This is a genomic window from Actinomadura physcomitrii (assembly GCF_008923205.2).
In the GTDB taxonomy this organism is placed as follows: Bacteria; Actinomycetota; Actinomycetes; order Streptosporangiales; family Streptosporangiaceae; genus Spirillospora; species Spirillospora physcomitrii.
On record NZ_WBMS02000040.1, the window covers coordinates 1 to 94357 of the forward strand.

89 protein-coding genes, 1 tRNA gene, 1 pseudogene and 3 riboswitches are annotated in these 94357 nt (G+C 74.8%); of the genes and pseudogenes, 53 read left to right on the plus strand and 38 right to left on the minus strand.

Going from position 1 to position 94357, the window contains the following annotated elements; genetic code table 11:
- From F8568_RS48935 to F8568_RS35790, 3 genes and pseudogenes are all read right to left on the minus strand, one after another.
- Positions 1–151, minus strand: a pseudogene (locus tag F8568_RS48935) (deoxyribose-phosphate aldolase); the annotation flags it as partial.
- Entirely contained in the window at positions 148–1173 is a 1026-nt protein-coding gene (locus F8568_RS35785; protein ID WP_151598071.1) for a LacI family DNA-binding transcriptional regulator, read from the minus strand. The pseudogene F8568_RS48935 and the gene F8568_RS35785, both read right to left, overlap by 4 nt.
- A gap of 168 nt (positions 1174–1341) precedes the next feature.
- The gene (locus F8568_RS35790) at positions 1342–1599 is read right to left on the minus strand and encodes an ATP-binding cassette domain-containing protein (protein ID WP_151598072.1); all 258 of its coding nucleotides are present in this window, start codon (positions 1597–1599) and stop codon (positions 1342–1344) included.
- Between the two features lie 141 nt (positions 1600–1740).
- Between F8568_RS35790 and F8568_RS35795 the strand changes: the two genes are divergently transcribed.
- The 8 genes from F8568_RS35795 (at position 1741) to F8568_RS35825 (ending at position 8897) form a co-directional block, all read left to right on the plus strand.
- Positions 1741–2352, plus strand: coding sequence for a helix-turn-helix domain-containing protein (locus F8568_RS35795; RefSeq protein WP_151598073.1), 612 nt, complete (start codon positions 1741–1743; stop codon positions 2350–2352).
- Between the two features lie 101 nt (positions 2353–2453).
- The gene (locus F8568_RS35800) at positions 2454–3614 is read left to right on the plus strand and encodes an NAD(P)/FAD-dependent oxidoreductase (RefSeq protein WP_151598074.1); all 1161 of its coding nucleotides are present in this window, start codon (positions 2454–2456) and stop codon (positions 3612–3614) included.
- Entirely contained in the window at positions 3611–3925 is a 315-nt protein-coding gene (locus F8568_RS35805) for a (2Fe-2S)-binding protein (protein WP_160573887.1), read from the plus strand. The genes F8568_RS35800 and F8568_RS35805 overlap by 4 nt, the downstream gene beginning before the upstream one ends.
- Entirely contained in the window at positions 3922–5364 is a 1443-nt protein-coding gene (locus F8568_RS35810; RefSeq protein WP_151598075.1) for an FAD/NAD(P)-dependent oxidoreductase, read from the plus strand. Before F8568_RS35805 ends, F8568_RS35810 begins: the two co-directional genes overlap by 4 nt.
- On the plus strand, positions 5361–6290 hold the full coding sequence (locus F8568_RS35815) for a dihydrodipicolinate synthase family protein (RefSeq protein ID WP_151598076.1): 930 nt from the start codon (positions 5361–5363) through the stop codon (positions 6288–6290). The genes F8568_RS35810 and F8568_RS35815 overlap by 4 nt, the downstream gene beginning before the upstream one ends.
- Entirely contained in the window at positions 6290–7291 is a 1002-nt protein-coding gene (locus F8568_RS35820) for a proline racemase family protein (protein WP_151598077.1), read from the plus strand. Before F8568_RS35815 ends, F8568_RS35820 begins: the two co-directional genes overlap by 1 nt.
- 83 nt (positions 7292–7374) lie before the next feature.
- Complete coding sequence (locus F8568_RS49975) at positions 7375–7500, plus strand: hypothetical protein (protein WP_268896475.1); 126 nt, start codon at positions 7375–7377, stop codon at positions 7498–7500.
- Positions 7497–8897, plus strand: a complete 1401-nt coding sequence (locus F8568_RS35825; protein ID WP_151598078.1) for an aldehyde dehydrogenase (NADP(+)) — start codon at positions 7497–7499, stop codon at positions 8895–8897. The genes F8568_RS49975 and F8568_RS35825 overlap by 4 nt, the downstream gene beginning before the upstream one ends.
- 55 nt (positions 8898–8952) lie before the next feature.
- Here the strand turns inward: F8568_RS35825 and F8568_RS35830 are convergent, their stop codons facing one another.
- On the minus strand, positions 8953–9093 hold the full coding sequence (locus F8568_RS35830; RefSeq protein WP_160573888.1) for a hypothetical protein: 141 nt from the start codon (positions 9091–9093) through the stop codon (positions 8953–8955).
- A gap of 236 nt (positions 9094–9329) precedes the next feature.
- Here F8568_RS35830 and F8568_RS47195 point away from each other — a divergent pair, with 236 nt between their 5' ends.
- Positions 9330–10817, plus strand: a complete 1488-nt coding sequence (locus F8568_RS47195) for a serine/threonine-protein kinase (protein WP_202125729.1) — start codon at positions 9330–9332, stop codon at positions 10815–10817.
- A gap of 31 nt (positions 10818–10848) precedes the next feature.
- Here F8568_RS47195 and F8568_RS35840 read toward each other — a convergent pair whose 3' ends face one another.
- Complete coding sequence (locus tag F8568_RS35840) at positions 10849–12225, minus strand: NADP-dependent succinic semialdehyde dehydrogenase (RefSeq protein ID WP_151598079.1); 1377 nt, start codon at positions 12223–12225, stop codon at positions 10849–10851.
- 246 nt (positions 12226–12471) lie between these two features.
- Between F8568_RS35840 and F8568_RS35845 the strand changes: the two genes are divergently transcribed.
- Entirely contained in the window at positions 12472–13743 is a 1272-nt protein-coding gene (locus F8568_RS35845) for an MFS transporter (RefSeq protein WP_151598080.1), read from the plus strand.
- 19 nt (positions 13744–13762) lie between these two features.
- Here F8568_RS35845 and F8568_RS35850 read toward each other — a convergent pair whose 3' ends face one another.
- Positions 13763–14767, minus strand: a complete 1005-nt coding sequence (locus F8568_RS35850) for a hypothetical protein (protein ID WP_151598081.1) — start codon at positions 14765–14767, stop codon at positions 13763–13765.
- Between the two features lie 53 nt (positions 14768–14820).
- Entirely contained in the window at positions 14821–15630 is an 810-nt protein-coding gene (locus tag F8568_RS35855) for an acyl-CoA thioesterase (RefSeq protein WP_160573889.1), read from the minus strand.
- 218 nt (positions 15631–15848) lie between these two features.
- On the opposite strand from F8568_RS35855, the gene pgi reads away from it, so the two are divergent.
- Positions 15849–17480, plus strand: a complete 1632-nt coding sequence (gene pgi / locus F8568_RS35860) for a glucose-6-phosphate isomerase (RefSeq protein WP_202125730.1) — start codon at positions 15849–15851, stop codon at positions 17478–17480.
- Between the two features lie 48 nt (positions 17481–17528).
- Here the strand turns inward: pgi and F8568_RS35865 are convergent, their stop codons facing one another.
- On the minus strand, positions 17529–17759 hold the full coding sequence (locus tag F8568_RS35865) for an EF-hand domain-containing protein (protein ID WP_151598084.1): 231 nt from the start codon (positions 17757–17759) through the stop codon (positions 17529–17531).
- Positions 17760–17839: 80 nt separating this feature from the next.
- Here F8568_RS35865 and F8568_RS35870 point away from each other — a divergent pair, with 80 nt between their 5' ends.
- Entirely contained in the window at positions 17840–18376 is a 537-nt protein-coding gene (locus F8568_RS35870; RefSeq protein WP_151598085.1) for a hypothetical protein, read from the plus strand.
- 37 nt (positions 18377–18413) lie between these two features.
- Here F8568_RS35870 and F8568_RS35875 read toward each other — a convergent pair whose 3' ends face one another.
- From F8568_RS35875 to F8568_RS50745, 5 genes are all read right to left on the minus strand, one after another.
- The gene (locus tag F8568_RS35875) at positions 18414–19157 is read right to left on the minus strand and encodes a sugar isomerase domain-containing protein (protein WP_151598086.1); all 744 of its coding nucleotides are present in this window, start codon (positions 19155–19157) and stop codon (positions 18414–18416) included.
- A complete protein-coding gene (locus tag F8568_RS35880; RefSeq protein WP_160573890.1) occupies positions 19150–19587 on the minus strand; it encodes a PTS sugar transporter subunit IIA in 438 nt (145 codons plus the stop codon). The genes F8568_RS35875 and F8568_RS35880 overlap by 8 nt, the downstream gene beginning before the upstream one ends.
- Positions 19584–19886 (minus strand): PTS sugar transporter subunit IIB, encoded by a 303-nt coding sequence (locus F8568_RS35885; protein ID WP_202125731.1) that lies wholly within the window; start codon positions 19884–19886, stop codon positions 19584–19586. The genes F8568_RS35880 and F8568_RS35885 overlap by 4 nt, the downstream gene beginning before the upstream one ends.
- Before the next feature lie 25 nt (positions 19887–19911).
- Complete coding sequence (locus F8568_RS35890) at positions 19912–21345, minus strand: PTS ascorbate transporter subunit IIC (RefSeq protein WP_151598088.1); 1434 nt, start codon at positions 21343–21345, stop codon at positions 19912–19914.
- Between the two features lie 106 nt (positions 21346–21451).
- Positions 21452–22183, minus strand: a complete 732-nt coding sequence (locus tag F8568_RS50745; protein ID WP_202125732.1) for a GntR family transcriptional regulator — start codon at positions 22181–22183, stop codon at positions 21452–21454.
- Positions 22184–22370: 187 nt separating this feature from the next.
- On the opposite strand from F8568_RS50745, the gene F8568_RS35900 reads away from it, so the two are divergent.
- From F8568_RS35900 to F8568_RS35915, 4 genes are all read left to right on the plus strand, one after another.
- Entirely contained in the window at positions 22371–23747 is a 1377-nt protein-coding gene (locus F8568_RS35900) for a hypothetical protein (RefSeq protein WP_160573891.1), read from the plus strand.
- Between the two features lie 195 nt (positions 23748–23942).
- Positions 23943–24917 carry an ABC transporter ATP-binding protein gene (locus tag F8568_RS35905; protein WP_151598091.1) on the plus strand — a complete coding sequence of 325 codons (975 nt, stop codon included), beginning with the start codon at positions 23943–23945 and terminating at the stop codon, positions 24915–24917.
- Entirely contained in the window at positions 24914–26287 is a 1374-nt protein-coding gene (locus F8568_RS35910) for an ABC transporter permease (RefSeq protein WP_151598092.1), read from the plus strand. Before F8568_RS35905 ends, F8568_RS35910 begins: the two co-directional genes overlap by 4 nt.
- 3 nt (positions 26288–26290) lie before the next feature.
- Positions 26291–29086: an alkaline phosphatase family protein gene (locus F8568_RS35915; RefSeq protein ID WP_151598093.1), complete on the plus strand. Its 2796-nt coding sequence runs from the start codon at positions 26291–26293 to the stop codon at positions 29084–29086.
- A 90-nt stretch (positions 29087–29176) separates the two neighbouring features.
- Here F8568_RS35915 and F8568_RS35920 read toward each other — a convergent pair whose 3' ends face one another.
- On the minus strand, positions 29177–30118 hold the full coding sequence (locus tag F8568_RS35920) for an AraC family transcriptional regulator (protein WP_151598094.1): 942 nt from the start codon (positions 30116–30118) through the stop codon (positions 29177–29179).
- A 232-nt stretch (positions 30119–30350) separates the two neighbouring features.
- On the opposite strand from F8568_RS35920, the gene F8568_RS35925 reads away from it, so the two are divergent.
- Positions 30351–31187: a metallophosphoesterase family protein gene (locus F8568_RS35925; RefSeq protein ID WP_151598095.1), complete on the plus strand. Its 837-nt coding sequence runs from the start codon at positions 30351–30353 to the stop codon at positions 31185–31187.
- A gap of 4 nt (positions 31188–31191) precedes the next feature.
- On the opposite strand, the gene F8568_RS35930 is transcribed toward F8568_RS35925, so the two are convergent.
- Positions 31192–31824 (minus strand): TetR/AcrR family transcriptional regulator, encoded by a 633-nt coding sequence (locus F8568_RS35930; protein ID WP_151598096.1) that lies wholly within the window; start codon positions 31822–31824, stop codon positions 31192–31194.
- A 319-nt stretch (positions 31825–32143) separates the two neighbouring features.
- On the minus strand, positions 32144–33868 hold the full coding sequence (thiC, locus tag F8568_RS35935) for a phosphomethylpyrimidine synthase ThiC (protein ID WP_151598097.1): 1725 nt from the start codon (positions 33866–33868) through the stop codon (positions 32144–32146).
- A riboswitch (TPP riboswitch) is annotated at positions 33864–33977 on the minus strand. It overlaps the preceding gene by 5 nt.
- Positions 33978–34210: 233 nt before the next feature.
- Here thiC and gdhA point away from each other — a divergent pair.
- The 3 genes from gdhA to F8568_RS35950 all read left to right on the plus strand — a co-directional run bounded on the left by gdhA (position 34211) and on the right by F8568_RS35950 (position 37535).
- Positions 34211–35587: an NADP-specific glutamate dehydrogenase gene (gene gdhA, locus F8568_RS35940; RefSeq protein ID WP_151598098.1), complete on the plus strand. Its 1377-nt coding sequence runs from the start codon at positions 34211–34213 to the stop codon at positions 35585–35587.
- 61 nt (positions 35588–35648) lie between these two features.
- On the plus strand, positions 35649–36215 hold the full coding sequence (locus F8568_RS35945) for a dihydrofolate reductase family protein (RefSeq protein ID WP_151598099.1): 567 nt from the start codon (positions 35649–35651) through the stop codon (positions 36213–36215).
- Between the two features lie 96 nt (positions 36216–36311).
- Entirely contained in the window at positions 36312–37535 is a 1224-nt protein-coding gene (locus tag F8568_RS35950; protein ID WP_236009839.1) for a sensor histidine kinase, read from the plus strand.
- Here F8568_RS35950 and F8568_RS35955 read toward each other — a convergent pair.
- Positions 37522–38055: an NUDIX hydrolase gene (locus F8568_RS35955; RefSeq protein ID WP_151598101.1), complete on the minus strand. Its 534-nt coding sequence runs from the start codon at positions 38053–38055 to the stop codon at positions 37522–37524. The two genes, F8568_RS35950 and F8568_RS35955, sit on opposite strands and share 14 nt — an antisense overlap.
- Positions 38056–38189: 134 nt before the next feature.
- Here F8568_RS35955 and F8568_RS35960 point away from each other — a divergent pair, with 134 nt between their 5' ends.
- Positions 38190–38861 (plus strand): CDP-alcohol phosphatidyltransferase family protein, encoded by a 672-nt coding sequence (locus F8568_RS35960; RefSeq protein WP_328601170.1) that lies wholly within the window; start codon positions 38190–38192, stop codon positions 38859–38861.
- Positions 38858–41356: a mannose-1-phosphate guanyltransferase gene (locus tag F8568_RS35965; protein ID WP_151598102.1), complete on the plus strand. Its 2499-nt coding sequence runs from the start codon at positions 38858–38860 to the stop codon at positions 41354–41356. Before F8568_RS35960 ends, F8568_RS35965 begins: the two co-directional genes overlap by 4 nt.
- A 44-nt stretch (positions 41357–41400) precedes the next feature.
- On the opposite strand, the gene F8568_RS35970 is transcribed toward F8568_RS35965, so the two are convergent.
- The 3 genes from F8568_RS35970 to F8568_RS35980 all read right to left on the minus strand — a co-directional run bounded on the left by F8568_RS35970 (position 41401) and on the right by F8568_RS35980 (position 44861).
- Complete coding sequence (locus tag F8568_RS35970) at positions 41401–42837, minus strand: aminotransferase class V-fold PLP-dependent enzyme (protein WP_236009832.1); 1437 nt, start codon at positions 42835–42837, stop codon at positions 41401–41403.
- Positions 42838–42920: 83 nt separating this feature from the next.
- A complete protein-coding gene (locus F8568_RS49985; protein WP_151598103.1) occupies positions 42921–44570 on the minus strand; it encodes an ABC transporter ATP-binding protein/permease in 1650 nt (549 codons plus the stop codon).
- A gap of 105 nt (positions 44571–44675) precedes the next feature.
- A complete protein-coding gene (locus F8568_RS35980; RefSeq protein WP_202125734.1) occupies positions 44676–44861 on the minus strand; it encodes a hypothetical protein in 186 nt (61 codons plus the stop codon).
- A gap of 94 nt (positions 44862–44955) precedes the next feature.
- On the opposite strand from F8568_RS35980, the gene F8568_RS35985 reads away from it, so the two are divergent.
- From F8568_RS35985 to F8568_RS36020, 8 genes are all read left to right on the plus strand, one after another.
- The gene (locus F8568_RS35985; RefSeq protein WP_160573892.1) at positions 44956–45843 is read left to right on the plus strand and encodes a DUF881 domain-containing protein; all 888 of its coding nucleotides are present in this window, start codon (positions 44956–44958) and stop codon (positions 45841–45843) included.
- A 4-nt stretch (positions 45844–45847) separates the two neighbouring features.
- Positions 45848–46045: a hypothetical protein gene (locus F8568_RS47200; protein WP_202125751.1), complete on the plus strand. Its 198-nt coding sequence runs from the start codon at positions 45848–45850 to the stop codon at positions 46043–46045.
- The gene (locus tag F8568_RS35995; protein WP_151598105.1) at positions 46042–46374 is read left to right on the plus strand and encodes a small basic family protein; all 333 of its coding nucleotides are present in this window, start codon (positions 46042–46044) and stop codon (positions 46372–46374) included. Before F8568_RS47200 ends, F8568_RS35995 begins: the two co-directional genes overlap by 4 nt.
- Positions 46371–47120, plus strand: coding sequence for a DUF881 domain-containing protein (locus tag F8568_RS36000; protein ID WP_151598106.1), 750 nt, complete (start codon positions 46371–46373; stop codon positions 47118–47120). Before F8568_RS35995 ends, F8568_RS36000 begins: the two co-directional genes overlap by 4 nt.
- Positions 47121–47425: 305 nt before the next feature.
- Positions 47426–47959, plus strand: a complete 534-nt coding sequence (locus tag F8568_RS36005; protein ID WP_151598107.1) for an FHA domain-containing protein — start codon at positions 47426–47428, stop codon at positions 47957–47959.
- 53 nt (positions 47960–48012) lie between these two features.
- Positions 48013–48732: a transcriptional regulator FtsR gene (gene ftsR, locus F8568_RS36010; RefSeq protein ID WP_202125735.1), complete on the plus strand. Its 720-nt coding sequence runs from the start codon at positions 48013–48015 to the stop codon at positions 48730–48732.
- A gap of 142 nt (positions 48733–48874) precedes the next feature.
- Positions 48875–49345: a bifunctional nuclease family protein gene (locus F8568_RS36015; protein WP_151546279.1), complete on the plus strand. Its 471-nt coding sequence runs from the start codon at positions 48875–48877 to the stop codon at positions 49343–49345.
- A 396-nt stretch (positions 49346–49741) separates the two neighbouring features.
- Complete coding sequence (locus F8568_RS36020) at positions 49742–50347, plus strand: MerR family transcriptional regulator (protein ID WP_151598109.1); 606 nt, start codon at positions 49742–49744, stop codon at positions 50345–50347.
- A 62-nt stretch (positions 50348–50409) separates the two neighbouring features.
- Here F8568_RS36020 and F8568_RS36025 read toward each other — a convergent pair whose 3' ends face one another.
- Positions 50410–52872, minus strand: coding sequence for a lysylphosphatidylglycerol synthase transmembrane domain-containing protein (locus tag F8568_RS36025; RefSeq protein WP_328601171.1), 2463 nt, complete (start codon positions 52870–52872; stop codon positions 50410–50412).
- A 299-nt stretch (positions 52873–53171) separates the two neighbouring features.
- Positions 53172–53266, plus strand: a riboswitch (glycine riboswitch).
- Positions 53267–53377: riboswitch (glycine riboswitch) on the plus strand.
- A gap of 60 nt (positions 53378–53437) precedes the next feature.
- Here F8568_RS36025 and gcvP point away from each other — a divergent pair.
- Positions 53438–56308, plus strand: coding sequence for an aminomethyl-transferring glycine dehydrogenase (gene gcvP / locus F8568_RS36030; protein WP_151598110.1), 2871 nt, complete (start codon positions 53438–53440; stop codon positions 56306–56308).
- A gap of 460 nt (positions 56309–56768) precedes the next feature.
- Complete coding sequence (locus F8568_RS36035) at positions 56769–57878, plus strand: tetratricopeptide repeat protein (protein WP_151598111.1); 1110 nt, start codon at positions 56769–56771, stop codon at positions 57876–57878.
- A 13-nt stretch (positions 57879–57891) separates the two neighbouring features.
- Here F8568_RS36035 and F8568_RS36040 read toward each other — a convergent pair whose 3' ends face one another.
- A complete protein-coding gene (locus F8568_RS36040; protein ID WP_328601172.1) occupies positions 57892–58308 on the minus strand; it encodes a PPOX class F420-dependent oxidoreductase in 417 nt (138 codons plus the stop codon).
- A gap of 64 nt (positions 58309–58372) precedes the next feature.
- Between F8568_RS36040 and F8568_RS36045 the strand changes: the two genes are divergently transcribed.
- Entirely contained in the window at positions 58373–58987 is a 615-nt protein-coding gene (locus F8568_RS36045) for an alpha/beta hydrolase family protein (protein WP_151598113.1), read from the plus strand.
- A 115-nt stretch (positions 58988–59102) separates the two neighbouring features.
- On the opposite strand, the gene F8568_RS36050 is transcribed toward F8568_RS36045, so the two are convergent.
- Positions 59103–59306: a DUF5999 family protein gene (locus F8568_RS36050; protein ID WP_151546285.1), complete on the minus strand. Its 204-nt coding sequence runs from the start codon at positions 59304–59306 to the stop codon at positions 59103–59105.
- A gap of 363 nt (positions 59307–59669) precedes the next feature.
- On the opposite strand from F8568_RS36050, the gene F8568_RS36055 reads away from it, so the two are divergent.
- The 3 genes from F8568_RS36055 to F8568_RS36065 are packed head-to-tail and all read left to right on the plus strand — an operon-like array spanning position 59670 to position 62508.
- A complete protein-coding gene (locus F8568_RS36055) occupies positions 59670–60398 on the plus strand; it encodes a (Fe-S)-binding protein (RefSeq protein WP_151598114.1) in 729 nt (242 codons plus the stop codon).
- Positions 60395–61870 (plus strand): lactate utilization protein B, encoded by a 1476-nt coding sequence (locus tag F8568_RS36060; protein ID WP_151598115.1) that lies wholly within the window; start codon positions 60395–60397, stop codon positions 61868–61870. Before F8568_RS36055 ends, F8568_RS36060 begins: the two co-directional genes overlap by 4 nt.
- Positions 61867–62508: a LutC/YkgG family protein gene (locus F8568_RS36065; RefSeq protein WP_328601173.1), complete on the plus strand. Its 642-nt coding sequence runs from the start codon at positions 61867–61869 to the stop codon at positions 62506–62508. The genes F8568_RS36060 and F8568_RS36065 overlap by 4 nt, the downstream gene beginning before the upstream one ends.
- 24 nt (positions 62509–62532) lie before the next feature.
- On the opposite strand, the gene F8568_RS36070 is transcribed toward F8568_RS36065, so the two are convergent.
- The 3 genes from F8568_RS36070 to F8568_RS36080 form a co-directional block, all read right to left on the minus strand.
- The gene (locus tag F8568_RS36070) at positions 62533–63105 is read right to left on the minus strand and encodes a TetR/AcrR family transcriptional regulator (protein WP_151598116.1); all 573 of its coding nucleotides are present in this window, start codon (positions 63103–63105) and stop codon (positions 62533–62535) included.
- 335 nt (positions 63106–63440) lie between these two features.
- A tRNA-OTHER gene (locus F8568_RS36075) sits at positions 63441–63534 on the minus strand.
- 45 nt (positions 63535–63579) lie between these two features.
- A complete protein-coding gene (locus F8568_RS36080) occupies positions 63580–64311 on the minus strand; it encodes a DUF7873 family protein (RefSeq protein ID WP_151598117.1) in 732 nt (243 codons plus the stop codon).
- A gap of 212 nt (positions 64312–64523) precedes the next feature.
- Here F8568_RS36080 and F8568_RS36085 point away from each other — a divergent pair, with 212 nt between their 5' ends.
- Both F8568_RS36085 and F8568_RS36090 read left to right on the plus strand, forming a co-directional pair.
- Positions 64524–64940, plus strand: coding sequence for a plectin (locus F8568_RS36085; protein ID WP_151598118.1), 417 nt, complete (start codon positions 64524–64526; stop codon positions 64938–64940).
- A 203-nt stretch (positions 64941–65143) separates the two neighbouring features.
- Positions 65144–65872 carry a maleylpyruvate isomerase N-terminal domain-containing protein gene (locus F8568_RS36090; protein WP_151598119.1) on the plus strand — a complete coding sequence of 243 codons (729 nt, stop codon included), beginning with the start codon at positions 65144–65146 and terminating at the stop codon, positions 65870–65872.
- Here the strand turns inward: F8568_RS36090 and F8568_RS36095 are convergent.
- On the minus strand, positions 65820–67193 hold the full coding sequence (locus F8568_RS36095; protein WP_151598120.1) for a nitrate/nitrite transporter: 1374 nt from the start codon (positions 67191–67193) through the stop codon (positions 65820–65822). The two genes, F8568_RS36090 and F8568_RS36095, sit on opposite strands and share 53 nt — an antisense overlap.
- Positions 67194–67391: 198 nt before the next feature.
- On the opposite strand from F8568_RS36095, the gene F8568_RS36100 reads away from it, so the two are divergent.
- Complete coding sequence (locus F8568_RS36100) at positions 67392–67640, plus strand: hypothetical protein (protein WP_151598121.1); 249 nt, start codon at positions 67392–67394, stop codon at positions 67638–67640.
- Positions 67641–67718: 78 nt separating this feature from the next.
- Here the strand turns inward: F8568_RS36100 and F8568_RS36105 are convergent, their stop codons facing one another.
- On the minus strand, positions 67719–68222 hold the full coding sequence (locus F8568_RS36105) for an NUDIX domain-containing protein (RefSeq protein ID WP_151598122.1): 504 nt from the start codon (positions 68220–68222) through the stop codon (positions 67719–67721).
- 312 nt (positions 68223–68534) lie between these two features.
- Between F8568_RS36105 and F8568_RS36110 the strand changes: the two genes are divergently transcribed.
- The 4 genes from F8568_RS36110 to F8568_RS36125 all read left to right on the plus strand — a co-directional run bounded on the left by F8568_RS36110 (position 68535) and on the right by F8568_RS36125 (position 73141).
- Positions 68535–70613 (plus strand): molybdopterin oxidoreductase family protein, encoded by a 2079-nt coding sequence (locus F8568_RS36110; protein WP_151598123.1) that lies wholly within the window; start codon positions 68535–68537, stop codon positions 70611–70613.
- 198 nt (positions 70614–70811) lie between these two features.
- The gene (gene nirD / locus F8568_RS36115) at positions 70812–71207 is read left to right on the plus strand and encodes a nitrite reductase small subunit NirD (RefSeq protein ID WP_151598124.1); all 396 of its coding nucleotides are present in this window, start codon (positions 70812–70814) and stop codon (positions 71205–71207) included.
- A complete protein-coding gene (locus tag F8568_RS36120) occupies positions 71191–72381 on the plus strand; it encodes a uroporphyrinogen-III synthase (RefSeq protein ID WP_151598125.1) in 1191 nt (396 codons plus the stop codon). The genes nirD and F8568_RS36120 overlap by 17 nt, the downstream gene beginning before the upstream one ends.
- On the plus strand, positions 72374–73141 hold the full coding sequence (locus tag F8568_RS36125) for a sirohydrochlorin chelatase (RefSeq protein WP_328601174.1): 768 nt from the start codon (positions 72374–72376) through the stop codon (positions 73139–73141). Before F8568_RS36120 ends, F8568_RS36125 begins: the two co-directional genes overlap by 8 nt.
- 5 nt (positions 73142–73146) lie before the next feature.
- On the opposite strand, the gene F8568_RS36130 is transcribed toward F8568_RS36125, so the two are convergent.
- The gene (locus F8568_RS36130) at positions 73147–73710 is read right to left on the minus strand and encodes a MarR family winged helix-turn-helix transcriptional regulator (protein WP_151598126.1); all 564 of its coding nucleotides are present in this window, start codon (positions 73708–73710) and stop codon (positions 73147–73149) included.
- A gap of 117 nt (positions 73711–73827) precedes the next feature.
- Here F8568_RS36130 and F8568_RS36135 point away from each other — a divergent pair, with 117 nt between their 5' ends.
- From F8568_RS36135 to F8568_RS36145, 3 genes are all read left to right on the plus strand, one after another.
- A complete protein-coding gene (locus F8568_RS36135) occupies positions 73828–74811 on the plus strand; it encodes an ATP-binding cassette domain-containing protein (RefSeq protein WP_151598127.1) in 984 nt (327 codons plus the stop codon).
- A gap of 1 nt (position 74812) precedes the next feature.
- Positions 74813–75715: an ABC transporter permease gene (locus F8568_RS36140; protein WP_151598128.1), complete on the plus strand. Its 903-nt coding sequence runs from the start codon at positions 74813–74815 to the stop codon at positions 75713–75715.
- A gap of 113 nt (positions 75716–75828) precedes the next feature.
- Positions 75829–77013, plus strand: a complete 1185-nt coding sequence (locus tag F8568_RS36145) for an esterase-like activity of phytase family protein (RefSeq protein ID WP_328601175.1) — start codon at positions 75829–75831, stop codon at positions 77011–77013.
- 108 nt (positions 77014–77121) lie between these two features.
- Here F8568_RS36145 and F8568_RS36150 read toward each other — a convergent pair whose 3' ends face one another.
- The 3 genes from F8568_RS36150 to F8568_RS36160 all read right to left on the minus strand — a co-directional run bounded on the left by F8568_RS36150 (position 77122) and on the right by F8568_RS36160 (position 80948).
- Complete coding sequence (locus tag F8568_RS36150) at positions 77122–78471, minus strand: RNA polymerase sigma factor (RefSeq protein ID WP_151598129.1); 1350 nt, start codon at positions 78469–78471, stop codon at positions 77122–77124.
- Positions 78472–78718: 247 nt separating this feature from the next.
- Positions 78719–79726, minus strand: coding sequence for a cation diffusion facilitator family transporter (locus F8568_RS36155; RefSeq protein WP_151598130.1), 1008 nt, complete (start codon positions 79724–79726; stop codon positions 78719–78721).
- 64 nt (positions 79727–79790) lie between these two features.
- Entirely contained in the window at positions 79791–80948 is a 1158-nt protein-coding gene (locus F8568_RS36160; RefSeq protein WP_202125736.1) for an AMP-binding protein, read from the minus strand.
- A 101-nt stretch (positions 80949–81049) separates the two neighbouring features.
- Here F8568_RS36160 and F8568_RS36165 point away from each other — a divergent pair, with 101 nt between their 5' ends.
- The 3 genes from F8568_RS36165 to menD all read left to right on the plus strand — a co-directional run bounded on the left by F8568_RS36165 (position 81050) and on the right by menD (position 84636).
- Entirely contained in the window at positions 81050–81949 is a 900-nt protein-coding gene (locus F8568_RS36165) for a 1,4-dihydroxy-2-naphthoyl-CoA synthase (protein ID WP_151598131.1), read from the plus strand.
- A 63-nt stretch (positions 81950–82012) separates the two neighbouring features.
- Positions 82013–82972: an o-succinylbenzoate synthase gene (locus tag F8568_RS36170; RefSeq protein WP_151598132.1), complete on the plus strand. Its 960-nt coding sequence runs from the start codon at positions 82013–82015 to the stop codon at positions 82970–82972.
- Positions 82969–84636 carry a 2-succinyl-5-enolpyruvyl-6-hydroxy-3-cyclohexene-1-carboxylic-acid synthase gene (menD, locus tag F8568_RS36175; protein ID WP_151598133.1) on the plus strand — a complete coding sequence of 556 codons (1668 nt, stop codon included), beginning with the start codon at positions 82969–82971 and terminating at the stop codon, positions 84634–84636. The genes F8568_RS36170 and menD overlap by 4 nt, the downstream gene beginning before the upstream one ends.
- Positions 84637–84805: 169 nt before the next feature.
- Here the strand turns inward: menD and F8568_RS36180 are convergent, their stop codons facing one another.
- Entirely contained in the window at positions 84806–85621 is an 816-nt protein-coding gene (locus F8568_RS36180) for a tyrosine-protein phosphatase (RefSeq protein WP_151598134.1), read from the minus strand.
- A gap of 238 nt (positions 85622–85859) precedes the next feature.
- Between F8568_RS36180 and F8568_RS36185 the strand changes: the two genes are divergently transcribed.
- Together F8568_RS36185 and F8568_RS36190 are read left to right on the plus strand one after the other, a co-directional pair.
- Positions 85860–86885 (plus strand): fatty acid desaturase family protein, encoded by a 1026-nt coding sequence (locus tag F8568_RS36185; protein WP_151598135.1) that lies wholly within the window; start codon positions 85860–85862, stop codon positions 86883–86885.
- Between the two features lie 13 nt (positions 86886–86898).
- Positions 86899–87714 carry an Fpg/Nei family DNA glycosylase gene (locus F8568_RS36190; RefSeq protein ID WP_151598136.1) on the plus strand — a complete coding sequence of 272 codons (816 nt, stop codon included), beginning with the start codon at positions 86899–86901 and terminating at the stop codon, positions 87712–87714.
- Between the two features lie 13 nt (positions 87715–87727).
- On the opposite strand, the gene F8568_RS36195 is transcribed toward F8568_RS36190, so the two are convergent.
- The 4 genes from F8568_RS36195 to F8568_RS36210 all read right to left on the minus strand — a co-directional run bounded on the left by F8568_RS36195 (position 87728) and on the right by F8568_RS36210 (position 91695).
- On the minus strand, positions 87728–88765 hold the full coding sequence (locus F8568_RS36195; RefSeq protein ID WP_151598137.1) for a helix-turn-helix transcriptional regulator: 1038 nt from the start codon (positions 88763–88765) through the stop codon (positions 87728–87730).
- Positions 88766–88821: 56 nt separating this feature from the next.
- Positions 88822–90057 (minus strand): isochorismate synthase, encoded by a 1236-nt coding sequence (locus F8568_RS36200; protein ID WP_151598138.1) that lies wholly within the window; start codon positions 90055–90057, stop codon positions 88822–88824.
- 190 nt (positions 90058–90247) lie between these two features.
- Positions 90248–90844: a biotin transporter BioY gene (locus tag F8568_RS36205; RefSeq protein WP_151598139.1), complete on the minus strand. Its 597-nt coding sequence runs from the start codon at positions 90842–90844 to the stop codon at positions 90248–90250.
- Positions 90845–90963: 119 nt separating this feature from the next.
- Positions 90964–91695, minus strand: coding sequence for a spermidine synthase family protein (locus tag F8568_RS36210; RefSeq protein WP_151598140.1), 732 nt, complete (start codon positions 91693–91695; stop codon positions 90964–90966).
- 86 nt (positions 91696–91781) lie between these two features.
- Between F8568_RS36210 and F8568_RS36215 the strand changes: the two genes are divergently transcribed.
- Both F8568_RS36215 and F8568_RS36220 read left to right on the plus strand, forming a co-directional pair.
- Positions 91782–92645: an SDR family NAD(P)-dependent oxidoreductase gene (locus F8568_RS36215; RefSeq protein WP_151598141.1), complete on the plus strand. Its 864-nt coding sequence runs from the start codon at positions 91782–91784 to the stop codon at positions 92643–92645.
- Positions 92646–92739: 94 nt separating this feature from the next.
- Positions 92740–93723: a S1C family serine protease gene (locus F8568_RS36220; RefSeq protein WP_151598142.1), complete on the plus strand. Its 984-nt coding sequence runs from the start codon at positions 92740–92742 to the stop codon at positions 93721–93723.
- A 16-nt stretch (positions 93724–93739) separates the two neighbouring features.
- On the opposite strand, the gene F8568_RS36225 is transcribed toward F8568_RS36220, so the two are convergent.
- On the minus strand, positions 93740–94357 hold a 618-nt coding region (locus F8568_RS36225; RefSeq protein ID WP_151598143.1), incomplete at its 5' end, for a helix-turn-helix domain-containing protein.

Below are 94357 nucleotides of genomic sequence, written 5' to 3' on the forward strand. Positions count from 1 at the left end.
AATCCACCATCGAGATCGCCAGATCGATCGCCTCGGCCTTCGCCGACGTCTTGATCGACCGGGCCGCCAACCGGGCCGCGCGCTCCTCCGCGCCGACCTGATCCACACCCGGCAGACCATGCAGGAATCCGTGCAGTTCGGTCGCGGTCATCGGGTCCTGCCCGCCTTCCTGGGGGTCCGGGGCGGGGCCGTCGAGGCCCGCTCGATGATCTTTATGTCCATGACGATGCGGCGGGGGAGGTCGCGGGTCTGGCTGTCGTCGAAGCGGTGCAGCAGCAGCCGCATGGCGAGGACGCCCTGCTCGGTCATCGGGCGGTCGACGACGGTCAGCGGCGGCCGCAGCAGCGGCCCGGTGTCCAGGTCGTCGAAGCCGATCAGGCTGATCTGCCCGGGGACGTCCACCCGCATGTCGTGCAGCGCCTTCAGCGCGCCCAGCGTGGTGAGGTTGTTCGCGGTGAAGATCGCGGTCGGCGGTTCGGCGAGCGACAGCAGCGACAGGGTGAGCTGGTAGGCGCGCTCCTCGCGGAAGTCGCCGATGAGGTCGAGCTCCGGCGGGATCTCGACGCCGGCGGCGGACACGGCCTCCAGGAAGCCGTCCCGCCGGTACCGGCCCGGCGTGGACTCCTGGCCGCCGCTGATCATCGCGATGCGGGTGTGGCCGAGCGCGAGGAGGTGCTCGGCGGCCTGCCGGCCGCCGGCGCGGTTGTCGACGAGGACGGCGTCGAAGCTCTCCCCGTCGGCGAGGTCGCGGTCGATGAACACGACCGGGAGCCCGCTGTCGCGCAGTTGCAGCGGGGTCTGCTCGTGCTCGGTGGCCGGGGCGAGGATGATGCCGTCCACCTGGCGGGCCATGTCGGCGAGCAGGTCGGCCTCGCGGGCGCCGCTCTCGTCGCTGTTGGCGAGCAGCAGCCGGTAGCCGCGGTCGCGGCTGACCGACTCCATGCCCTTCACGACCGCGGCGAAGTACGGGTTGGTGATGTCGGGGACGACGACGCCGATGGTGCGGGTGCGTCCCGACTTCAGCGACTGCGCCGCGATGTTCGGCGCGAAGCCCAGCTCATCCACGGCGGCCCGGATGGCGTCCGCCGACCTGACCCGCTGCCCCCGCAGGAACCGCGAGACGGTGGCGGGGGAGACCCCGGCCCGCGCCGCCACGTCGTGGATGGTCGCCACGTCGACTCCCGTCTGTAGCCCAGCTCACTGAAACCGTTGTCAGAGAATGATTGCAGCAAGGGTGGTGACGGTGTCAAGAGGTGAGCCGCGAAAAATCGCCCGACCTGCATGTTCGTGTCGTTCGAGTGCCGGTGAGCATGCGTCCGCGGCACAGAACAGAAATCGGTTTCAGTAACGCCGGGCCTGCTCAGCCGGGCTCGGTGACGGGGTCGTCGCCGAGGTAGGCGGCCTTGACGCGGTCGTCGCGGCGAGGTCCGCGGCCGGGCCGTCCAGCACGATGCGGCCCGTCTGCAGCACGGTGACCCGGTCGGAGATCTTGCCCGCCCCGTCCGGGCCGATCACGCTCACCACCTGCCCGGCGGCGGCGCGCGGCCGCAGGTCCTCGACGGCCGTGACGCCGCCGAACGCGCGGGACAGGCCGTCCACCTCCAGCAGTGCGCCCGGCCCGGCCGGAGCGGCCTGGCCCGAGCCGTCCGGCGCGCGGCGCCGTCGGTAAACTACGTGTTCGTTAAAGCGAACGCAAGGCCGGGGAGCGGGCGGTGTCCCGCGGACGAAGGGGGCGGGCACGTGGGCGGTCCGGGCGATTCGGTGCGGGAGGTGCTGGCGGGCAACCTGCGCCGCGCGCGGCTGGAGCTCGGCCTGTCGCTGTCGGAGCTGTCGCGCCGGTCGAAGATCGGCAAGGCGACGCTGTCGCAGCTGGAGGCGGGGGCCGGCAACCCGACGATCGAGACGGTGTTCAGCCTGTCGCGCGCCCTGGAGGTGCCGATCTCCGACCTGCTGGACCACCAGCGGCCGTCCGGGCTGACCGTGGTGCGCGGCGCCGAGGTCGAGGTGCTGCGCGGCGAGGGCGTCGACCTGCGGCCGCTGCGCGGCATCGAGTCCGGCGGAGCGATCTTCGAGGTGTACGACCAGCAGGTCAGGGCCGACTCCCGGCAGGACTCGCTCGGCCATGTCGGCACCGAGCACACCATCGTGCAGGCGGGCCGGCTCGGCGTTCGGGTGGACGACCGGGAGGTCGAGCTCGGGCCCGGCGACTACGTAGGCTTCGATGCCCGGCTGCCGCACGCCTACACCGCGCTCGACGGGCCCGTGCGCTCCGTCCTGCTCCTGCAGTACCGCTCTGACCAGCGACTTCACTCGACTCCTGCAGAGTCGCCGCACCTGGTCGAGACGCCGTGACGCTCCCATCCGCGCGTTGACAGCGCGCGGCGGGCCGACATACTCTCGGGCTCGTTCGATTTAACGAACGCTTTGGATGTGCCGGTACGGCGGGAGGGCCGATGACGCGGGTCGTGGTGCTGGGCGCCGGGATGGTCGGCGCGGCCTGCGCCCGCGAGCTGGCCCTCGCCGGGTTCGCGGTCACGGTCGTCGACCGGTCCGGGCCCGCCGCGGGCACCACCGCGCATGGCGAGGGCAACGTCCTGGTCTCCGACAAGGGGCCCGGCCCCGAGCTGGAGCTGGCGAAGCTGTCCCGCGAGCTGTGGCCCGCGATCCTGGACGGCGACCCGAACGCCGCCGCCGCCGAATGGGACCCCAAGGGCGGCATCGTCGTCGCCACCACCGCCGAAGGCGCCGACGCCCTCGCCGAGTTCGCCGAGGGCCAGCGCAAGGCCGGGGTCACCGCCGGCGAGATGGACGCGACCGCCCTCGCCGCCGCCGAGCCCCACCTCACCCGGGACGCCGCGATGGCCGTCCACTATCCCGAGGACGCGCAGGTGCAGCCCGCGGGCGCCGCGACCGCGCTGCTGGCCGCCGCCGTCCGCGCCGGCGCCGGGCTACGCACCGGCCGCGAGGTGCTCGGCGCGGTCCGCCGCGGCGGGCGGATCACCGGCCTGCGCACCTCCGCCGGGACGATCGAGGGCGACGCCGTCGTCAACGCCGCCGGACCCTGGTCGGGGGAGGTGGCGAGGAGGCTCGGCGTCCGGCTGGACGTCCGGCCCCGCCGCGGCGAGGTGCTGGTGACCGCGCCGATGCCGCCGACCGTCTTCCACAAGGTCTACGACGCCGACTACGTGGGCGCCGTCGGCAGCGCCGCCGAGGACCTCCAGGCGTCCGCGGTCGTCGAGGCCACCCGCGGCGGGACGATCCTGCTCGGCTCCTCGCGCCGCCGCGTCGGGTTCGACGACCGGATCCGCCCGGAGGTGCTGTCGGTCATCGCAGCCAAGGCGCTCCGGCTCTTCCCGATGCTCGCCGAGGTCCCGGTGATCCGGGCCTACGGCGGGTTCCGCCCGTTCGTCCCCGACCACCTGCCGGTCATCGGCCCCGACCCGGAACTGGACGGCCTCTGGCACGCCACCGGCCACGAGGGCGCCGGGATCGGGCTGTCCGCCGGGACCGCCGCCGTGCTGCGCGACCTGATGCTCGGCCGCGAGCCCGCGATCGACGCGGCGCCGTTCCGGGCGGACCGGCCCGCCGTCCAGTCCGAAGGAGAGAGCCTGTGAGCGCGAGACTCGTGCCCGCGGCGCGCGACGCGGCCGGGCGCCGCCCAGACGTCCCGCTGCGGATCACCGTGGACGGCGAGCCCGTCGCCGGGGTCGCCGGGCAGACGATCGCGGGCGTGCTGCTCGCCTCCGGGCGCCGCACCTGGCGGTCCGGGCCGTCCGGCGCCCCGCGCGGGGTGTTCTGCGGGATCGGCGCCTGCTTCGACTGCCTGGTCACCGTCAACGGCGTCCGCGACGTGCGGGCCTGCCGGCGCCGCGCCCGCGACGGCGACACGGTCGCCACCCAGTCGCGCGGCGAGGACGCCCGGTGAGCCGCCTCGTCGTGGTCGTCGGCGCCGGACCCGCCGGTCTCGGCGCGGCGGCGGGCGCGCTGCGCGCCGGCGCGGACGTCACGCTGGTCGACGCGTCGGAGCACCCCGGCGGCCAGTACCACCGGATGCTCCCCGGCGCGTTCGCCGCCGCGCACCCCGGACGCCTGCACCACGGCTGGCGCGGCTTCGAGCGGCTGCGCGACCACGTCCTGCGGCACCCGCGCTGCGACTGGTGGCCGGAGAGCACCGTCTGGTCGCTCGAACGGCCCGGCGAGGGCGCGCCGGTCGTCCACGTGCTGCGCGGCGAGGCCGACGCCGCGGGCCGCGAACGGCTCGTGCTGCGGCCGGACGCGCTCGTCCTCGCGCCCGGCGCCCACGACCGCGTCCTGCCGTTCCCCGGCTGGGAGCTGCCCGGCGTCTACACCGCCGGGGCCGCGCAGGCGCTCGCCAAGGGGGAGCGCCTCGTCGTCGGCGACCCCGTCCTGATCGCCGGTTCTGGACCGTTTCTTCTCCCGGTCGCGGCGTCGCTGATCGAGGCCGGCGCCACCGTCCTGGAGGTGCTGGAGGCCAACCCCGCCGCGACCGCCGCGCGCGGCTGGGGCCGCCGCCCCTGGGAGCTGGCGCCGGACGCCGGCAAGGCCGGGGAGCTGGCCGGGTACGCGTTGCTGCTGGCCCGGCACCGCGTCCCGTACCGGACGGGCCGCGCCGTGATCGAGGCCCGGGGCGACGGGCGCGTCGAAGAGGCGGTCACGGCGCGGCTGCGGCCCGACTGGTCGGTCGTGCCCGGCACCGAGCGCACCGTCCCGGTCGACGCGCTGTGCGTCAGCCACGGCTTCAGCCCGCAGCTCGAGCTGCCCGTCGCGGCCGGCTGCGCGCTGACCCGCACGCCCGGCGGCGCGTTCACCGAGGTGGACGCCGACCAGCGCACCACCGCGCCCGGCGTGTACGCGGCCGGCGAGATCACCGGCATCGGCGGCGCGCCCGCCGCCCGCACAGAGGGTCTGCTCGCCGGCTGGATCGCGGGGGGAGGGGACCCCCGCGCCCGCGAGGCCGCCGCGCTGAGCCGCCGCCGCGACCGGGCCCGCGCGTTCGCCGCCCGGCTCGCCGCCGCCCACCCGATCGGCGCGGCCTGGCCCGGCTGGCTGCGCGAGGAGACCGTCGTCTGCCGCTGCGAGGAGACCACCTACGGCTCCCTGCGCCGCGCGGCGGGCGATCAGGCGAGCGGGTCGGCCCGCGCGGTCAAGCTCGGCACCCGCGCCGGGCTCGGACCCTGCCAGGCGCGCGTCTGCGGCCCGACGGTCGCCGAACTGCTTTCCGGCAGGGTGCCCGGGGCGAACCCCCATCACCGGCCCATCGCCCAGCCCATCCGGCTCGGCGAGCTCGCGAGTCCACCCACCGAGAACACACCGAAGCCCGACCGGAAAGAGAGCGCCCGATGAGCGGCACCAAGCTCCTGAGCCTCGGCGGCGTCATCGTTGCGACGGCGCTGCCCTACTACGAGGACGCCACCGCCCCGGCCGGGCTCGCCGTCGACTACGACAGGTACGCCGAGCACTGCCGCTGGCTCGTCGGCAACGGCTGCCGCGGCGTCGGCCCGAACGGCTCCCTCGGCGAGTACTCCTCGCTCACCGACGAGGAGCGCCGCCGCGTCGCCCGCACCGCGATCGAGGCCGTCGGCGAGGACGGCGTCGTCGTGGTCGGCGTCCACGGCCCCGGCTCCCACCAGGCCAAGCAGTGGGCGGAGTACGCCGCCGAGGACGGCGCGCACGGCGTGCTGTGCCTCCCCCCGACGATGTACCGGGCCAACCGCGGCGAGGTCATCGCCCACTACGAGGCCGTCGCCTCGGCCGGGCTGCCCGTCATGGTCTACAACAACCCGATCGACACCAAGGTCGACCTCACCCCCGACCTGCTCGCCGAGATCGCGCAGATCGACGGGATCGTCGCGGTCAAGGAGTTCTCCGGCGACGTCCGCCGCGTCCTGGAGATCAAGGAGAAGGCGCCCGGCCTGGAGGTCGTCGCCGGCGCCGACGACGTCACCCTCGAAGCGCTGCTGATGGGCGCCACCGGCTGGTTCGCCGGCTTCCCGAACGTGTTCCCCGCCGAGTCCGCGCTGCTGTACGAGCTGGCCACCGCCGGCAAGCTGGAGGAGGCGCGCGCGCTGTACGAGCCGCTCGTCGCCGCGTTCCGGTGGGACTCGCGCACCGAGTTCGTCCAGGCGATCAAGCTCGGCATGGAGCGGGTCGGCCGGTACGGCGGCCCCTGCCGCCCGCCGCGCGGCCCGCTCACCGGCGAGCACCGCGCCGCCGTCACCGCCGACATGAGCCGCGCCATCGAGGCCCTCGCGCAGCGGCAGGCCGCCTGATGCGCTCGGTCCGGTCGATCAGCGCGGTCGACTCGCACACCGAGGGCATGCCGACCCGCGTCGTCACCGGCGGCGTCGCGCCCATCCCGGGCGCGACGATGGCCGAGCGGCGCCGCTTCGCCGTCGAGCACCTCGACGGCCTGCGCCGCTTCCTGGTGGACGAGCCGCGCGGCCACCCCGCGATGAGCGGCGCGCTGCTGCAGCCGCCCACCCGGCCGGACGCCGACTGGGGCGTGGTGTACATCGAGGTCAGCGGGTTCCTGCCGATGTGCGGGCACGGCACGATCGGGGTCGCGACCGTGCTGGTCGAGACCGGGATGGTCGAGGTGGCCGAGCCCGAGACGATCGTCCGGCTCGACACCCCGGCCGGGCTCGTCGAGGCCCGCGTCGCCGTCCGCGACGGCGTCGCCGAGAACGTCACGCTCCGCAACATCCCCTCGTTCGCGCTGCGCCAGGACGCCGTGGTCGACGTGCCGGGCCTCGGCGAGGTCCGCTACGACATGGCCTACGGCGGCAACTTCTACGCGATCACCGAGCTGGACCGGCTCGGGCTGCCGTTCGACCGGGCCCGCAAGGACGACATCCTCAAGGCGGGCCTGGCGATCATGGCGGCGATCAATGAGACCGACCGCCCGGTGCACCCCGGCGACGCGCTGATCGGAGGCTGCAAGCACGTCCAGTTCCTCGCGCCCGGCTCGGACGCGAGGCACTCGCGCAACGCCATGGCGATCCACCCCGGCTGGTTCGACCGCTCGCCCTGCGGCACCGGCACGTCCGCGCGGATGGCGCAGCTGCACGCGCGCGGCGAGCTGCCGCTGCACACCGAGTTCGTCAACGAGTCGTTCATCGGCACCCGGTTCACCGGACGGCTCGTCGGCACCGCCGAGGCCGGCGGGCTGCCCGCGGTGGTCCCCGAGTTCACCGGCCGCGCCTGGATCACCGGCAACGCCACCTACCTGCTCGACCCCGCCGATCCCTTCCCCGCGGGCTTCGTCCTCTAGCCCGATCGGCCTTTCCCGTTCCGGGGCCCGCGGCCCCGTGCGGGCCCATCACGGCGGCCGGCCGCCGCACCTGGGTGCGGTTCGTGGTGCGGATGCTGCTCGGCCTGATCGTCTACGCGTTCTGCGGGTACCGGAACTCGGTGGAGAATCGGGGACCGGGGACCGTCCGCACCACCCCGCACGGCGGGGACGAAAGGAGCAGCTCATGACACCGGACCAGGCCGTCGCCGCCGCAGTGTCCGCGGCGGCCGGATGGGCCGCGGCACCGCCGCAGGAGCGCGCCGAGGGCCTGACCGCGATCGCGGACGCCCTGGAGGCCGCCCGCGCCGAGCTGGTCGCCCTGGCCGACGAGGAGAGCCGCCTCGGCGCGACCCGGCTGAACGGCGAGCTGACCCGCACCACCTTCCAGCTGAAGCTGTTCGCCGACCAGGTCCGGGAGGGCGCGTTCTACGACGCCCGCATCGACCGCCCCGACCCGCAGTGGCCGAGCGGGCCCCGGCCCGACCTGCGCCGCTACCGGACGGCGCTCGGCCCCGTGCTGGTGTTCGCCGCGAGCAACTTCCCGTTCGCGTTCAGCGTCGCGGGCGGCGACACCGCCTCCGCGCTCGCCGCCGGCTGCCCCGTCGTGGTGAAGGCGCACCCCGGCCACCCCCGGCTGTCGCGCCGCACCGCCGAGATCGTCGCCGGCGCCGGGCTGCCGGACGGCGTGTTCGGGCTGATCGAGGGCGAGGCGGAGGGCGTCGAGGCGCTCCGCCACCCGGGCATCGCCGCCGCCGCGTTCACCGGCTCGGAGAAGGGCGGCCTCGCCCTCGCCGGGATCGCCGCGGAGCGGCCCACCCCGATCCCGTTCTTCGGCGAGCTCGGCAGCGTCAACCCGACCGTGGTGACGCCGCGCGCCGCCGAGACGCGGCCCGACGAGATCGCGCAGGGCTACGCCGCGTCCCTCACCCTCGGCGCCGGCCAGTTCTGCACCAACCCCGGGCTGCTGTTCGCGCCGGCCGCGCTGGTGGACGAGATCGCCGAGCGGCTGCGCGGCGTCGACCCCGCGCCGATGCTGAACGACCGCATCGAGTCCGGCTTCCTCGCGGTGTCGGACATGCTCGGCGGCCGTCCCGGCGTCCGCCGCGTCGTCTGGCCCGAGGACGGGACGTCCCTCGCCCCGCGCCTGCTGACCATGGACCTCGAAGCGTTCCGCGCCGACATCGACGCCGCCGGGCAGGAGTGCTTCGGGCCGCTCGGCCTCGTCGTCACCTACGGCGACCTCGCCGAGGTCGCCGGCGTCGTCGCCGCCCTGCCCGGGCAGCTCACCACGTCGCTGCACGCCGAGCCGGACGAGACCGGCGACCTCGCCGCGCTCACCGGCGTCCTCGCGGGCCGCAGCGGGCGCGTGCTGTGGAACCAGTGGCCGACGGGCGTCGCCGTCAGCCACGCGATGCAGCACGGCGGCCCGTACCCGGCGACGACCGCGCCCGCCACCACGTCGGTCGGCACCGCGGCGATCGAGCGGTTCCTGCGGCCCGTCGCGTTCCAGGGCTGGCCGCAGGATCTGCTGCCTCCGCCGCTGCGCGACGACAACCCGTGGAAGGTCCCGCAGACCGTCCACTGAGGCGGAGCCGCCGCGGCCCCGGTCCCGGCCCGGGCCCGGGGCCCGAGGCACGGTGTCAGTGCGCGTCCAGGGCGCGCAGCAGCTCGCCGGCCGCGTCGTCGAGCGCGGCGATCAGCCGGCGGCCGGCGAGGATGCTGCGGCACAGCGCGGCCCGGTCGGCGTCCTCCGCCGGCAGGCCGGAGTCCAGCGCCCGCATGAACCAGCCGGGCGCCCTGCCCGAGGAGGCCCTCGAGGACCTCATCGCGCGGGCCCGCGCCCTCGACATGGACGAGGTGCGGCGCGAGGCGGAGGCCCGCAAGAGCGCCTGACCGTCCCCGGACCCGGGCCCGCGCGGGCCCCGCCCATGGCCGCCATCGGACGCTTCGCGCCCGCGGGGGCCGCCGGGCGCCCGCGTTGTGCACCATGTGAGGCAGGCGGCCCGGGGGAGGCGACATGGTCAGGCGCGACGCGCCGCTAGGCCCTCTGGAGGCGGGCGACCCCGCCGCCGCGGGACCGTACACGCTCCTCGGCCGGCTCGGGTCGGGCTCCATGGGCCGCGTCTACCTCGGCTGCTCCGCGGCGGGACGGCTCGTCGCGGTGAAGACCGTCCGGGCCGAGCTGGCCCGCGAGGCCGACTTCCGCACCCGGTTCGCGCACGAGGCCGCGGCGGCCCGGCGGGTCAGCGGGGTCTACACCGCCTCGGTCGTGAACGCCGACCCGGACGCCGAGGTGCCCTGGCTCGCGACCGCGTACGTTCCCGCGCCCTCGCTGGAGCTCCTGGTCGCCGAGGCGGGACCGCTGCCCGTCGCGGCGGTGCGGTGGCTGGCGGGCGGATGCGCGGAGGCGCTCGAGTCGATCCATGCGGCGGGCCTCGTCCACCGCGACCTCAAACCGTCCAACGTGCTGGTGTGCGCGGACGGGCCGCGCGTCATCGACTTCGGCCTGGCGCACGCGCGGGAGCGCGCCCGGGTGACGCTCAGCCGTGTCGCGGTCGGCACCCCCGCGTTCATGGCGCCCGAGCAGGCGCAGGGGTCGCGGGTCGTGACCGCGGCGAGCGACGTCTACGCGCTGGGCGCGACCCTGCTGTACGCGGCGACCGGCCACGGCCCCTACCGGGGCGAGGGCGCGCTGGAGCTGATGGCCCAGCTCGCCACCCTGCCGCCGGACCTGTCGGGGCTCGCGGTCGAGCTGGAGACGATGGTGCGCGGCTGCCTGGCCCGCGACCCCGCGCGGCGGCCGGCGCCCGCCGACGTGCTGGCGTCGGTGTCGGACTACCTGCGCCACGGCCGGGCCGAGCCGGGCCTGTCCGGGTCGGCCCTCGACCTGGTCAGGGACTACGCCGCGGGGCCGCGGCTCCCCGTCGGCGGACCGGATCGCGCGGGCGCCGCGCCGGAGCGGCCGATGCGGGAGCGTCCGCGGGTGGTCATCGAAGGCGTGCGGGACGGGCGGTCCTCGTCCTCGCCGGCGCGCACGTTCCTCCGCGAGCCCCGCAACACGATCGCCTCGGTGGCCGCGATCCTGCTGATCGGCGTCGGCGCGCTGCTGGCCCGGACGTTCTGGTCGGGCGGCGGCTCCGCGGGCGCCGACCCGGGCCGGGGACGGCCGCCCGCCGGCCGCGCGGCGGAGCCCCCCGCCCCGCTGGGCGGCGCCGGGGACCGCCCCACCGGCGACCCGCGGATCGTGGTCAACCAGCCGCAGGGCGACGGCGTGACGGTGTTCGTGATCCACGGGACGGGCTGGCGGCCGGGGGACCGGGTCCGGGTGAGCCTGGACGGCTCCGGCGAGCGCCCCGGCCCCGTCGTCGACCACATGGGCACCTTCAACTACGCGGTGAACCAGGCCCACGAGTTCCTGCCGGGGCCACTGCCGCTCGGCGTGCACACCTTCGCCGCCGCGACAGGAGGCGCTCCCGCCCGCACGACGTTCCGCGTCGTCCCCTGAGCAGCGAGCCGCGGGCCGGGTGCCGGGACGATCACGCCGCCCAGACCGTCTTGGCGTTGCAGAACGCGTGCATGCCCTGCGCGGACAGCTCGCGCCCGTACCCGGACCGCTTGACGCCGCCGAACGGCAGCTCCGGGTAGGACGTGGTCATCCCGTTGACGAAGACCTGGCCCGCGTCCAGCTCGCGGACGAACAGCTCCCGCTCGCCCGCGTCCCGCGTCCAGGCGTTGGACCCGAGGCCGAAGCCGGTGGCGTTCGCCAGCTCGACCGCCTCGCCCGCGCCGTCGACCCGGAACAGCGACGCCACCGGCCCGAAGACCTCCTCGTGGAACATCCGCATGTCCCGCGTCACCCCGCCGATCACCGTGGGCGGGTAGTACCAGCCGGGGCCGTCCGGGCGCTCGCCGCCGCACAGCACGGTCGCGCCCTTGCCGACCGCGTCGGCGACCAGCTCCTCGACGTCGGCGCGGCCCTGCTCGCTGACCAGCGGGCCGACGTCGGTGTCATCGTCCATCGGGTCGCCGACCTTCAGCGCCCGCATGTTCCGGACGAACAGCCGCTCGAACTCCTCGGCGCAGCCGCGGTCGACGATGAACCGCTTGGCGGAGATGCAGCTCTGCCCGTTGTTCAGGCACCGGGAGGCCGCCGCGGCCTGCGCGGCCGCCGCGATGTCGGCCGACGGCATGACCACGAACGGGTCGCTCCCGCCGAGCTCCAGCACGGTCGGCTTGATCTCGTCCCCGGCGATCGCGGCGACGGACCGCCCGGCCGGCTCGCTGCCGGTCAGCGTGGCCGCCTTCACCCGCGGGTCGCGCAGGACCCGCTCGACCTTCGCCGACCCGATCAGCAGGGTCTGGAAGGCGCCCTCGGGGAACCCGGCGCGGCGGAACAGGTCCTCCAGCAACAGCGCCGTCTGCGGGACGTTCGAGGAGTGCTTCAGCAGGCCCACGTTGCCCGCCATCAGCCCGGGCGCGGCGAACCGGACCACCTGCCAGAGCGGGAAGTTCCACGGCATCACCGCCAGCACCGGGCCGAGCGGCTGGTAGCGGACGTAGGCGTCGCGTGCGCCCACCGCCTCCGGGTCGGCGGGGCGGTCGGCGAGGAACTGGGCGGCGTGCGCGGCGTAGTACCGGCACGCCTTCGCGCACTTGCGCGCCTCCGCGATCGCGGCCTTGAGCGTCTTGCCCATCTCGGTGGTGAGCATCGCGCCGATCTGCTCGGCCTCGTCGTCCAGGATCCGGGCGGCGGCGTTCATCCACGCCGCCCGCCGCCCGAGGTCCGTCGTGCGGTACGCGGCGAACGTCTCGGCGGCCCGCCCGATGCGCCGGTCGAGCTCCTCGTCGGCCAGCTCGTCGAAGGTCTTCTCCACTTCTCCGGTCGCGGGGTTGGTGGTGGCGATCATGGTCATGTCCGGATGCTCCTCGGGTCTCCGCCTGTTCGTCGGGGACGTGCCCGTGCGCCCTGCCGGAAAACACGGCGGCCGGCGGGCGGGCGCGCCGCGGCCCCCGCGGGCAGGGGCTGCGGGCCGGTTCCCGCTTTCCGGCTTCGAGCCGGGTAAACGTGACATGCCTCATACACTTCCCTTGACCGGAACGTTCCAAAGGGCCGATGGCGTTTAACCCCCTTTGACACTGCCTTCGAAGGGGAGAGGGTCTTGGCGATCCCGGTGATGCTGCGCTCGATGCGCCATCACAACTACCGGCTGTGGGCCACCGCGGACTTCGTCTCGGTCACCGGGACGTGGATGCAGGTCCTGGCGATGAACTGGCTCATCCTGTCCATCACCCACTCGGCCACCAGCGTCGGGCTGGGCCTGGTCCTGCAGGCCCTGCCCACCATGCTGCTCGGCCCGTGGGGCGGCGTGATCGCCGACCGGCTCCCCGCCCGCCACGTCGTGGCGGCGGGACAGATCGCCCAGGCGGCGCTGTCCGCGGTGCTCGCGGTGATCGCCGCCGGCGACCCGACCGGCACCGGCGGCCTGTACGCGATCTCGCTGGCGTCCGGCATGGTCACCGCGACGACCTCGCCCGCGCTCGGCCGCTTCGGCGCCGAGGTCGTCGGCCCGGAGGACCTGTCCAACGGGCTGGCGCTCGGCTCGGTGCTGAGCTCCGGCGGCCGGATCCTCGGCATGAGCCTCGCGGGCGTGATCATCCCGCTGGCGGGCGTGCCCGGCGCGTTCGCCGCGAACGCGGTGAGCTTCCTCGGCGTGCTGCTCGCCATCGCGCTGATGCGCACCCGGGAACTGCACGTGCTGCCGCCCGCGAAGCCGGGCGAGCGCGGCATCGTCGCGGGGTTCCGGTACGTCCTCGGCAGCCCCCGGCTGCTGATCATGTTCGGGCTGGCCTTCGCGCTCGGCAGCCTCGGCCGCAACTACCAGGTGACGATGGCGGCGATGAGCGAGGGGCCGCTGCACGGCGGCGCCGGCGGCTACGGCGCCCTGTCGGTGCTCTTCGCCGTCGGGACCGTCCTCGGCGGCGTGTACGCCGCGTCCCGCGTCCGGCTCCCGCTCCGGCTGCTGCTGATCACGGCGACCGTCTGCTCGGCGGGCCAGCTGCTCAGCGGCTTCGCGCCGAGCCTGGCGCTGTTCGGCGCCGCGATGCTGCCGATCGCGGCCGGCGCCGTCGTGCTGGACACCACCGTCGCGACCCGCGTCCAGATGGACAGCCCCGGCCACCTGCGCGGCCGCGTCATCGCCGCGCAGGGCATGGTCGGCGCCGCGTCCGGCGCGGTCGGCGGCCCGGCGCTCGGCGCGCTCTGCGACACCCTCGGCCCCCGCGCCGCGCTGATGCTGGCCGGGACCGCCTGCCTGGCGGTCGCGCTCGCCGCCGCCTACGGCTTCGCGCGCGTCCGCCGCACCCGCCCGGCCACCGCGGCCGCCGCGCTCGCACCAGCCCAGGCCCCCGCGCTGGTGGCCGCCGAGGCCTGACCGGTTCCCCGCCGGCCTGCTACGCCCCCGCCGCGAAGCGGGCGCGCAGGCCGGCGGCGGCGCGGAGCACGGACTCCCACTCGCCCGGCGAGGCGTCCACCGGGCGGTGCGCGGTGAAGAGCGGGTTCAGCTCCACCCGCCGCCCCCCGGCCACCTCGTCGACGAGGTCGAGCATCCGCCGCGCCGGGTCCTCGCCGCGCCGCGCGCCGAGCGTGGCGACGACCTGGTCCAGGGCGGCGGCGAGGCCGGCGTCGGGAGCGGTGACCGCCCCGCCGCAGCGGGCGAACTGCTCCTCGTAGCGGTCCTCCCAGAACTCCACGCGCCATCCCGGCCACAGTTCGCCGAGCGCGGGCACCAGGCCCCTGCAGGACCCGTGGATCCAGACGCCCGCCGTGCGCGCGCCGGCGTCCACGTGCAGGCCGCCGGACGGGAACTCCCCCAGGTCCACCCGGCGGAGCCCGCCGGCGGGCAGCCGGTCCAGCAGGGCCGGCCCCTGCCAGGCGGTATGGACGAACTGCCCGAGCGGGTACGCCGTGCACCCCTCCGGCGTCCGGACCGTGAGGAGGTGGACCACCCCGAAGAGGTAGGTCTCGTAGTCGCCGGTGACGGCCTCCTCCGGCAGGTGCCGCTCCTCCTCGTCGGGGGAGCGGACGGCCGACCGGTCGAGCCCGGCCGCGGCGGCGAGGTCGCCGATGCCGTCGTAGGCCCAGCGGACCGTCCAGCCCGGCCACATCGGCTCCAGCAGCGCCAGGAAGGCCCGCTTGCACGGCAGGTCCAGCATCAGCTGGTCGCCGTAGAACAGCAGCCGCCGCGCCGTGCGGTCGACGACGGCGCCGCCCTCGGCCCAGGCGTCGTTCAGCCAGTCGCGCTCCGGGTCGTCGCAGCGGTGCTGCTCGGAGATGAACCGGACGGCCGCGGCCGGACCCGCGGCCAGCACCGAGCACACCCGGTCGGCTCCCCAGTGGGAGTAGTGCAGGCGCATGCCGCCGGCGTCGATCAGTACGAAGTTGGCACGGGCACCCATGGGCGGTGACGGTACCGGCCGTCGCCTCCGCGTCCCAGCGGTTTTCGCGGCCCTCAGCCGGCGGCGGGGCGCAGCAGGGCCTCCTGGGCGATGGACGCGACGAGCGTGCCGTCGGCCGTGTGGAGCGTTCCGCGCGCGAGGCCCCGCGCGCCGTGGTTCGTCGCCGGCTCCACCGAGTAGAGCAGCCACCGGTCCGCGCGCGGCGGCCGGTGGAACCACATCGCGTGGTCCAGGGTGACGGCGGTGGCGAGGCGCCGCGGGGAGCCGGGCGCGCGGGCGCTGCTCACCACCCCCATGTCGGACAGGTAGGCCAGCAGGCACGCGTGCAGCGCGGGGTCGTCGCCGACCGGCCGGTCCGCCCGGATCCAGAACGGGTGCGGCGAGGGGGACCCGCCCTCGCCCGGCGGGTCCACCACGCGGACCTCGAAGCCGTCCGGGTGCCTGGAGAACCCGGGCGGCGTCCAGTGCTCCGGCAGATCCTCCGGCGCCGGCGTCCCGGACGGGCCGGGCGGCTGCCAGTCGAAGCCGTCCTCCGGGTCGTGGAACGAGGCGATCAGCTCCAGGATCGGCTTGCCGCCCTGGCTCGCGGTGACGTGCCGGGTGGAGAACGAGCGCCCGTCGCGGGTGCGCGCCACCTCGAACCGCAGCGGCTCCTCCGGGGCGCCCGGCCGGATGAAGTAGGCGTGCAGCGAGTGCGGCGGCCGCCCGTCCGCGGTGCGGCACGCGGCGCGCAGCGCCTGCCCGGCGACCTGGCCGCCGAACAGCCGGGGCCGTCCGACCGACGGGGAGTCCGCCACGAAGACGTCGCCGCCGAGCGCCGTCAGCTCGAACAGCCGCGCCATGTCCCGCGGGTCGTCGCCCATGAACCCTCCCCATGACCATCCGGAGTCCGTCCGGCCGCGTACGGCGCCGACCTTATCCGCGCGGCCGGACGTATCGGTCATCCGGGTGGGAACACTCCGCGGTTCGGGAGAGCGGTGCGAGCGCCGCGCGCCGCCGACCTATGATCGCCGTGGTGGACGGCGGAGCGCCCGGGGGCCGTCGGCGCGAGCCCGGCCCCGCCGAGGAGATGAGAGAGGCAATGGCTGATATCACCGAGTCGCCCGAGTGGACGGCGCTGGCCGAGCACCAGGCGGTGCTGGCGGGCCGGAACCTGCGCGAGCTGTTCGCCGAGGACCCGGGGCGCGTCGAGCGCATGACCGTGACCGCCGGGGACCTCTGCCTGGACTACTCCAAGCACCGGGCGACCGGCGAGACGCTGCGGCTGCTGGTGGCGCTGGCGGAGCGGGCGGGGCTGCGCGAGCGGATCGCGGCGATGTTCTCCGGGGAGCACATCAACGTCAGCGAGGACCGCGCCGTCCTGCACACCGCGCTGCGGCTGCCGCCGGGGGAGGCGCTGACGGTGGACGGCCAGGACGTCGCCGCCGACGTGCACGCCGTCCTGGACAAGATGTCGCGGTTCGCCGAGCGCGTCCGCTCGGGAGAGTGGACGGGGTTCACCGGTAAGCGGATCACCACCGTCGTCAACATCGGCATCGGCGGGTCCGACCTCGGCCCCGCGATGGCCTACGAGGCGCTGCACGACTACGTGGACGCCGGGATCTCCTGCCGGTTCGTCTCCAACATCGACCCGGCCGACATCGCCAGCAAGCTCGCCGGGCTCGACCCCGAGCAGACGCTGTTCGTCATCAGCTCCAAGACGTTCGGCACCCTGGAGACCCTCACCAACGCCAAGGTCGCGCGGCAGTGGCTGGTCGAGGGCCTCGGTGACGACAAAGCCGTGTCGCGGCACTTCGTCGCGGTGTCGACCAACGCCGGGCGCGTCGCGGACTTCGGCATCGACACCGACAACATGTTCGGGTTCTGGGACTGGGTCGGCGGCCGGTACTCCTTCGACGGCGCGATCGGCCTGTCGCTGATGATCGCGATCGGCGGCGAGGCGTTCCGCGAGATGCTGGCCGGCTTCCGGGAGATCGACGAGCACCTGCGCACCGCCCCGTTCGAGGCGAACATGCCGGTGCTGATGGGCCTGCTCGGCGTCTGGTACACCGACTTCTTCGGCGCGCAGACCCGCGCGGTGCTGCCCTACAGCCAGCGGCTGTCGCGCTTCCCCGCCTATCTACAGCAGCTGACGATGGAGTCCAACGGCAAGTCGGTGCGGGCCGACGGCGCCCCGGTCGTCGCGCAGACCGGCGAGATCTTCTGGGGCGAGCCCGGCACCAACGGCCAGCACGCCTTCTACCAGCTGCTGCACCAGGGCACCCGGCTCGTCCCGGCCGACTTCATCGGGTTCGCCGAGCCGTTCGAGGACCGGGCCGGCATGCACGACCTGCTCACCGCGAACCTGCTCGCGCAGACGTCCGCGCTGGCGTTCGGCAAGACCGCCGACGAGATCGCCGCCGAGGGGACGCCCGCCGCGGTCGTGCCGCACAAGGTGATGCCGGGCAACCGGCCGACCAGCACGATCCTGGTCCCGAAGCTGACCCCGAAGACGCTCGGCGAGCTGGTCGCCCTCTACGAGCACATCGTGTTCGTCGAGGGGACGATCTGGGGCATCGACTCCTTCGACCAGTGGGGCGTGGAGCTCGGCAAGGTGATGGCGCAGGACCTCGCGCCCGCGCTCACCTCCGAGGAGCCGCCGTCGGACGCGCCGGACGCGTCCACGGCCGCGCTCGTCCGCAGGTACCGCGAGCTGCGCGGCCGCCGGGTCTGACCGGCGCGGAACGCAGCGCGGCGGGCCCGCCGCGCTGCGCGTCCGGGGTCAGGCCCAGCCCTGCTCCTCCAAGATCGCCCGGTACTCGGCGTAGGAGATGAACCCGTCGAGGTTGGCGTCGGCCTTCTCGAACCGGTCCTGCGTCTCCGCGCGCGTCCACGACAGCCCGAGGTGCTCCAGGACGAGCGTGAACTCCATCAGGTCGAGCCGCTCGTCCTTCCCGAGGTCCGCCTTCGTGAACACGGAGAGAAGATCGTCCTCGGTCGGCCTGGTGGTCATCGTGCTCCTCTGATCCCCGGCGGAGTCGGGCCGGGGGTGTAATGAACTGGTCCGATACGCCCGCATCATAGACTCCGGGCATGCGCCGATCGAGCAGCACCGTGGTCGTCGTGGCGGGGGAGCGGGCCGGGGACGTGGTCGCCGGGCTGGACGGGCTGCACAACGTCCGCGCCCTCGTCCGCGGCGACGCCCCGCACGCCGAGTTCGCCGCGCTGGTGGGCCGCGCCGCCGGCACCTACGTGGTGCACGACGACGACCCGCTCGCCGCCGTCCGCGACGCCTGGACCGCGTTCTTCGACGGCGCGTCGGCGCCCGGCCCGCTGGAGGTCGCCGTCGAGGAGGCCCTCGCCGCGCTGCGGACGGACCGCGTCCAGCTCCCCGACTACTACGTCGTCCTCGACCCCGAGGAGCTGCCCGAGACCGTGCGGCACTGGTGGCTCGGCGTGCTGGCCGGCGCCGCGCCCGCCCGCGTCGTCCCGGCGCCGTCCTCGCCGTCGCGGGTCGCCGCGGAGCTCGGCCGGCTGTCGCCCGGCCGCTGGTGGCCGGACGACCTGGCGTCCTGGCTGCGGGAGCTGCCCCGCACCGTCCCGGACCGCGCCGGCCTCCCCGCCGGCTAGCGCCGTGCCGGCCCGCGGTCCTGGCGCGCGGGACCGGTCACTCGCCGCCGGTCAGCTCGGGGACGCGGTGCCGGTAGCGCTCGATGAGCGCGGTGTTGCGCTCGTCGCCGCCCGGCACGTTCGCGCTCGTCCACCGGGGCGGCTCCACGCCGCGCGCGGCGGCGAGGTCGTCCAGGTCGGCGAGGATTCGCGACCAGGCGTAGGCCGCGAGGATCGTGGAGACCGCGGCGGTCCGCGGCGCGTCCGGCGGATGCAGGACGTCACCGGGCGGCACCCGGGTGTCCACCACGGTCGCGGCGTGGTCGGCGAGCGCCGTCGCGGCCCGGGCGGCGGCGCCGCTCGCGGCGCGGGCCGAGGTCACCGCGACCACCGGGACGCCCCGGGCCGCACACTCCGCGGCGATCTCCACCGGGTACGGGTTGCGGCCGCTGGTGGAGAACACCACCGCGACGTCCGGCGGGGCGGGCGCGGCCTCCTTGACCACGGCGCGCCCCACGCCGGTGCGGCGCTCGGCGCGGGTGCTGCGGACGGCGTCGTCCAGCGGGAGCACGTCCGGCGCCCAGATCGGCCGGACCGCGGCGAGCCCGCCGGCCCGGTAGAACGTCTCGCACACCATGATCAGCGAATGCCCCGCCCCGGCGACGTGCACGATCCCGCCCGCCTGGACCGCGTCGAGCAGCAGCGCCGCCGCCGCGCCGATCGCCTCGCCGGACGCGGCGTCGAGATCGTCCAGCAGGGCCCGGACCCGGCCGGGGAGCCGCTGCCCTGCGGCGTCACGCATCGGGCACGGCCTCCTTGAGGGCGCCGGCGAGCTCCTCGCGGCCGGGCGCGCCGCGCAGCCGGTCGGCGAGCCCGCCCGACAGCGACCGGGCCAGCGCGGCGAGCGTCCCGACGTGCGCGTCCGGGTCGGGCGTGCAGAACGCCAGCAGCAGGTCGACCGGGTCGTTGTCGGGATGCCCGAACTCCACCGGCGCGGCGAGCCGGGTCACACCGACGCCGACGGCGAGCCCGCCGTCCTCGGGACGGGCGTGGACGAGCGCGAGGCCCTTCGTCAGCACGATGTACGGGCCGTTCTCCTCCACCACCCGCTCGCACGCGTCCGGGTAGCCCTCGCCCGCGGCGCCCGCGCCGACCAGCGCGGACGCGGCCGCCCGGACGGCCTCCCGCCAGTCCCGCGCCGCGACGCCGTCGTCGGCGGCGATGACGGTCACGGCAGCCACCCCTGCTCGGTCAGCCGCTCCCTCAGCTGCGCGGCGAGGCCGTCCTTGTCGAGGAAGTCGCTGATCGTGATGACCACGGGCGCGAGGTCGGCGATCTCGCCGGTGTGCATGCCCTGCCCGATCACCACGTCCGGGGACATGCCCCGCGCGGACGACACGTCGGTGTTCTCCACCCGGGCGTCCACGCCGAGCGCGCCCAGCGCGTCCTCGGCGGTCATCTTCAGCATCAGGCTGGAGCCCATCCCGACCCCGCACACCGCGAGGACCTCCAGCCGCCTGTCCAGTGCCATCCCGATTCCTCCCATCGTGAGTCGTTCACGCCTTGGCGGCGGCCGTGCCGGCGGCCTCGGGCTCGCCCTCGGCGACGGCCCGGCGCCTGTCGGCTCGGCCGAGCAGGACCAGGGTCGCCACGGTCGCGGCGAGCGCGATGACCGGCACCAGCCAGACCGTCCCCTTGCCGACGGCCGGGTCCGCGGCCTTCAGCAGCCAGCCGATCGCGTACCAGTCGGGGTCGGCGAGCGTGGACAGCTCCGGCGCCGTCCGCTCGTAGAGCCCCCAGGTGAAGCCCTGGCCGACCGCCAGGATCAGGCCGGACACCACGCCGCCGAGGACGGCGCCGCGCCAGCCCGCCACCACGTTGCCGAACAGCCCGGCCGCGCCGCCGACGAAGAACAGCATGATCATGGGCGGGGCGAGGGTGAACCAGCCGGCCGCCGCGGAGACCGCGAGGCAGGCCAGGAACACCACCGTGGACGTCACGAACCCGAGCATGACCGCGGTCGGCGCGACGGGGAAGACGGTCGGCGCGTCCAGCGCGGGCCGGGTGCCGGGGATGACCCGGTCGCTGAACCCCTTGAACGCCGGGACGATCTCGCCGAGGAACATCCGGACCCCGTACAGCAGGATCGCGATGCCACCCGCGAACCGCAGCCCCACCAGCAGCCCCCACACCCACGGGGACAGCTTGTCGTCCATCTCGGCGGCGGCCTTGGCCACCACGCCGTGGTCGGCGAACGCGACCCCGAGCAGCATGATCACCGAGATGATCAGCGCGGTGCTGATGTTGACGTCCTTGAAGAACGACAGCTGCCGCGGCAGCGTCAGCTTCTCGGTGTCGTGCTTCTCGCGGCTGCCGAGCGGCCGGGCCGCGTAGCCGGTGATGAGGCAGGCCAACGAGCTGGTGTGCGCGTACCCGAACCGGTCGTCCGGCATGACGCGGCGCATCAGCGGCCGTATCCACAGCGGCTGCAGCGTCCAGTACGCGGCGACGAAGCCGGCCCCGCACAGCACCAGCGTGAGCTGGTTCGCGCTGGGCGCGATCGTCACCAGCGACGCGACGGTGACCGTGCTGATCCAGAACATCAGGTGGCCCGTCAGGTACAGGTACCGCGCGGCGGGGAACACCCGCACGAGCAGCACGTGCACGAGGAACGCCACCGTGATCACCAGCGCGATCGTGCCGCCCTGCTCCGACAGGAAGCCGGTGAGCGAATGGTCGGCCTTCGGCGGCGTCGTGCCCATCGCGCTCGCCAGCACCGTCTGGAAGCTGGCGAGCCCGCCGGTGAACACGTCGACGCCGATGAACAGGATCACCACGCCGATCGTGGCGCGCAGCGCGCCCGCGACGACGTCCTCCGCCCGCTTGCGCTGCAGGATCAGCCCGGCGAGCGTGATGAGCCCGATCAGGATCGGCACCTGGCCGAACACGTTGTTCGCCAGGAACGTGAGGATGTCCTTGATGACGCCCATGGTGAAGTCGCCTCACTTCTCAGGGTGGAACGTGCGCCGCGGCCCCCGGCCGGCGCCGAACGGACGGTCGTGCCCCGGACGCGCCGGACGCGGGCCGGGGGAGCGGTCAGTGGGACGGGGGGCGCAGGTCGAGCTCGAGGCGGTACCGGTCGCCCCGGTAGAGGGACCGGACGTACTCCAGCGGCCGGCCGTCCTCGTCCCGCGTCACCCGCTCGAACAGGAACGCCGGCGTGTGCACCGGGACGCCCAGCTCGGCGGCCTCCCCGGGGGTGACGACGGTCGGCTCGATCGTCTCGGTGCCCGAGGCGATCACGATGCCGGCGCCGCGCAGCAGGTCGTAGAACGACCGGCCCTCGAGGACGTCCCGGCGCAGCCCGGGCATGAGCGCCCGGGGCAGGAAGAGCGTCTCGATCGCCATCGTGGCGCCGTCCGCCAGCCGGAGCCGCCGAATGGTAAAGACCTCTTCGGCCGGTGGCAGGGCCAGCCGTCTGCCGATCCGCGCCCCCGCGGCCTCCGTGCGGAACGACAGCACGCGGCCGCCCGGCTTCATCCCCCGGCGGATCATGTCCTCGGTGAACGAGGTCATGGTGAGCGGCACCGCGATCCGCGGTTCGGCCACGTAGGTACCGCTTCCGTGCCGCCGTTCGAGCAGCCCCTCGGCGACGAGGCCGTCCACGGCCTGCCGTAACGTGGGCCGGGAGACGCGGAGGTCCGCGACCAGGCGGCGTTCGGACGGCAGCGCGTCACCGGGCTCCAGGCCGTCGAGCATGGCGAGCAGCTCGCGGCGGACCGCCTGCCGCTTCGTGTTCCCGTTCCGGCCCTCACCGCCAGCCCGCACGTCTTCACCCTTCCATGGAGCCGATCCCGTCGTCGCACACGCTACGTGCCATCATGGCAACTGGTCAATACCACTTTTGTCGATGTTCGCCATGGCGGCGGGCGCGCCACCGGCCTACCGTCACCGAAGATCGTCCTGACACCGGCCGAGCGCCGCGCCCGGGCGGCGCGGCGGGAGAGGCGGCGATGTGAAGCGGCGCGTTCGCGCGGGCCTGGCGCTCGCGGTCCCGCTCGTCCTGACCGTTCCGATGGGCGCCGCGGGCGCTGCGGCGGCCGGGGAGGGCACCGGCCCGCCGGGCGGCCGGCCCGGGTGGCGGCTCGTCGCCGCGGAGACCTTCGACCGGCGGCTGGACGACGCGCGGGTGCCGTGGAGGCCCGACGACGACGGACCCGGCAGCCCGTACGACGTCGACATGTACGACAACGACGGCGCGTACTTCGCCACGGTCGGCGGCCCGGCGTTCCGGACACAGCTCGCCAAGGTCCGCACGTACCGCAAGGCGTTCTCCTTCGGCGAGCGCGGCTGGCTCACCGCCGAGTTGGCCGCCCGCGACCGCGACGGCGACGGCCGCCCCGACCGGCCGCCGACCCTCACGTCGAAGCAGGGCGCCGCGGACATCGACGAGCCCGACCACCGCGGCGGCGTCGTCATCCGCTCGACGCGGGACCTGCCCTCCGAGTACCGCGTCGAGATGACGCTGCGCGGCCTGGACTTCGGCGGCGAGCGGAACGGCTCCTGGGACTACCCCGACGGCCGGATCAACGGCTACGCACCGGGCGGCTGCAAGACCGTCTTCCCGTGGGCGTCGGGCGGCGACTTCTCCAGGCCCGAATGCGAATGGGCCGACGCGCGCACCGACTCCAACGGCTTCTACTACATGTCGATCATGGATTACCGGCGGGTGGCGCCGCACGACAACATCTTCGTCCACAGCCACCGGAAGGTGGCCATGGACGGCTACAACAGGTACAAGTACACGGGATCGGGACTGAAGTACTGCGACCCGGCGACCGGGCGGTACGAGCCCTACTCCGCCGGTACGGGAAACGGCGTCAACGCCATTTTCATGACCGACGACCGCAGGTATCCGGCGATGCCCGGCACCGAGTACCTGATGCAGAGCGAATGCGGCCTCGCCAAGGGCGGCGCGATCGTCTCGACGGTCGACCTGCGGCCGGAACTGCTGCCGCAGAACCCCTACACCTTCGCCATCGAGCGGCGGAACGGCGCCTACACGATGGAGATGTCGGGCGTCTTCGCGCACGTGGGCCGGGCGACGTTCCGGTACACCCGTAAGTTCGTCCGGGACGGCGAGCCCATCTGGCACTACAACCGGGAACCCGGGGAGTACGACGGCCGCTACAACGCCGACTGGACCTGGACAGGGCCCGGCGGCACGCTGGTCGACCGCGACACCTGGCCCGCCGGCTCCGCCTACCCCGACCGGTTCATGATCGGTGACCCGCACATGAACTTCTACGAGGGCACGGCGCGGGTCGACGACATCCGCCTCTACACACCGGAGGAGCACGCGACCGCTCCGGGCGCGACCGGCGTCCGGTGAACCCCGCCCCCGTCCCCGTCCCCGCCGGGCGGCGCGCCCGCGAACGGCTCTCCTGACCGGCGCCCTGCGCGGTCCCTGATGCGCGGCGCGGCGCCTGGGGGTGGGCGATCATTCGCCGTCCGTTCGGCTGCGCGTCCCGTCCGCGCCACTCGCGATCTCTAAGTTCCTGCGGCGGCGTCAAAGACGGGAACCGACATGGGCAGAAGCAGGATCGTCCGCGCTCGCGGCATCACGAAGACGTTCGGCGAGGTGGTCGCGCTCGACGACGTCGATCTGGAGGTCGACGCCGGGCAGGTGCACGGCCTGGTCGGCCCGAACGGCGCGGGCAAGACGACCCTGCTCGGCCTCCTGCTCGGCCTGGCGGTCGCGGACCGCGGCCGCCTGGAGATCCTCGGGACGCCGGTCGGCCGGACGCTCGCCGTCCCCGACGGCGTCGCGGGCTTCGTCGACGGCCCCGGCCTCTACCCGTCCCTCACCGCGCGGCAGAACCTCACCGCCCTGGCGAGGCTGCGCGGGCGGCCCTCCGCCGCGGGCGTCGGCGAGGCGCTGGAGGAGGTCGGGCTCACCGACGTCGCCGACGACCGGGTCCGCGGCTTCTCGCTCGGGATGCGGCAGCGGCTCGGGCTGGCCGCCGCGCTGCTCACCCGGCCGCGGCTGCTCGTCATCGACGAGCCCGCCAACGGGCTGGACCCGGCGGGCAAGCGGCACGTCCACCGGGTCATCACCCGGCTCGCGTCGGACGGCGCCGCGGTCGTCATGTCCAGCCACCGCATGGACGACCTCGCCGCGCTGTGCCCGGAGGTCACCCTGCTGTCGACCGGGCGGGTCGTGTTCTCGGGACCGGTGGGCAAGCTCGCCGCCGAGGTCGGCGACCTCGACCACCGGCTGCTGACCGCCGACCCGCCGGCGGCCCGGCAGGTGGCGGCGGGGACGCCCGCCCTGCGGGTCGTCCGCGGCCCGGGTGAGGGCCCGGACGAGGACGTGATCGTCGTCCGCGGGCCGGTGGAGGCCCTCGACGGCCTGGTCGTGCGGCTGGTCGAGGCCGGGGTCGGGGTGCGCGGGCTGGCGCCGGTGGTCCCGCCGCTCGAGGCGGCGTTCCTGGCGCTGACCGGCACCGGGAGCGGCACCGAGTCCGGCGAGGCCGGCGAGACCGAGGAGGAGTCCCGATGACCGCCACCGCCACCGCCGCCGGGCCCGCCGCGGACGAGGCCCGCCCGGCGCCGCTGCCGCGCGGCTACCGCTTCGAGCTGGTCAAGCTGCTGTCCCAGTGGCGGATCCGGCTGGTGCTCGCCGTCTGTTGGATCGGTCCAGGCGCGTTCGCGGCCGCGGTGAGCCTGCAGTCCTCGCTTCCGGCCGACACGGTCTTCGGCCGCTGGATGCACGCGTCCGGCTGGGCCGGGTCGCTGGTGGTGCTGGGCTTCTCGTGCAGCTGGGCGCTGCCGCTGCTGACCTCGCTCGTCGCGGGTGACGTCTTCGCCGCCGAGGACCGGCTCGGCACCTGGCGGCACCTGCTGGTCGCGGTCCGCTCGCCGCGCCGGATCTTCGTGGCGAAGGCCCTCGCGAGCCTCACCGTGATCCTGGCGATGGCCGCCGGGCTCGTCGTCTCGGGCATCGCCGGCGGCCTGGCCGCCGCCGGCGGCCACCCGCTCGCCGGCCTCGACGGCCACATGCTGTCCTCCGGGGACGCGGCGGCGACGGTGCTGCTCGCCTGGTGCTGCGCGCTCGCGCCGACGCTGGCGTTCGCGGCGGTCGGGCTGCTCGGCTCGGTGGCCCTCGGCCGCTCGCCGATGGGGCTGCTGATGCCCGCCCTCCTCGCCATCGGCCTGCAGCTCGCGCAGATGCTCCCGCTGCCGGTGGCGGTGCGGATGGCCCTGCCGGGCGAGGCGTTCCTGGCCTGGCGCGGCCTGTTCACCGCCCCGGCGCAGACCGGCCCGCTGCTCATCGGCGTCGCGGTCGCCCTGGTCTGGGCGGCCGCCGCCACGGCGCTGGCCTACCGGCTGTTCCTGCGCCGCGACTTCACCGACCTCGCCCACGACGGGTCGGGGCGGCGCGTCACCGTGAGCGGGGTGCTGCCGCTGGCGGGCCTGGCCGTCCTCACGGTCGGGGTGGTCGCCTGGACCACCCCGGCGGAGGGATCGGGGATCGACCGGGTGAAGCTCGAGCGCTCCCTCGCCACCTCCTACGCCCACCTCTACCGGCTGCAGACCCGCGAGCTGCACCGCCCCGCCGTCACCGAGGCGCAGCTGAAAGCCACCGCCTCCTGCGACAAGGGCGGCGGCCGCGTCGCCGACGAGGGCCCGGGCAACGACTGGCGGTGCGTCGTGACCTGGCACCTGCCCGGCGTGGCGTCCGCGGGCACCGCCATCTACCAGCTCGACGTCACCGCGGACGGGCGGTACGTCGCCGACGGCGACGGCCCGAAGGAGGTGAACGGCTACTTCCAGGTGCGCACCTCGGGCGGGGACGCGCCCAACCCCCTGTGGCAGTTCGACGGCACCGTCGACCTGCTCGCCAGCCCCGCCAGTGTTCAGAAGGGTTAGTCCATGCACGTCAGACGTCAACGCCGGAGCCCCGCGGAGAACCGCTCCGGGGTGTTCCGCCGGCTCGGCGGCCGCCGGGTCCGGACCGTCGCGGCCGGTACGGCCGCGCTGGCCATCGCGGCGAGCGGAGGTGTCGCCTACGCCTCGACGCACGCGTTCGGCACCCACAAGGTCGGCGACACGACCGGTCTCGGCACGCTGCTCGCCAGCGACCAGTTCAACAAGCCGCTGGGCGACCGGCTGCTCGTCGACAACGGCAAGCTGCTGTCCTCGACGGTCAGCCCGGACGGGCGGCACCTCGCGGCCCTCACCACGGACCGCTCCATCGCCCTGACGATCGTCGACCTGAAGGACTACAAGGTCCTCCAGCAGGCCGGCACCTCCGCGGACGCGGACCTGAAGATCGGCAACAACAACGTCGGGCAGGAGGGGCCGACCTACTCCCCGGACGGCAAGACCCTCTGGATGCCGCAGATCAACGGCTTCAGCCGGTTCCCGGTGAACGCCGACGGCACCGTCGGCGCGCCGACGTTCATCACGATCCCGAACGACGGCTCGAAGCACCCGCTGCCGGCCCAGGCGGTGTTCTCCGCCGACGGCGCCACCCTGTACACCGCCGTCAACGGCCAGAACCGCGTCGTGGCCATGGACCCGTCCACGGGCGCGATCACCCGCAGCTGGAGCGTTGGGAACGCTCCAAGAGACCTCGCCCTGGTCGGCGGCAAGCTCTACGTCAGCAACGAGGGCGGCCGTCCGGCGAAGGCCGGCGACCAGACGCTCAACTCCTACGGCACCCAGGTCCCCGCCGACCCGAAGACGGGCGCCGCGACCACCGGAACCGTCAGCGTGATCGACGTGGGCGACGCGGGCGCGGCGGTCGAGTCCATCGACGTGGGCCTGCACCCGACCGCCCTGCACGCCGCGAACGGCGTGCTGTTCGTCGCCAACACCGGCAGCGACACCGTCTCCGTCGTCGACACCTCCAGGGACGCCGTCGTCCAGACCATCACGACCCAGCCCTGGCCGGGGGCCAAGGTCGGCTACGAGCCCGACGGCATCACCCTCACCGCCGACGGCCGCCTGCTGGTGACGCTCGGCCGCGCCAACTCCCTCGCCGTCTACCGCTACAAGAGCCCCAAGGAGCCGGTCGGCTACGTCGGGCTGCTCCCGACGGACTACTTCCCCGAGAACGTGACGACGGCCGGCGGGCAGGTGGTCGTCACCAGCCTGCGCGGCATCGGCGAGCGCGGCCCCGGCCGCACCATCGACAAGAGCGCCGGCACCTCGCCCGCCACCGGCCACAACACCCACGACTCGACCGGCACGCTGCTGCGGTTCAAGCTGCCGGCCGACCGCCTCATCAGGGCGTACACGGCCAGGGTGTTCCAGCAGAACGGCTGGGACGCCGCGTCCCTCATCGGGCTGCGCACCGGCGGGCGGGCGCGGCCCGTGCCGGTCCCGGTGCGGCTCGGCGACCCGTCGACCATCAAGCACGTCTTCCTGCTCGTCAAGGAGAACCGCTCCTACGACCAGGTGTTCGGCGACGACGAGCGCGGCAACGGCGACCCGGCGCTCGCCCAGTTCGGCGAGAACGCGACGCCGAACCAGCACGCGCTGGCCCGCCAGTTCGGGCTCTACGACAACACCTACGACGTCGGCACCAACTCCGCCGAGGGCCACAACTGGCTGATGCAGTCCGACAACCCGGAGTACACCGAGTCGGGCGCCGGCGAGTACACCCGCAGCTACGACACCGAGGACGACGCGCTCGGCCACCAGCGCTCCGGCACGCTGTGGAGCGGCGTCCAGGCCGCCGGGGGCACCGTCAAGAACTACGGCGAGTTCCTGCAGTTCGAGACCAAGCCGTCCGGCGCGACCTGGCAGCAGTTCTACTGCGACGCCAGGACCATGGCGGACACCGGCCAGAACACGGCCATCAAGACCGACTCGTCCTCGCCGATCCCGTCGCTGAACGACGTCACGGCGCACGACTACCCGAAGTTCGACACCAACATCCCCGACATCTACCGGTACGAGATCTGGAAGCGCCACTTCGACGCCGAGGGCCCGGCATCCCTCAACATGTTCTGGCTGTCCAGCGACCACACCGGCGGCGCGCCCAACCCTATCGCGCAGGTCGCCGACAACGACCTCGCGGTCGGCCGGATCGTCGACCACATCTCGCACAGCAAGTACTGGAAGGACAGCGCGATCTTCGTCATCGAGGACGACACCCAGGACGGCGTCGACCACGTCGACGGGGCGCGCGGACCGGTGCAGGTCATCAGCCCGTACGCCGACCACGGGAAGGTCGACAGCCACTACTACTCGCAGATCACGGTGGTCCGAACCATCGAGCAGATCCTCGGCGTCCGGCCGATGAACCAGAAGGACAGTGCGGCCACCCCGATGTACACCGCCTTCACGGGGCGGCCCGACTACACGCCGTTCACGGCCGTGCAGAACCGCGTCCGGCTGACCTACGGGCTCAAGACCCCGCCGGCCTGCGGCGAGGACCCCGTCCCGACGGCCAAGGCGGCGCAGGTTCCGGCCCAGTCGCCGACCCCGGCGGTGCCGGCGGGGGAGAAGGGCGTCGCGGCCCTGTGGGACGCGTGGAACCGGCAGCAGAACCAGAACGACCAGAACCCGCAGCCGGACCGCGCCAACCCCGACCAGATGGACCACTACACGTGGTACCTGACCCACGGGTTCACCAAGCCGTACCCCGGTGAGAAGAAGATCCTCGCCCCGGCGCAGGTGCCCGGCCGCTACCTGCCGTCGCCCGACGCCGACGGCTGACCCGGCCGGAGCGCAGGATAGGCGGCCCGTCGGAGAGACCCGGCGGGCCGCCGCGCGTCGGGCGGCGGCGGCGCGTGCGGCGGCGGCACGTCAGGCGGTGGCCGCGCCCGAGCGGTACTCCTGCGGACTCATCCCGTGCTCCCGCTTGAACGCGGTGCTGAGCGCGAACGCGGTGCCGTAGCCGACCCGCCGGGCGACGGCGTCGAGGGTCGCGTCGCTCTCGCGCAGCAGGTCGGCGGCCTGCGCCAGCCGGACGCCGGTCAGGTACGCCATCGGCGGCTCGCCGACGAGCCTGCCGAACCGCTGCGCGAGCGCGGCCCGGGAGACGCCGACCTTCGCTGCGAGGTCCGCGACCGTCCACGGATGCGCGAGGTCGTCGTGCAGCAGCCGCAGCGCCGGCCCCACGACCGGGTCGCCGTGCGCCCGGTACCAGCCGGGCTGCTCGGCCTCCGGCCGGGAGAACCAGGCGCGCAGTGTCTGGATCAGCAGCAGGTCCAGCAGCCGGTCGAGCACGACCTCCTGGCCCGGCTCGTCCTTGACGATCTCCTCGTCGAGCAGTCCGACCAGCGGCGACCGCCAGGCGTCGCCGCGCACCACCGCGAGCGGCGGCAGCGCGGCCAGCAGCCGCTGGGTGACCGCGCCGCGCGTCTCGTAGGTGCCGACGAGCATGACGGCCCTGCCGTCCGGGTCCGTGCCCCAGGCGCGCACGCCGAGGTCCATCGCCTCCGACAGGCTCGTCCCGTCCGGGGTGGTGCAGCGCTGGCCCGGGTGGATGACGACCTGCGGCTCGGTGGCCGGGTCGTCCGCGACGACGTACGGGGCGGGGCCGCGGCAGATGACCAGGTCGCCGGCGCCGAGGCGCAGCGGCGCGCCCTCGTCCGGCAGCACCCACGCCCGGTCGCGGACCACGGCCACCAGCGTCAGCGGCGCCTCGTCCTGGATCCGCATCGCCCACGGCGGGTTCAGCGTCGACCGGATCATGAACGCTCCGTGCGCGCGCGGGCCGTCGAGGAGGTCGGTCAGGGCGTCCATGCGATCAGCGTAAACGCCGTGGACGCTCGCGTATGGAGCCGAGCTTCTCAACGATGGTGGACGAACACCATTTCCGGCGACGGGCACGCCGGCGAGGTCTGCGAGGTCACCGGGCCGCGCGCGCTCGCCTCCGCCGAGGCGGTCGCCGGGATCGGCCGCGCCGCGCGGCCCGCGGCCCCGCGCTCGCGCACCGGGCGCGTGGCCGTGCCTCCGCTGCGCTTACGATCACGGGATGAGCGGTGTGTACGCGATCAGCGACCTGCACGTCGGATTCCCCGAGAACCGCGCCTTCGTCGAGGCGCTGAAGCCGGAGGCGCCGGGCGACTGGCTGATCGTGGCGGGCGACGTCGCCGAGCGGTTCGCCGACGTCGAGTGGGCGCTGGGGGTGCTCGCCGGACGCTGGGAGCGCGTGCTGTGGGTCCCCGGCAACCACGAGCTGTGGACGGTCAAGGACGACCCGGTGGCGCTGCGCGGCGAGGCCCGCTACCGGCGGCTCGTCGACATGTGCCGCGGGCTCGGCGTCCTGACGCCCGAGGACCCCTATCCGGTCTGGGACGGCGAGGACGGCCCGGTCACGGTCGCCCCGCTGTTCCTGCTCTACGACTACACGTTCCGGCCGGACGGCGCGTCCACCAAGGAGGAGGCGCTGGCGATCGCGCACGAGTCCGGCGTCGTCTGCACCGACGAGGTCTACCTGCACCCCGACCCGCACCCCACCCGGGACGCCTGGTGCGGCGCCCGGATCGCCTACACCGAGGAGCGGCTCGCGGCCCTCGCCCCCGGCGCCCGGACCGTGCTGGTCAACCACTGGCCGCTCGTCCGCGAGCCCACCCGCGTGCTCTGGTACCCCGAGTTCGCCCAGTGGTGCGGGACCGAGCGCACCGCCGGCTGGCACTCGCGGTTCGGCGCCGTCGCCGTCGTGTACGGCCACCTGCACATCCCCCGGACCATCTGGACGGACGGCGTCCCGCACATCGAGGTGTCGGTCGGCTACCCGCGCGAGTGGCGCAGGCACGGCGGCGAGCCGAAGGGGCCGCGCCGCGTCCTCCCCGTCCCCGCCCGTTCCTGACGCCTCAGCCGGACGCGCCGGGCGCCGTACCGAGCTCGCCGGGCTCGCCGGATTCGCGGAGCGTGATGCCGGGGGTGATGCCGGATGCGGCGAGGGAGAGCAGCCGGCCGCCGGCGCCGGGCTCGCGCTCGGCGGCCATCGCGATCCCGCCGGCGAGCTTCAGCACGTCCACGAACGCGGCCCCGGCGGGCGCCTCGCCCGCCTCCTGGGCGCGGGCGAAGAGCGCCTCGCCCGCGTCCCGCATCGCGCGGCACGACCGGAAGGCCTCCGGGCGCTCGCGCCGCAGGGACACCATGACCGCCGGGGCCGTCCCCTGGAACTGCGACACGGCGGCGACGAAGCCGCCCAGCCAGGTCAGGAGCGCCCGGCCGGGCTCCGGCGACGCCAGCAGCTCGCGGCCCCGCTCGGCGAGCGCGTCGTAGGCGTCGGCGAGCAGCGCCTCCAGGAGGTCCTGCCGGGTGGGGAAGTGGCGGTAGAGCGTCCCGACGCCCACGCCCGCCCGGCGGGCGACCCCTTCCAGCGAGGCGCCCGCGCCGTCGCGCAGGAACAGCTCGCGCGCGGCGGCGAGCAGCCGTGCGCGGTTGCGGCGGACGTCGGCGCGCGGCGCACGGGTGCGCGGCGTGTCGTCGCTGGTCACGTGGGTCCCCGGTCCTTCCTGACGCGTGCGCGGCCGCGGCGTGCAGGGGGACGGACCGCGGTGTTGGAACGTTCCCTGAAGTCTAGTCGCAGCGCGCCGCGCGGAACCGGGCAGGCGGCCGGGAACCCGCGGGCGGACTCCGGCGGCGGGAACCGAGCGGCGGGAACCGAGCGGCGGGAGGCCGGCGGCGGGGACGCCGGGCGGCCGGAGCCCGCAGCGGGAACGAGGTCCGCGACGGGCTCCGGCACAGGCCGGGCCGGGGGGAAGGAGGCCGTCCCGTCCGGGGCACCGGTGAGCGGTGCCCCGGCCCGGCGGCCGGTCAGGAACCGCCCGGGGCCAGCGGCAGGTACACGCGGCCGCCCGCCGCCCGGAACTCCCCGGCCTTTTCCCGCATCCCGGCGGCGAGCGCCTCCTCCTCGGCCACCCCGTGCTCGCCGGCGTACTTGCGGACGTCCCGGGTGATCTTCATCGAGCAGAAATGCGGCCCGCACATCGAGCAGAAGTGCGCGGTCTTCGCGGGCGCCGCCGGGAGCGTCGCGTCGTGGAACTCCCGCGCGGTGTCGGGGTCGAGCGACAGGTTGAACTGGTCCTCCCAGCGGAAGTCGAACCGCGCGTCCGACAGCGCGTCGTCCCACGCCTGCGCGCCCGGGTGCCCCTTGGCCAGGTCGGCGGCGTGCGCGGCGATCTTGTAGGCGATCACGCCGGCCTTGACGTCGTCGCGGTCCGGCAGCCCGAGATGCTCCTTCGGCGTGACGTAGCAGAGCATCGCGGTGCCGTGCCAGCCGATCATCGCGGCGCCGATCGCCGAGGTGATGTGGTCGTGGCCGGGCGCGATGTCGGTGGTCAGCGGCCCGAGCGTGTAGAACGGCGCGCCGTCGCACCACTCCTGCTGCAGGTCCACGTTCTCCTTGATCTTGTGCAGGGGGACATGGCCGGGGCCCTCGTTCATCACCTGGTTGCCGTACCCGGCCGCGATCCTCGTCAGCTCGCCCTGGGTGCGCAGCTCGGCGAACTGCGCCTCGTCGTTGGCGTCGGCGATGCAGCCGGGCCGCAGCCCGTCGCCGAGCGACCAGGTGACGTCGTACGCGGCGAAGATCTCGCACAGCTCGCGGAAGTGGGTGTAGAGGAAGTTCTCCTCGTGGTGCGCCAGACACCACGCCGCCATGATCGACCCGCCGCGGGAGACGATGCCGGTCTTGCGCCGCGCGGTCAGCGGGACGTACCGCAGCAGCACGCCCGCGTGCACGGTCATGTAGTCGACGCCCTGCTCGGCCTGCTCGATCACGGTGTCGCGGAAGACGTCCCAGGTCAGCTCGGCCGGGTCGCCGCCGGCCTTCTCCACCGCCTGGTACAGCGGGACGGTCCCGACCGGCACCGGCGAGTTCCGCAGGATCCACTCGCGCGTGGTGTGGATGTCCCGGCCGGTCGACAGGTCCATGACGGTGTCGGCGCCCCACCGGGTCGCCCACGTCATCTTCTCGACCTCGTCCTCGATCGAGGACGCCACCGCCGAGTTGCCGATGTTGGCGTTCACCTTCACCAGGAAGTTCCGGCCGATGACCATCGGCTCGCTCTCCGGATGGTTGACGTTGGCGGGCAGCACCGCACGGCCCGCCGCCAGTTCGGCGCGGACGAACTCCGGCTCCACGCCCTCGCGCAGCGCGGCGAACTCCATCTCCGCGGTGATCTCCCCGCGCCGCGCGTACGCGCGCTGAGTCACCGCGCCGCCGGTCGCGCGGCGCGGCCGGCGGGGGAGCGGCCCGTCGGCGGCGGGCGCGGAGCGGCGCCCGTCGTCCTCGGGACGCGGCTCCCGCCCCTCGTACGGCTCGGTGTCGCCGCGCCCGGCGATCCACGCCTCCCGCAGCGCGGGCAGGCCCCGGCGGACGTCGGTCTCGTGCTCGGGGTCGGTGCACGGCCCGGACGTGTCGTACAGGACGACGGCGTCGCCGTTGGTCAGCGGCACCTCCCGCATGGGAACGCGCACTCCCGGGCGGGTGCCCTGGAGGTAGGTCTTGCGGGCAGCTGGAACCACGGATTCGGTCATGACGACTCGATCTCTCCCTACGCCGGCATTACCCGGTCAGGTTCATGCGGTCAGCGGCCGTCCCAGCCGCTATCTCAGCCCGGTTCGCCGGGCCCCCGCGATCTGTCGTGCTCGACGTTAACCCGCCGCACCCCCGTTGCCGCAACCGCCGTCCATGGGTTAGAACGCGCCCGCGCGACGGGTGCGGGCCCGCGGGCCGGAGGCGCTGGACGGCACGCCCGTGGTGGACGTGAAGCCCGTGCTCAAGGGCGATGCGGGGGCTTGACCGGCCCGTGCGCCGGGCCGGCGCGGGCCGCGTCCTACAGTGGGAAGGCATGATCACCGTCTGAGGAAGGACCCGGCATGCCCGCTTCCCCCCGGCCGCACAGCGCGACCGGCTCGCAGACCGTGCTGGAGAAGACCTATGAGCGCGTCCTGGTACGCGACCCGGGGGAGCCGGAGTTCCACCAGGCCGTCCACGAGGTGCTGGAGTCGCTCGGCCCCGCGGTCGCCGCCCGTCCCGAGCTCGCCCGCCACGGGGTGCTGGAGCGGCTGGTCGAGCCCGAGCGGCAGATCGTCTTCCGGGTTCCGTGGACCGACGACTCCGGCGCGGTGCACGTCAACCGCGGCTTCCGGGTGGAGTTCAACAGCGCGCTCGGCCCGTACAAGGGCGGGCTGCGCTTCCACCCGTCGGTGAACCTCGGCATCGTGAAGTTCCTCGGCTTCGAGCAGATCTTCAAGAACGCGCTGACCGGGCTCGGCATCGGCGGCGGCAAGGGCGGCAGCGACTTCGACCCGCACGGCCGCTCGGACGCCGAAGTGATGCGGTTCTGCCAGTCGTTCATGACCGAGCTGCACCGCCACATCGGCGCCGACACCGACGTCCCGGCCGGGGACATCGGCGTCGGCGGCCGGGAGATCGGCTTCATGTTCGGGCAGTACCGGCGGATCAGCAACCGCTGGGAGGCGGGCGTCCTCACCGGCAAGGGCCAGCCGTGGGGCGGCTCGGCGTGCCGGACCGAGGCCACCGGCTACGGCAACGTGCTGTTCACCGCGGAGATGCTCCGCAAGCGCGGCGAGGAGCTGGACGGCCAGACCGTCACCGTGTCCGGGTCCGGCAACGTCGCGATCTACAGCATCGAGAAGGCGCAGCAGCTCGGCGCCAACGTGATCACCGTGTCCGACTCGGGCGGCTACGCGGTCGACGAGAAGGGCATCGACCTCGAGCTGCTCAAGCAGGTCAAGGAGGTCGAGCGGGGCCGGGTCGCCGACTACGCCGAGCGGCGCGGCGCGTCCGCCCGGTTCGTCCGGGGCGGTAGCGTCTGGGACGTGCCGGCCGACATCGCGCTGCCGTCCGCGACGCAGAACGAGCTGGACGCCCAGGCCGCGCGGGTGCTGGTCCGCAACGGCGTGAAGGCCGTCTCCGAGGGCGCCAACATGCCCGCCACGCCCGAGGCGGTCCACGTGCTGCAGGAGGCGGGCGTCGCGTTCGGCCCCGGCAAGGCCGCCAACGCCGGCGGCGTCGCGGTCAGCGCCCTGGAGATGCGCCAGAACGCCGGGCGGGAGATGTGGACGTTCCCGCAGGCCGAGGCGGAGCTCGCGGCGATCATGACGCGGATCCACAACACCTGCGACGAGACCGCCGAGCGCTACGGCGCGCCCGGGAACTACGTGGTGGGCGCCAACATCGCGGGCTTCGAGCGGGTCGCCGAGGCGATGCTCGCCCAGGGCCTCATCTGACCGGCCGGAACGCCGCGGTGTCGGTGGCGGCCGCTAGCTTTCCCCGGGAGAGGGGGAGGCGATGAGAAAGATCATTGTGTCCATCACCACGTCCCTGGACGGGTTCATCGAGGGGCCCGGCCGCGAGATCGACTGGCACGCGGTCGACGAGGAGCTGCACCAGCACTTCAACGACCGGCTCCGCGGCATGAGCGCGTTCATCTCCGGGCGCGTCACCTGGGAGCTCATGGCCGGGTACTGGCCGACCGCCGACGCCGACCCGGACTGCTCCCCGGCGGAGCGGGCCTTCGCCGGCATCTGGCGGGACATGCCGAAGATCGTCTACTCGCGGACGCTGCGGAGCGCCGGGTGGAACACCGAGATCAGGCGCGAGGTCGTCGCCGAGGAGATCCGCGCGCTCAAGGAGCGGCCGGGCGGCGACATGGCGCTCGGCGGCCCGGACCTGGCCGCCTCCTTCCGCGCCCTCGACCTGATCGACGAGTACTGCGTGTACGTCGATCCGATCCTGCTGGGCCGGGGCAAGCCGCTGTTCACGGACTTCGGCCACCGGACGGCGCTGACCCTCGCCGAGACCAGGACGTTCGGAAACGGCGTCGTGATGCTCCGCTACGAACGCGACAGAGGCTGACCGCGGCGGCGGCGCGCGGACGCGCTCGGCCGGCCCCCGGTCCGGGGGCGGGTGCGGGCGGGCGGCGGGGTCGGGGAGGATGGGCACGTGCTGACGATGCCCAGGCCCGGCGCCACGACCCGCGACGCCCTCCTGGCGGCGCTGCTCGCCCTCGCGGCGGTCGCCGTGGCGCTCGCCTGGCCGGGGACGCGGCCGCTGGACGCCGGGGGCGCCCTGCTGCTGGCCGGCGCGCACGTCCCGCTCGCGGTGATCCGGCGCCGCCCGGGCCTCGCGCTCGTCGTGCTCGTCCTGCTGACGCTGCCGTACCACCTGCTGCAGTACCAGCACCACGCGCTGGTTCCCGCCGAGGTGATCGCGCTGTTCGCCTACGCGGTGTTCGGCCGCCGGGTCCGCGCGGTCCTCACCGTGGTGGGCGCCCTGCTGTCGGTCTGCGTGCTGATGATGGCGCTGCGCGCCGGCGGCGGTTCCGTCCGCGAGCAGATCGCGGTGATCGAGGCCGTGGTGTCGGTGGTCATCGCCGTGCAGGTCTGGCGGTCGCACCGGGCCCGCGTCGCGACGATCACCGAGCGGGCCGAGCGGGCCGAGCGCACCCGCGAGGAGGAGGCGCGCCGCCGGGTGGCCGAGGAGCGCCTGCGCATCGCCCGCGACCTGCACGACCTGCTCGCGCACAGCATCACCGTGATCGGCGTGCAGGCGGGCGCCGCCGCCCACCTGCTCGCCGGCGACCGGCCGCTGGACCGCGCCGAGCTGGCCGAGGCGCTCGGCGCGATCGCGGCGACCTGCCGGGAGGCCCGCACCGAGCTGCGCGGCACCCTGCAGGTCCTGCGCGGCACCGACGTCGGCGCGCCCGCCGAGCTGCCCGGCCCGGACGCGATCCCCGGCCTGGCCGACGCCGCGCGCTCCGCCGGCCTGGAGGTGGTGCTGAGCGCGGACGGCGCCGCCGCGGCGCCGCCGGAGATCGGCGTCGCCGCGTACCGGATCGTCCAGGAGGCCCTGACGAACGTCGTCAAGCACGCCGCCGCGCGCCGCGTCGCGGTGACGCTCGCCCGCGAGGGCGGGAGCCTCGTCGTGCGCGTCGCCGACGACGGCCGCGGCCCCTCCGGCGCCGGGCCGGAGGGGTTCGGGATCCTCGGCATGATCGAGCGGGCGCGCAGCGTCGGCGGGACCCTGGACGCCGGCCCCGGCGAGGACGGCGGCTTCGTGGTCACCGCCGTCCTCCCGTCCGGCGGCGAGTCGTCGGACGGTGGGGCGTCCGGGGGCGAGTCGTCCGACGCGCCCCCGGACGCGCCGTCCGGCAGGAAGCCGGTCAGCCCCCGCTGACCGACCGGGCGTACAGGAACAGCAGCCCCGACAGGGTCGACCCGGAGCCGATCTCGCCGCGCGCCGCCAGCTCCGGGACCGACGCCAGCGGCACCCACTCGATCCGCTCCGCCTCCACGTCGGTCGGCTCGCCGACCCGTTCGGCGCCGTCCGCCCGGAAGACGTGGTGCACGCCGTCGTGCAGCCCCGGCGACGGGCGCACCGCCAGCAGGTGCTCCAGCGGCCCGGCGCGGAAGCCGGTCTCCTCGAGCAGCTCGCGCGCCGCCGACTCCGCCGGGTCCTCGCCGTCCTCGACCCGCCCGCCCGGGATCTCCCAGCCCCAGGCGCCGGTGATGAACCGGTGCCGCCAGATCAGCAGCACGCGGCCCGCGCCGTCGACGGCCGCCACGCCCGCCGCGGGCCGCACCCGCACGAGATGGTGGTCGAAGCGCCGCCCGTCGGGCAGTTCGACGTCGGCCAGCCGCACGTCCATCCAGGGGCTGTCGTAGATCGATCTCTCACCGTGCACCGTCCATCGCATGGCCGGACGCTATCGGGGGCTTTCAAAGCCTTACCGGTAGGGTCAGGATCAGTGAGACGGCGCGACCTCCGGGGGCGGACCCCGGACCTCGGGGCCGTCGCCCAGAGGGCGCTGTCAGCGAGGGGAGCGCAGCGGTGAGCACGGAGGCCGGCCGGGCGCCGGAGGCGGCGCGGGACCGGGTCTTCACGGTGCCGAACATGCTCAGCATGGCGCGGCTCGTCGGGGTCCCGTTCTTCCTGTGGCTGGTGCTGGTCGAGCAGGACTGGTGGGCGCTCGGGCTGCTGGTGTTCGCCGGCCTGTCGGACTGGCTGGACGGCAAGCTCGCGCGCGCGCTGAACCAGACCAGCAAGCTGGGCATGCTGCTGGACCCGGCCGCCGACCGGCTGTACATCTTCGCGACGCTCGTCGGCCTGACGATCCGCGACATCATCCCGCTGTGGCTGCTGGCCGCGCTGGTCGCGCGCGAGCTGGCGATCACCCCGATCGCGCCGATCGTGCGGCGGCTCGGGTACGGCGGGACGCTTCCCGTCCACTTCATCGGCAAGACGGGCACACTGTGCCTGCTGTACGCCTTCCCGCTGCTGCTTCTGGGCGACCATGACGGGGCGGCGGGCACCACGGCGAAGGTGATCGGGTGGTCCTTCGCCATCTGGGGGACGGCGCTGTACTGGTGGGCGGCCGTCCTGTACTGGGCGCAGACGCGGCAACTGGTGCTGGCCGGCCGCGGCGCGCCGCCCGACGGCGCGCCCGGACCGGGCGCGCGGCCCCCGGCCGGCGAGCAGAAGGGAGCTGAGACCCCCCGATGAAGGCCGTCGTGATGGCGGGTGGCGAGGGGACGCGGCTGCGTCCGATGACCGCCAACCAGCCCAAGCCGCTGCTGCCGCTCGTCAACCGGCCGATCATGGAGCACGTGCTGCGGCTGCTGAAGCGGCACGGGTTCAGCGAGACCGTCGTGACGGTGCAGTTCCTGGCGGCGCTGATCCGCAACTACTTCGGCGACGGCGAGGAGCTCGGCATGTCGCTGAGCTACGCGACCGAGGAGGTGCCGCTCGGCACCGCGGGCAGCGTGAAGAACGCCGAGGCGGCGCTGCGCGACGACCGGTTCCTGGTGATCTCCGGGGACGCGCTGACCGACATCGACCTGACCGACATGGTGCGCTTCCACGAGCGCAACGGCGCCCTCGTCACGATCGGGCTGAAGCGGGTGCCGAACCCGCTGGAGTTCGGGATCATCATCGTGGACGACGAGGGCCGCATCCAGCGGTTCCTGGAGAAGCCGACGTGGGGCCAGGTGTTCTCCGACACCGTCAACACCGGCATCTACGTGATGGAGCCGGAGGTGCTCGACCACGTCGCGGCGGGCGAGTCCGTCGACTGGTCCGGCGACGTGTTCCCCAAGCTTCTGGCGGAGGGCGCGCCCCTGTACGGGTACGTGGCCGACTGCTACTGGGAGGACGTCGGCACCCACGAGAGCTACCTGAAGGCGCAGGCCGACATGCTGTCCGGGCAGGTCGGCATCGAGCTGGACGGCTTCGAGATGTCCCCGGGGGTCTGGGTCGCCGAGGGCGCCGAGGTCGACGCCGAGGCCGTGCTGAAGGGCCCGCTGTACATCGGCGACTACGCCAAGGTCGAGGCCGGTGTGGAGCTGCGCGAGTACACGGTGCTCGGCAGCAACGTCGTGGTGAAGGAGGGCGCGTTCCTGCACCGCGCGATCGTCCACGACAACGTGTTCGTCGCGCCGTCGACGAACCTGCGCGGCTGCGTCGTCGGCAAGAACACCGACATCATGGCGGGCGCCCGCGTCGAGGAGGGCGCGATCGTCGGGGACGAGTGCGTCATCGAGGCGGAGGCGTACGTCTCCAGCGGCGTGAAGGTGTACCCGTTCAAGACGATCGAGGCGGGCGCGGTCGTCAACACCAGCGTGATCTGGGAGTCGCGCGGGCAGCGCAACCTGTTCGGCCCGCGCGGGGTGTCCGGCCTGGTCAACGTGGAGATCACGCCGGAGCTGGCGGTGCGGCTGGCCAGCGCGTACGCGACGACGCTGAAGAAGGGCACCACGGTCGTCACCGGGCGGGACGTCTCGCGCGCCGCCCGCACGCTCAAGCGCGCGGTGATCAGCGCGCTGACCGCCAGCGCGATCAACGTGCAGGACCTGGAGGCGACGCCGCTGACGGTCGCCCGGTTCGAGACGGGCCGGGAGGACTGCGCGGGCGGCATCTACATCCGCACCACCTACGGCGAGACCCAGGGCGTCGACATCATCTTCCTCGACCCCGACGGCGCGGACCTGTCGCAGGCCGCGCAGCGCAAGCTGGAGCGGGTGTTCGGCCGGCAGGAGTACCGGCGCGCGTTCCCCGGCGAGATCGCCGAGCTGACCTACCCGCCGCGCGTGGTGGAGACCTATACCCGCGACCTGCTGGACCGCATCGACATCAGCGGCGTCCGCGAGGCCGGGCTGAAGATCGTGCTGGACTGCGCGGGCGGCGTCGCGTCGCTGGTGCTGCCGAGCCTGCTCGGCCGGGTCGGGGTGGAGGTGCTGACCCGCAACAATGCGCTGGACGAGGCGAACCCGACCGAGACGCTGCCCGAGCGGATGCGCGACCTGGAGCGGCTCGGCGCGCTGGTGTCGTCGTCGCGGGCCGCGTTCGGCGTCCGGTTCGACCCGGTCGGCGAGCGGATCTCGCTGGTGGACGAGAACGGCGAGCTGGTCGCCGACGACCGGGCGCTGCTGGTGATGCTGGACCTGGTCGCGGCGGAGCGGCGCGGCGGGCGGGTCGCGCTGCCGGTGACGACGACCCGGGTCGCCGAGCAGGTCTGCCGGTTCCACGGCGTCCAGGTGGAGTGGACGTCGACCTCGCAGGACGTGCTCACCAAGGCCGCCGGGCATCCCGACGTGGTGTTCGCGGGGGACGGGCGGGGCGGGTTCCTGATGCCGGAGTTCAGCGGCACCGTGGACGGGATCGCCGCGTTCGTCCGGCTGGTCGGGCTCGTCGCGCGGACGCGGCTGACGCTGTCGCAGATCGACCGGCGGATCCCGGTCGCGCATTTGCTGCGCCGGTCCGTTCCGACGCCGTGGGCGGCGAAGGGGAGCGTCATGCGGCACGTCGTGGAGGCCGCGGGGAGCCGCACCCTCGACACCACCGACGGCGTTCGCGTGGTGGAGGACGACGGCGGCTGGGTGCTCGTCCTGCCCGACCCGGCGGAGGCGGTCACGCACCTGTGGGCGGAGGGGCCGGACGCGGACGCCGCGCAGGAACTGCTGGAGGAGTGGGCCGTCGTCGTGGAGCGCGCGGGCTCCTAGCGGCGCGCGGGCTCCTGGCTTCGCGCGGGCTCGCGGGCGCGGGGTCAGCAGCGTTCGCGCGGCCTGAGGCCCCTGGCGTCGGGTTCGCGGTCGCCGTAGGTCTCCTGCAGGAAGCGGACGAGGCGCTCGACGTCGGCGACGTTGGAGACCAGGCCGAGCGACGCGCGGACGGCGCCGCCGCTCGGCAGGTGGAGCAGGTCGAGGTACTCGTCGAGGTTCCGCATGCCGCGGCGCAGGGTCCGCCGGTCGCGCAGGGCCCGCTCGGAGATGCGGAAGGCGCCCTCCCCGGCGCCCGGGTTGCAGAAGCAGCCGGTGCGGACGGAGATCCCGGCGGCGGCGGTGTCGCGGGCGATGATCCGCTCGTCCACGATCCGGCCCCGACTGTCCAGCACGTTGAACGCGACGGTGCCGCCGCGCCGGTCCGTTCCGGCCGGCCCGTACACCCGGACCATGGGGGAGCCCTCGGCGTGCCGGAGCCCGGCCAGGCGGTGCAGCAGCCAGGAGGTGAGGCGGGCGACCCGGCGGTGGATCAGGTCGATGCCGATGTCCTCGATCCAGCGGATGCCGAACTCCACGTCCGGGATCGACAGGAAGTTCAGGGTGCCGTCCTCGAACGCGGTCTCGTCGCGGGCGAGGACGTGCCAGCCGCCGAGCGCGCTGACCGCCTGGATCGTGCCGCCCGCGAACCAGGGGCGGCGCAGCCGGGCGAGCGCCGCGCGGCGGGCGACGAGGGCGCCGACGCCGGTGGGGTAGCCGAACACCTTGTACCAGCTCACCGGGACGAAGTCGGGCCGCGTCCGGCCGAGGTCCAGGCGGTTCGCGGGGACGAACGCGGCCGCGTCCAGCAGCACGTCGTACCCGCGCGCGTGCGCGAGGGCGATCCACTCCAGGGGGTGCTGGACGCCGGTGAAGTTGCTCTGCGCCGGGTAGACGAGCAGCCCGCGGCGGCGGCCGAGGGCGCCGCGCAGGTCGTCCTCGGGGACGCGCAGGTCCGCTCCGCGGACGGGCACGCCGACGACCTGCGCGCCGCGCGCGCGGGCGAACTCGCGGATCCCGTTCACCGAGTTGTGGTTGTCTCCGGTGAGGACGAGCCGGGACCCGCGCCCGAACGGGTAGGCCTCGCCGACGAGCCGGCACGCGCCGGTCGCGTTGGCGGTGAAGACCACCGCGTACTCGTCGGGGGAGGCGTTGAAGAACCGGAGGATCGCCGCGCGGGTCCGTTCGACCAGCTCGGTGGACGCGCTGGACGTCGGGTTCTCCGAGTGCGGGTTGCCGTAGCAGTGCCCGGCGAGCCGCCGGGCGTGCGCGCGGATCTGCGCGTCGGCCGCCACGCCCGCCCCGGTGTAGTCGAGGTAGGCCTGGCCGTCGAGATGGCGGTACTCGGCGGCCCTCAGCTCGTCCAGCCGGCCCGTCGAGGCGTACTCGGCGTCGGTGCCGGGCGTGGCCCCCGCCGCCCAGGAATCGGTTGAGGCGGACATCATGCACCCCCGCGTACAAAGCCGCATCCTCCTCTAAGAACGGTCCAAAATCGGAGAACGGCTTGCAAGGGGATGTTCTGACCTTTTCAGGACGAGATGGCTGTGTTTGGGGATGCTCCGGCGGCCCCGCGGGACGCTCCGTCCGCGGCCCGCCGGGTGCGCCGGGCGAGGACGGCGGCCGTCCCCGCCAGGAAGAGCGCCGCGAACCCGGCCAGGATCGCCCAGTCGGCGCCCACGGCCCGGGAGAACGTGTCCCCGTACGAGGCCAGCAGCGGCGGCCCGAGCGGCGACCGGCCCGACGCCCACAGCCGGCCGACGCCGAGGCTGTGCCCGAGGCCCTCGAACGCCCACCGGTTCGACATCGCACAGCTCAGCCACCGGCCCGGCGCCGCCATCACCGGGACGGGCAGGATCGCGCCGACGAACAGCACCTGCGGGAAGCACAGCATCGGCAGGGCCATCGTCGCCTGCGCCGGGTCGGTCACCGCCGCCGACACCAGCAGCCCGAGCGCCAGCGCCGCCACCGAGCACAGCAGCAGCGTGGCGAGCAGCTCCCCGTACGTCCGCCAGCCCGCCGCCGGGAGCCGGTCCAGCCCGCGCAGGACCCCGAGCATCAGTGCGTCCACCGCGGCCAGCAGCGGCAGCAGCACGGCCGCCTTCGCCAGCACGTACGGCCCGATCCGCAGCCCGGTGAGCCGCTCCCGCCGCAGCACCGGCAGCTCGGTGCAGATCTGCAGCAGCCCGTAGGTCAGCCCGAAGAAGAACCCGCCGAACGCGATCCAGAAGAGGATCATCACGGTCGCGCTCGGGCTCGGCGACTCCGGCGCGAAGGCGCCCGGCCGGAACAGCACCGCGAACATCGCCAGCACCATCAGCGGCGATCCCGCCAGCACCGCGAGGGTCAGCCGGTTCCCGGTCAGCAGGTCCAGGTTCCGCCGGGTCAGCAGCGCCCACTGCCGCAGCGCCCCGACGCCCGCGCCCGCCGCCGCCTCCTCGCGCCCGGGACGGCGGAACCGGTTCCCCCAGTCGGGCTCGGCCGCGCCCGCGAGCCGCAGGTAGATGCCGTCGACCGCGGCGGCCCCGAACTCCTCCAGCGCCTCCCCGGGCGGGCCGTGGAACGCCAGCCGCCCGTCCGGCGCCAGCACCGCCACCCGGTCGCACACCGCGACGTCGGGCGGGTTGTGCGTCGTCATGACGACGGTCGTCCCCGCGTCGGCGAGGCCGCGCAGCAGCCCCATCAGGCCGGCGGCGGTGGCCGGGTCGAGGCCCGAGGTCGGCTCGTCGAGGAAGAACACCCGCGGCCGCGTCAGCATCTCGACCGCGATGCTCGCCCGCTTGCGCTCGCCGCCGCTCAGCCGCCCGACGCGCCGCCCCGCCAGGCCGGTGAGGGCCAGCGCGTCCAGGACCTCGTCCACCGCCCTCTCGGCGTCCTCCGGCGGCGTGCCGGCGGGCAGCCGCAGGCCCGCCGCGTACCGCAGGGTGCGCCGGAGCGGCAGCTCCTTGTGGACGATGTCGTCCTGCGGCACGTACCCGAGCGGCCCCCCGCCGCCCGCGCGGCGCACCTCGCCCTCGGCGGGCGGCCGCACCCCCGCGATCGCCTCCAGCAGCGTCGTCTTCCCGGCGCCGCTGCCCCCGATGATCGCCACGAGCTCGCCGGAGCCGATCGTCAGCGACACGTCCCGCAGCGTGCGGCGCCCGCCGTCCAGCCGCTGCCCGACCCCGCGCACCTCGATCACGTCACGCCCCCATCCCCTCCGGAGGGCGCGTCCGCCCCCAGAAGAACATGAACGACGCCGGGGCCCGGAGTCCAGAGGCGGATCCCGGCCGGCCCCGGCGGGCCGTCAGGAGACGGGGGCGTCGTCGGGCGGGCCGCCCGCGATCTCGGCCAGCACGTCCAGGGCGCCGGCGAGGACGTCCGCCGGCGGCGACGCCAGGCCGAACCGCACCGCCCGCGGCGCCGCCGCGCCGCCCACCACGAACGCGGCGGCGGGCGTGACGGCGATGCCGCGCCGGGCCGCCGCCGCCACGCCGTCCGCATCGGCCTCGACCGCACCCGCGCCGCCGCCGCGTAGCGGCGCGCCGGACCCGGTCCGATTTGGCGGGCCTTGCCATCATGGTCCGGTGATCGAACGACGGCGGGGACCCGGCGAAACCGGCCGGGCGGGCGGATGGCGGCGTCCGGACGCCTCCATGTCCCTGCTGGCGGACCTGTTCTCCGGCAAGCTGCTCGACCCCGGCTACGCCGAGGCCGCGGCGCGGCGCGCGGCGTCCGGCGGCCGGACCCGCCCGCGCGGGAGGCGGGCGCCGGCGGGCGCCGTCCTGGCGGTCCTGGTGGCGATCGGCGTCCTCATCGCCGTCGCCGGCGTCCAGGTGCGCCGCAGCGAACCCGTGGCGGCCAAGGAGCGCGCCCGGCTCATCGACCAGATCCACGCCCGCAGCGGCGAGGCGGGCGAGCTGCAGCGCCGCCTCGACGCGCTGCGCGCCGACACCGGCCGGGAACGGGCCGGCGCGCTCGAGCGCAGCGCCGCGGGACGCCGGGTCCGGCGCGACCTCGCCGCGCGGGCCGCCGCCGCGGCCGCCGAGCCCGCCTTCGGCCCCGGGCTCGTCGTCACCGTCGGCGACGCGCCCGGCGACGGCGCCGGGGACCCCGCCGGCCGGGTCTATGATCAGGACCTCCAGGTGCTGGTCAACGGGCTCTGGGCGGCCGGGGCCACCGCCATCGGGATCAACGGGCGGCGGCTCACCCCGGTCACCGCGATCCGCACCGCGGGGGAGGCGATCCTCGTCGACTACCGCCCGCTGACCGGGCCGTACGAGGTGACCGCCCTCGGCGACCCGGACCGCGTGCGGGACGCGTTCACCGGCTCCGCCGCCGACCGCAGGCTGCGCGCCCTCCAGGACCGGTACCGCATCCGGTACGAGACGCGCACCACGTCCGGCGCGCGGCTGCCCCCGGCCGGCGCGTTCCGCCTGCGGTACGCCGCGCCGGCCCCCGGAGCCGGCGGGTGACGCGGTGACGACCTGGGCGGCGACGGGCACGGAACGGGAGAGCACGGAACAGGTGGGCACGCAACAGGTGGGCACGCAACAGGTGGGCACGCAACAGGTCGGCACGCAACAGGTCGGCACGCAACAGGTCGGCACGCAACAGGTCGGCACGCAACAGGTCGGCACGCAACAAATCGGCACGCAACAAATCGGCGGGGCATGATCGCGCTGATCGGGCTGGTGGTCGGCGTGGGGCTCGGCCTCGCGCTGCACCCGGACGTCCCGCTGTGGCTCCAGCCCTACCTGCCCATCGCCATCGTCGCGGCGCTCGACGCCATGTTCGGCGGCGTCCGGGCCCGGCTCGAGGGGATCTTCGACGAGAAGGTGTTCGTCGTGTCGTTCCTCAGCAACACCGTCATCGCGGCGCTGATCGTCTTCCTCGGCGACGAGCTGGGCGTCGGCTCCCAGCTGTCCACCGGCGTCGTGGTCGTCCTCGGCATCCGGATCTTCTCCAACGCGGCGGGCATCCGCCGGAAGCTGTTCGGCGCATGAGCCGCGACGACCCCCGCGAGGACCCCCGCGAGGACGACGCCCGCGAGGAGGCCGCGGAGGCGGCGGCGCCGGCCCTCACCGGGGTGATGGCGCTGCTGCGCCCCAGAGCGAGCTGGGGGCAGCTCATCGGCGGGCTGCTGTGCGTCCTCGTCGGCTTCGCGGTGGCCGTGCAGGTCCGCTCCACCAAGCGCGACACCACGTTCGCCACCGCCCGGCAGGACGAGCTCGTCGGCACCCTGGCCGATCTGGGCCGGAGGTCCGAGCGGCTCCGGGGCGACATCCGCGACCTCGAGCGCACCAAGGCCGAGCTGCAGCGCGACGCCCGCGGCGGAGCCGCCCTGGAGGAGGCCCGCAAGCGCGCCACCGCCTACGGGCTCCTGGCGGGCACGCTCCCCGCCGAAGGGCCCGGCATCCAGATGGTCGTGCGTGACCCGCGCGGCGGCGTCCGCGCCGGCGGCCTCCTGGACGCGCTGGAGGAGCTGCGCGACGCCGGCGCCGAGGTCGTCCAGGTCAACGAGGTCCGCGCCGGTGTCGACACCTACTTCGTCGACGCCCGCGACGGCGTCCGGGCCGACGGCCGCACGCTGCGCGCCCCGTACACGTTCCTGGCCATCGGGGACCCGCACACCATGGCCACCGCGCTCGGCATCCCGGGCGGCGTCGTGCGGACGCTGCAGGCCGCCGGCGCCACCGTCTCGATCACCCCGCGCGCGAAAGTGACCGTGAGCGCGATACGGTCTCCGTAGAGGGAACGGGGGGAGCGGTGAACGGCCGTCCGGGACGTCGCCGTCGGCGCCGTCCGCGCGGCGGCGTAGACCGGCGATCATCGGCGAAGGTACCGTGGTGCGGTCGGTTCACCGTTCCGGTTGACCCCTCGGGCAATACCCGCGTAAGTTGCGGCGACCGTCGCGTGCGCGGGCGGTGAGCAGGACCGTGGTCGGGGGCGGGTCCCCGGCGTGGGTTGGGTGAAGGATGCGCGTGGCGCAGGCGGCTCCCGCGGCAAGCGGGCGGCCGCGGGCGGCGCGCCGATGGTAGGAGGCCGAGCCGATCTATGCCGAGCGTCTACTGCACGCAGTGCGGTCACGCCAACCCGGATGATGCCCGCTTCTGCTCGAACTGCGGCACCCCGCTGACGCGGGGCGCCCAGCCGCCGGTCTACCGGGAGTCGCCCGGCGAGTCGACCTCCACGATCTCGATCGGCGGGTTCGAGGCGCTGGACACCGGCCAGGAGGCCGAGGAGCAGCCCGGCCCGGACCAGATGGCCATGGAGGCGCTCCCGCCCGGGACCGCGCTGCTGGTCGTCAAGCGGGGCCCGAACGCCGGGAGCCGCTTCCTGCTCGACAAGGACCGCACGTCCGCGGGCCGGCACCCGGAGAGCGACATCTTCCTGGACGACGTCACCGTCTCCCGCCGGCACGCCGAGTTCGCCCGGCACGGCGGCGCCTTCTCCGTCCGCGACGTCGGCAGCCTGAACGGCACCTACGTCAACCGGCAGCGGATCGACCAGGCCGGCCTGTCCGGCGGCGACGAGGTCCAGATCGGCAAGTTCCGGCTGGTCTTCCTGACCAACCCGGCGCACGCCTGACGAGGACCGGAGCGGCGGGGGAGCACGGGGTCTCGGCGACGATGGGAGGGCCCTTGAACGCGCAGCCGGCCCGGTCCCCGATGACCATCGGGGACGTCCTCGGGCTGCTCAGGAGCGAGTTCCCCGACATCACCATCTCCAAGATCCGGTTCCTGGAGTCGGAGGGGCTGGTGGAACCGGAGCGCACCCCCGCCGGGTACCGCAAGTTCGGCCCGGCCGACGTCGAGCGGCTCCGGTTCGTGCTCACCGCGCAGCGCGACCACTACATGCCGCTGCGCGCGATCCGGCAGCACCTGGAGGCCCGCGACCGCGGCGAGGCCGTCCCGCCGCTCGGCGCCCGCGCCGACGCGCCCGCCCGCCGGCCCCGCACCCTCGTCGCGGCCGGAGCCGACGCGCCCGACCCGGCCGTCCGGCTGACCCGCCGCCAGCTCCTCGACGGCGCCGGCATCGGCGAGGACCTGCTCGGCGACCTGGAGGAGTACGGCCTCGTCCGGCGCAACGGCACCCACTACGACGGCGAGGCCCTCACCGTCGCCCGCGCCGCCGCCGCGCTCGGCGAGCACGGCTTCGAGGTCCGCCACCTGCGCGCCGCCAAGGCCGCCGCCGACCGGCAGGCCGGGCTGATCGAGCAGATGGTCGCGCCGCAGCTGCGCCGGCGCAGCCCGGGCGCGCACGAGCAGGCCGCCGAGACCGCCCGCGACATCGCCGCGCTGTCGGTCCGGCTGCACGCCGCCCTGCTGTCGGCGGGACTTCGCGAAAGCCTCGGCCCCTGATCGGGCGGGCCGCGGAGGCATTCGCCGCCCCGCCGCCGCGCCACGCCGTCCGAACCTGGGTGTACGTTGGGCTACAGGGTTCGTCGAGGATCCGACCGGTGCACGTGGTGATCGAGACAGCGTCGACCAGCAGGGAGCCGCAGTGAAGCAGATGGAGGTCGTCGGCGTCCGGGTCGAGATGCCCTCCAATCAGCCCATCGTCCTGTTGAAGGAGACGGAGGGCGAGCGCTACCTGCCCATCTGGATCGGGGCGGTCGAAGCGACCGCGATCGCCTTCGCCCAGCAGGGCGTGCTGCCCGCGCGCCCCCTCACCCACGACCTGTTCCGGGACGTGCTCGACGCGCTCAGCGTCCAGCTCCGCACCGTGAACATCACCGACCTGCGCGAGGGGATCTTCTTCGCGGACCTGGTCTTCTCCAACGGCGTCGAGGTGAGCGCCCGCCCGTCGGACTCCATCGCCCTCGCGCTGCGCACCGGCGCGACGATCTTCGCCAGCGAGGACGTGCTCGAGGAGGCCGGCGTGGCCATCCCCGACGAGCAGGAGGACGAGGTCGAGAAGTTCCGCGAGTTCCTCGACACCATCTCCCCGGAGGACTTCGGCCGCGCCGGCTGACCGCTCCGCGCCCGAGGCGCCCGGGCGCACCGCCGTGCCGTTCCGGGCCTTCGACCGGGCATCGGTTACGCTGTGTGATGGAGCGGTGCGGGTCTGGCCTTGGGGGCGAAGTGAGGAATGTCACTTCAACGTGTAAGTTCATGCCGTGCCGCGATTGGTCTTGCATTGCCCTGGACCTGGCAGTTTCCGAGGGGTGGCCATCGGGGTAGGAGTGCGTTGGCGGGTGAGGTGCGCAGTTTGCCCACGTGAAGCCGGTTCATCCGGGCATGCGACGCGCCGACGGTGAACGTTGACCACACCCTGACCGGCACCTACCGTGCTGGTGGAACACCCGTGGTGTAATTCGTCAAACCCCCTTGACGAAGCGCCACGGGCTGATAGAAGCCGGAGGTCCGCGTGGCGGTGAGCAGCGGCGAGGGCAAGGCGACCCCCGACAGGCACACGGCGTCACGGCGCGCCGGAGAGCAGGGCCTGCTCTTCGACACGCAGGTGTCCGCGCCGCCGGAGGACGTCGGCTACCGCGGCCCGACGGCGTGCGCGGCGGCGGGGATCACCTACCGGCAGCTCGACTACTGGGCCCGCACGAAGCTGGTCGAGCCGAGCGTCCGCGCGGCGCAGGGGTCGGGCAGCCAGCGGCTCTACAGCTTCCGCGACATCCTGGTTTTGAAGGTCGTGAAGCGGCTGCTGGACACCGGGGTGTCGCTGCAGCAGATCCGCACGGCGGTGACGCACCTGCGCGACCGCGGCGTCCGGGACCTGGCGCAGATCACCCTGATGAGCGACGGGGTGAGCGTCTACGAGTGCACCTCCGCCGACGAGGTCGTCGACCTCCTGCAGGGCGGGCAGGGCGTGTTCGGGATCGCGCTCGGGCGGGTGTGGCAGGAGGTGGAGGGGAGCCTGGCGGAGCTTCCCGGCGAACGCGCCGCCACGGACGACCCGGACCCTCTCGAGCACCCCCACGATGAGCTGGCCGACCGCCGGCGCGCCCGCCGCACCGGCTGAGACCGCGACGGCCCCGGCCCAACTCGGAAGCCTCCCCGGACCTCTTCCCGCGGACCTCCCCGTCAGATCGCCTCCTTCCGCTGCAGATACGCGAACGCCGCCCACCCCGGCAGGACCGGAAGCCACAGCGTCAGCAGCCGGTACAGCAGCACCGCCGACGTCGCCGTCTCCGCGGTCAGCCCCGAGATCGTCAGCGCCAGCGTCAGCGCGCCCTCGACGGCGCCGAGCCCGCCCGGCGTCGGCACCGCGGACCCGACCGCGTTGGCGGTCAGGAACACCACCACCACGGCCGTCCACTGCAGCGACCCCCCGAACGCCCGGATCGAGGCGTCCAGGCACAGCACGTACGCCGCCGTCAGCCCCACCGTCCCGCCGAGCCCGGTCGCGAGCTTGTGCGGCGACTGCAGGACGTCCACGAGCCGCGGCACCACCCCGGAGAACATCGCCCCCAGCCGGGACGCCGCGAACCGCCGCACCCGCGGGATCGTCATCGCCGCGCCGGCCGCCAGCCCCAGCGCCAGCACCACGATCACGATCGTGCGGGACGGCGCCAGGTCCTTGGTGGCGTTGTGGGTGGAACCGGTGAGGAACCCGAACAGCGCCAGCAGCAGCACGTGCACGACGAGGCCGACCAGCTGCGACGCGCCGACGCTGGCGACCGCCGGGCCCGAGCGGATCCCGGACCTCTGCAGGAAGCGGGTGTTGATCGCGACGCCGCCGACCGCGGCCGGCGCGACCAGCTGCACGAACGACGCGGCGACCTGCACCAGCACCGTCCGCCCCACCGGGAGCCGCTCCGGGACGAACCCCAGCAGCATGTACGCCGCCGCGAGGTAGGTGGCGGCGGACGCGGCGAGCGCGATGAACACCCAGTGCCAGGCCGCGGTGGACAGCAGATGGGCGAAGTCGAGGCTGCCGACCTGCGGGATCACGACGTAGCCGGCGACCGACAGGCCGACGATGCTGAAGATCGTCCGGGGCCGGAAGCGCTCCAGCCGGACCGGCGCGGCCTCCGTCTCCGGCTTCAGCGCGACGATCTGCTCCCGGATGCGGGTGAGCAGCTCCCGGTCGCGGCGCAGCGCCGTCCGCGTCGACCGCGACAGCGCCACCCGCTGCAGCAGCGGCACCGCCGCCGGGAGCGCGTCCTCGCCCAGCGCCGACGCGGCGGTCCGCACCGCCCGCTCGGGGCCCGCCCGCAGCGCCACGGTGGTGAGCAGCTGCGCCAGGTCGAGCCGCAGCGCGAGGTCGCCGGCCGCGATCTCCCCGGAGCGCATGTCGATGAGGTGGGCGCGGCCGTCGTCGCCGACGAGGATCGCGTCCTGCTCCAGCCGCCGGTGCGCGAGCCGCCCCTCCTGCAGCCGCCGGAACTGCCGCCACACGTCGTCGAGCAGCGTGTCGGTGACCTCCTCGTACCGCACGTCCCCGAGCGGCCGCCCCGGCACGTGCTCGTAGGCCAGCAGCGCCGCCTCCGTGCCGACCTCCGCCGTCCCCACCAGCCGCGGGGTGCGCGCGCCCGCCGCGTCCACCGCGTACGCCATCAGGGACTCCAGCTCGAGGGAGCGGCGCAGCGGCCGCAGCGCCCGGCCGGTGGTGGTGCGGCTCAGCCGCAGCCTCCGCCACATCCGGTACGCCAGCCCGGCGGTCTGCTGGTCGCGGTCGAGGACCCGCACCTCCAGGTCCCACCGGCCGTGCCGCCCCTCGCCCGGCGCGCGGCACACCGGGTCCGCCCGGTCGAGGACGACGCCGTAGCGGCGGTCCGCGCCGGTGTCGCCGGGATCGTCGAGGCGGGCGGCGCGGCGCGGGCACAGGCCGAGCCGCTCCAGCGTGGAGACCACCGCCGTGCCGGTCGGGCGCGGGTTGGGGGTGCCGACCGCGTACAGGGTGCCGTGGCCGATCGCGCGGCCGAGCAGGTAGGTGGCCGCGAGCGCGGCGACCGACGCGTACGACGCGGTCAGCCCCGTGAGCGCGGCCAGCCCGATCAGCGTCCACGTCGCCGCCTGCCAGCGGGTCCGGCCCGCCATCCCGACCGCCGTGACGAACGCGATCACGGGCGCGATGTCGGTGTGCACCGGCGCGGTCCGGGTGCCGCCCCAGATCAGCGAGTCCAGCACCCCGCCGGGCGCCGCGCTCGTCACCCAGTCGTCCAGCCCCACCGTGATCCCGAACGCGATCACCGCGGCCAGCAGGGCGATCGCGACGCGCATGCCGTCCTTGCGGAACAGCCGCTCGATCCCGAACGCGATCGGCACGGTCAGCACGCCGAAGCTGGAGGCCAGCGTCGCCAGGGACAGCAGCATGCGCGGAGCGTGCGCGGTGCCCTGCGCGATGTCGGTCTGCAGCCCGTGCGTGGTCTGCTGCGCGATCGACACCAGCAGCATCACCACGGCCAGCCCGGCGCAGGAGAGCCCGAACCTGATCGCGTCGGCGGACCGGCGGATCCGGTCCGGCTGGGCGGGCTCGTCCACGGGGACGCCGGCGGTCGCGCCCGTCGCCGGGCGCACCGCCCCGCCGTGGGTCTGTGTCACGCCGTACCGCCGCCCTGACCGTCCGCCATCGTGATCAGCGTCCCAGGGCCGGCGGCGCGCCGTCCAACGGCGGCCCCCGGTCCGCCGCGCGGGCGGCGCGGCGCCCCGTCCGCCCGGTGGGCGCGCGCGGCCCGCGGCCCGCCCCGGTGAGCTGTGCACATCGTACTTGCCGGTACATGCCCGGCCCGTCCATCACCCCGGTTCCGCGCGCCCCCGCGCGCCGCCGCGGCGACGGTTCGCGGGGACGCGCGACGATCGTCCCGCCGCGGGTTGGGTAGGGTTTGTTCCGGACATGCCGTCGACCCTGCGCGGGAGAGACCCCATGCCGCCAGCGTGGGGCGCCGAAGGGGCAACCTCCCCGGAACCTCTCAGGCAAAAGGACCGCGCGGGCGAGGCACCTCTGGAAAGCAGGCGCCGATCCCCTGACCGGGGAGGGGCGGCTCACCGAAGGGGAAATCCCGCCCGGCGGGGGAAGCTCTCAGGTGCCGATGACAGAGGGGGAGACCGGCCGCCGGCCCGTTGCCGGCGGCGGCCCTGAGCGACCGCAGCAGCCAGGAGGCTCTCCATGACCGCCCAGTTCTTCGCCCCCGTGGCCTCGCCGCAGCACCCCCGTTCCACGTTCGCCGACCGGCACGTCGGCCCGTCCCCGGACGAGCGGGCCCGGATGCTGGCCGCCATCGGCTACTCCGGCGCCGAGGCGCTGATCGACGACGCCGTCCCGGCCGCGATCCGCACGTCCCGGCCGCTGGAGCTGCCGCCCGCGCTGAGCGAGACCGCCGCGCTGGCCCGGCTGCGCGAGCTGGCGTCCCGCAACACCGTCCTCACCTCGATGATCGGCCTCGGCTACCACGGGACGACCACGCCGGGCGTGATCCTGCGCAACGTCCTGGAGAACCCGGGCTGGTACACCGCCTACACGCCCTACCAGCCGGAGATCTCGCAGGGCCGGCTCGAGGCGCTGCTGAACTTCCAGACCGTCGTGTCCGACCTGACCGGCCTGCCGGTCGCCAACGCCTCCATGCTGGACGAGGGCACCGCCGCCGCCGAGGCGATGGCCCTCGCCCACCGCGTGTCCAAGCGCAAGGAGCCCGGGACGTTCCTCGTGGACGCCGACGCGCTCCCGCAGACGATCGAGGTCGTGCGGACCCGCGCGGTCCCGCTCGGCATCGAGGTCGCCGTCGCCGACCTGTCCGCCGGGCTGCCCGCCGGCGACTTCTTCGGCGTCCTGCTGCAGTACCCGGGCGCGTCCGGCGCCGTCCGCGACCTGGAGCCGCTCACCGCGCAGGCGCACGAGCGCGGCGCGAAGGTCGTCGTCGCCGCCGACCTGCTCGCCCTGACCCTGCTGCGGCCGCCGGGCGAGTCCGGCGCCGACATCGCCGTCGGCTCCGCGCAGCGGTTCGGCGTCCCGTACGGGTTCGGCGGCCCGCACGCCGGCTACATGGCGGTCGGCGAGGGCATCCAGCGGCAGCTGCCCGGACGCCTCGTCGGCGTGTCCGTCGACGCCGACGGCGCGGCCGCCTACCGGCTGGCCCTGCAGACCCGCGAGCAGCACATCCGCCGCGAGAAGGCCACCAGCAACATCTGCACCGCGCAGGTCCTCCTCGCCGTGATGGCGAGCATGTACGCCGTCTACCACGGCCCCGAAGGGCTCGCCGCCATCGCCCAGCGCACCCACCGCCGCGCCGCCGAGATCGCCGCGGGGCTGCGCGCCGGCGGCGTCGAGGTCGTCCACGGCGCGTTCTTCGACACCGTCCTGGCGAAGGTCCCCGGCCGGGCCGCCGAGGTCGTCGCGGCCGCCCGCGAGCGCGGCGTCAACCTGCGCCCGTCCGGCGCCGACCACGTCGCCGTCGCCTGCGACGAGACGACGCTGCCCGAGCACGTCACCGCCGTCCTCGAGGCGTTCGGGGTGCCCGCCGAGACCGCCGGCGCCGAGGAGGCGATTCCGGACGGCCTGCGCCGCGAGAGCCCCTACCTCACCCACCCGGTCTTCCACGCGCACCGCTCCGAGACCGCGATGCTGCGCTACCTGCGCCGCCTCCAGGACAAGGACATCGCGCTCGACCGCTCGATGATCCCGCTCGGCTCCTGCACGATGAAGCTGAACGCCACCGCCGAGATGGAGCCGATCACCTGGCCGGAGTTCGCGAACATCCACCCGTTCGCGCCGGTCGACCAGGCCGCCGGCTACCTCGAGCTCATCCGCGAGCTGGAGGACGCCCTCGCTGAGATCACCGGCTACGCCAGGGTGTCCGTCCAGCCGAACGCCGGATCCCAGGGCGAGCTGGCCGGGCTCCTCGCCATCCGCGGATACCACGCGTCCCGCGGCGACGAGCACCGCGACGTGTGCCTGATCCCGTCCTCGGCGCACGGCACCAACGCCGCCAGCGCCGTCATGGCCGGGATGCGCGTCGTCGTCGTCACGTGCGACGAGGGCGGCAACGTCGACCTCGACGACCTGCACGCCAAGATCGGCAAGCACGGCGACCGGCTCGCCGCGATCATGGTCACCTACCCGTCCACGCACGGCGTGTTCGAGGAGTCGATCACCGACGTGTGCGCCGCCGTGCACGCCGCCGGCGGCCAGGTCTACGTCGACGGCGCCAACCTCAACGCCCTCGTCGGCCTCGCCCGCCCCGGCGAGTTCGGCTCCGACGTCTCGCACCTCAACCTGCACAAGACGTTCTGCATCCCGCACGGCGGCGGCGGCCCCGGCGTCGGCCCCATCGGCGTCCGCGAGCACCTCGCCCCGTTCCTGCCCAACCACCCGCTGCGCGAGGAGGCCGGCCCCGCCGGCACCGGAGTCGGGCCGATCTCCGCCGCCCCGTGGGGTTCCGCGGGCATCCTGCCGATCTCCTGGGCGTACATCGCGATGATGGGCCCGGACGGCCTGCGCGCCGCGACCGAGGGCGCCATCATCGGCGCCAACTACCTCGCCGCCCGCCTCGGCCCGCACTACCCGATCCTCTACACCGGCCGCAACGGCCTCGTCGCGCACGAGTGCATCGCCGACCTCCGCAAGATCACCAAGGAGACCGGGATCACCGCCGAGGACGTCGCCAAGCGCCTCATCGACTACGGCTTCCACGCCCCGACGCTCTCCTTCCCCGTCGCCGGCACCCTGATGATCGAGCCCACCGAGTCCGAGGACCTCGCCGAGCTCGACCGGTTCTGCGACGCCATGATCGAGATCCGCCGGGAGATCCAGCGCGTCGCCGACGGCGGCTACGACCGCGAGGACAACCCCCTCAAGAACGCCCCGCACACCGCCGCCTGCCTGGTCTCCGACGACTGGAAGCACGCCTACGGCCGCGACGAGGCCGCCTACCCCGTCCCCGCGCTCCGCGAGAACAAGTACTGGCCCCCGGTCCGCCGCATCGACCAGGCCTACGGCGACCGCAATCTCGTCTGCTCCTGCCCCCCCGCCGGAGGCTTATGAAGCCTAGGGGGACGTGTTTTCCCAGGGGGGCGACCCCCTGGAACCCCCGTCACGACGAACAAGGCGTTTCCCGCTCCGCTAGAGCTCCGCGCGAAACGCCTTGTTCGTCGGCGGGCGGGCCCGCTGCGCTCGCTGCGCTCGCTCCGCGTGCCCGCCCGTGTTCTCCCAGGGGGGCGACCCCCTGGAACCCCCGCCACGACGGGCAGGCTGTTTCACGCTCCGCGTGCCCGCCCGTGAGGTGGCTGAGGTCTGGTCTTCCGGACCGGTGTTCAGCCGGCCCTTCCCGACGGGTGTTCAACCGGCGCCTCCGGACGGGTGTTCAGCCGGCCCTTCCGGACCGATGTTCAGCCGGCCCTTCCGGAGCGGGGTGTTGCGCGGGTTTCTGAGTGTCGGGCGGGACGGGGCGGTGTCCGGTCGCTAGGCTCTGGGCGGACCCCGACCCCCAGAGGGCAGAAGACCGATGAGCGAGTCCGCGGCCGACGATCCGGCCCTTTTGTGCGAGGAGGCGCGGAGCCTCGCGGAGAACGGTGCGGCCCGCGAGGCCGCGCTGCTGTTCGAACGGGTGCTCGCGCTCGGCGACACCCCCTCCCGGGCGCAGGCGGCGCTCGGCCTCGCGGTCGTGCTGGACGACGGCGGGGACGTCGAGGCGGCCCGCGAGGCCGACCGGGCCGCCATCGCCACCGGCGACCCCGAGTACGGGCCCCGCGCCGCCTACCACCTCGCGCTCACCCACGAGCGGGCCGGGGAGCACGAGGAGGCGGCGCCCGCCTGGCGCGTCGTCGTCGACTTCGGCAACCCGGCGTACCTGCCGCCCGCCCACCTCGCGCTCGCCCGGCTCGCCGACGACGCGGGCGCGTTCGAGGAGGCGCGCGGGCACTGGGAGGCCGTGCTCGCGACGGGCGACCCGGAGTACGGCCCGCCCGCCGCGCACGACCTCGCCCAGCGGCTGCTGGAGCGCGGCGAGCCCGCCCGCGCGCAGCGGGTGCTGGCGGCCGGGCTCCGGCTGATCGACCGGGACGGCGCCCCGTACGCGTACGCGCGGCTCGCCGTGGCGCTCGGCATCTCCTACCTCGACCAGGCCGTCGGCGCGTTCGGCGCGGCGCTCGGCGACGCGTCCGAGCCCGCCGACCCGGAGGTCGGGCCGCTCGCGACGGAGCTGCTGGCGCGGACGCTGCCGCTGCGCGGGCGCGGTGCGGAGGCGGGGGAGGTGTGGCGGCGCGGGCTCGCCGACCCGGGCGTCGCCGGCCAGGTACGGGCCCGGCTGCGCCGCGACTTCGGCGACGAGGACGCCGACTCGGCCGACCTGTGGTGGGAGCCGGTCGTCGAGCAGGCCGTCACCGACGGGACGCTGCCCGCGCTCGCCGGCGAGGCGTTCGGCGCCCTCGACCACATGTACGCGCTGCTCGCCGTCCGCCGCGCGGGGGAGCGGGCGGGAGGCGCCGCCGAGGCGATCGGCGACGCCGTCCGGGTGCCGGACGGGTACCCGTGGGGCCCGCTGCTGCACGAGAGCTTCGCCGAGCGGCTGCGGCTGGCGATGGGCGCGCCCCCGCCCGAGCGGCCCGGAGGCTGAGCCCGGGCCCGCCTCAGTGGGAGACGTCGCGCTGGGCGACGACCTTGGTGATGCGGGCGCGGACGAGGAACTCGCCGGGCACCGCGTTGCGCTCGCCGAACTCGGCGGCGCGGTCGGCGCCCATGTAGCGGCCGCCGATGACGGTCGCCCACCTGCGCAGCTCGTCGAGGTCCTCGGTGAGCCGGGCCTGCGCCTGGATCATCACGTACGAGTACGGGGGCGCCTGGTCGTCGACGCACACCGACAGGCGCGGGTCGCGGGCGAGCACGCGCGCCTTGATGCTCTCGTGGTAGGTGGTGAACAGCAGGTCGTCGCCGTCCAGGACGAACCAGATCGGCGTGACGTGCGGCGTGCCGTCCTTGCGGGTGACGCCGGCCTTGCCGGTGCGGGTGCCGGCCATGACGAAGGCGCGCCATTCGCTGTCGGTCATGATCTCCATTTGTCCAGTGTGCCCCACATGATCACCGCCCGTGCCGGGCGGATACCGTGGCGTCATGCAGATCCAGACCGCGCACGGCCCCGCTGAGGCGACCCTGGACGGGCCGGACCGCCCGGCGTTCCTGCTGGTCCTGACGCACGGGTCGAACGGCGGGGTGGACGCGCCGGACCTGCTGGCCGTCCGCGACGTCGCGCTCGGGCTGGACGGCGCCGTCGCGCGGGTCGTGCAGCCGTTCCGGCTCGCCGGGCGCCGGGCGCCCGGCTCGGCCCTCAAGCAGGACGAGGCGTGGCTGGAGGCCGTCGCGGTGCTGCGGGAGCGGTTCGGGGACGTCCCGCTCGTGCAGGGCGGCCGCAGCAACGGCGCGCGGGTCGCGTGCCGGACGGCGGCGGCGGCCGGCGCGGCGGGGGTCGTCGCGCTGGCGTTCCCGCTGCACCCGCCGGGAAAGCCGGAGAAGACCCGGGCGGACGAGCTGCGCGGTGCGGGCGTGGAGGTGCTGGTGGTCAACGGTGACCGGGACCCGTTCGGGATCCCGGACGCGGCGGACGCGGCGCAGGTCGCGGTGCTGCCGGGGGAGCGGCACGACCTGAGCAAGGACCCGGGCGAGGTGGGCCGGGCGGTGGAGCCGTGGCTGCGGCGCTGGGCGGCGTCGCCGGCGCGCGCGGCCCGCTGACGGGCCCGGACAGCAGTACGCCCCTGGGCCCGGGTGCGGGCCCAGAGGGCGTGGTCGGGCGGGCGTGCCCCCGAGGATGATCACCCGTTCGAACTAGTCCCCCGTCGGAGACTGGTCACGCGGCGGACGGCGCCTTCAGGTCCGTCGGCCGGTGCGGTGCGATGACCTCTCCATCGGGCAGCAGCTCACCGGTGTCCTCGAAGAGCACGACGCCGTTGCACAGCAGGCTCCACCCCTGCTCGGGGTGGGCGGCGAGCGTCCTGGCGGCGTCGCGGTCGGGCGCGTTGTGCGAGGGACAGGGCGGCTGGTGCGGGCACATCGGCGTGCCTCCGGTCTCAACTACTGGTCGGTTGTGGTGCTTTTCCTTATGACGCACCCCAGTGTGGAACGGTTCGCGCGAACCGGCCATAGCCCGTTGGGACGGTTGTCCTTTGGTTCCCGAGTACCGGTGGTCTGTGACCCGTCTCACCCTGAGGTGCCAGGCATAGCGTCCCTCGCGCTCGATAACGGACGAAGAACGACACGCCGACGCCCCGGAAACGTTCCCGCCGGATCGATCTTCCTTACCGGGCCGCCCGGTTCCGGTCGGCGTGTGCGATCGTTTCACCCGGACGCGGCCTCCGGGCGCCCTACGATGTCCCCCGGGGACCGGGCTTTGCGAGGCGTGGGGGGTGAGGCCGGTATGCGGGTCGCGCTGTTCGTCGCGTGCTTCGACGACGCGTTGTTCCCCGCGACCGGCAGGGCCGTGACGGCGCTGCTGGAGCGGCTCGGCCACGACGTCTCCTACCCGCCCGGCCAGACCTGCTGCGGCCAGATGCACTGGACGACCGGCTACCACCGCGAGGCGGCCGGCCTGGCGCGCGCGTTCACCGCCGCGTTCGAGGGCGCCGAGGCGATCGTGGCGCCGTCCGCGTCGTGCGCCGCCGCCGTCCGCGACGCCTACCCGCGGATCGCGCGGGCGGCCCGCGACGCCGCGCTGGCCCGCGCCGCCGAGGAACTGGCCGTCTACGAGCTGACCGAGTTCCTGGTGGACGTGCTGGGCGTGACGGACGTCGGCGCCTACTTCCCGCACCGCGTCACCTACCATCCGTCCTGCCAGTCGGCGCGGACCCTCGGCGTCGCCGACCGGCCGCTGCGGCTGCTGCGCGCGGTGAAGGGCCTCGACCTGGTGGAGCTGCCGGCGGCGCAGGAGTGCTGCGGGTTCGGCGGCGCGTTCGCGATGAAGAACGCCGACGTGTCGGTGGCGATGGTGGCCGACAAGGTCCGGCACGTCCGCGACACCGGCGCGGACGTGGTGTGCGCGGTCGACAACGGCTGCCTGGCGCACATCGGCGGCGCGCTGTCGCGGCTGCGCGGCGGCGTCCGGGTCATGCACCTGGCCGAGATCCTGGCCGGGACGGGGCCCGCGTGACCGGCGCGCCGCCGGGACCGCGCACGCCCGCGGGAGCGCCGGGGGCGAGGGGCGAGCCGGGGGCGGGCGCCGCGCCGCCGAAGTTCGCGGTCGCCGCCCGGGCCGCGCTCGCCGACACCGGCCTGCGCCGCGGGCTGCGCGCCGGCGCCGCGGCGGTCCGGGAGCGGCGCTCGGCGGCTCCGGAGCCCGCCGACTGGGAGGACCTGCGCGAGGCGGGCCGCGCCATCAGGGACGGGGCGCTGCTCGGCCTCGACGCGCACCTCGAGGAGCTGGAGCGGGCCGTCACCGAGGCGGGCGGCCGCGTGCACTGGGCGGCGGGCGCCGCCGAGGCGCGCCGGATCGTCACCGGCCTGGTGCGGGCGGCCGGCGCGGCCGAGGTCGTCAAGTCGACGTCGGCGGTCGCCCGGGAGATCGGGCTGAACGGGGCGCTGGCGCGCGCGGGCGTCGCGGTCCGCGAGACGGGGTTCGCCGAGCTGGTCGCGCAGCTCGCCGAGGACGACCCGGAAGGCCCGGCGCCGTACCGCGACCGCGCCCGGATCCGCGAGCTGTTCGCCCGGCGGCTGCCCGGCGCCGCCGGCGGGCCGCCCGGCGATCCCGCCGCCCTCGCCGAGGCGGCGCGGCTGCACCTGCGCGAGCGGTTCCTCGGCGCGCGCGTGGCGGTCACCGGCGCGAACTTCCTGGTCGCGGAGACCGGCACGGTCGTGCTGCTGGAGTCGGAGGGCAACGCGCGGATGTGCCTGACGCTGCCGGACACGCTGATCTGCGTCGCCGGCATCGAGAAGGTGGTGCCGGCGTGGGCCGACATGGAGGTGCTGCTCCAGCTGCTGCCGCGCTCGGCGTCCGGCGCCCCGATGACGCCGTACGTGTCGTCGTGGACGGGCGTCACCGCCGGCGACGGGCCCCGCGAGTTCCATCTCGTGCTGCTCGACAACGGCCGCACGAAGGCGCTCGCCGACGAGGTCGGCCGCGCCGCGCTGCGCTGCATCGGCTGCTCGGCCTGCCTGGACGTGTGCCCCGTCTACGAGCGGACCGGGCCGGCCCCGTACGGGCCGGTCCGCGCCGGGCCGATCGGCGCGATCCTCACCCCGCAGCTGCGCGGGGTGGAGCGGGCCGCCGAGGCGTCGCTGCCGTTCGCGTCGACGCTCTGCGGCGCCTGCGCCGACGTCTGCCCGGTGAAGATCGACATCCCGGAGGTGCTGGTGCACCTGCGCGGCCGGGTGGTCGAGTCGCGCCGGCACCGGCCCGTCCCGACCCCGGAGCTCGTGCTGATGCGCGGCCTGGCCTGGACGATGGCCGACCCGCGCCGGTACGAGGCGGCGGTGCGCCGCGGCACCCGCTGGGCGCGGCTGATGTCGCGCGGCGGCCGGATCCGCCGGCTGCCCGGCCTGCTCGGCAAGTGGACCGAGGCCCGCGACCTGCCCGCGCCGCCGCCGGAGACCTTCCGCGCGTGGTGGTCGAGGAGGCACCGGTGAGCTCCCGGGACGAGATGCTGCGGCGGGTCCGCGAGGCGCTCGGCGGGGCGCGCGGCGCTCCGCCGGAGGTGCCGCGCCGGTACGAGCGCCGGCTGTCCGCCGAGGACGCGGCGGCCGGGGCGGACGTGCCGGCGCTGTTCGGCGAGCGGGTCGCGGAGAACCGGGCGGCGGTGCGGCACGTCGGCGCGGACGAGCTGGCCACCGCGGTCGCCGCCGCGCTGTGGGGGCGCGAGGCCAAGCAGATCGTCGTCCCGGCGGACCTGCCGTTCGGCTGGCTCGCGGAGCTGGACGGGGTGCGCGCGATGGCGGACCGCCCGGCGATCGACGTGGACGCGCTCGCCGCCGCGGACGGCGTCGTCACCGGCTGCGCCGTCGCGATCGCCGAGACCGGGACGGTCGTGCTGGACGGCGGCCCGACGCAGGGCCGGCGCGTCCTCACCCTGCTGCCCGCCTACCACCTGTGCGTCGTGCAGGCGGAGCAGATCGTGGGAACGGTCCCGGAGGCGGTCGGGCGGCTCGACCCGGCCCGGCCGCTCACCTGGATCAGCGGCCCGTCCGCCGCGTACGGCGCGGACATGCCGGGCGCGGAGGGCATGCACGGCCCCCGCCACCTCGAGGTGCTGGTCGTCGAGGACTGACCCGGTCCCCGGACCGGCGGCCCGCTATCCGGCGCCGGCGAGGACGAGGTCGAGGCCGGCGGTGAAGCGGGCGTCCCAGTCGACGGCCCGGTCGGCGCCGTCCTCGGCCGTCCCGCGCACCTCCAGGGCGGCGTGCCCGATGACGTACCCGAGCAGTGCGTGCGCGGCGACGGCGGCGGGCTCCTCGCGCACGCCGCCCTGCCGCATCACCTCCCGCAGGGACGCGACGGTCGCGGCGAGCGCGGCCGGGTTGCGGCGGGTGACGACGAGCGGGAGCACGCCGGCGTGGGCGAGGAGCCGGGAGCGGTAGCCGGCGGCCCAGGCGCGCAGCGTGCCGCGCCAGGACGCCGCGTCGGCCGCCGAGGCGTCGGCGGGGGCGGCGGCGACGTGCGCCACGAGGCCGTCGAGGAGCTGCTCCTTGCCGCGCGGGAGGTGGTGGTAGATGGCCATAGCCTCGACCTCGAGGGCGTCGCCGAGGCGGCGCATGGTGAGGCGGCCGAGTCCCTGGCCGTCGACGATCTGCAGGGCCGCCTCGGTGATCCGCTCGATCGACAGGGGCGCGCGGTTCTGGGCGTTGATGCTGGGCTGCCTGACCATGGGGGCAAGCGTACGGCGGGCCGCCGACATGATCGCGGACTGGCGCGCGCGCCGTGCCGGACGGCGGCGGGCCCCGGAACTTTGCCCGAGTCCCGGGGCCCTTGGTGGTTCCGCCCTGCTGCGCGCACCGACGCGGATCCGGGGACCGGTCAGGTTGAGTTTCGCCGCGTTCTCCCATTGAACTACCGCCGCACGAGAGCGGCGGACCAGATTCGAACTGGTACACCGGCGTCCTTCGCCGTCCCCCGCCGGCCGGTGCTGGGCGGAGATGCTGAGACTGGAGCGAGAGCCTGAGTCTGATGGGCCGCTCTGCCGCTGAGCTACCGGGGCCCGAGTGCTCCGGGGAGGATTCGAACCTCCGCTGACGCCACTGATCAAGCTGAACTTCATTCTCAGCTTCGGGCTTGCGCCCGCCCCCGCGCTCCGAGCGGGGGAGTCTTCAGTTGTTTCCGGCCGCGTCCGTGCGCGGGCGTGTCAGGCGAAAAGGTATCCGAAGACGGCCTCGCCCACCTTGCGGTCGGTGACCTCCGCGCCGTTGGCCTCCTCGCGGGCGAACTTGACCGCGGACTGCAGCTTGGCGACGCGCTCGCGCAGCTCGTTCACCCGCCGCGCCGGCAGGGCGCCGGAGAACGCGGTCCTGGTCCAGGTGCCGACGATGACGTCCTCGGTATAGGTCTCCACCTGGGCGGGGTGCTCGGTGGTCGCCTCGTACAGGACGTGGGCCCGCGGGATCTTCTTGGTGCGGGTCGTCCGGACCGGCTCGGTGCGCCAGACGTCGGCGGACTCGTCGAAGGCCCAGGACTCGGCGGCGTCCAGCACCGGGAGCCGGTCGACGAGCGCGGCCAGGTCGGTGAGCTGCTTCTCCAGGAACAGCAGGTGCGCCACCGGGACCTGCTCGAGGACGGTGCGGCCGTCGACGGCGACGTCGGCGCGGGCGTCGCAGTTCGCCCAGTCCTTGGTGGCGGTGATGTCGAAGAGCCGGGTGAGCGCGGCCGCGACCTCCTTCAGCGCGCCCTCCGCCTTCACCTGCACGCGGGTGGACTCCGGCGGCAGCGCCTCGCCCTCGTCGTCGAGGGGCTGGTAGGTGCGGGAGATGCCGGACAGCAGCGCCGTCTTCTGCAGCCGCTGGCCGATCTCGGCGATCTCGCGCTGCGCGCGGCTCTTCGCGCCCTTCTCGACCGCGATGATCTGGTTGAGTTTCGCCATGGTCTGTCGGCCTCCCCGTGGTCTCCGGCGGAAACGGTACTGAGCCGGGGATCTTCGCCGCATCCGAATTTCGGCTCTCCGGTCGGGCGCCCAACGTGACCTTACTGTGTAAAGGCGCGGAGTTCGGTGTCCGGCGCCACACCCGGTGGGCGGCGCGCGTACGCTGGGCCTCGATCGGACGATGAAGATCGTGAGCTTGAGGGAGTATCGCCATGCCGCTGACCCGCAAGGTGGGCAAGGACGTCGCGGAGCAGTACGAGGCCGACGAGCGGCTGGCCGCCGACTACGACGCGCGGCTCGCCGCCGCGCGCGAGGCCGAGCGCGCGCTGCGCGACGCCCAGGGCGCGGACCAGCCCGGGCCGGAGCTGCACGAGCTGACCATCGCCTTCGACAAGGCCATGACCGAGGTGCTCGCCGCGGCCGAGGCGGCCGAGCGGATCGCGATGGGCCCGAAGACCTACGTGTCCGACGCGCAGGACGCCAAGGCCCGCCGCGCCGCGGAGATCGCGCGCCGCAAGGCCAAGGCGCGCCCGTCCGTGCGGCCGTGGACCGACGAGGTCGACCGGCTGCGCACCGCGCGGGAGGCGCACCGGCTGAGCTTCCGGACGCGTCCCGCGGCGGCCGTCTGAGCGGCCGCGCAGGCGCGCCGCCGCCCGAGCCGGGGGGCCGTGGCGGCGGCCCGCGACCACGTTGACCACGTGGGACGACACATCACCACCGAGTGGCACCGGCCACCGAACTCTGAGAGTCTGCCCTCTCGGGGAACGCCGAGGCGGCGCTGTCCGCCCCGGCGGGGAGGGCGCTGGTGCCCTGGCACGCGGGGGGAAGTCACGTGGAGCGCACGCCGCCGGATCGGTGCCGCGTACTCGAGTCCTATCAGGACGGTGCGCGGGCCATCCGTGAGCTGGCGTCGGCGGTCGAGGACTGGACCGCACCGACGCCGTGCGCCGACTGGCAGCTGATCGACCTGGCCGGGCACCTGCGGTGCGTGGCGGAGAACTTCCTGGAGTACCTGCAGGACGCGCCGGACAGCCGGCTGGCCAAGCTGTTCGCGCAGGACGCGGCGTCGGCGGTGCTGATCCGCCAGCAGGCGCGGCAGAACGCGGCCGAGCTGGCGGTGCTGCCGCCGGAGCCGGGCCCGGAGCGGATCACGGCGTTCTCGGTGTCGGCGGGCGCCTACGCCGACCTGATGCCCGACATGTGGGACCGCACCCACCTGATCTACCGGGGGACGAAGTACACCGTCGGCGACCACGCGGGCGCGGCGTGCGTGGAGTGGCACCTGCACGCGTGGGACATGGCCCGCGCGATCGGCGCCGACTACCGGCCGCGCGACCCCGAGGTGCTGGTGTCGGCGTGGCACTGGGGGGTGCCGCACCTGCCGTTGGAGTCGGGTGACGCCTGGCAGTCGGTGCTGCGGTCCTCGGGCCGGGCGCCCGGCTGGCCGGACCCCGGTGAGGGGCCCGGCCGGCCGCGCGCCGGGCGGCAGCGCAACGCGCGGCAGGGTGTCAGACGCCCGCCGGCCTCCTCGGGTGGCTCCGCAGGTAGACCGCCCAGGTGAGCAGGCAGCAGACGGCGTAGTAGGCGATGAACGCGATGTACGCGCCGTCCCCGGTCCCGGAGGTCAGGAACGACTGCCGGAAGGCGATGTTGACCAGCACGCCGCCGAACGCGCCGATCGCGCCCGCGACGCCGATGAGCGCGCCGGCGAGCCGCCGGGCCTCGTGCTCGGCGGCCGCCGGGTCGCCGCCGGCGGCGACGCCGAGCTGAGCTTTCGCCCGGAAGATCGCCGGGATCATCTTGTAGGTGGAGCCGTTGCCGAGCCCGCTGAAGGCGAACAGCAGCACGAACCCGGTGACGAACAGCGCGAGCGACTCCTCGCGCGAGGCGATCAGGACGAGCCCGGCCGAGACGGCCATCGCGACGAAGTTCCAGAACGTGACCCTCGCGCCGCCCGTCCGGTCGGCGAGCCATCCGCCGACGGGCCGGATCAGCGAGCCGAGCAGGGGCCCGAGGAAGGTCAGGTACGCGGCCTTGATCGGGGTGTCGAAGTCGGCCTTGAACTGGACCTGCAGCACCTGCCCGAACGCGAACCCGAAGCCGATGAACGACCCGAACGTGCCGATGTAGAGCAGCGACATGATCCAGGTGTGGCCGTCCTTGCAGACGTCGCGCATCGCCCGCTTCTCGTTGCGGACCTGGGACAGGTTGTCCATGTACAGGGCCGCGCCGAGCGCGGCGAGCACGATGAGCGGGATGTAGATGCCGGCGACGATGCCGGGGTGGCCCTTGCCGGCGGTGGCGAGCACCGCCAGGCCGACGAGCTGGACGACGGCGACGCCGATGTTGCCGCCGCCGGCGTTGACGCCGAGGGCCCAGCCCTTGAGGCGCTGCGGGTAGAAGGCGTTGATGTTGGCCATCGAGGAGGCGAAGTTGCCGCCGCCGACGCCCGCGACCGCCGAGAGCACCAGCAGGGTGGTGTACGAGACGCCGGGCTTGACGAGGAACGCGGCGAGCACCGCGGGGACCAGCAGCAGCGAGGCGCTGACGATGGTCCAGTTGCGTCCGCCGAGCCTGGCGACGGCGAAGGTGTAGGGGATCCGCAGCACGGATCCGAGGGCCGCCGGGACGGTGGTGAGCATGAACTTGCCGGCCGGGTCGATGCCGTAGGCCGGGCCGAGGAACAGCACGAGCACCGACCACAGCGTCCAGACCGAGAACCCGATGTGCTCGGAGAAGATCGAGAACGCGAGGTTGCGGCGGGCCGTGCGGGCCCCGGACGCGGCCCAGAACTCCGGGTCCTCGGGCCGCCAGTCCTCGATCCAGCGGCCTTTCAGCGCGGAGCGGCGCGCCCTCGGCGCCGCTTCGGTCGTGACGGTCATCGGGTGTCTCCTCGTGGTCGCTGACGAGGCACGACCCTAAGAACCGGCCGTTTCGCGCTTGTGTGGCCCGCGATGCGGCGGTGATAACTCCGCTGCACAGCGTGCGCGCGCGAGGTGTGAGGCCGGGGGCACGCGTGGCGGCCGCCCCGCCTGGGTAGGTCAGGACCGCGGCGCGGCGGGGGAGGGAGAACAGGACCGATGGCGACCTGTGAGGTCTGCGGGAACGACTACGCGATGGCGTTCGAGGTGCACGCGCAGGGGGACGTGCACACCTTCGACTCGTTCGAGTGCGCGATCACCCGGATGGCGCCGATCTGCGAGCACTGCCAGTGCCGGATCCTCGGGCACGGCGTCGAGGTGGGAGGGCGGTTCTACTGCGGCGCGCACTGCGCCCGCGCCGCCGAGCCGGAGCGCGCGCGGCTCATCCAGGACGCCGCGCCGGTATAGGCGCGGCGCCGGGGCCTGCGGCCGGGACCGGTGGGGGCCCGGCCGGTTGCGGGCGGCGGCCGTCCGGCCGGCGGTGCCTCAGCCCGCCGTCCGGCCGGCGGCGCCGAACGAGGGCTCGCGGCCGTCCTCCAGGTAGACGGGGCGGCCGTCGGCGAGGGCGCGCAGGCTGGGCTCCATCCGGCGCGAGACGTGCGCGGGCGACAGCTCGGGGATCTTCTCCGGCGCGACCAGGACGTGGTCGGACAGCTCGTCGGGCGGCAGCCGGATCGCGGCGATCTCGGCGCCGGTGATGGCGCCGCCGAAGACGAACACGTTGACCGAGTCGACGCCGTCGTCGCGCGGGGAGCCCCAGTCGACGCAGACCAGGCCGTCCAGGCGGGGGACGAGACCGAGCTCCTCGCGGCATTCGCGCACGCACGCGGCGAGCGGGGACTCGTCGGTCTCGATGACCCCGCCCGGCAGGAACCAGCCCTCGCTGTAGGTGGGCTTGACCAGCAGGACCCGCCCGAGGTCGTCCAGGAGCAGGGCCGCCGCGGCGCCGCGGGAGCGCGGCAGCGAGGCGTAGTAAGCAAGGTCGGGCATGTACCGAGATTAGGCCTGGCGACCGCTTTGTGATCCTCGCCCCGGCGGGCCCGGCACCGCATCCTCCGCGAGATCGCCGGGCCGCCGCGAATCCGGTCCGGCAACCGGCCGGACGGTGACGAATGGACCCTGACAATCGCCGACAACGCTTGACACGCGATCGTCAACCTCCGCCGCCGGCTCGGCGGGGCGGGCGGCGCGCCCCGCTGGGGCGGGCGCCTGACCTTGCCGGATGTACGGCGTGAACCGCATTTAACGCGCGGGTCACACGCGGGACGCGGCGGCGAAACGGCGCCGCCGGAGCCTTCCGGCATGACCGGGACTCCCACGCACTGCCCGTACTGCGCCCTGCAATGCGGGATGACCCTGGACGGCGGCGCGCCCGCGTCCGGCGCCCCCGTGCGGGTGGCGCCGCGCGACGACGTGCCCGCGAACCGCGGCGGGCTCTGCCAGAAGGGCTGGACCGCCGCGGAGCTGCTCACCGTCCCGGACAGGCTGACCGTCCCGCTGATGCGCCGCACCCGCGACGCGCCGCTCGAGCCGTGCACCTGGGACGAGGCGCTGGACCGGATCGCCGCCGGGATCGGGCGGCTGGCCGCCGAGCACGGGCCGGACGCCGTCGCGGTGTTCGGCGGCGGCGGGCTCACCAACGAGAAGGCCTACCAGCTCGGCAAGTTCGCCCGGGTCGCGCTGCGCACCTCGCAGATCGACTACAACGGGCGGTTCTGCATGTCGTCGGCGGCTGCGGCGTCCGGCCGGGCGTTCGGGATGGACCGCGGGCTGCCCGGCCCGGTCACCGACCTGGCCGCGTCCGGCGCCGTCCTGCTCGCGGGCGGCAACCCGGCCGAGACGATGCCGCCGTTCATGCGGCACCTGGCGGACATGCGCGACGGCGGCGGCGCGCTCATCGTCGTCGACCCGCGCCGCACCGCGACGGCCAGGCAGGCGGACCTGCACCTGCAGCCGGCGGCCGGGACCGACGTCGCGCTCGCCAACGGCCTGCTGCACCTGGCGCTCGCCGAGGGCCTCGCCGACGAGGACTACATCGCGGCGCGCACGTGCGGGTTCGACACCGTCCGGACCGTCGCGAACGCCTACTGGCCGGACCGGGTGGAGCGCATCACCGGCGTCCCGCTGCCGAAGATGCGCGAGGCCGTCAGGCTGCTGGCGGGCGCGGACCGCGCCCACGTGCTGACCGCGCGCGGCTCCGAGCAGCACGCGCGCGGCACCGACATGGTCAGCGGCTTCATCAACCTGGCGCTGGCGCTCGGGCTGCCCGGCCGGCCCGGTTCCGGGTACGGCTGCCTGACCGGGCAGGGCAACGGGCAGGGCGGCCGCGAGCACGGGCAGAAGGCCGACCAGTTGCCCGGCTACCGGAAGATCGACGACCCGGCGGCGCGCGCGCACGTCGCGGCGGTGTGGGGCGTCGACCCGGACGCGCTGCCGGGTCCGGGCCGGTCGGCCTACGAGCTGCTGTCGGCGCTCGGCGCGCCGGACGGCCCGAAGGCGCTGCTGCTGTTCGGGTCGAACCCGGTGGTGTCGGCGCCGCGCGCCGCGTCCGTCGAGGACCGGCTCGGCGCCCTCGACCTGCTGGTCGTCGCCGACTTCGTGCCGTCGGAGACCGCGCGGCTCGCCGACGTGGTGCTGCCGACGGCGCAGTGGGCGGAGGAGTCCGGCACGATCACGAACCTGGAGGGCCGGGTGCTGCGGCGGCGGCGGGCGGTCGGCGCGCCCGGCCTCGTCCGCACCGACCTGGAGATCATCGCGGCGCTCGCCGGGCGGCTCGGCGCGCCGGGGGAGTGGAGCACCGACCCCGAGCGGGTGTTCGGCGAGCTGCGCCGGGCGAGCGCCGGCGGAACGGCCGACTACTCCGGCATCACCTACGCGCGGATCGAGGCCGAGGGCGGGGTGTTCTGGCCCTGCCCGTCCGAGGACCACCCCGGCACCCCGCGCCCTTACCTGGACCGGTTCCCCACCCCGGACGGGCGGGCGCGGTTCGTCCCGGTCGAGCACCACGGCGCCGCGGAGGACGTCGATGCCGAGTACCCGCTGTACCTGACCACCGGGCGCGTCCTGGCGCAGTACCAGTCGGGCGCGCAGACCCGCCGGGTGCGGGCGCTGGCGGACGCGGCGCCGGGCCCGTTCGTGGAGCTGCACCCCGACCTCGCCGAGCGGCTCGGTGTCGAGGACGGCCAGGACGTGAAGGTGGAGAGCCGCCGGGGCACCGCGATCGCCGCGGCGCGGGTGACGGACGCGATCCGCCGCGACACGGTGTTCATGCCGTTCCACTGGGCGGGGGAGGGGCGCGCGAACCTGCTCACCGGCACCGCCCTCGACCCTGTCTCGCGGATGCCGGAGTTCAAGGTGTGCGCCGTCCGCATCTCGCCGTGAGCGCCTTTTAACACGCCGGTGACAAAGGGGACCCAACCGCGAAACGGCCCCTGCGCAGACTCGGTCCATGAACATCGGGGACGGACCGGCCCGACCGGCCACCGCGCGAACCTTACAACGTCAAGGCGCCGGGCGGGTGACGCCGGCCGCCGCGCCCGCCACGTTCCCGCACGCGACTCGCCTGGAGGTTGCCGTCCGATGAGCAGCACATCCGAAGCGACGATCACGAGGCGTCCCGCCGAAGCCGCGGCCCGCTGGTTCGACATCTGCTCCTATGCCGACCTGATCCCCGAGCGCGGGGCCTGCGCGATGCTGGACGGCACGCAGGTCGCGGTGTTCCGCGCCTTCGACGGGACCCTGTACGCGCTGTCGAACCTCGACCCGTTCAGCGGCGCGTACGTGCTGTCGCGGGGCATCCTCGGCACCCGCGACGGCGTCCCGACGGTCGCCTCGCCCATGTACAAGCAGGTGTTCGACCTGCGCACCGGGGTCTGCCTGGACGACCCGCGGGTGGCGGTGCCGGCGTTCCCGGTCCGCCGCGCGGCCGGCGGCGACCGCGTGGAGGTGGCGCTCACCGATGACCGCCGACAGTGAGCCGCTGGCCGGGTTCGCCGTCGGAGTGACCGCGGCCCGCCGCCACGAGGAGCTCGCGACGCTGCTCGAGCGGCGCGGCGCGCGGGTGGTGCTCGCCCCCGCGATCCGCCTCGTCCCGCTGGCCGACGACGCCGAGCTGCTGGAGGCGACGCGGGCGTGCCTGGACCGGCCGCTGGACCACGCCGTCGTCACGACCGGGATCGGGTTCCGGGCGTGGCTGGAGACGGCGGACGGGTGGGGGCTGCGCGACGCCCTCGTCGTGGCGCTCGGCGGCGCCGACATCGTGGCGCGCGGCCCGAAGGCGCGCGGCGCGATCCGCTCGGCCGGGCTGCAGGAGCGCTGGTCGCCGGAGTCGGAGGGCTGCGCCGAGGTCGTCGCGCATCTGCTGGAGAAGGACCTGGCGGGCGCGCGGGTCGCGGTCCAGCTCTACGGGGAGCGCCAGCCGGAGCTGACGGACGCGCTGCGCGCGGCGGGCGCCGAGGTGATCGAGATCCCGGTGTACCGGTGGGCGCGCGCCGAGGACGTCACGCCGCTGCGGCGGCTGGTGGGGCAGGCCGTGGCCGGCACGGTGGACGCGATCACCTTCACCAGCGCGCCGGCGGTCGCCGCGACGCTCGCGGTGGCCGCCGAGGACGACCTGGAGGACGCGCTGCTGGAGGCGCTGCGCACCCATGTGGTGGCGGCGTGCGTGGGGCCGGTGACGGCGCGGCCGCTGATCGAGCGCGGGGTGCCGGCCGTCCAGCCGGAGCGGGCCAGGCTCGGGGCGCTCGTGCGCGCGCTGGCGTCGGACCTGCCGCGGCGGAGCGCGCGCCTGCTGTCGGTGCGCGGCTCGTCGCTGGAACTGCGCGGCCACGCCGTCGTCCTGGACGGGCAGCTGCGGCCCATCGCGCCCGCGCCGATGGCGATCCTGCGGGCGCTGGCGCGGCGTCCCGGGCACGTGGTGTCGCGCGCGGAGCTGTGCGGGGTGCTGCCGAGCCGGCTGGTCGTGGGCGGTTCGCCGTGGTCGCGGGACGCGCGGCCGCAGGCCGACGAGCACGCGGTGGAGATGGCGGTGGCGCGGCTGCGGCGGGGGCTCGGCCGCCCCGGGATCGTCGAGACGGTCGTCAAGCGCGGCTACCGGCTGGCGTGCGACCCACGCCTGGTCGACCGGCTCGCGGCCGGCGCCGGTGGCTGACCGGTCCGCCGGCGGCGAGCCCGTACGGCACCGGCGGCCGGCGCTGCTGGCCGTCGCGCACGGCACCCGCGACCCGGCCGGGCCCGTCGTCGTGCGGGAGCTGCTGGCCCGGGTACGGGCGCTGCGGCCCTCGCTGCGCGTGGCGGAGGCGTACGGGGAGCTGGTCTCCCCGTCGCTGGAGGAGGCCGCCGCGGCGCTGGAGGGGCCCGCGGTCGCGGTGCCGCTGCTGCTCGGCCGGGGCTACCACGCGCTGATCGACATCCCCGAGCGCGCCGGGCGGCTGCTGCCCGGCGCGGTGACGGCGCGTCCGCTGGGCCCGGACGCGCTGCTCGCCGACGCGCTGGCCGGACGACTCGGCGCGATGCCGTCCGTCCGGCGCGTGGCCGGGGGCCCGCCGCGCCCGCGGGACACCGTGGTCCTCGGCGCGGCGGGCTCCGCCGACCCGGCCGGCGCCGCGGACGTGCGGGCGGCGGCGCGGCTGCTGGCGCGGCGGCTGCGGCGGCCGGTGCCGTACGGGTTCGTCGCGGCCGGCGGCCCGGCCCTGGACGAGGTGGTCGCGGAACAGCGGCGGCGCGGCGCGGAGCGCGTGGTCGTGGCGTCGTACCTGCTGGCGCCGGGCCGGTTCCTGGACCGGATGCGCGCGTGCGGCGCGGACGCGGTGTCGGGGCCGATCGGCGCGCACGACGCGGCCGCCCGGCTGGTCCTGCGGCGCTATGACGAGGCGCGGGCGCGGACGGACGAGCCCGTCCCTGCCTTCTGACACGCCTACTGCCGTGTCTGCTGCCCCTTTCGCCGCCGCATCCGGGCTTCCGCCTCGACCTGCGGGGTGACGACCCGTTCCCGCGGCGCGGATCCCCGGTACGGGGTGTCGTCCGCGGGGGCCAGGTCGGCGAACCGGTCGTCGTGGTAAGCGAGGACCCGCAGCAGCATCTCCCGGAGCAGCCGCCGCTCGTCCGGTGACAGCGGTTCGAACAGGGCCTCGTTGAGGCGGCGGCGCGCCCGGAGGCTCTCCTCGAGGAAGCCGAGGCCGCCGTCGGTGGCCTCCAGCGCGTAGCGCCGCCGGTCGGCGGGGTCGCGGCGGCGCCGGACGTGGCCGGCCTCCTCCAGCGCGTCCACGATCCCGACCAGGTCGCCGGCGTCCATGCGCAGCCGCTCGGCGACGTCGCGCTGCGACAGCGGCCCGGACCGCGCCACGCACCACAGGACGAGCAGGTGCGGCATCCGCGGCTGGCCGGGGAACATCCGCGCCCCGGTGCGCCGGACGAGGCGCACCGTCTCGTACATCAGGTAGGTGGGCGAGTCGTACATCGGGTCGTCGTGGTCCGTCACGTCCCGCTCCTCGGAGATCGCTTGGATTGCCCTATCTCTCTTGACGTGAGAGATAGGCTACTCCTACCGTTGGAAAGCCCAAAATATGGGCGCATTTTTCATCGGAGGGGAGGCCCCATGCCCGGCGGGGGACCCGCCGTCGAGGTCGACGGCCTGATGAGGAAGTTCGGCGAGGTGGAGGCCGTCCGGGGAATCGGCTTCACCGTGGCGCCCGGGGAGATCTTCGGCTTCCTCGGCCCGAACGGTGCCGGCAAGTCCACCACGATCAACATGCTCTGCACGCTGCTGAGGCCGACCGGCGGCACCGCCCGCGTCGCCGGCCTCGACGTGGTGACCGAGCGCGACGGCGTCCGCCGCAACATCGGCCTGGTCTTCCAGGACCCGACGCTCGACGGCTACCTGTCCGGTGAGCAGAACCTGCGCTTCCACGCCGAGCTGTACGGGGTGCCGCGGAGCGTGACCGGCGCGCGCATCCGGCAGGTGCTGGAGATGGTCGGGCTCTGGGACCGGCGCGCCGACCTGGTGCAGACCTACTCCGGCGGCATGAAGCGCCGCCTGGAGATCGCGCGCGGCCTGCTGCACTCGCCGCGGGTGCTGTTCCTGGACGAGCCGACCGTCGGCCTGGACCCGCAGACCCGCGCGTCGATCTGGGACTACATCCGGCAGCTGAAGGACGCCGAAGAGATCACCATCTTCATGACCACCCACTACATGGACGAGGCCGAGTTCTGCGACCGCATCGCGATCATGGACTCGGGGCGGATCGTCGCGCTGGACACCCCCGAGGCGCTCAAGGCGGGCGTCGGCAAGGACCGGGTCCGGATCCAGACCGCCGACGACGAGGCCGCGATCGCCGCCCTGCGGGAGCGGTTCGACATCGAGGCCGGCATGTCGGAGGGCGCCGTCACGTTCTCGGTCGCCTCCGGCGAGGCGTTCGTGCCGCGGCTGTTCGCCGAGCTGGGCGTGGCGATCCGGTCGGTGAGCGTGTCCCGGCCGTCGCTGGACGACGTCTTCATGTCCTTCACCGGCTCGACGATCCGCGACGCCGAGGCCGGTTCCACCGACAGGATGCGCATGGCGATGCGCGCGGCGAGGAGATGAGATGACGCGCTCGACACGGGCGGACGCGCCCGGGACGGCGGCGCCGGCCGCGGACGTGGTGCGGGTCCGGGTGCCGGAGCCGGGGCTGCGGCAGGACGCGCGCGCGGTGAAGATCGTCCTGCACCGGGAGCTGATCCGGTTCTGGCGCGACAAGCTGCGGATGGTGTCGGGGCTGGTGCAGCCGGTGCTGTGGCTGCTGGTGATGGGCACCGGGCTGTCGAACCTGATGGCCAGCGGCGGCGCGCACGGCGACATCGATCTGAAGACGTTCATCTTCCCGGGCGTGTGCGCGATGTCGGTGATGTTCACCGCGATGTTCTCCGCCGGGTCGATCGTGTGGGACCGCGAGTTCGGGTTCCTGCGCGAGATGCTCGTCGCCCCGGTCAGCCGCAGCTCGATCGTGGTCGGCAAGTGCATCGGCGGCGCGCTGGTGGCGACGCTGCAGGGCGCGGTGATCGTCGCGCTGGCCGGGCTCGCCGGGGTGCCCTACGACCCGGTGCTGATCCTGGAGCTGCTGGGGCTGATGTTCCTCGGCGCGTTCGCGCTCACCGGGTTCGGCGTGATGATGGCCGCGCGGATCAAGCAGATGCAGTCGTTCTTCGGCCTCATGCAGATGGCGATGATGCCGATGATGTTCCTGTCCGGCGCGCTGTACCCGCTGAACGGGCTGCCCGCGTGGCTGACCGTGCTGACCCGGTTCAACCCGCTGACCTACGCCGTCGACCCGCTGCGCCAGGCGGTCTTCTCCCACCTTGACCTGACGCCGGCGTTGCGGCGCACCTTCGACCCCGGCGTGACCTGGAACGGGTGGGTCGTCCCGGTCTGGCTGGAGATCCTGATCGTGGTGGGGATGGGCGTCGTCCTGATGGGCGTCGCGATCGTCGAGTTCCGCCACACCGACTGACGGAGCGCGGCTCCGCGACACCCATGGGAACCGCACTGTCACCGTGCGTGATGCAGCATACTGGGCTCGGCCACGAAGCGGATCGACTCGGATGCGAAGGGTGACGGCGACAGGTGAACGGGCAGCGGAGGATGTTGCGAGGGGCGGCGGCGACGGCCGCCGTCCTCGCCGCGGTAACGGTTCCGGCGGTCATGGACGGGCCCGCGCGGGCGGACGCCCGCGCCGGCGGCCGGACGGCCGGGGCGCACCCGGGGCTGCGGATCACGCGGTTCCTGGGCGCGAAGCGGCTGCCGCACCTGGCGAAGTTCGGCGGCACCACGGTGGGCGGGCTGTCGGGCATCGACCGCGATCCGCGCACCGGCGACTGGTACATGATCTCCGACGACCGGTGGCGGTACGACCCGGCCCGCTTCTACACCGGCCGCGTCGCCATCGACCCGCGCACGGGCCGGTTCGAGAGCGTGAAGATCACCGGCGTGCGGACGCTGACAGGGCCGGACGGCAGCCCCTACCCGGGGTTCGGCAAGCCGCGCTCGGCCGACCCCGAGTCGATCCGCTACGACCCGGACGCCCACCGGGTGCTGTGGGGCAACGAGGGCGACCGGCCCGACGAGACGCACCAGGTGCCGCTCGCGCCGATGACCGTCCAGTGGGCGGACCGCGACGGCCGCTACCGCGGCCGGCTGCCGCTGCCGGGGAACCTGCGGCTCACCACCGGCCACCACGGGCCCCGCCGCAACCTCGGCATGGAGGCGCTGGCGATCGCGCCGCACACGATCGCGGGGATGGTCGAGGGGCCGCGCTATGAGGACGGCCCGCCGCCCACGGTGCGGCAGGGAGCCGTGACGCGGTTGACCGTGTGGAGCCGGCAGGGGAAGTTGCGGGCGCAGTACGCCTACCGGGTCGACCGGCTGCCGGTCGCGCCGGCCCCGGCGGGCGGCGTCGCCGACAGCGGCGTGTCGGAGATCCTCGCGATCGACGACCACCGCTACCTGGCGCTGGAGCGGTCGTGGCTGCAGGGCGTCGGCTACAAGGTCGAGTTGTACGAGTTCGACACCCGCGGCGCGACGAACGTGCTGGGGCGCGGGAGCCTGGCGAAGGGCCGCGGGTACCGGCCGGTGCGCAAGCACCTGGTCGCCGACCTCGGCCGGTACGCCTCCCCGACGCAGAACCTGGAGGGGATGGGCTGGGGGCCGAAGCTGAGGTCGGGGGAGCGGACGCTGGTGGTCTGCTCCGACGACAACTTCGACGCCCAGGAGGCCACCGAGTTCCTGGCGTTCGCGGTCCGGGGCCGCTGACGCCGCCGGGTCCCGGACCGCGCGGCCCGGAGACACCGCGGCGCCCGCCGGATCACCGATGATCCGGCGGGCGCCGATGCCGTGCGCCGATGCCCTGCGGGCGGGGCGTCAGACGGCGAAGTCCAGCAGCGGGCGCGCGTTGCTCGGGTGCCGCAGCTTGGACAGCGACTCCTTCTCCAGCTGCCGGATCCGCTCGCGGGTCAGCCCCATCGCCTTGCCGATCTCGTCGAGCGTGCGCGGCGTCCCGTCGTACAGCCCGAACCGCATCGCCATGATCTTGGCCTCGCGCGGCGACAGGATGTCGAGGGTGCGGCGCAGCTGGTCGGCCATCAGCTGGCGGTCCACCAGCTCGGACGCCTCGGGGCTGTCGGTGTCCTCGATGAGGTCGCCGATGCGGGTCTCGCCGTCCTCGCCGATGGTGGAGTCCAGGCTGATCGGCTGGCGGCTGGTGCGCAGCAGCTCACGGACCTGCTCGGGGCTCTTGTCCAGCTCGACCGCCAGCTCCTCGGGGGTGGGCTCGCGGCCGAGCCGCTGGTGCATGTCGCGCTCGACGCGGCTGAGCTTGCTCAGCATCTCCAGGACGTGCACCGGCAGCCGGATGGTGCGGGCCGAGTCGGCGAAGCCGCGCTGGATCGCCTGCCGGATCCACCACATCGCGTAGGTGGAGAACTTGTAGCCCTTGGAGTAGTCGAACTTCTCCACGGCGCGGATCAGCCCGAGGTTGCCCTCCTGGACGACGTCCAGCAGCGACAGCCCGCGGTCGGAGTACTTCTTGGCGACCGACACCACGAGCCGCAGGTTCGCCTCGAGCATGTGGGCCTTGGCGCGGCGCCCGTCGGCGGCGACCCACTCGAGGTCGGCACGCATCCGCGGGGTGAGCTTCTCGGTCTGGAGCTTGTGCTCGGCGTACAGCCCGGCCTCGATGCGCTTGGCCAGGTCGACCTCCTGCTCGGCGGTCAGCAGCTGCCGGCGGCCGATCGCCTTGAGATAGGTGTGCACCGAGTCACCCATGGTGGTCGACTGGTCGTCCAGGTCGGCGGGGGAGTCGGCGGCTTCGACCTCGGTGACGTCGAAGCCCTCCTCGGGCACGTCGGCGTCGCCGGGCTCGGCGGCCTTGCCGGCGGCCTTGCGGGTCCGCCCGGTCGCCTTGGCGGTGCTCTTGCGGGCGGCGCCCTTCTTGGCGGCGCCCGGCGCGGCCTGGGCGGTGTCGCCGCCGTCGTGGTCGGCGGCCGCGGCCATCGTGCGGACGGTGTCGGGCTCCCCGGCCAGGCTGATCCCGGCCTCCGACAGCTCGCGCAGGATCGAGCGGCCCTGCGCCGGGCTGAGGCCGGCGGTCTCGAAGGCCCCCCTCACCTCGTCGAGCGAGAGGCGCCCTTGGGCGCGGCCGCGCTTCAGGAGGGCGTCGAGCGCGGGGCTCGCCGACTCCGTGAGCGGGGTCTCGATAGCGCTTCGCGGCATGGGGGCACCCCTCTCCCTTCGGTGTGTGGATGCGGCGCGGATGTCGTTCGCTGCAGGCGCACGCATATACGGGAACGCCGCGCGGAGGGCCGGTTGTTCCCGGACGGGCCCGATCGGCGCTCCCGGAGGGGATCGCGAGGTGGCGCCCCGGTCCCTCGCGGTGCCTGGTCGAGGGCGTTTCCTGCCGTCCGGCCGCCCCTACCTTACTTCGTAAAGGCACCGGGTGGTGGTGCTATGACCAACGCCACTATGCCTCCTCCTGCTTCGGCCGCAGCGTCCGGCCGTATCGAGCGATGACCCGTTCCCGCAGCTCGGGGTCGTCGCGGGGGACGGGTTCGAGGAACACCTCGTCGATCTCCTCGTGGGCCTCGCGCAGCTCGCGCGCCATCCGGACGCACGCGCGCTCGACGTCGGCGGCGGTGAGCGCGTCGCGGAAGTCCAGCCGCGCGCAGACCAGCACGCGGTCGGCGCCGACCGTCATCGTGACGATGTCGACGACCCACTCCACCTCGGGCGCGGCGTGCAGCCGGGCGCGGACGTCGTCGACGATCCGCGGGTCGGCCTGGTTGCCGATCAGCAGGTTGAGGTTGATCCGGCCGAGGACGAGCGCGACGACGGTCAGCAGCACGCCGATCAGCACGGACCCGATGCCGTCCCAGACGGCCGAGCCGGTGGCCTGGTGCAGGCCGAGCCCGCCGAACGCCAGGAGCAGGCCGACGAGGGCGGCGGAGTCCTCGAGCAGGACGCTGATCGCGGTGGGCTCGTCGGTGCGGCGGATGTAGGCGAGGAGGGGCAGGGACTCCTCGCGGGCCGCGGCGCGGGTCTGCCGGAGCGCCTGCTGCCAGGAGACCGCCTCCAGGACGAACGCCACGGCGAGCACGATGTACCCGACCAGCGGGTCGGACTCGGCACCGGAGCGGGCCCCGATGAGCGTCTCGAGCCCCTGGTAGTAGGAGAACAGCGCGCCCATCCCGAAGATCGCGACGGCGACGAGCAGCGTCCAGATGTAGCGCTCCTTGCCGTAGCCGAAGGGGTGCCGGCGGTCGGCGGGCCGGCCGCTGCGGCGCAGCCCGACCATGAGCAGGACCTCGTTGAAGGTGTCGGCGACCGAGTGCGCGGCCTCGGCGGCCATCGACGCCGACCCGGTGATCAGCGCGGCGACGATCTTGGCGAGGGCGATGCCCAGGTTGGCGAGGAACGCCAGCAGGACGGTCAGGCCGCTCTCGTTGTCCGGCTCCTCGCGCGGTTCGCCCATGCCGGTCGTCCTCCCCAGATCGTCACCGTGCCATGCGCCCCGCGCGTCCCGCGCGCTACGGGTGTCACCCCGCGGTGCGGAGCCGGGCGCGGTCGGGCTTGCCGGAGGCCAGCAGCGGGATCGCCTCGACCAGCTCCAGCTCGCGGGGCGCCGCGCAGGCGGGCATCGTCTCGCGGACGAAGGCGCGCAGCTCCGGCAGTCCGGGGGCGTCGGCGGCCGGCACCACGACGGCGGTGACGCGCTCGCCCCATTCGGGATCGGGGCGTCCGACCACGACCACGTCGCGGACCTTGGGGTGGCGCGACAGCGCGGTCGCGACCTCGCCTGCGACGACCTTCTCGCCGCCGGTGTTGATCACATCGTCGATCCGGCCGCGGACGCGGAGCCGGCCGTCCTCCAGGGCGCCGAGGTCCTGGGTGACGAACCACTCGCCGTCGCGGACCGCGGCGGTCTGCTCGGGGCGCAGCCGGTAGCCGGTGAACAGCGAGGGCCCGGCGAGGCGGATCCGGCCGTCGGCGGCGAGTTCGGCGCGCATGCCGTCCAGGGGGATGCCGTCGTAGACGCAGCCGCCGCACGTCTCGCTCATGCCGTAGGTGGTGAAGACGCGGGCGCCGCGCTCGCGGGCCTCGGCGAGCAGGCCGGGCGCGGCGGCGGCGCCGCCGAGGACGATCGCGCCGAGCCGGGACGGGTCGGCGCCGGCGTCCAGCAGGCGGCGCAGCTGGGTGGGGACCAGGGAGATGTGCACGCGCCCGGCGGCGGCGACGGCGGCGGGGTCGAAGCGCGGCGTGATGATCGGTTCGGTGCCGGCGAGCAGGGCGCGGACGAGGACCTGGACGCCGGAGATGTGGCTGGTCGGCACGCAGCACAGCCAGCGGTCGCCGGGGGCGGCGCCGATGCGGGCGAGGGTGCCGGCGGCGGAGTGGCGCAGCGCCTCGGCCGACAGCTCGACGAACTTGGGGGCGCCGGTGGAGCCGGACGTGGCGATCAGCACGGCGGTGCCGTCGGCGAGCGGGGCGCGCTCGCCCGCGCCCCGGTGCGGGGTGAGGCCGTCCTCGGTCTCGACGGCGTCGGGGGCCAGCGCCTCCAGCATCGCCGCGAGCGCCGGCGCGGGAAGCTCGGGGGACAGGGGGCAGACGGCGGGTCCGCCGTCGAGGGCGGCGGCGAGCGCCCGGAACAGGCGGGGCCCGGGCGGCAGCACGACGGCGTGCAGGCGGCGATCCATGATCCCATCAGGGTAGGCGACCCCGCTGAACGCGTTCAAACCGAGGGGCGGTTGAATGGGCACCACCCGGATCGACGCCGGCCCCGACGGGAGAGGATCACATGGTCTCGGAGCTGTTCGACGCGGACGCCTGGAAAGAGGTCGAGGGCTTCGGCTTCACCGACATCACCTACCACAGGGCGGTGGATCAGGGAACCGTCCGGATCGCCTTCAACCGGCCCGAGGTGCGCAACGCGTTCCGTCCGCACACCGTCGACGAGCTGTACCGGGCGATGGACCACGCCCGGATGTCGTCCGACGTCGGCTGCGTGCTGCTGACCGGCAACGGGCCGTCGCCGAAGGACGGCGGGTGGGCGTTCTGCTCGGGCGGCGACCAGCGCATCCGCGGCAAGGACGGCTACAAGTACGCCGAGGGCGAGACGGCCGAGACGATCGACCCGGCGCGGGCGGGCCGGCTGCACATCCTGGAGGTGCAGCGGCTGATCCGGATGATGGGCAAGGTCGTGATCTGCGTGGTGCCGGGGTGGGCCGCGGGCGGCGGGCACAGCCTGCACGTGGTGTGCGACCTGACCCTCGCCAGCCGCGAGCACGCCCGGTTCAAGCAGACCGACGCGGACGTGGCGAGCTTCGACGGCGGGTTCGGGTCGGCGTACCTGGCGCGGCAGGTGGGGCAGAAGTTCGCGCGGGAGATCTTCTTCCTCGGCGACGCCTACGACGCCGAGGCCGCGCACCGGATGGGGATGGTGAACGCGGTCGTGCCGCACGCCGAGCTGGAGGCGACGGCGCTGCAGTGGGCCCGCAAGATCAACGGGAAGAGCCCGACGGCGCAGCGGATGCTGAAGTTCGCCTTCAACCTCGTCGACGACGGCCTGGTGGGGCAGCAGGTGTTCGCCGGGGAGGCGACGCGGCTGGCCTACGGTACCGATGAGGCCGCCGAGGGCCGCGACGCGTTCTTGGAGAAGCGCGACCCCGACTGGTCGGGCCACCCGTGGTACTACTAAATGTCCGGCGCGCGGTGTGGTCCGGATTAGCGTGATTCATCAGGCAGGTCAGGGGGTCAGCGGGTGCGGGTCTTCGCCATCCCGATGCGGACGCGGTTCCGCGGTGTGACGCGGCGGGAGGGCGTCCTGTTCCAGGGCCCCGCCGGGTGGGGGGAGTTCTCGCCGTTCGCCGACTACGGGCCGGCCGAGTGCGCGCGGTGGCTGGCGGCCGCGCGGGAGGCCGCGCACGAGGGCTGGCCCGCTCCCGTCCGGGACCGGATCCCGGTGAACGTGACGGTCCCGGCGGTCGGCCCCGACCGGGCGTTCGAGATGGTGAAGGCGTCCGGGTGCCGGACCGCGAAGGTGAAGGTGGCCGAGCGCGGCCAGGACGACGCCGACGACTTCGCGAGGGTGGAGGCCGTCCGCGACGCGATCGGGCCGGACGGCCGGGTGCGCATCGACGTCAACGGCGGCTGGGACGTCGAGCACGCCGCGCGGATGATCCGGTCGCTGGACCGGTGGGAGCTGGAGTACGCCGAGCAGCCGTGCGCGACGCTGGAGGAGCTGGCGCGGGTGCGGCGGATGGTGGACGTGCCGATCGCCGCCGACGAGTCGATCCGCCGCGCCGAGGACCCGTTGAAGGTCCGGGCGGCGGAGGCGGCGGACGTCGCGGTGCTGAAGGTGCAGCCGCTCGGCGGGGTGCGGGCGGCGCTGGAGGTCGCCGAGGCGTGCGGGCTGCCGGTGGTGGTGTCGAGCGCGGTGGAGACGTCGGTGGGGCTGGCGGCGGGGGTGGCGCTGGCCGCCGCGCTGCCGGAGCTGCCGTACGCGTGCGGGCTCGGGACGCTGTCGCTGATGGACGGCGACGTCGTGCGGGATCCGCTGGCCGAGCGCGGCGGGGAGATCGAGGTGCGCCGGCCCGCGGTCGACGAGGGGGCGCTGCGCCGGTTCGCGGCGCCGCCCGAGCAGGCGGAGGCGTGGCGGCGCCGCGCGGTGGACGCGCAGGCGTTCCTGCCGGGCCCGCCGGTGGTCGGGGTGGACCGGTGAATCCGGCGACGGCGCTGGCGACGGTCCTGGTCGACGAGCTGCTGCGGTGCGGGATGACCGACGCGGTGCTGGCCCCGGGGTCGCGGTCGGCGCCGCTGGCGCTGGCGCTGCACGCCGCGGAGGAGGCCGGCCGGGTCCGGCTGCACGTGCGGATCGACGAGCGGTCGGCGTCGTTCCTGGGCCTGGGGATGGCCAAGCGGTCGGGGCGTCCGGTCGCGCTGGTGTGCACGTCGGGGACTGCGGCGGCGAACTTCCATCCGGCGGTGGTGGAGGCGCACGAGTCGGGCGTCCCGCTGATCGTGGTCACCGCGGACCGTCCGCCGGAGCTGCGCGACACCGGCGCGAACCAGACGATCGACCAGGTGAAGCTGTACGGGACGGCGGCGCGGTGGAGCACCGAGGTCGGCGTGCCGGAGAACCGTCCGGGGATGGTGGCGTACTGGCGGTCGCTGGTGAGCCGGGCGTGGGGGCTGGCGCAGGCGCCGGTGCCGGGTCCGGTGCACCTGAACGCGGCGTTCCGCGAGCCGCTGATTCCCGACGGCGACGAGTCGTGGTGCGAGCCGCTGGACGGTGACGCGACCGGGGCGTGGACGAAGGTGCGGGCGGCGACGCCGGGGTCGGTGCTGCACGTCCCGCCGACGCGGCGCGGCGTGCTGGTGGTCGGCGACGGCGCGGTGAACGTCAAGCGGTACGTGGCGGCGGCGTCGATGGCGGGCTGGCCGGTGCTGTCGGAGCCGAACGGGAACGCCCGGTACGGCGACCACGCGCTGACCTCGCACCATTTCCTGCTGGGCATTCCGGAGTTCGTGGAGCGGCACCGTCCCGAGGTGGTGGTGACGCTCGGCAAGCCGGGGCTGTCGCGGCCGCTGCTGTCGCTGCTGCGGCGCGCCGAGGAGCACATCGTCCTGGCGCCGGACCTGGCGCACTGGCCGGACCCGGTGCGGTCGGCGACGCAGGTGGCGCCGGAGATCGAGATCCCGGTGGTGTCGGGCGACGACGCGTGGTTGAAGTCGTGGCGGTCGGCGGACCTGGCCGCCGCGGCGGCGGTGGACGCGGTGCTGGACGGCGTGGCGGAGGTGAGCGAGCCGCGGCTGGCTCGGGACCTGGTGGCGGCGATGCCGGGCGGGTCGCTGCTGTTCACCGCGGCGAGCATGCCGATCCGGGACCTGGACCAGGTGATGCGGCCGCGGCGCGGGATCCGGATCATGGCGAGCCGCGGCGCGAGCGGGATCGACGGGCTGGTGTCGACGTCGATCGGGGCGGCGCTGGCGCACAGCGGCCGCTCGTACGCGCTGCTGGGCGACCTGGCGTTCCTGCACGACCAGAACGGCCTGGTCATCGGGCCGCACGACCGCCGTCCGGATCTGGCGATCGTGGTGGTGAACAATCAGGGCGGCGGGATCTTCTCGCTGCTGCCGCAGGCGGCGCTGGCCGGCCCGTTCGAGCGGGTCTTCGGCACGCCGCACCGGGTGGACCTGGAGGCGGTGGCGGCGGCGCACGGCGTCCCGTACCGGCGGCTGGAGGCGGCGGCGGAGCTGCCGAAGGCGATGGCGGGGGAGGGGCTGCGGATCGTGGAGGCCCGTACCGACCGCGACGCGAACGCGGTGCTGCACGCGGAGATGCGCAAGGCGGCCCACGCCGCCGTCCGCGACCTGTTCGCCTGACGCCCCCGAGAGGACGGTGCCGGCTCACGCCACCGGTCCGTAGTGATTCAACCCTGAACTTACAATGTAAAGTCGGTGGGCGGTGTTGCTCAAGCAACACCGCCCACCGAAACCCCTCAACGACATCGACAGCGAGCCGAGGCCTTCCGGGGCGCTGCGGGGGCGGTCGTCAGGACAGGAGGCGGTCGCGGAGGGCGTCGGTGTCCTCGCCGGTCCAGCCGTGGCCGCTGAGCCAGCCCTCGGCGCCGCCGAACTCCTCGTCGATGCGGGCGAGGAGCTTCTCCATGACGGCGGCGCGGGGGAGGTGGCTGTCGGCGGGGCGGGAGTCCAGGTCGGCGGCGTAGGTGTCGCTGGCGCGCAGGCGTCCGAGGACGGCGTCGATGCGGTCGCCGGACATGGCGTAGTCGGCGACGATCGCCTCGCGGGTGACGCCGGCGATGTCGAGGGCGAGGGCGCAGACGACGCCGGTGCGGTCCTTCCCGGCGGCGCAGTGGACGAGCGAGGAGCCGTCGGTGCGGGTCATGACGCGCAGGGCGGCGGCGATGTTGTCGCCGCGGTCGCGGAGGTAGCCGAGGTAGTGGCCGGTCGAGCGGTCGAGTTCGGTGCCCTTGGTGTCGCGGCCTTGCCAGGGCAGGGCCTTGTCGACGTCGGCCCGATCGGGCACGGCGGGGGTGTCGGCGGCGGCGTCGGTGCGGCGGCCGCCTTCGGGGAACAGCGAGAGGTGGTGGAGGGTGACGGAGGGGACGCGGGCGAGGGGGCCGGGTCCTTCGAGGCGGACCTCGGCGTCGCTGCGCAGGTCGATGACGTTCTTGAGGTGGTACTCGTCGATGAGGAGGCGGACGTCGGCGACGGTGAGGTCCTGGAGGTTGTCCGAGCGCAGGACGCGGCCGCGCCGGGTGGCGCCTCCGTCGGCGGTGGGGAGCCCGCCGAGGTCTCGGGCGTTGACGGCTCCGTCCAGGTCGATCCACCGCGTCGGTTCGCTCATGGCTTCTGACCCTATATGGACGTCGTGTTCCGTCTGTGATCCAGGGTCCGGGGTGGGCGGGAGTCACCGGAGCGAGCGCGGAGGCGCCGCACTGGGTGGTCCGCGGGGGCGACGGCGGGCGAGGGGTACCGGGACCTGGGAGCCAGGGCGGGGTTGGCTCCGCAGCGTGGCGACCGCCCGGTGATCGTCTCCGTAGCTTCGGGTCAGTCATCGCACCGACGATCCGATGGAGGCCTCAATGCCCGCGACTCTCGACGCCCCGCCCGCCCGGGCGGCCGGCAGTGATTTCGCTCCGCTGGTGCGGCGGGTCCGCGCGAGCGGGCTGCTGGACCGGCGTCCCGGTTACTACGCGTGGGCGATCGGGACGAACCTGGCGGGGACGGCGGCGGTGTGGGCGGCGATCGGGTGGGCGGGGGCGAGCTGGTGGGCGGTGCTGCTGGGTGTTCCGCTGGCGGTGCTGTCGGCGCGGACGGCGTTCCTGGGGCATGACGCGGGGCATCGGCAGATCGCGGGGTCGGCGCGGGTGAACCGGTGGCTGGGTCTGGTGCTGGGGAACCTGCTGCTGGGGATGGGGCAGGGGTGGTGGAGCGACAAGCACAACCGGCATCACGCGAATCCGAACCATGTCGGCAAGGACCCGGATGTGGGGGAGGGGGTTCTGGCGTGGACGGAGGGGCAGGCGGCGCGGCAGCGGGGGGTGCTGCGGTGGGTGGCGCGTCATCAGGCGGGGTTGTTCTTTCCGTTGCTGACGCTGGAGGGGGTGAACCTGAAGGTGGGCAGTGTGCTGTACCTGCGGGGGAGGTCGCGGCGGGAGCAGCTGGTGGAGGGCGGTCTGCTGGCGTTGCATGCGGTGGGGTACCTGTCGCTGGCGTTCGCGTTGCTGTCGCCGGGGAAGGCCGTTGTGCTGATGGTGGTGCATCATGCGCTGTTCGGGGTGCATCTGGGGGCGGTGTTCGCGCCGAATCACAAGGGGATGGCGATGCCGGAGCCGGGTGAGCGGTGGGGGCATCTGCGGCGGCAGGTGCTGACGTCGCGGAACGTGCGGGGCGGTGTGGTGGTGGACTGGCTGATGGGCGGGTTGAACTACCAGATCGAGCATCATCTGTTCCCGGGGATCCCGCGGTGCGGTCTGCGGCGGGTGCAGCCGCTGGTGCGGGCGCACTGCGCGGTGGTGGGGCTGCCGTTCACCGAGACGGGGCTGGTGGAGTCGTACCGGCAGGCGCTGGGGCACATGCGGGGGGTGGGGGCGTCGGTGCGGCCGTAGGATGTCGGGCGTCATGCCCGAAGGTCATACCCTCCATCGTCTGGCCGCCGAGCACCGCCGGGTGTTCGGCGGCCGTCCCGTCGCCGCCGAGAGTCCGCAGGGCCGGTTCGCGGCGGGTGCGGCCGAGATCGACGGCCGTGTGCTGAGCGCCGCCGAGGCGTACGGCAAGCATCTGCTGCTGGAGTTCGGCGACGACCGCGTCCTGCACGTCCATCTGGGGATCTATGGGACGTGGCGGTTCGGCGGGGTGCCGGCGCCGGAGCCGCGGGGGGCGGTGCGGTTGAGGTTGTCGGGTGCGGGCGGGCATGCGGATCTGCGTGGGCCGAACGCGTGCGAGCTGCTGGAGCCGGGTGGGGTGAAGGTGCTGCTGGATCGGCTGGGGCCGGATCCGTTGCGGGCGGACGCCGATCCGGGGCGGGCGTGGGCGCGGATCTCGCGGAGCCGGACGAGTGTGGCGGCGCTGCTGATGGATCAGTCGGTGGTGGCGGGTCCGGGGAACATCTACCGGGCGGAGGTGCTGTTCCGGCAGGGGATCGATCCGATGCTGCCGGGTCGGGCGTTGTCGGAGGGGCAGTGGTCGGCGGTGTGGGCGGATCTGGTGGTGCTGATGGCGGAGGGGGTGCGGTCGGGGCGGATCGACACGGTGCGGGCGGAGCACATGCCGGGGGCGATGGGGCGTCCGCCGCGGGTAGATGATCATGGTGGTGAGGTGTACGTGTACCGGCGGGCGGGGTTGCCGTGCCTGGTGTGCGGGAGTGCGGTGGCGTCGGCGGAGCTGGCGGGGCGGAATCTGTTCTGGTGTCCGGGGTGCCAGCCGTCGGCGGGGTGAGCGGTGCGGGGTGTCAGTGCAGGTAGCGGTCGGCGAGGGCGCGTGCGGTGTCGGTCATCATGGCGCGCAGTGGGGGTGGGGCGAGCACTTCGACGTCGGCGCCGAGTTTGAGGAATTCGACGTGGGCGTGGCGGAGTGATTCGACGGGGAGGGTGACGGGGGTCCAGCCGGTGGGGTCGGGTGGGCCGGCGTTGTCGTGGACGGCGCGTGCCATGACGGGCGGGAGGAGGACGGCGGCGCGTTGGAGGCCGTGGGGGGACAGGCGGACGGTGGCGTGGTCGCGGTAGGAGTCGGCTTCGAAGCGGGTGGCGTAGGCGTCCCAGTAGGCGGCGAGGTCGAAGTCGGGTGGGCGGTCGAAGTGGTGGGGGAGGGGGTGGAGGGTGAGGATGCGGGAGACGCGGTAGGTGCGCGGTGCCCGGTCGTCGGCCGGTGCGGTGCCGGCTGGTTCGGCCGGCGTCCCGTCCGGTGGTGTGCGGGGGTGGTGGGGGCGGGCGATGAGGTACCAGGTTCCGGCCTTGAGGACGACGCCGATCGGTTCGAGGTCGCGTTCGACCTGCTGCGGGCGTGCCCAGCGGTGGTAGCGGACGCGGATGCGGTGCTGGTTCCAGACGGCGTCGGCGACGGCCTGCAGGTGGGGGACGTCGTCGGGGGCGCGGAACCAGCCGGGGGCGTCGAGGTGGAAGCGTTCGCGGATGCGGGCGGCGCGGGTGCGCAGGTCGGGTGGGAGGGCGGCCATGAGTTTGAGTTCGGCGGCGGCGGCGACGTCGCCGAGGCCGAGCTGGGTGGCGGGGCCGGGCATACCGGACAGGAAGAGGGATTCGGCTTCGCCGGTGGTGAGTCCGGTGAGGCGGGTGCGGTAGCCCTCGAGGAGGCGGTATCCGCCGTCGGGGCCGCGGTCGGCGTAGACGGGGACGCCGGCGGCGGAGAGGGATTCGACGTCGCGGTAGACGGTGCGGACGGAGACGTCGAGTTCGTCGGCGAGGTCGCGGGCGGTCATGCGGCCGCGGGTCTGCAGCAGCAGGAGCAGGGACAGCAGGCGGGACGCGCGCACGTGTCCAGTGTGGCGTGGCGGGAGGGGTGCCGGGGCCGCGGGTCGGGGGGCTGGGGTCAGCCTTGCAGGGCGTACTGCATGGCGCGGAACTTGGTCTGGGCTTCGGCGAGTTCGGCGGCGGGGTCGGAGTCGGCGACGATGCCGCAGCCGGCGAACAGGCGGGCGCGGGTGCCGTCGAGTTGGGCGCAGCGCAGGGCGATGCCCCATTCGCCGTCGCCGCGGGCGTCGACCCAGCCGACGGGGCCGGCGTAGCGGCCGCGGTCCATGCCTTCGAGTTCGCGGATGAGGTCCATGGCGGTGTCGGTGGGGGTGCCGCAGACGGCGGGGGTGGGGTGCAGGGCGGCGACGACGTCCAGGACGGAGCGGTCGGCGGCGAGGTGGCCGCGCAGGGGGGAGGCGAGGTGGTGCAGGTTGGGGAGGGTGAGCAGTTCGGGTTGAGTGGGGACGTGCAGGTCGGCGCACAGGGGGGTGAGGGCGTCGCGGACCATGTCGGCGGCGTAGCGGTGTTCTTCGCGGTCCTTGGCGGAGGAGAAGAGGCGTTGGGCGCGGTCGTGGTCGGCGGCGGGGGTGTCGCCGCGGGCGGTGGTGCCGGCGAGGACGAGGGATTCGATGTCGCCGCCGGTGCGGCGGATGAGGAGTTCGGGGGTGGCGCCGACGAGTCCGGCGCAGGAGAAGGTGTAGCAGCCGGGGAAGCGGTCGGCGAGGCGGCGCAGCAGGACGCGGGCGTCGATGGGGGCGTCGGCGTGGACGGTGAGGTCGCGGGCGAGGACGACCTTGCCGAGGGCGCCGCCGCGGATGCGCTGGACGGCGGTGGCGACGGTGTCGGCCCAGGCGTGCGCGGGCATGGCTCCCTGGCCCCAGGTGAGGCCGGTGGGGGGCTGGGGTTCGTGGACGAGGGAGAGGGGGTCGGCGTCGTCGCCGATGGTGGTGAGCCAGGCCCGGCCGTCGCGGCGGCCGAGGACGCGGCGGGGGATGATGAGGACGGAGTCGGGGGATTTGGGGTCGAAGGCGAATCCGCCGAAGGCGACGGGGCCGGTGCCGGGGAGGGCGACGGGGTCGTCGATGTCGGCGGCGCCGAACAGTTCGCGCAGGAGGGCGGCGGCGGTGGTGAAGCGGTCCTCGCCGCCGGGCAGGGTGATGCGGGCGGCTTCGCCCCAGCCGACGATGCCTTCGCCGTGGCGGATCCAGGCCAGGGCGGAGGGGTGCGGAAGTCTCGAGACGAGGTCGCCGGGGTCGGCGACCGGGGCGGTGCGGACGACGAGGCGGTCCGGTGCTGTCACGGCGAGCTTCACGCATGCCACTGTACGGCAGAGTTGAACCTGTTCAAACCGGCGGGGCGGCGGTGTCCGGTGAGGTGTGCGCCACATCGCGGTGTCCGGTCACGGGTTGCACATGCCCGGTGGGCGGGCCGCCATGCGTCCGCCCCCGCGCGGCGGGCGTGCGGGGGCGGAGGCGAAAGGGCGGGGAGCGGCGTGGGGCGGGTCAGGACGCGCGGCCGGTGAGGCGGCCGGTGAGCTTCCATGCCGCCGGCAGCAGCGCCGCGGCGAGCGCGACCTTCAGCGCGTCGCCCGCCAGGAACGGCGTCACGCCGAGGTGCAGTGCCTTGCCGAGCCCGATGTGCAGGGACGCCATCAGGTAGGGGACGCCGGCGGCGTACATGATGGCGGTGCCGGCCAGCATGGTCGCGATGGTCCGCGGCGGGGTGCGGTCGCCGCCGTGTTCGGCGAGGCGGCCCACGACGGCGGCGGCGACGACGAAGCCGAGCACGTAGCCGAGGGTGGGGAAGCCGGTGCCGGATGCGCCGTCGGTGAACCAGGGGACGCCGGCCATGCCGGCGAGCAGGTAGACGATCATGCCGAGGCCGGCGCGGCCGAAGCCGAGCGCGGCGCCGGCGAGCAGCACGGCGAAGGTCTGGCCGGTCACCGGTACGGGGGTGCCGGGCAGCGGCACCGCGATCTGGGCGGCGACGCCGACGAACGCGGCCGCGCCGGCGACGAGCGCGGCGTCGCGGGCGAGGGAACCGGGCAGCAGGTCGCCGAGGACGGCGGGACCCCGCCGGGCGGCGTGGACGGTGGCCAACTGAACCTCCCATAGATGGTGTTGTCAGCCGAAACTTAGCGAACCGGTCGTCCGGAACGGTGCGCGCGGTCGCCGTAAGCGCCCGGGGCGGGGCCGCCGGGTCCGGCGGTCGGGGGCGGTCAGGGGCGGCGGGCGAGGTACACCATGTCCGGCTCGCCGCGCGGCACCGGCACCGGCAGCTCCTGCACCCGGTCGAACCGGGACGCCAGCAGGTCCCGGAAGCCGGGCGCGGCGCCCGCGCTCCAGACCGCGAGGACCCCGCGGGGGCCGAGCCGCCCGGCGAGCAGGTCCAGGCCGCCGGGGCCGTACAGGCGCGCGTTGCCGGGGGTGACCGTCCAGTGCGGGCCGTTGTCGATGTCCAGGCAGACCGCGTCGAACCCCGCCGCGTCGGGCGGGGTCTGGAGGACGTCGAGGAGGTCGGCGCGGACGAGCGCGACGCGCGGGTCGTCCAGGCCGCCGCGCGACCAGGGCCGCAGCGGGCCGGCGTGCCAGCCGACGACGGCCGGTTCCCGCTCCACCACCGTGACGTGCCCGACGGCCGGGTGCGCCAGCGCCTCGGCCAGGGAGAACCCGACGCCGAGCCCGCCGATCAGCACCCGCACCGGCTCCCCGCCGCCGCCCGGCCCGGCGTCCGCGGCCCGGTCCGGGTCGAGGGCGGCGTCGAGGGCGGCGTCGAGGGCGGCGCGGACCAGCAGCCGCTCGGACTCGCCGTTGCGGGTGTCCATCAGGAACGTCCCGTTGCTGATGATCTCGTAGTCGGCGCCGGCCCGGCGCAGGACCAGCTCCCCGCCGATCCCGGCGGCGCGCTCCACGACGACCGGCCCGGCGCGTTCTTCCCCGATCACGTCCATGGGCTCCGACCCTAGCCGCCCGCGGGCCCCGGCCGGGTGCCGTGCGGGCTGGGCGGGTCGGGGGCGGGTCGGCTACGGTGCCGGGCATGCCCGACCCCTCCGCGCATTCCCCCGCGCGCCCCTCCGCAGACCCCTCCGCAGACCCCTCCGCGCCGCCGGCGGGCCCCGGCGGTCCGCTGCTGGCCGGCCGCCGCATCCTGGTCGTCGGCGCCGGGACCCGCCGCAGCGACGACCCCGCCGCGCCCGTCGGCAACGGCCGCGCCATCGCCGTCACCGCCGCCCGCGAGGGCGCGCGGGTCGCCTGCGCCGACGTCGACGAGGACGCCGCCGGCGCGACCGCCCAGATGATCGCCGCCGAGGGCGGCGCCGCGCACGTGGTGATCGCCGACGTCACCGACCCGGTGTCCTGCGACCGGGTGGTCACGCGGGCGGCGGAGGAGCTCGGCGGCCTGGACGGGGTGGTGTTCAACCCCGGGATCGGCATCGGCTACGGGATGGCCGGCACCGGCCTGGCCGACTGGGACCGCGTCATGCAGGTGAACCTGCGCGCGCCGTTCCTGGTCGGCAAGGCGGCGCTGCCCGCGCTGGACGCCGGTGCGGCGATGGTGTTCATCGGGTCGCTGGCGGGCACCAAGCCGGGGTCGCGGTCGCCGTCCTACGACGCGTCCAAGGCGGGGCTGACCGGGCTGGTGCGGCACATCGCCGCCGAGGGCGCCGGGCGCGGGGTGCGCGCCAACGTGGTCGCGCCCGGCCTGATCGACACCGTGATGGGCCGCGACGCCTCCGGCGGGAACGCCGCCCGGGACCGGGTCGCCGCGCTGATCCCGATGCACCGGCAGGGCACCGCGTGGGAGGTCGCCGACGTGGTCGTGTTCCTGCTGTCGCACCGCGCCGCCTATGTCACCGGGCAGGTCGTGCACGTCGACGGCGGCCTGTCCACTCTGCGCTGACCCCGGCCCGGTCCGCCGGCGGGCGGGGAGCGGGGAACACGCGGGGCACTTCCGGATGTAGCGCGGTAATGTTGTAATCATCTGGAGGTGCGCGATGTCCCCCGAATCCCGCGACCCCGAATCCCGCGACGACGAGGCGCCGGACGGGCGGGCCCTGGACGCCTACTCGGCCACGGTGTCGGCCGTCGCCCGCGAACTCACCCCGCGCGTCGCCGCGCTGCGCGTCCGCCACCGCCGCGGTGAAGGGGCCGGATCGGCCGTCGCGTTCACCGGCGACGGGTTCCTGCTGACCAACGCCCACGTCGTCGGCACCGCCGCCGGCGGGCAGGCCGCGTTCGCCGACGGGTCCACCGCCGACTTCACCGTCGTCGGCACCGACCCGCTGTCGGACCTGGCGGTCGTCCGCGCCGACGGCGAGGTTCCCGGCCCGGCGGTCCTCGGCGACAGCGACCGCCTGGTCGTCGGGCAGCTCGTCGTCGCCGTCGGGAACCCGCTCGGGCTGGCCGGGTCGGTCACCGCCGGGGTGGTGTCGGCGCTCGGCCGGTCGCTGCCCGCCCGCAGCGGCTCGGCCGCCCGCGTCATCGAGGACGTCATCCAGACCGACGCCGCCCTCAACCCCGGCAACTCCGGCGGCGCCCTCGCCGACTCCGGCGGCCGCGTCGTCGGGATCAACACCGCCGTCGCCGGCGCCGGCCTCGGCCTCGCGGTCCCGATCAACGCCACCACCCGCCGCATCATCGCCGCGCTGATGCGCGACGGCCGGGTCCGCCGCGCCTACCTCGGGCTGGTCGCCGCGCCCGTGCCCGTCCCGCCCGCGCTGCGCGCCCGGACCGGTCACAAGGAGGCGCTGCGCGTCGCCGAGGTGGTCCCGCGCAGCCCCGCCGACCGGGCCGGGCTGCGCCGCGGCGACCTGGTCCTCACCGCCGGCGGGCGGCCGGTGTCGCACGCCCAGTCCCTGCAGCGGCTGATGTTCGAGGGCGCCATCGGCCGGCCGCTGGCCATCACCGTCGTCCGCAACGGCGCGATGGTCGACGTCATCGCCGAACCCGCCGAGCTCACCGGCACCGAGACCGCCTGACCCCCGGCCGCCCGGGTCAGCGCCGCCCGGGGCCGCGGAACGTCGCCCGGTACGCCGACGGCGACACCCCCACCGCCGCCTGCAGATGCGCCCGCAGCGACGCCGCCGTCCCGAACCCCGACCGCTCGGCCACCCGCTCCACCGGCAGGTCGGTCTCCTCCAGCAGCTGCCGCGCCCGCTCGACCCGCTGCCGCGCCAGCCACACCGCCGGCGACACCCCCGCCTCCTGCCGGAACCGGCGCGTGAACGTCCGCACGCTCATCGACGCCCGCGCCGCCAGCTCCGCCAGCGTCAGCGGCTCGGCGAGCCGCTCCAGCGCCCACGCCCGCGCCGGGCCCGTCGAGGCCTCCCGCGGCGCCGCCACCGGACGCGCGACGAACTGCGCCTGCCCGCGCTCCCGGTGCGGCGACACCACCGTGCGGCGCGCCACGTCGCCGGCCACCGCCGCGCCGTGGTCCCGGCGGATCACGTGCAGGCACAGGTCGATGCCCGCCGCCTCGCCCGCCGAGGTCAGCACGTCCCCCTCGTCGGCGTACAGCACCGCCGGGTCCAGGTCCACGCCGGGGAACATCGCGGTGAACCGGTCGGCCGACCGCCGGCCCGCGCCGCACGCCGCGGCCTCACGCTCCGCGGG

Excerpts from the sequence above, each read along its gene's own strand:
- F8568_RS35850 (WP_151598081.1), bottom strand. The coding sequence starts at position 14,767 with ATGGGTGCCCGTGCCAACTTCGTACTGATCGACGCCGGCGGCATGCGC.
- F8568_RS36120 (WP_151598125.1), top strand. The coding sequence starts at position 71,191 with ATGACCGCCGACAGTGAGCCGCTGGCCGGGTTCGCCGTCGGAGTGACC.
- F8568_RS35800 (WP_151598074.1), top strand. The coding sequence starts at position 2,454 with ATGACGCGGGTCGTGGTGCTGGGCGCCGGGATGGTCGGCGCGGCCTGC.
- thiC (WP_151598097.1), bottom strand. The coding sequence starts at position 33,868 with ATGACCGAATCCGTGGTTCCAGCTGCCCGCAAGACCTACCTCCAGGGC.
- F8568_RS35905 (WP_151598091.1), top strand. The coding sequence starts at position 23,943 with ATGGGCAGAAGCAGGATCGTCCGCGCTCGCGGCATCACGAAGACGTTC.
- gdhA (WP_151598098.1), top strand. The coding sequence starts at position 34,211 with ATGCCCGCTTCCCCCCGGCCGCACAGCGCGACCGGCTCGCAGACCGTG.
- F8568_RS35870 (WP_151598085.1), top strand. The coding sequence starts at position 17,840 with ATGCGCCGATCGAGCAGCACCGTGGTCGTCGTGGCGGGGGAGCGGGCC.
- F8568_RS36050 (WP_151546285.1), bottom strand. The coding sequence starts at position 59,306 with ATGTGCCCGCACCAGCCGCCCTGTCCCTCGCACAACGCGCCCGACCGC.
- F8568_RS35885 (WP_202125731.1), bottom strand. The coding sequence starts at position 19,886 with ATGGCACTGGACAGGCGGCTGGAGGTCCTCGCGGTGTGCGGGGTCGGG.
- F8568_RS35945 (WP_151598099.1), top strand. The coding sequence starts at position 35,649 with ATGAGAAAGATCATTGTGTCCATCACCACGTCCCTGGACGGGTTCATC.
- F8568_RS35995 (WP_151598105.1), top strand. The coding sequence starts at position 46,042 with ATGATCGCGCTGATCGGGCTGGTGGTCGGCGTGGGGCTCGGCCTCGCG.
- F8568_RS35965 (WP_151598102.1), top strand. The coding sequence starts at position 38,858 with ATGAAGGCCGTCGTGATGGCGGGTGGCGAGGGGACGCGGCTGCGTCCG.
- gcvP (WP_151598110.1), top strand. The coding sequence starts at position 53,438 with ATGACCGCCCAGTTCTTCGCCCCCGTGGCCTCGCCGCAGCACCCCCGT.
- F8568_RS35830 (WP_160573888.1), bottom strand. The coding sequence starts at position 9,093 with ATGCGGGCGCTGGACTCCGGCCTGCCGGCGGAGGACGCCGACCGGGCC.
- F8568_RS35925 (WP_151598095.1), top strand. The coding sequence starts at position 30,351 with ATGAGCGGTGTGTACGCGATCAGCGACCTGCACGTCGGATTCCCCGAG.
- F8568_RS36140 (WP_151598128.1), top strand. The coding sequence starts at position 74,813 with ATGACGCGCTCGACACGGGCGGACGCGCCCGGGACGGCGGCGCCGGCC.
- F8568_RS35915 (WP_151598093.1), top strand. The coding sequence starts at position 26,291 with ATGCACGTCAGACGTCAACGCCGGAGCCCCGCGGAGAACCGCTCCGGG.
- F8568_RS35910 (WP_151598092.1), top strand. The coding sequence starts at position 24,914 with ATGACCGCCACCGCCACCGCCGCCGGGCCCGCCGCGGACGAGGCCCGC.
- F8568_RS36000 (WP_151598106.1), top strand. The coding sequence starts at position 46,371 with ATGAGCCGCGACGACCCCCGCGAGGACCCCCGCGAGGACGACGCCCGC.
- F8568_RS35950 (WP_236009839.1), top strand. The coding sequence starts at position 36,312 with ATGCCCAGGCCCGGCGCCACGACCCGCGACGCCCTCCTGGCGGCGCTG.
- F8568_RS36005 (WP_151598107.1), top strand. The coding sequence starts at position 47,426 with ATGCCGAGCGTCTACTGCACGCAGTGCGGTCACGCCAACCCGGATGAT.
- F8568_RS35840 (WP_151598079.1), bottom strand. The coding sequence starts at position 12,225 with ATGACCATGATCGCCACCACCAACCCCGCGACCGGAGAAGTGGAGAAG.
- F8568_RS36035 (WP_151598111.1), top strand. The coding sequence starts at position 56,769 with ATGAGCGAGTCCGCGGCCGACGATCCGGCCCTTTTGTGCGAGGAGGCG.
- F8568_RS36155 (WP_151598130.1), bottom strand. The coding sequence starts at position 79,726 with ATGGGCGAACCGCGCGAGGAGCCGGACAACGAGAGCGGCCTGACCGTC.
- F8568_RS36150 (WP_151598129.1), bottom strand. The coding sequence starts at position 78,471 with ATGCCGCGAAGCGCTATCGAGACCCCGCTCACGGAGTCGGCGAGCCCC.
- F8568_RS36135 (WP_151598127.1), top strand. The coding sequence starts at position 73,828 with ATGCCCGGCGGGGGACCCGCCGTCGAGGTCGACGGCCTGATGAGGAAG.
- F8568_RS36185 (WP_151598135.1), top strand. The coding sequence starts at position 85,860 with ATGCCCGCGACTCTCGACGCCCCGCCCGCCCGGGCGGCCGGCAGTGAT.
- F8568_RS35815 (WP_151598076.1), top strand. The coding sequence starts at position 5,361 with ATGAGCGGCACCAAGCTCCTGAGCCTCGGCGGCGTCATCGTTGCGACG.
- F8568_RS36105 (WP_151598122.1), bottom strand. The coding sequence starts at position 68,222 with ATGCCCGACCTTGCTTACTACGCCTCGCTGCCGCGCTCCCGCGGCGCC.
- F8568_RS35825 (WP_151598078.1), top strand. The coding sequence starts at position 7,497 with ATGACACCGGACCAGGCCGTCGCCGCCGCAGTGTCCGCGGCGGCCGGA.
- F8568_RS36100 (WP_151598121.1), top strand. The coding sequence starts at position 67,392 with ATGGCGACCTGTGAGGTCTGCGGGAACGACTACGCGATGGCGTTCGAG.
- F8568_RS35875 (WP_151598086.1), bottom strand. The coding sequence starts at position 19,157 with ATGCGTGACGCCGCAGGGCAGCGGCTCCCCGGCCGGGTCCGGGCCCTG.
- F8568_RS36045 (WP_151598113.1), top strand. The coding sequence starts at position 58,373 with ATGCAGATCCAGACCGCGCACGGCCCCGCTGAGGCGACCCTGGACGGG.
- F8568_RS35970 (WP_236009832.1), bottom strand. The coding sequence starts at position 42,837 with ATGATGTCCGCCTCAACCGATTCCTGGGCGGCGGGGGCCACGCCCGGC.
- pgi (WP_202125730.1), top strand. The coding sequence starts at position 15,849 with ATGGCTGATATCACCGAGTCGCCCGAGTGGACGGCGCTGGCCGAGCAC.
- F8568_RS36165 (WP_151598131.1), top strand. The coding sequence starts at position 81,050 with ATGGTCTCGGAGCTGTTCGACGCGGACGCCTGGAAAGAGGTCGAGGGC.
- F8568_RS36080 (WP_151598117.1), bottom strand. The coding sequence starts at position 64,311 with ATGGCGAAACTCAACCAGATCATCGCGGTCGAGAAGGGCGCGAAGAGC.
- nirD (WP_151598124.1), top strand. The coding sequence starts at position 70,812 with ATGAGCAGCACATCCGAAGCGACGATCACGAGGCGTCCCGCCGAAGCC.
- F8568_RS36190 (WP_151598136.1), top strand. The coding sequence starts at position 86,899 with ATGCCCGAAGGTCATACCCTCCATCGTCTGGCCGCCGAGCACCGCCGG.
- F8568_RS35955 (WP_151598101.1), bottom strand. The coding sequence starts at position 38,055 with ATGCGATGGACGGTGCACGGTGAGAGATCGATCTACGACAGCCCCTGG.
- F8568_RS36220 (WP_151598142.1), top strand. The coding sequence starts at position 92,740 with ATGTCCCCCGAATCCCGCGACCCCGAATCCCGCGACGACGAGGCGCCG.
- F8568_RS36095 (WP_151598120.1), bottom strand. The coding sequence starts at position 67,193 with ATGACCGTCACGACCGAAGCGGCGCCGAGGGCGCGCCGCTCCGCGCTG.
- F8568_RS36110 (WP_151598123.1), top strand. The coding sequence starts at position 68,535 with ATGACCGGGACTCCCACGCACTGCCCGTACTGCGCCCTGCAATGCGGG.
- F8568_RS35920 (WP_151598094.1), bottom strand. The coding sequence starts at position 30,118 with ATGGACGCCCTGACCGACCTCCTCGACGGCCCGCGCGCGCACGGAGCG.
- F8568_RS35820 (WP_151598077.1), top strand. The coding sequence starts at position 6,290 with ATGCGCTCGGTCCGGTCGATCAGCGCGGTCGACTCGCACACCGAGGGC.
- F8568_RS35855 (WP_160573889.1), bottom strand. The coding sequence starts at position 15,630 with ATGGGCGACGACCCGCGGGACATGGCGCGGCTGTTCGAGCTGACGGCG.
- F8568_RS36160 (WP_202125736.1), bottom strand. The coding sequence starts at position 80,948 with ATGGATCGCCGCCTGCACGCCGTCGTGCTGCCGCCCGGGCCCCGCCTG.
- F8568_RS36040 (WP_328601172.1), bottom strand. The coding sequence starts at position 58,308 with ATGACCGACAGCGAATGGCGCGCCTTCGTCATGGCCGGCACCCGCACC.
- F8568_RS47195 (WP_202125729.1), top strand. The coding sequence starts at position 9,330 with ATGGTCAGGCGCGACGCGCCGCTAGGCCCTCTGGAGGCGGGCGACCCC.
- F8568_RS36215 (WP_151598141.1), top strand. The coding sequence starts at position 91,782 with ATGCCCGACCCCTCCGCGCATTCCCCCGCGCGCCCCTCCGCAGACCCC.
- F8568_RS36180 (WP_151598134.1), bottom strand. The coding sequence starts at position 85,621 with ATGAGCGAACCGACGCGGTGGATCGACCTGGACGGAGCCGTCAACGCC.
- F8568_RS36085 (WP_151598118.1), top strand. The coding sequence starts at position 64,524 with ATGCCGCTGACCCGCAAGGTGGGCAAGGACGTCGCGGAGCAGTACGAG.
- F8568_RS35890 (WP_151598088.1), bottom strand. The coding sequence starts at position 21,345 with ATGGGCGTCATCAAGGACATCCTCACGTTCCTGGCGAACAACGTGTTC.
- F8568_RS35865 (WP_151598084.1), bottom strand. The coding sequence starts at position 17,759 with ATGACCACCAGGCCGACCGAGGACGATCTTCTCTCCGTGTTCACGAAG.
- F8568_RS36055 (WP_151598114.1), top strand. The coding sequence starts at position 59,670 with ATGCGGGTCGCGCTGTTCGTCGCGTGCTTCGACGACGCGTTGTTCCCC.
- F8568_RS36070 (WP_151598116.1), bottom strand. The coding sequence starts at position 63,105 with ATGGTCAGGCAGCCCAGCATCAACGCCCAGAACCGCGCGCCCCTGTCG.
- F8568_RS36210 (WP_151598140.1), bottom strand. The coding sequence starts at position 91,695 with ATGGACGTGATCGGGGAAGAACGCGCCGGGCCGGTCGTCGTGGAGCGC.